General features: G+C 37.9%; 115 protein-coding genes, 1 tRNA gene and 1 other annotated feature (2 of these 117 only partly in view). Of the genes, 85 read left to right on the top strand and 31 right to left on the bottom strand.

From position 1 onward, the window contains the following. The 3 genes in view from IGJ41_RS01835 to IGJ41_RS01845 are tightly spaced (at most 27 nt apart) and all read left to right on the top strand, a layout consistent with a single transcriptional unit that may run on beyond the window. Nucleotides 1-847, top strand: partial view of a PTS mannitol-specific transporter subunit IIBC gene (locus IGJ41_RS01835; RefSeq protein ID WP_010715007.1) — the 3' end only. Its footprint begins 926 nt before the window's first position; the window shows 847 of its 1,773 coding nt (coding positions 927-1,773); its start codon lies off the left edge, out of view; the stop codon is at nucleotides 845-847. Nucleotides 848-861: 14 nt separating this feature from the next. Further along, complete coding sequence (locus IGJ41_RS01840) at nucleotides 862-1,299, top strand: PTS sugar transporter subunit IIA (protein WP_002355279.1); 438 nt, start codon at nucleotides 862-864, stop codon at nucleotides 1,297-1,299. A 27-nt stretch (nucleotides 1,300-1,326) separates the two neighbouring features. Beyond that, nucleotides 1,327-2,481 (top strand): mannitol-1-phosphate 5-dehydrogenase, encoded by a 1,155-nt coding sequence (locus IGJ41_RS01845; RefSeq protein ID WP_438713774.1) that lies wholly within the window; start codon nucleotides 1,327-1,329, stop codon nucleotides 2,479-2,481. Between the two features lie 68 nt (nucleotides 2,482-2,549). Here the strand turns inward: IGJ41_RS01845 and IGJ41_RS01850 are convergent, their stop codons facing one another. Both IGJ41_RS01850 and IGJ41_RS01855 read right to left on the bottom strand, forming a co-directional pair. Further along, nucleotides 2,550-3,665: an NAD(P)/FAD-dependent oxidoreductase gene (locus IGJ41_RS01850; protein ID WP_002361174.1), complete on the bottom strand. Its 1,116-nt coding sequence runs from the start codon at nucleotides 3,663-3,665 to the stop codon at nucleotides 2,550-2,552. Between the two features lie 78 nt (nucleotides 3,666-3,743). Continuing rightward, nucleotides 3,744-4,382 (bottom strand): NAD(P)H-binding protein, encoded by a 639-nt coding sequence (locus IGJ41_RS01855; protein ID WP_002373205.1) that lies wholly within the window; start codon nucleotides 4,380-4,382, stop codon nucleotides 3,744-3,746. A gap of 320 nt (nucleotides 4,383-4,702) precedes the next feature. Here IGJ41_RS01855 and IGJ41_RS01860 point away from each other — a divergent pair, with 320 nt between their 5' ends. The 3 genes from IGJ41_RS01860 to IGJ41_RS01870 are packed head-to-tail and all read left to right on the top strand — an operon-like array spanning nucleotide 4,703 to nucleotide 7,827. After that, complete coding sequence (locus IGJ41_RS01860; protein ID WP_002355284.1) at nucleotides 4,703-5,881, top strand: efflux RND transporter periplasmic adaptor subunit; 1,179 nt, start codon at nucleotides 4,703-4,705, stop codon at nucleotides 5,879-5,881. 9 nt (nucleotides 5,882-5,890) lie between these two features. Further along, on the top strand, nucleotides 5,891-6,601 hold the full coding sequence (locus IGJ41_RS01865; RefSeq protein ID WP_002383683.1) for an ABC transporter ATP-binding protein: 711 nt from the start codon (nucleotides 5,891-5,893) through the stop codon (nucleotides 6,599-6,601). Then, complete coding sequence (locus IGJ41_RS01870; RefSeq protein ID WP_002355288.1) at nucleotides 6,598-7,827, top strand: ABC transporter permease; 1,230 nt, start codon at nucleotides 6,598-6,600, stop codon at nucleotides 7,825-7,827. The genes IGJ41_RS01865 and IGJ41_RS01870 overlap by 4 nt, the downstream gene beginning before the upstream one ends. A 54-nt stretch (nucleotides 7,828-7,881) precedes the next feature. On the opposite strand, the gene IGJ41_RS01875 is transcribed toward IGJ41_RS01870, so the two are convergent. Beyond that, a complete protein-coding gene (locus IGJ41_RS01875) occupies nucleotides 7,882-8,586 on the bottom strand; it encodes a DUF4811 domain-containing protein (RefSeq protein WP_153854054.1) in 705 nt (234 codons plus the stop codon). Further along, complete coding sequence (locus IGJ41_RS01880) at nucleotides 8,586-10,103, bottom strand: MDR family MFS transporter (RefSeq protein WP_002389910.1); 1,518 nt, start codon at nucleotides 10,101-10,103, stop codon at nucleotides 8,586-8,588. Before IGJ41_RS01880 ends, IGJ41_RS01875 begins: the two co-directional genes overlap by 1 nt. 100 nt (nucleotides 10,104-10,203) lie before the next feature. On the opposite strand from IGJ41_RS01880, the gene IGJ41_RS01885 reads away from it, so the two are divergent. The 10 genes from IGJ41_RS01885 (at nucleotide 10,204) to IGJ41_RS01930 (ending at nucleotide 19,221) form a co-directional block, all read left to right on the top strand. After that, a complete protein-coding gene (locus IGJ41_RS01885; protein ID WP_002383688.1) occupies nucleotides 10,204-10,671 on the top strand; it encodes a MerR family transcriptional regulator in 468 nt (155 codons plus the stop codon). Nucleotides 10,672-10,801: 130 nt separating this feature from the next. Beyond that, the gene (locus IGJ41_RS01890; protein ID WP_153854053.1) at nucleotides 10,802-11,554 is read left to right on the top strand and encodes an IclR family transcriptional regulator; all 753 of its coding nucleotides are present in this window, start codon (nucleotides 10,802-10,804) and stop codon (nucleotides 11,552-11,554) included. 160 nt (nucleotides 11,555-11,714) lie between these two features. Beyond that, complete coding sequence (locus IGJ41_RS01895; RefSeq protein ID WP_153854052.1) at nucleotides 11,715-12,362, top strand: bifunctional 4-hydroxy-2-oxoglutarate aldolase/2-dehydro-3-deoxy-phosphogluconate aldolase; 648 nt, start codon at nucleotides 11,715-11,717, stop codon at nucleotides 12,360-12,362. A gap of 4 nt (nucleotides 12,363-12,366) precedes the next feature. Continuing rightward, nucleotides 12,367-13,374: a sugar kinase gene (locus IGJ41_RS01900; RefSeq protein ID WP_153854051.1), complete on the top strand. Its 1,008-nt coding sequence runs from the start codon at nucleotides 12,367-12,369 to the stop codon at nucleotides 13,372-13,374. A 12-nt stretch (nucleotides 13,375-13,386) separates the two neighbouring features. Further along, nucleotides 13,387-14,226 (top strand): 5-dehydro-4-deoxy-D-glucuronate isomerase, encoded by an 840-nt coding sequence (gene kduI / locus IGJ41_RS01905; protein WP_002355301.1) that lies wholly within the window; start codon nucleotides 13,387-13,389, stop codon nucleotides 14,224-14,226. Between the two features lie 21 nt (nucleotides 14,227-14,247). Continuing rightward, the gene (locus tag IGJ41_RS01910) at nucleotides 14,248-15,036 is read left to right on the top strand and encodes a gluconate 5-dehydrogenase (RefSeq protein ID WP_002362994.1); all 789 of its coding nucleotides are present in this window, start codon (nucleotides 14,248-14,250) and stop codon (nucleotides 15,034-15,036) included. A gap of 228 nt (nucleotides 15,037-15,264) precedes the next feature. Then, the gene (bglB, locus tag IGJ41_RS01915; protein WP_002385348.1) at nucleotides 15,265-16,371 is read left to right on the top strand and encodes a beta-galactosidase BglB; all 1,107 of its coding nucleotides are present in this window, start codon (nucleotides 15,265-15,267) and stop codon (nucleotides 16,369-16,371) included. A 20-nt stretch (nucleotides 16,372-16,391) separates the two neighbouring features. Beyond that, a complete protein-coding gene (locus IGJ41_RS01920; protein ID WP_153854048.1) occupies nucleotides 16,392-17,399 on the top strand; it encodes a TRAP transporter substrate-binding protein in 1,008 nt (335 codons plus the stop codon). 14 nt (nucleotides 17,400-17,413) lie between these two features. Further along, on the top strand, nucleotides 17,414-17,890 hold the full coding sequence (locus IGJ41_RS01925) for a TRAP transporter small permease (protein ID WP_153854047.1): 477 nt from the start codon (nucleotides 17,414-17,416) through the stop codon (nucleotides 17,888-17,890). A gap of 35 nt (nucleotides 17,891-17,925) precedes the next feature. Continuing rightward, nucleotides 17,926-19,221 (top strand): TRAP transporter large permease, encoded by a 1,296-nt coding sequence (locus tag IGJ41_RS01930; RefSeq protein ID WP_002375834.1) that lies wholly within the window; start codon nucleotides 17,926-17,928, stop codon nucleotides 19,219-19,221. Between the two features lie 147 nt (nucleotides 19,222-19,368). Here IGJ41_RS01930 and IGJ41_RS01935 read toward each other — a convergent pair whose 3' ends face one another. Next, the gene (locus tag IGJ41_RS01935) at nucleotides 19,369-20,241 is read right to left on the bottom strand and encodes a helix-turn-helix domain-containing protein (protein WP_002355307.1); all 873 of its coding nucleotides are present in this window, start codon (nucleotides 20,239-20,241) and stop codon (nucleotides 19,369-19,371) included. Nucleotides 20,242-20,360: 119 nt separating this feature from the next. On the opposite strand from IGJ41_RS01935, the gene rhaB reads away from it, so the two are divergent. The 6 genes from rhaB (at nucleotide 20,361) to IGJ41_RS01965 (ending at nucleotide 26,307) form a co-directional block, all read left to right on the top strand. Then, complete coding sequence (rhaB, locus tag IGJ41_RS01940) at nucleotides 20,361-21,872, top strand: rhamnulokinase (protein ID WP_002364952.1); 1,512 nt, start codon at nucleotides 20,361-20,363, stop codon at nucleotides 21,870-21,872. Next, complete coding sequence (gene rhaA / locus IGJ41_RS01945) at nucleotides 21,869-23,155, top strand: L-rhamnose isomerase (protein WP_438713781.1); 1,287 nt, start codon at nucleotides 21,869-21,871, stop codon at nucleotides 23,153-23,155. The genes rhaB and rhaA overlap by 4 nt, the downstream gene beginning before the upstream one ends. Nucleotides 23,156-23,182: 27 nt before the next feature. Beyond that, nucleotides 23,183-24,031 carry a rhamnulose-1-phosphate aldolase gene (rhaD, locus tag IGJ41_RS01950; RefSeq protein ID WP_002363003.1) on the top strand — a complete coding sequence of 283 codons (849 nt, stop codon included), beginning with the start codon at nucleotides 23,183-23,185 and terminating at the stop codon, nucleotides 24,029-24,031. Continuing rightward, complete coding sequence (gene rhaM, locus IGJ41_RS01955; RefSeq protein WP_104806444.1) at nucleotides 24,028-24,339, top strand: L-rhamnose mutarotase; 312 nt, start codon at nucleotides 24,028-24,030, stop codon at nucleotides 24,337-24,339. The genes rhaD and rhaM overlap by 4 nt, the downstream gene beginning before the upstream one ends. A 251-nt stretch (nucleotides 24,340-24,590) precedes the next feature. Then, the gene (locus tag IGJ41_RS01960) at nucleotides 24,591-25,469 is read left to right on the top strand and encodes an AraC family transcriptional regulator (RefSeq protein ID WP_002358417.1); all 879 of its coding nucleotides are present in this window, start codon (nucleotides 24,591-24,593) and stop codon (nucleotides 25,467-25,469) included. A 1-nt stretch (nucleotide 25,470) separates the two neighbouring features. Continuing rightward, nucleotides 25,471-26,307, top strand: coding sequence for a sugar phosphate isomerase/epimerase family protein (locus tag IGJ41_RS01965; RefSeq protein WP_002355313.1), 837 nt, complete (start codon nucleotides 25,471-25,473; stop codon nucleotides 26,305-26,307). An 83-nt stretch (nucleotides 26,308-26,390) separates the two neighbouring features. Here the strand turns inward: IGJ41_RS01965 and IGJ41_RS01970 are convergent, their stop codons facing one another. Next, nucleotides 26,391-26,591, bottom strand: a complete 201-nt coding sequence (locus IGJ41_RS01970) for a hypothetical protein (RefSeq protein ID WP_002355314.1) — start codon at nucleotides 26,589-26,591, stop codon at nucleotides 26,391-26,393. Nucleotides 26,592-26,696: 105 nt separating this feature from the next. Then, entirely contained in the window at nucleotides 26,697-28,178 is a 1,482-nt protein-coding gene (locus IGJ41_RS01975; RefSeq protein WP_086281366.1) for a peptide MFS transporter, read from the bottom strand. Between the two features lie 815 nt (nucleotides 28,179-28,993). Between IGJ41_RS01975 and IGJ41_RS01980 the strand changes: the two genes are divergently transcribed. Then, entirely contained in the window at nucleotides 28,994-29,593 is a 600-nt protein-coding gene (locus tag IGJ41_RS01980; RefSeq protein ID WP_002355317.1) for a LysM peptidoglycan-binding domain-containing protein, read from the top strand. A 69-nt stretch (nucleotides 29,594-29,662) separates the two neighbouring features. Here IGJ41_RS01980 and IGJ41_RS01985 read toward each other — a convergent pair whose 3' ends face one another. Continuing rightward, complete coding sequence (locus tag IGJ41_RS01985) at nucleotides 29,663-30,043, bottom strand: PaaI family thioesterase (protein ID WP_002387902.1); 381 nt, start codon at nucleotides 30,041-30,043, stop codon at nucleotides 29,663-29,665. A 110-nt stretch (nucleotides 30,044-30,153) separates the two neighbouring features. Here IGJ41_RS01985 and menB point away from each other — a divergent pair, with 110 nt between their 5' ends. From menB to menC, 6 genes are read left to right on the top strand one after another with little or no spacing between them, the layout of a single operon-like run. After that, the gene (gene menB / locus IGJ41_RS01990) at nucleotides 30,154-31,023 is read left to right on the top strand and encodes a 1,4-dihydroxy-2-naphthoyl-CoA synthase (protein ID WP_002391106.1); all 870 of its coding nucleotides are present in this window, start codon (nucleotides 30,154-30,156) and stop codon (nucleotides 31,021-31,023) included. A gap of 4 nt (nucleotides 31,024-31,027) precedes the next feature. Beyond that, complete coding sequence (locus IGJ41_RS01995) at nucleotides 31,028-32,485, top strand: o-succinylbenzoate--CoA ligase (protein ID WP_014524729.1); 1,458 nt, start codon at nucleotides 31,028-31,030, stop codon at nucleotides 32,483-32,485. Next, a complete protein-coding gene (locus IGJ41_RS02000; protein ID WP_002407297.1) occupies nucleotides 32,482-33,849 on the top strand; it encodes an isochorismate synthase in 1,368 nt (455 codons plus the stop codon). The genes IGJ41_RS01995 and IGJ41_RS02000 overlap by 4 nt, the downstream gene beginning before the upstream one ends. After that, complete coding sequence (menD, locus tag IGJ41_RS02005) at nucleotides 33,849-35,582, top strand: 2-succinyl-5-enolpyruvyl-6-hydroxy-3-cyclohexene-1-carboxylic-acid synthase (protein WP_153854044.1); 1,734 nt, start codon at nucleotides 33,849-33,851, stop codon at nucleotides 35,580-35,582. Before IGJ41_RS02000 ends, menD begins: the two co-directional genes overlap by 1 nt. After that, nucleotides 35,570-36,394: a 2-succinyl-6-hydroxy-2,4-cyclohexadiene-1-carboxylate synthase gene (gene menH, locus IGJ41_RS02010; protein WP_002364943.1), complete on the top strand. Its 825-nt coding sequence runs from the start codon at nucleotides 35,570-35,572 to the stop codon at nucleotides 36,392-36,394. The genes menD and menH overlap by 13 nt, the downstream gene beginning before the upstream one ends. After that, entirely contained in the window at nucleotides 36,395-37,498 is a 1,104-nt protein-coding gene (menC, locus tag IGJ41_RS02015; protein ID WP_153854043.1) for an o-succinylbenzoate synthase, read from the top strand. A gap of 56 nt (nucleotides 37,499-37,554) precedes the next feature. Here menC and IGJ41_RS02020 read toward each other — a convergent pair whose 3' ends face one another. Together IGJ41_RS02020 and IGJ41_RS02025 are read right to left on the bottom strand one after the other, a co-directional pair. Then, a complete protein-coding gene (locus IGJ41_RS02020) occupies nucleotides 37,555-38,253 on the bottom strand; it encodes a glucosamine-6-phosphate deaminase (protein WP_438713786.1) in 699 nt (232 codons plus the stop codon). Nucleotides 38,254-38,504: 251 nt separating this feature from the next. Then, on the bottom strand, nucleotides 38,505-40,031 hold the full coding sequence (locus IGJ41_RS02025; RefSeq protein ID WP_002366111.1) for an AMP-binding protein: 1,527 nt from the start codon (nucleotides 40,029-40,031) through the stop codon (nucleotides 38,505-38,507). 220 nt (nucleotides 40,032-40,251) lie between these two features. Between IGJ41_RS02025 and IGJ41_RS02030 the strand changes: the two genes are divergently transcribed. Then, nucleotides 40,252-40,653 (top strand): organic hydroperoxide resistance protein, encoded by a 402-nt coding sequence (locus tag IGJ41_RS02030; protein ID WP_153854042.1) that lies wholly within the window; start codon nucleotides 40,252-40,254, stop codon nucleotides 40,651-40,653. Nucleotides 40,654-40,696: 43 nt separating this feature from the next. On the opposite strand, the gene IGJ41_RS02035 is transcribed toward IGJ41_RS02030, so the two are convergent. Further along, a complete protein-coding gene (locus IGJ41_RS02035) occupies nucleotides 40,697-41,467 on the bottom strand; it encodes a sulfite exporter TauE/SafE family protein (protein WP_225581367.1) in 771 nt (256 codons plus the stop codon). Between the two features lie 168 nt (nucleotides 41,468-41,635). On the opposite strand from IGJ41_RS02035, the gene IGJ41_RS02040 reads away from it, so the two are divergent. Genes IGJ41_RS02040 through IGJ41_RS02070 form a run of 7 tightly spaced genes read left to right on the top strand, consistent with a single transcriptional unit; the run spans nucleotide 41,636 to nucleotide 46,961 of the window. Further along, nucleotides 41,636-42,439, top strand: a complete 804-nt coding sequence (locus IGJ41_RS02040) for a PTS mannose/fructose/sorbose/N-acetylgalactosamine transporter subunit IIC (RefSeq protein WP_002358431.1) — start codon at nucleotides 41,636-41,638, stop codon at nucleotides 42,437-42,439. Then, the gene (locus tag IGJ41_RS02045) at nucleotides 42,432-43,250 is read left to right on the top strand and encodes a PTS system mannose/fructose/sorbose family transporter subunit IID (RefSeq protein ID WP_002355336.1); all 819 of its coding nucleotides are present in this window, start codon (nucleotides 42,432-42,434) and stop codon (nucleotides 43,248-43,250) included. The genes IGJ41_RS02040 and IGJ41_RS02045 overlap by 8 nt, the downstream gene beginning before the upstream one ends. Nucleotides 43,251-43,280: 30 nt before the next feature. Continuing rightward, the gene (locus IGJ41_RS02050) at nucleotides 43,281-43,757 is read left to right on the top strand and encodes a PTS system mannose/fructose/N-acetylgalactosamine-transporter subunit IIB (RefSeq protein WP_002355337.1); all 477 of its coding nucleotides are present in this window, start codon (nucleotides 43,281-43,283) and stop codon (nucleotides 43,755-43,757) included. A 16-nt stretch (nucleotides 43,758-43,773) separates the two neighbouring features. Beyond that, complete coding sequence (locus tag IGJ41_RS02055) at nucleotides 43,774-44,625, top strand: MurR/RpiR family transcriptional regulator (RefSeq protein ID WP_002355339.1); 852 nt, start codon at nucleotides 43,774-43,776, stop codon at nucleotides 44,623-44,625. Between the two features lie 14 nt (nucleotides 44,626-44,639). Continuing rightward, nucleotides 44,640-45,530, top strand: coding sequence for an N-acetylmuramic acid 6-phosphate etherase (murQ, locus tag IGJ41_RS02060; RefSeq protein ID WP_002355340.1), 891 nt, complete (start codon nucleotides 44,640-44,642; stop codon nucleotides 45,528-45,530). A 12-nt stretch (nucleotides 45,531-45,542) separates the two neighbouring features. Then, on the top strand, nucleotides 45,543-46,532 hold the full coding sequence (locus tag IGJ41_RS02065; protein WP_438713790.1) for a serine hydrolase domain-containing protein: 990 nt from the start codon (nucleotides 45,543-45,545) through the stop codon (nucleotides 46,530-46,532). Nucleotides 46,533-46,541: 9 nt separating this feature from the next. After that, nucleotides 46,542-46,961 carry a PTS sugar transporter subunit IIA gene (locus tag IGJ41_RS02070; RefSeq protein WP_438713792.1) on the top strand — a complete coding sequence of 140 codons (420 nt, stop codon included), beginning with the start codon at nucleotides 46,542-46,544 and terminating at the stop codon, nucleotides 46,959-46,961. 34 nt (nucleotides 46,962-46,995) lie between these two features. On the opposite strand, the gene IGJ41_RS02075 is transcribed toward IGJ41_RS02070, so the two are convergent. Then, nucleotides 46,996-47,805, bottom strand: coding sequence for a DUF1189 domain-containing protein (locus IGJ41_RS02075; RefSeq protein WP_002355344.1), 810 nt, complete (start codon nucleotides 47,803-47,805; stop codon nucleotides 46,996-46,998). A gap of 193 nt (nucleotides 47,806-47,998) precedes the next feature. On the opposite strand from IGJ41_RS02075, the gene IGJ41_RS02080 reads away from it, so the two are divergent. The 6 genes from IGJ41_RS02080 (at nucleotide 47,999) to IGJ41_RS02105 (ending at nucleotide 53,158) form a co-directional block, all read left to right on the top strand. Next, the gene (locus IGJ41_RS02080) at nucleotides 47,999-48,607 is read left to right on the top strand and encodes a superoxide dismutase (RefSeq protein WP_002361201.1); all 609 of its coding nucleotides are present in this window, start codon (nucleotides 47,999-48,001) and stop codon (nucleotides 48,605-48,607) included. A 147-nt stretch (nucleotides 48,608-48,754) separates the two neighbouring features. Beyond that, nucleotides 48,755-49,735 (top strand): diaminopimelate epimerase, encoded by a 981-nt coding sequence (gene dapF / locus IGJ41_RS02085; protein ID WP_173963808.1) that lies wholly within the window; start codon nucleotides 48,755-48,757, stop codon nucleotides 49,733-49,735. 149 nt (nucleotides 49,736-49,884) lie between these two features. Then, the gene (locus IGJ41_RS02090; RefSeq protein WP_173963807.1) at nucleotides 49,885-51,093 is read left to right on the top strand and encodes an LCP family glycopolymer transferase; all 1,209 of its coding nucleotides are present in this window, start codon (nucleotides 49,885-49,887) and stop codon (nucleotides 51,091-51,093) included. 130 nt (nucleotides 51,094-51,223) lie between these two features. Then, nucleotides 51,224-51,925, top strand: coding sequence for a glucosamine-6-phosphate deaminase (gene nagB, locus IGJ41_RS02095; RefSeq protein WP_002355352.1), 702 nt, complete (start codon nucleotides 51,224-51,226; stop codon nucleotides 51,923-51,925). 95 nt (nucleotides 51,926-52,020) lie between these two features. Next, nucleotides 52,021-52,722 (top strand): MgtC/SapB family protein, encoded by a 702-nt coding sequence (locus IGJ41_RS02100; protein ID WP_002355354.1) that lies wholly within the window; start codon nucleotides 52,021-52,023, stop codon nucleotides 52,720-52,722. 79 nt (nucleotides 52,723-52,801) lie between these two features. Further along, complete coding sequence (locus IGJ41_RS02105; RefSeq protein ID WP_002375865.1) at nucleotides 52,802-53,158, top strand: hypothetical protein; 357 nt, start codon at nucleotides 52,802-52,804, stop codon at nucleotides 53,156-53,158. A 252-nt stretch (nucleotides 53,159-53,410) separates the two neighbouring features. Here the strand turns inward: IGJ41_RS02105 and nrdF are convergent, their stop codons facing one another. The 4 genes from nrdF to IGJ41_RS02125 all read right to left on the bottom strand — a co-directional run bounded on the left by nrdF (nucleotide 53,411) and on the right by IGJ41_RS02125 (nucleotide 57,320). After that, a complete protein-coding gene (nrdF, locus tag IGJ41_RS02110; protein ID WP_002355357.1) occupies nucleotides 53,411-54,376 on the bottom strand; it encodes a class 1b ribonucleoside-diphosphate reductase subunit beta in 966 nt (321 codons plus the stop codon). Between the two features lie 200 nt (nucleotides 54,377-54,576). Further along, a complete protein-coding gene (gene nrdE / locus IGJ41_RS02115; RefSeq protein WP_002355358.1) occupies nucleotides 54,577-56,736 on the bottom strand; it encodes a class 1b ribonucleoside-diphosphate reductase subunit alpha in 2,160 nt (719 codons plus the stop codon). After that, nucleotides 56,717-57,094: a class Ib ribonucleoside-diphosphate reductase assembly flavoprotein NrdI gene (gene nrdI, locus IGJ41_RS02120; protein ID WP_010827138.1), complete on the bottom strand. Its 378-nt coding sequence runs from the start codon at nucleotides 57,092-57,094 to the stop codon at nucleotides 56,717-56,719. Before nrdI ends, nrdE begins: the two co-directional genes overlap by 20 nt. Before the next feature lies 1 nt (nucleotide 57,095). Next, nucleotides 57,096-57,320, bottom strand: coding sequence for a redoxin NrdH (locus tag IGJ41_RS02125; protein ID WP_002355360.1), 225 nt, complete (start codon nucleotides 57,318-57,320; stop codon nucleotides 57,096-57,098). Between the two features lie 513 nt (nucleotides 57,321-57,833). Here IGJ41_RS02125 and IGJ41_RS02130 point away from each other — a divergent pair. From IGJ41_RS02130 to tnpA, 13 genes are all read left to right on the top strand, one after another. Next, nucleotides 57,834-58,307 carry a ferrous iron transport protein A gene (locus tag IGJ41_RS02130; RefSeq protein ID WP_010827139.1) on the top strand — a complete coding sequence of 158 codons (474 nt, stop codon included), beginning with the start codon at nucleotides 57,834-57,836 and terminating at the stop codon, nucleotides 58,305-58,307. Next, entirely contained in the window at nucleotides 58,304-60,454 is a 2,151-nt protein-coding gene (gene feoB / locus IGJ41_RS02135) for a ferrous iron transport protein B (RefSeq protein WP_010827140.1), read from the top strand. The genes IGJ41_RS02130 and feoB overlap by 4 nt, the downstream gene beginning before the upstream one ends. A 6-nt stretch (nucleotides 60,455-60,460) precedes the next feature. Then, the gene (locus IGJ41_RS02140) at nucleotides 60,461-60,598 is read left to right on the top strand and encodes a FeoB-associated Cys-rich membrane protein (RefSeq protein ID WP_010827141.1); all 138 of its coding nucleotides are present in this window, start codon (nucleotides 60,461-60,463) and stop codon (nucleotides 60,596-60,598) included. Between the two features lie 81 nt (nucleotides 60,599-60,679). Then, a tRNA-Lys gene (locus IGJ41_RS02145) sits at nucleotides 60,680-60,753 on the top strand. A gap of 277 nt (nucleotides 60,754-61,030) precedes the next feature. Beyond that, nucleotides 61,031-61,906: an aldo/keto reductase gene (locus tag IGJ41_RS02150; protein ID WP_025191079.1), complete on the top strand. Its 876-nt coding sequence runs from the start codon at nucleotides 61,031-61,033 to the stop codon at nucleotides 61,904-61,906. 22 nt (nucleotides 61,907-61,928) lie between these two features. After that, nucleotides 61,929-62,411, top strand: coding sequence for a VOC family protein (locus IGJ41_RS02155; RefSeq protein WP_010827143.1), 483 nt, complete (start codon nucleotides 61,929-61,931; stop codon nucleotides 62,409-62,411). A gap of 166 nt (nucleotides 62,412-62,577) precedes the next feature. Next, nucleotides 62,578-64,023 (top strand): cardiolipin synthase, encoded by a 1,446-nt coding sequence (cls, locus tag IGJ41_RS02160; protein WP_002361214.1) that lies wholly within the window; start codon nucleotides 62,578-62,580, stop codon nucleotides 64,021-64,023. Nucleotides 64,024-64,313: 290 nt separating this feature from the next. Beyond that, nucleotides 64,314-64,528: a binding site (T-box leader), on the top strand. A 191-nt stretch (nucleotides 64,529-64,719) separates the two neighbouring features. Beyond that, nucleotides 64,720-65,976 carry a tyrosine--tRNA ligase gene (gene tyrS, locus IGJ41_RS02165; protein ID WP_002355444.1) on the top strand — a complete coding sequence of 419 codons (1,257 nt, stop codon included), beginning with the start codon at nucleotides 64,720-64,722 and terminating at the stop codon, nucleotides 65,974-65,976. A 298-nt stretch (nucleotides 65,977-66,274) separates the two neighbouring features. Beyond that, nucleotides 66,275-68,137, top strand: a complete 1,863-nt coding sequence (tdc, locus tag IGJ41_RS02170) for a tyrosine decarboxylase (protein ID WP_002355450.1) — start codon at nucleotides 66,275-66,277, stop codon at nucleotides 68,135-68,137. 202 nt (nucleotides 68,138-68,339) lie between these two features. Then, a complete protein-coding gene (gene tyrP / locus IGJ41_RS02175) occupies nucleotides 68,340-69,758 on the top strand; it encodes a tyrosine-tyramine antiporter (protein WP_002355453.1) in 1,419 nt (472 codons plus the stop codon). Nucleotides 69,759-69,882: 124 nt separating this feature from the next. Then, entirely contained in the window at nucleotides 69,883-71,289 is a 1,407-nt protein-coding gene (nhaC, locus tag IGJ41_RS02180; RefSeq protein WP_002363118.1) for a Na+/H+ antiporter NhaC, read from the top strand. Between the two features lie 356 nt (nucleotides 71,290-71,645). After that, nucleotides 71,646-72,563, top strand: a complete 918-nt coding sequence (locus IGJ41_RS02185) for a hypothetical protein (protein ID WP_010827145.1) — start codon at nucleotides 71,646-71,648, stop codon at nucleotides 72,561-72,563. A gap of 207 nt (nucleotides 72,564-72,770) precedes the next feature. Further along, the gene (gene tnpA / locus IGJ41_RS02190) at nucleotides 72,771-73,226 is read left to right on the top strand and encodes an IS200/IS605 family transposase (RefSeq protein WP_002411089.1); all 456 of its coding nucleotides are present in this window, start codon (nucleotides 72,771-72,773) and stop codon (nucleotides 73,224-73,226) included. A gap of 122 nt (nucleotides 73,227-73,348) precedes the next feature. Here tnpA and IGJ41_RS02195 read toward each other — a convergent pair whose 3' ends face one another. The 3 genes from IGJ41_RS02195 to IGJ41_RS02205 form a co-directional block, all read right to left on the bottom strand. Continuing rightward, complete coding sequence (locus tag IGJ41_RS02195; RefSeq protein ID WP_002355456.1) at nucleotides 73,349-73,798, bottom strand: YehR family lipoprotein; 450 nt, start codon at nucleotides 73,796-73,798, stop codon at nucleotides 73,349-73,351. Between the two features lie 150 nt (nucleotides 73,799-73,948). Further along, nucleotides 73,949-74,455, bottom strand: coding sequence for a phosphatidylglycerophosphatase A family protein (locus IGJ41_RS02200; RefSeq protein WP_010710809.1), 507 nt, complete (start codon nucleotides 74,453-74,455; stop codon nucleotides 73,949-73,951). Nucleotides 74,456-74,586: 131 nt separating this feature from the next. Continuing rightward, nucleotides 74,587-75,540, bottom strand: a complete 954-nt coding sequence (locus IGJ41_RS02205; RefSeq protein ID WP_002358635.1) for an L-lactate dehydrogenase — start codon at nucleotides 75,538-75,540, stop codon at nucleotides 74,587-74,589. A 167-nt stretch (nucleotides 75,541-75,707) separates the two neighbouring features. Between IGJ41_RS02205 and IGJ41_RS02210 the strand changes: the two genes are divergently transcribed. Both IGJ41_RS02210 and IGJ41_RS02215 read left to right on the top strand, forming a co-directional pair. After that, nucleotides 75,708-76,070: a DUF4809 family protein gene (locus IGJ41_RS02210; RefSeq protein ID WP_104855931.1), complete on the top strand. Its 363-nt coding sequence runs from the start codon at nucleotides 75,708-75,710 to the stop codon at nucleotides 76,068-76,070. Nucleotides 76,071-76,085: 15 nt separating this feature from the next. Then, on the top strand, nucleotides 76,086-76,496 hold the full coding sequence (locus IGJ41_RS02215) for a DUF4809 family protein (protein WP_002361221.1): 411 nt from the start codon (nucleotides 76,086-76,088) through the stop codon (nucleotides 76,494-76,496). Nucleotides 76,497-76,542: 46 nt separating this feature from the next. Here the strand turns inward: IGJ41_RS02215 and IGJ41_RS02220 are convergent, their stop codons facing one another. Then, nucleotides 76,543-77,370: a LysR family transcriptional regulator gene (locus tag IGJ41_RS02220; RefSeq protein WP_002355461.1), complete on the bottom strand. Its 828-nt coding sequence runs from the start codon at nucleotides 77,368-77,370 to the stop codon at nucleotides 76,543-76,545. A 141-nt stretch (nucleotides 77,371-77,511) separates the two neighbouring features. Between IGJ41_RS02220 and IGJ41_RS02225 the strand changes: the two genes are divergently transcribed. Together IGJ41_RS02225 and IGJ41_RS02230 are read left to right on the top strand one after the other, a co-directional pair. Next, nucleotides 77,512-78,480: a TDT family transporter gene (locus tag IGJ41_RS02225; protein WP_002355462.1), complete on the top strand. Its 969-nt coding sequence runs from the start codon at nucleotides 77,512-77,514 to the stop codon at nucleotides 78,478-78,480. A gap of 21 nt (nucleotides 78,481-78,501) precedes the next feature. Then, nucleotides 78,502-79,461: a GDP-mannose 4,6-dehydratase gene (locus IGJ41_RS02230; RefSeq protein WP_010774437.1), complete on the top strand. Its 960-nt coding sequence runs from the start codon at nucleotides 78,502-78,504 to the stop codon at nucleotides 79,459-79,461. A gap of 13 nt (nucleotides 79,462-79,474) precedes the next feature. Here the strand turns inward: IGJ41_RS02230 and IGJ41_RS02235 are convergent, their stop codons facing one another. After that, on the bottom strand, nucleotides 79,475-79,822 hold the full coding sequence (locus IGJ41_RS02235) for a winged helix-turn-helix transcriptional regulator (protein WP_002355464.1): 348 nt from the start codon (nucleotides 79,820-79,822) through the stop codon (nucleotides 79,475-79,477). A 111-nt stretch (nucleotides 79,823-79,933) separates the two neighbouring features. Between IGJ41_RS02235 and IGJ41_RS02240 the strand changes: the two genes are divergently transcribed. Beyond that, nucleotides 79,934-80,551, top strand: a complete 618-nt coding sequence (locus IGJ41_RS02240) for a nitroreductase family protein (protein WP_010774438.1) — start codon at nucleotides 79,934-79,936, stop codon at nucleotides 80,549-80,551. Between the two features lie 187 nt (nucleotides 80,552-80,738). Next, on the top strand, nucleotides 80,739-81,752 hold the full coding sequence (locus IGJ41_RS02245; protein WP_438713799.1) for a lipoate--protein ligase: 1,014 nt from the start codon (nucleotides 80,739-80,741) through the stop codon (nucleotides 81,750-81,752). A gap of 70 nt (nucleotides 81,753-81,822) precedes the next feature. Here the strand turns inward: IGJ41_RS02245 and IGJ41_RS02250 are convergent, their stop codons facing one another. Both IGJ41_RS02250 and IGJ41_RS02255 read right to left on the bottom strand, forming a co-directional pair. Beyond that, on the bottom strand, nucleotides 81,823-82,677 hold the full coding sequence (locus IGJ41_RS02250; protein ID WP_029645075.1) for a M48 family metallopeptidase: 855 nt from the start codon (nucleotides 82,675-82,677) through the stop codon (nucleotides 81,823-81,825). A 182-nt stretch (nucleotides 82,678-82,859) separates the two neighbouring features. Next, nucleotides 82,860-83,195, bottom strand: a complete 336-nt coding sequence (locus IGJ41_RS02255; RefSeq protein ID WP_162783041.1) for a hypothetical protein — start codon at nucleotides 83,193-83,195, stop codon at nucleotides 82,860-82,862. 115 nt (nucleotides 83,196-83,310) lie between these two features. Between IGJ41_RS02255 and IGJ41_RS02260 the strand changes: the two genes are divergently transcribed. From IGJ41_RS02260 to IGJ41_RS02295, 8 genes are all read left to right on the top strand, one after another. Next, a complete protein-coding gene (locus IGJ41_RS02260) occupies nucleotides 83,311-83,595 on the top strand; it encodes a hypothetical protein (RefSeq protein ID WP_002366136.1) in 285 nt (94 codons plus the stop codon). 4 nt (nucleotides 83,596-83,599) lie between these two features. Continuing rightward, nucleotides 83,600-84,535 carry a LacI family DNA-binding transcriptional regulator gene (locus IGJ41_RS02265; RefSeq protein WP_016625972.1) on the top strand — a complete coding sequence of 312 codons (936 nt, stop codon included), beginning with the start codon at nucleotides 83,600-83,602 and terminating at the stop codon, nucleotides 84,533-84,535. 170 nt (nucleotides 84,536-84,705) lie between these two features. After that, the gene (locus IGJ41_RS02270) at nucleotides 84,706-85,302 is read left to right on the top strand and encodes a nitroreductase family protein (RefSeq protein WP_002355475.1); all 597 of its coding nucleotides are present in this window, start codon (nucleotides 84,706-84,708) and stop codon (nucleotides 85,300-85,302) included. 42 nt (nucleotides 85,303-85,344) lie between these two features. Continuing rightward, a complete protein-coding gene (locus tag IGJ41_RS02275; protein ID WP_438713802.1) occupies nucleotides 85,345-86,190 on the top strand; it encodes a VOC family protein in 846 nt (281 codons plus the stop codon). Nucleotides 86,191-86,318: 128 nt separating this feature from the next. Continuing rightward, on the top strand, nucleotides 86,319-87,080 hold the full coding sequence (locus IGJ41_RS02280) for a DeoR/GlpR family DNA-binding transcription regulator (RefSeq protein WP_104855763.1): 762 nt from the start codon (nucleotides 86,319-86,321) through the stop codon (nucleotides 87,078-87,080). Nucleotides 87,081-87,092: 12 nt separating this feature from the next. Beyond that, nucleotides 87,093-88,493, top strand: coding sequence for a M24 family metallopeptidase (locus IGJ41_RS02285; RefSeq protein WP_104874317.1), 1,401 nt, complete (start codon nucleotides 87,093-87,095; stop codon nucleotides 88,491-88,493). An 86-nt stretch (nucleotides 88,494-88,579) separates the two neighbouring features. Further along, nucleotides 88,580-89,230 (top strand): uracil-DNA glycosylase, encoded by a 651-nt coding sequence (locus IGJ41_RS02290; RefSeq protein ID WP_002361229.1) that lies wholly within the window; start codon nucleotides 88,580-88,582, stop codon nucleotides 89,228-89,230. Between the two features lie 174 nt (nucleotides 89,231-89,404). Next, the gene (locus IGJ41_RS02295) at nucleotides 89,405-90,745 is read left to right on the top strand and encodes an MATE family efflux transporter (protein WP_002367982.1); all 1,341 of its coding nucleotides are present in this window, start codon (nucleotides 89,405-89,407) and stop codon (nucleotides 90,743-90,745) included. 24 nt (nucleotides 90,746-90,769) lie between these two features. Here the strand turns inward: IGJ41_RS02295 and IGJ41_RS02300 are convergent, their stop codons facing one another. Next, on the bottom strand, nucleotides 90,770-92,596 hold the full coding sequence (locus IGJ41_RS02300; protein WP_438713804.1) for a M3 family oligoendopeptidase: 1,827 nt from the start codon (nucleotides 92,594-92,596) through the stop codon (nucleotides 90,770-90,772). A 127-nt stretch (nucleotides 92,597-92,723) separates the two neighbouring features. On the opposite strand from IGJ41_RS02300, the gene IGJ41_RS02305 reads away from it, so the two are divergent. From IGJ41_RS02305 to IGJ41_RS02315, 3 genes are all read left to right on the top strand, one after another. Beyond that, entirely contained in the window at nucleotides 92,724-93,233 is a 510-nt protein-coding gene (locus IGJ41_RS02305; RefSeq protein WP_002355488.1) for a VanZ family protein, read from the top strand. 130 nt (nucleotides 93,234-93,363) lie between these two features. Continuing rightward, a complete protein-coding gene (locus tag IGJ41_RS02310) occupies nucleotides 93,364-94,092 on the top strand; it encodes a YebC/PmpR family DNA-binding transcriptional regulator (protein WP_002361233.1) in 729 nt (242 codons plus the stop codon). Between the two features lie 52 nt (nucleotides 94,093-94,144). Further along, nucleotides 94,145-94,615 (top strand): C-GCAxxG-C-C family protein, encoded by a 471-nt coding sequence (locus IGJ41_RS02315; RefSeq protein WP_002384891.1) that lies wholly within the window; start codon nucleotides 94,145-94,147, stop codon nucleotides 94,613-94,615. 75 nt (nucleotides 94,616-94,690) lie between these two features. On the opposite strand, the gene IGJ41_RS02320 is transcribed toward IGJ41_RS02315, so the two are convergent. Then, on the bottom strand, nucleotides 94,691-94,864 hold the full coding sequence (locus tag IGJ41_RS02320) for a hypothetical protein (protein WP_002355495.1): 174 nt from the start codon (nucleotides 94,862-94,864) through the stop codon (nucleotides 94,691-94,693). A 112-nt stretch (nucleotides 94,865-94,976) separates the two neighbouring features. Then, a complete protein-coding gene (locus tag IGJ41_RS02325) occupies nucleotides 94,977-95,951 on the bottom strand; it encodes a ring-cleaving dioxygenase (RefSeq protein ID WP_002358652.1) in 975 nt (324 codons plus the stop codon). A 30-nt stretch (nucleotides 95,952-95,981) separates the two neighbouring features. Here IGJ41_RS02325 and IGJ41_RS02330 point away from each other — a divergent pair, with 30 nt between their 5' ends. Further along, nucleotides 95,982-96,554: an alpha/beta hydrolase gene (locus tag IGJ41_RS02330; RefSeq protein ID WP_104855621.1), complete on the top strand. Its 573-nt coding sequence runs from the start codon at nucleotides 95,982-95,984 to the stop codon at nucleotides 96,552-96,554. A gap of 66 nt (nucleotides 96,555-96,620) precedes the next feature. Here the strand turns inward: IGJ41_RS02330 and IGJ41_RS02335 are convergent, their stop codons facing one another. Beyond that, nucleotides 96,621-98,147, bottom strand: a complete 1,527-nt coding sequence (locus IGJ41_RS02335) for a UDP-N-acetylmuramoyl-L-alanyl-D-glutamate--L-lysine ligase (RefSeq protein WP_438713807.1) — start codon at nucleotides 98,145-98,147, stop codon at nucleotides 96,621-96,623. Between the two features lie 203 nt (nucleotides 98,148-98,350). Between IGJ41_RS02335 and IGJ41_RS02340 the strand changes: the two genes are divergently transcribed. From IGJ41_RS02340 to IGJ41_RS02355, 4 genes are all read left to right on the top strand, one after another. Continuing rightward, nucleotides 98,351-100,000, top strand: coding sequence for a putative polysaccharide biosynthesis protein (locus IGJ41_RS02340; RefSeq protein ID WP_002364837.1), 1,650 nt, complete (start codon nucleotides 98,351-98,353; stop codon nucleotides 99,998-100,000). A 108-nt stretch (nucleotides 100,001-100,108) separates the two neighbouring features. Then, on the top strand, nucleotides 100,109-100,843 hold the full coding sequence (locus tag IGJ41_RS02345; RefSeq protein WP_002355501.1) for a pseudouridine synthase: 735 nt from the start codon (nucleotides 100,109-100,111) through the stop codon (nucleotides 100,841-100,843). 133 nt (nucleotides 100,844-100,976) lie between these two features. Further along, nucleotides 100,977-102,392 carry a dipeptidase PepV gene (gene pepV / locus IGJ41_RS02350; RefSeq protein WP_010774448.1) on the top strand — a complete coding sequence of 472 codons (1,416 nt, stop codon included), beginning with the start codon at nucleotides 100,977-100,979 and terminating at the stop codon, nucleotides 102,390-102,392. A gap of 144 nt (nucleotides 102,393-102,536) precedes the next feature. Then, entirely contained in the window at nucleotides 102,537-102,770 is a 234-nt protein-coding gene (locus IGJ41_RS02355) for a hypothetical protein (RefSeq protein ID WP_002355504.1), read from the top strand. A gap of 164 nt (nucleotides 102,771-102,934) precedes the next feature. Here IGJ41_RS02355 and IGJ41_RS02360 read toward each other — a convergent pair whose 3' ends face one another. Then, nucleotides 102,935-103,954, bottom strand: coding sequence for an acyltransferase family protein (locus tag IGJ41_RS02360; RefSeq protein ID WP_002355505.1), 1,020 nt, complete (start codon nucleotides 103,952-103,954; stop codon nucleotides 102,935-102,937). Between the two features lie 236 nt (nucleotides 103,955-104,190). Between IGJ41_RS02360 and IGJ41_RS02365 the strand changes: the two genes are divergently transcribed. The 5 genes from IGJ41_RS02365 to IGJ41_RS02385 all read left to right on the top strand — a co-directional run bounded on the left by IGJ41_RS02365 (nucleotide 104,191) and on the right by IGJ41_RS02385 (nucleotide 109,380). Then, nucleotides 104,191-105,144 carry an ABC transporter ATP-binding protein gene (locus IGJ41_RS02365; RefSeq protein WP_002367993.1) on the top strand — a complete coding sequence of 318 codons (954 nt, stop codon included), beginning with the start codon at nucleotides 104,191-104,193 and terminating at the stop codon, nucleotides 105,142-105,144. Then, complete coding sequence (locus tag IGJ41_RS02370) at nucleotides 105,145-106,662, top strand: ABC transporter permease/substrate-binding protein (protein ID WP_002364825.1); 1,518 nt, start codon at nucleotides 105,145-105,147, stop codon at nucleotides 106,660-106,662. It begins immediately after the preceding gene. A 141-nt stretch (nucleotides 106,663-106,803) separates the two neighbouring features. Then, the gene (gene argR, locus IGJ41_RS02375; RefSeq protein WP_002355509.1) at nucleotides 106,804-107,259 is read left to right on the top strand and encodes an arginine repressor; all 456 of its coding nucleotides are present in this window, start codon (nucleotides 106,804-106,806) and stop codon (nucleotides 107,257-107,259) included. Between the two features lie 34 nt (nucleotides 107,260-107,293). Next, nucleotides 107,294-108,802, top strand: coding sequence for a phosphoglucomutase (locus tag IGJ41_RS02380; protein WP_010711998.1), 1,509 nt, complete (start codon nucleotides 107,294-107,296; stop codon nucleotides 108,800-108,802). Between the two features lie 23 nt (nucleotides 108,803-108,825). Beyond that, entirely contained in the window at nucleotides 108,826-109,380 is a 555-nt protein-coding gene (locus IGJ41_RS02385) for a GNAT family N-acetyltransferase (protein ID WP_002398141.1), read from the top strand. Between the two features lie 123 nt (nucleotides 109,381-109,503). Here IGJ41_RS02385 and IGJ41_RS02390 read toward each other — a convergent pair whose 3' ends face one another. After that, entirely contained in the window at nucleotides 109,504-110,367 is an 864-nt protein-coding gene (locus IGJ41_RS02390; RefSeq protein WP_308660018.1) for an RluA family pseudouridine synthase, read from the bottom strand. Between the two features lie 342 nt (nucleotides 110,368-110,709). Here IGJ41_RS02390 and IGJ41_RS02395 point away from each other — a divergent pair, with 342 nt between their 5' ends. Further along, on the top strand, nucleotides 110,710-112,896 hold the full coding sequence (locus IGJ41_RS02395; protein WP_104855962.1) for a PBP1A family penicillin-binding protein: 2,187 nt from the start codon (nucleotides 110,710-110,712) through the stop codon (nucleotides 112,894-112,896). A gap of 62 nt (nucleotides 112,897-112,958) precedes the next feature. After that, a complete protein-coding gene (locus IGJ41_RS02400; RefSeq protein WP_231437669.1) occupies nucleotides 112,959-113,300 on the top strand; it encodes a YlbF family regulator in 342 nt (113 codons plus the stop codon). A 68-nt stretch (nucleotides 113,301-113,368) separates the two neighbouring features. Here IGJ41_RS02400 and IGJ41_RS02405 read toward each other — a convergent pair whose 3' ends face one another. Further along, a complete protein-coding gene (locus IGJ41_RS02405) occupies nucleotides 113,369-113,827 on the bottom strand; it encodes a helix-turn-helix domain-containing protein (RefSeq protein ID WP_002368000.1) in 459 nt (152 codons plus the stop codon). Nucleotides 113,828-113,842: 15 nt separating this feature from the next. Further along, a protein-coding gene (locus IGJ41_RS02410; RefSeq protein ID WP_033624304.1) for an ATP-binding cassette domain-containing protein crosses the window boundary here: on the bottom strand, nucleotides 113,843-115,343 show its 3' portion. 62 nt of this gene lie beyond the right edge of the window; only the last 1,501 of its 1,563 coding nucleotides appear in the window; the start codon falls outside the window, past its right edge; the stop codon is at nucleotides 113,843-113,845.

A 115,343-nucleotide genomic window follows, 5' to 3' on the forward strand; every position in this document is an offset into this window, starting at 1 on the left:
TATTTTAGCGATGACACCAATGGGTTCTTACTTACCAGTTATTTTAGGTGTTTTGGCAGCAACTGCTGTTTCCTTTGCAGTATCCGCAGTCATTTTAAAAGCAGATGCGAAAGAAGAAAGTGATGAATTTGCCCAAAAAGTGAAAGAAACCCAAGCTGCTAAAGCAGCATCAAAAGGATTAACTGTCGCAAATGGTAGTGCTTCATTGTCAGGAATTCAACAAATTATTTTTGCTTGTGATGCTGGGATGGGCTCTAGTGCAATGGGGGCGTCTATCTTACGGAAAAAGGTCCAAGAGGCTGGTTTAGTACAAACTGTGACGAATCGGGCCATTAATAATTTGACCGATGAGGGAAATACATTGATTGTCACACAAGCGGAATTGCAAGAACGGGCCAAACAGAAAGCACCTAATGCAACCTTTGTAGCAGTTGAAAACTTCTTGAACTCACCACGTTATGATGAAATTGTGGCTGAACTATCAGGTACCAAAGAAAAAAACGACGCACAACCAACAGCCTCCAAAGCAACACCTGCTTCTGAAATTGAGGGAGATTTAGCAAATGTCAATGAGATTCTTTTGGTTCACGATGATCGTGTCGGGTCAGCAACGATGGGAATGAAAGTCTTAGAAGAAATTTTAGATAAAGAGAAAATTTCAATGCCGATTCGAAAAATTAATATTAATGAATTAACTCAACAAACACAGGCTTTAATTGTCACCAAAGCTGAACTAACGGAACAAGCCCGTAAAAAAGCACCGAAAGCGACACACTTATCAGTAAAAAGTATGGTTAATCCCCAAAAATATGAAACAGTGGTTTCGCTCTTAAAAGAAAGTGCCTAGAGAGGAAGAAAACAATGGAAAATCTTACGAATATTTCAATTGAATTAAATCAACAGTTTAATACAAAAGAAGAAGCTATTCGCTTTTGCGGCGAAAAACTAGTCGAGGCAGGCTGTGTTGAGCCCGCTTATATCGAAGCAATGATTGAAAGAGACCAATTGCTATCTGTTTATATGGGGAATTTTATTGCCATTCCTCATGGAACAGAAGAAGCCAAAAAATTAGTGAAAAAATCAGGAATCTGTGTAGTGCAAGTCCCAGAGGGCGTTAATTTTGGCACCGAAGAAGATGAAAAAATTGCTACCGTATTATTTGGGATTGCCGGAGTCGGTGAAGAACATTTGCAATTAGTCCAACAAATTGCACTTTATTGTAGTGATATGGATAACGTGGTGCAACTTGCCGATGCATTAAGTAAAGAAGAAATAACAGAAAATTTAGCCATTGCTTAAAGGCATTGCTTAAAGGAGAGAATAAGAATGAACGCAGTACATTTTGGAGCAGGAAATATTGGACGCGGCTTTATCGGCGAAATTTTAGCTAAAAACGGGTTTCATATTACGTTTGTGGATGTTAATGAAACCATCATTCAAGCGTTAAAAGAACGTAAAAGTTATACAATTGAATTGGCCGATGCCTCACATCAACAAATTAACGTTGAAAATGTGACTGGGTTAAATAACATGACAGAACCAGAAAAAGTAGTAGAAGCAATTGCGGAAGCCGATTTAGTCACGACGGCGATTGGTCCTAATATTTTACCAAGAATTGCTGAATTAATTGCCCAAGGAATTGATGCACGTGCCGAAGCAAATTGCCAAAAGCCGCTGGATATTATCGCTTGTGAAAATATGATTGGTGGTTCAACCTTTTTAGCAGAAGAAGTGGCCAAATATTTGAAAAATCCAGCTTATGCTGTACAATGGATTGGTTTTCCTGATGCGGCAGTTGATCGGATTGTTCCATTACAAAAACATGAAGATCCACTTTTTGTTCAAGTTGAGCCTTTTTGTGAATGGGTCATTGATGATACCAACCGAAAAGCCAAAGAGATTCAGTTAGAAGGCGTTCATTACGTTGCTGATTTAGAGCCGTATATTGAACGAAAATTATTTAGTGTAAACACTGGCCATGCTACAGTTGCCTATACAGGGGCGTTGTTAGGCTATCAAACCATTGACGAAGCGATGCAGGACGCCTTAGTGGTAGCACAACTCAAATCAGTTTTGCAGGAAACTGGTAAACTTTTAGTGGCTAAATGGAATTTTGATGAACAAGAACATGCAGCCTATATTGAAAAAATTATTCAACGTTTCCAAAATAAATATATTTCAGATGCTATTACACGTGTAGCACGGACACCAATCAGAAAATTAGGTGCGCAAGAACGGTTTATTCGACCAATCCGTGAATTACAGGAACGCAATCTAGTGTCGCCGCATTTATTAGCAATGATTGGTATTGTCTTTAATTATCATGATCCAGAAGATGAACAAAGCCGTCAATTACAGAAAATGCTTGACCAAGAAAGCGTTGATACAGTGATCGCTGAAGTAACGGGCATTGAAGATCCAGAAACGGTTAAAAATATTAAACAAAACGTAGAACGCTATGCGCGACCACAAGTAGCATAATAACAAAATCCTTCTACCAAGATACTTCACATTTCTTAATTTAAAGGAAAAAAACAACCGCTCGCTGATTAAAGTGAGGGGTTGTTTTTAACATATTGACTAAGTGGTTTTTGATAAAGCTCTCCTTTGAAGGCACCTGTATTGAAGTATTCAGCTAATTGGTAACCAATGAATGGGCCAGTAGTGAGTCCTGATGAACCAAGTCCGCTAGCAACCACAAGGTGGGGCATTTCTGGCAAAGGGCCAAAAAACGGAGCGAAATCAGATGTATAAGCACGTGTACCGACACGGTAATGCATGGGTTGCTTAAAAAGCTGATCTGCTTCTTTTAGAAATGGCGCAGTCCCAGAAGTTAGTTGTTGAAAAGCGCTAACAGTCTCTTCTAAATCCCAGGCTTGTTCATTTTCGTGGGTGGCACCTAATAAAATTTTCCCTTGATTAAAAGGAATTAAATCGGCTTCGCCATCTAACATAGCAACAGGCCATTGCTGACTGTTTGTAAAAGGGGTCTCGAAAACTAATAATTGTCCTTTTTGGGGACGAATGTCCACAGATAAATTTAAAGTAGCGAGTAATTCCTTTAAATGAGGACCAGGTGTTAAAGCGAGAAAATCAACGCTCTTTTTTTCTGAATTTGTGACAATTTCCCACCCTTGATTCAGTTGTCGAAAGTGCGCCCGTTGTGAGCAAAAAGTGACCCCTTTAGCTTCGGCGCGTTTCTGAAGATGGTTTAGATAAGCTGGTCCATCTAGGCGACCGCCGCCAGAAATAAAAAGTGAGGGAGTTTCCTTAAGTAGCGGTAAGAACTTCGCTGTTTGAACCGCTGACAACATCGTGATTTCTCCAATTTCAGGTGCAGTTTGCTTACGCTCTTCTGCCAAATGGGCTAAGTCTGCCAAAGCAGCTGCCGGACGCAAAATGACTGTCCCTGATTGACGATAAATATCCTCCGTCAGCTGAAAATCTTTGACTAGCTTTGGAAATAGGGCAGCGCCCTCTCGCGCTAATTGGTACCATTTCTTATTCCGACGTTTGGATAGCCAAGGGGAAATAATCCCGGCGCTCGCTTTAGTCGCTTGGCCGAGCCCTTCATCATAAACGGTAATGTCAAATTTTTGTGGATCTAAATAATTAGCTAACGTCATTCCGATAATGCCGCCGCCAATAATGGCAATTTTTTTCATGCTTCTTCTCTCCTTCGAACAGTTGTATTGTAACACAAAAAAACCGCCTCTAGACAGAGACGATTGGGAGATAACTTGTTAACGGGTCCTTCTGTGTGTGTAAATAGAATTGCCGCCTTCTAAAACGTGAACAATTTCTTGTGCCATTTCTGCCACAGGCACAGGATCATAGCCAATAAATAAGTTCTTTAAAAAGGGAATTTTCTTAAAAAAATAAATACATTTACTAAAAAGTATGGTGCCGGTACGTTCTTGACCTACAAGTAAACTAGGATAAAAAATCACTGCTTCGGCGACTTCTTGGTGGATTAGTTCCTCCGCTGCCAATTTGGCATCCATATATTTTCTCAAAGGGAAAGGAACAGTATTGGCTGAAATAAATAAAAACTTAGCTGGCTTTTTTTGTTGTGCTAAAAAAGAGCTGATTTTTTTCACTGGCGTCAGAATTAGCCGTTGATAGGTTTTCTTTTTTCGTGGATTTTCAAATAAAATACCTACTGTATCAATGACCCAGTCAGCACGCTGGACTTGTTCTTGCCAATTCGTGTCACGAGTAACATCGGAGCATACCCACTGCACTTGGTGGCTCCAAGATGCGGAGAGCGTGGCAGGCTTTCCATGACGTGAAACACTGATGACTTGATGTTGGCGTTGGACTAAAATTTTCGCGATTTGTTGACCTAAAAAACCGCTACCGCCAAAAATAATGATTTTCATGGCAAGCCCTCACTTTCAATTGTTTCTTCTAGTGTACCTTAAATAAAAAAAGAAGCAAAAAATCTCGATTGCGTATAGTTTAGTTATAAATAACATAAAAATAACCTTTTTAGATTGTTGAAATACAAAGACCCAACAATGGTTGTTTATTGTCGTGAAATAAATAAAAAAATGAACAAAAATGAAATAAATCAGACTAAAGGCCTAGAGAAATGCCCTTGTTTCTTGAATTCAAGCATGGTTAAATAGTTATAAGTGAACGACCGAGCAATTTAGTTTGTTGGGGAAAATAGACAGAATGAGGAGATGAAACGAAGAAAATGAAGAAGAAAACGATAATTATATTGGGGGCAGTTGCGGTAATTGCGGTTGGGGGCATCGTAACTGTGAATGCGTTAAATAAAAATGCACAACAAGTAGCTGTCAAGCAAGCGCCTAAAGATGACTGGGGAATTGACTATTTTGACGTTCCTGACTTGCAACAAATTTATATTAACGGTGTCATCCAACCGGAACAAATGGAAGCCTTTGCGCGCGATCAAAAAATAACAAAGGATCCAGAGATTAAGGTGAAAAACGGCGATGTCGTAGATGCAGGCACAGAATTATTTACTTATGAAGATGAGGCGGTCACAAAAGAAATTGAGGCACAACAAAATAGCTTAGCCAAATTAGAAACGAAGCGGGCGAATATCTATAATAAGTGGAATCGGGCCATTGATAAATTTAATAAAACTAAAGAAGAAGACCGCACGATGTCTGGGGATGATTTAAATGAACAATATCAAACAGAAGTCGATGCGGTAGATGAAGAGATCACCTTCACCAATGAAACCTTAGCGGATTTAGGAGCGAAGCAATATATTTCCACAAAAGCTAATTTCAAAGGTCGCGTATCAATTCCAGAAGTAAAAGACGCCAATTCACCGATTTTACGGTTAACTTCAGAAGATCTCTATTTAGCTGGGAAAGTGAATGAAAAGGATTTGACTAAAATTAGTGTTGGGCAAAAAGCTAAACTAACTTCTGTTTCCAACAATGTGGTTGTGGATGGCTCAATTTCTTACATCGATGATAATCCTCCTGAAGGCAACAGCGATGCCGCGAGTGGCAATCCAGAGGGCGGCACGACGATGTCTAGTTATAGCGTCAAAATTGCGTTGGCCAATTTAGACAAAGTCAAAAATGGTTACCATATGCAAGCAACCATTGATTTAGGCGATTTAGGGGCGATTGAGTTACCGAAAAAAGCGATTCAAAAAGAGGGTGAACAGGCCTACGTTTTAGTGAATGATTTTGGAACCATCATTCGTCGTGATGTCCAAGTCGGGCAAGAAAATGGCGACAAAATGGCGATTGAATCTGGCTTAGAATCAGCCGACCGAGTGGTTATTTCTTCAAAAAAACCAGTAAAAGTCGGTGATATTGTTGAATCAGATGCAGCGATTGCTTCTGATGAATCAGCAACCAACGAATCAATGACAGATGCGTCGAAATAGGAGGGCTTGATGGTGGAAGCAAACAATACAAATCAACCCCTCATTGAATTGCGGGACATTAACAAGTTCTATCCAGTAGGTAAGGAAAAACTACATGTTTTAAAAGAATTGAACTTGACCATCCATCAAGGAGAGTTCATTTTAATCATGGGGAAGTCCGGTAGCGGTAAGACAACGCTGATGAACATTATTGGTTTCTTGGATCGCTTAACAGACGGAAGCTATCATTTCTCAGGAACAGATGTTTCAAAATTGTCTGAAAATAAAAAATCAGCCTTTCGCAATGAATATCTAGGGTTTATTTTTCAACAATTTTTCTTGATTAATTCTTTAAATGTTAGTCAAAATGTTCAATTGCCCTGTGTTTATGAAGGAAAAAAAAGCCGCGCTGAGAAAAAAGCGATTGCTGAAAAATACCTAAAAATTGTCGGTTTGGAAACAAAAGCCAAATCAAAAGTTACTGAACTTTCTGGAGGACAGCAACAAAGAGTAGCCATTGCTCGTTCCTTGGTGAATGATCCATTATTGATTATGGCTGATGAACCGACTGGGGCATTGGATAGTGAAACGGGTACAGAAATTATGGAATTATTGAAAGAATTGAATGAACAGGGCAAAACAATTGTCATGGTGACACATGATGAAGATATGAAAAAATATGCCTCACGAGTGATTCATATGAAAGATGGTCGCTTTTTGGAAGAAGAGGTGATTAGATGATTGCTAATTTATTTGTTAGTACTTTTTTAAGCTTAAAGGCACATAAGTTGCGGGTATTTTTAACGATGGTCGGGATTATTATTGGGATTACATCAGTCGTAACGATTTCTGCGCTAGGTGAAGGGATGAAGCGTCAAGTTGTGAAGGCATCCAGTGCAGTGAACGCGGATGTTTTGAAGATTCATTATACAATGTCGGATGGTAGCAGTGACAATTTTATGTCCTATGAAGAGCCAGATTATACGTTTAGCCGAGTGGACTTGAAAAAATTACAAGACATTCAAGGAATTGAAAGTATTTATCCTCAATATGGTGAATCAATGATGGGGGGCGGAGACAATTTGTTTGTACCAATGGATTATTTTGGGGCGCAAGCGAATTTATCCATTACGTCGACTAAAGGGCAGAATGATATTTTATATGGTCGTGATTTTCAACCGAGCGATGCAAATACAGATGCGATTGTCTTAAATCATGATATCTTTGAAGCGCAAATTCGGCTTGATGATCCTAGCCAACTCATTGGAAAAGCTGTTTCAATTGGTGGTTATATGTACAAGGTGATTGGTATTTTAGCACCAAAAGATTTAGATAGTTTGGGTATGAACGATGATTGGGCAACTGCTATGAGCAGTTTTGTTTCTCGAGAATCATACAATAAATTAGCGAAAACAAAAGCAATTAGTGGCATCAATATTAAGGTTCGTGAGGGAGCGGACCGTGAAGCAATTTTAGGACAGGCAATCACCATTTTAAGTGAAAATCATCCTGAAGTGAAAGGAACGTTTAAAGAAAATGACCAAGACCAACAACTCCAACAACAAATGGAAGAAATGGTCACGGGTATGACAATGTTTCTGATGGCAATTACTGCAATCTCCCTATTAGTCGGGGGAATTGGCGTCATGAACATCATGTACGTGTCTGTCACGGAACGGAAACGAGAAATCGGGATTCGTCGGGCCATTGGTGCTAAACCACGAGTCATTTTATTCCAATTTTTAATGGAAGCAGCGTTTATCACATTGATTGGTGGTTTGATTGGTGTCGGCTGCGGCTACTTATTGGCAACTGTGGTCGGTGGGTATATTTCGATTACGCCAATTATTACGCCGTCCATCTTTGCCATTTCAACATTGGTTTCGGTCTTCACAGGTATCTTTTTCGGGATTATTCCAGCAATTGGTGCCTCGAGGATGGATCCGATTAAAGCGATTTATAATTAAAAAGAAGAGCTTGGTAGTCACATCTTGTTTGATGATCCTATCAAGCTCGCTTTTTTATTTCATGTCACTAAGAATTTTCTGAATCAATTCTTGTTGAAACTCTTTGGTATATTGTTCGGTGAGTTTCGCTTGTTCTTCTTGGGACATTGATGGATTCGCCATCATAGCGGCCATCATTTTTTTGCCAACTGTTTCAGTCCCTTCTTTTTTGATATCAGCTGCATGTTGTTCCATATATTCGCCTAATTTTTTGGCTTGATCAGCACTTAAAACTAGCCAGTCACTAGCAACGTTGAAGGTGTTTTCTTGTTTTGCAAATTGGTTATCGTTGTCAGCAAGGCCAAATAGTGTTTTGGCCCAAGACTCTTGATAGGACCATTTCGTCGTTTTTTGGACTAATGTAGCTTTTTGAGCATCTTTTTGAACTGTGTTTGTGACGTTTTCCGTTCCTGTTTTTTGTAGTTTCTTTTTATCTGGTGTGTTATATAAATAAACTTTTTCGGAACCATCGCCCAACGGCTGGTACAATAACATGTTGGGGCCATCTTTGCTTGACCTACTGCTTTTTAGTTCAAACGTTTTGTCCTGAGTAACTTCGGTCATACCAAAATGATCTTTATCGTTTAAAACGATAAGACTTAACGAAGCTAAGAAGCCTAAACCAAAAATAACCATACAGAATTTATGCCAGACTTTTCGGCCAAATACATTTGTGTAGGCAAAGCCTAACACGCAAAGGATTAAAAGAAAAATAATCATTATTTCATTGCACCTACTTCCTTAACCGGCATCGCTTCTTTTTTATTTAAGAAGAAAGTAATCGCCAAGCCGAGAACGCCAAAGATTGTTGCCACGAAGAAGGCTGCGTGATAGCCGTTTAATGTTGCGTTTGTTGCTTGGTCGCGATAAGCGAGTGGGGCTGTTTTTAATAAGTCTGATGCAGGTAAGCCGTCTTTGGTAACATTTGTTAAAACACTAATCAAAACAGCTGTTCCAATTGAGCTGGCTACTTGTCGGAAGGTGTTGTTTACAGCAGTTCCGTGACTTAATAAATTCATTGGTAAAGCATTCATGCCAGAAGTTGTCACAGGCATCATGACCATCGAAATACCAAACATCCGAATCGCATATAGGACAATGATATAAATAATAGGTGTTGCTTTTGTTAAGAAAGCAAACGGTAACGTTGCAGCTGTTAAAATAAACATCCCGGTAATCGCAAGACGACGGGCACCAATTTTATCAAAAATGCGACCAGTTACTGGCATCATAAGTCCCATGACTAACGCTCCTGGTAAAAGCATTAACCCTGAATGGAAGGCAGATTCACCACGAATATTTTGGATATACAAAGGTAAAACCATTTCGGCGCCAATCATTGCCATGTTGGTTACGCCAGATAAAATGGCTGCAACAGTAAAGACTTTTGATTTAAAAACGCGTAGTTCTAAGAAAGGTTGTTCTAAATGCAATTGTCGATATGTAAAAAGACATAAAACAATCGCACCAACAATTAAGAATCCATAGACTTGCGGGCTACCCCAACCTTTATCACCAACGCTTGAGAAGCCGTAAAGTAAGCTACCAAAGCCGAGAGTAGAAAGAATGACCGATAAGACATCGATACTTGGATTAGATAATTGGATGACATTTTTCATTAAGAATGAAGCCAAAATTAGGACTAAAACAACAATTGGAATGACCATCCCAAAAAGGTCACGCCATGTATAAGAATCAATAATCCAACCAGATAATGTTGGACCTAAAGCGGGTGCTAATCCGATAACAATTCCCGTTGTGCCCATGGCAGCGCCACGTTTTTCAGGCGGGAAAATTGAAAGCATAATTGTTTGTAAAAGAGGCATAGATACACCGACCCCTGCGGCTTGAACAAGACGTCCAGTCAATAACATGCCGAAGTCTTGCGCTACAAAACAGATGATGGTTCCGATTAAGAACGTTGACATCGCTGTTATGTATAATTTTTTTGAACTAAATTTGTTAATCAACCAAGCACTGATGGGAATCATAATGCCGTTCACAAGTAGGAATCCAGTGGTTAGCCACTGTACACTTGAAGCTGAGATATCAAATTCTTTCATTAATGTAGGTAAGGCCGTCGTTAAAAGTGTTTGGTTTAAAATCGTACAAAATGTTCCGATTAGTAAAACGCCGACTAGTAACGACCGGTTATAAGGTTTTCCGTGAATATCCACAGGTTGTTGTGAAGTCACATATATCGCTCCTTTTTCTGTAAGTTTCAAATTAAATTGCATTAACTACTTTACAACTAATTAGAATCTTTGTCAACTTACTTGACAAAGGTGTAAAAAAAACTACAATTAAGGAAAGGATAAGGGAAAGGAAGTTAAACTAATGTGGTCAAAAATGATTCAGCGTTTGTTAAATGAAGAAAATTTGTTGATAGGAATTAGTGAACTAAGTGAAATTGCTGAAGTTTCGCCACGTCAACTTCGTTATTGGGAAGAAAAAGGGTATATTTCTTCCATTGCGAAAGACGCAAACGGTCCACGGAAATATCGGTTACATACAGTCGTCAAAGTGCATTGGATCAAGCGTTTTTTAGATGAAGGATATACGTTACAAAGTGCGGTGGAAAAAGCAGAAGAGCAGCATCGTAATGTGGGGATGACGAAAAAAATCTTTAGTCAAATGTTTCATGGTATCTCAGAAGTTTGTCCCAATTACGTAGCGATTGATTTGGGCGATTTCGATGAAGAACAAAAATTATATGTCGTATTTAATGAAACCACAGAAGTCAGTGAGTATCTTTTAATTCCTAAGGATGCAGATGTTTCTGATGAGTTAAAGAAAAGAAAATAAGAATGAAATAGGACTGGGAGAAAGACCTGAAGTGAAAGTAAAACGTTACTGAATGAATCTTCGAGTTCTTTTTTTCTTGCAATTTCTTTATTTTCCTATATAATTTCTTATATGGAAAAGGAGGGTTTCGATGAAAGAAACAAAACCTTATGGAACAGTCTTGTTAAAAGCGGCTAAAATCATGGACTGTCTAAGTTTACAACCCGATCAAACCTTACAGGAAATTGCAAAGAATACCGAAATGACGGCATCAACGGCAATCAAAATTTTAGAAACCTTAACATTAATTGGCTATGTTCAAAAAGACACGAACAAGACGTACCGCTTAGGAACAAAATTGATTCGCTATGCGAATCAAAGTGTGGAGCAAATCGATTTAGCTGAAATTGCGGTACCTTATTTAGAAAACCTTCAAAATACGGTCGATGAAACCATTCATTTAGGGATTTTAAATAATAATGAAATTCTGTATATCAATAAATTAGAACCGAAAAATCAAACCATTCGCATGTCCTCGAAAGTGGGAATTACTCGACCTTTGTATAATTCGGCCATGGGTAAAGCCGTTTTAGCAGAATTTACGGAAGAACAAGTGCAACAATATTTAGACACGCAGACATTAATTCCCTATACCGAAAATACGATTACCAATCCCTTGCGTTTGAAAAAAGAATTAAAACAAGTGCAACAAACGGGGATTGCTTACGATGATGAAGAAATTGAACAAGATATTTTCTGTAGCGGAGTATCTTTAATGAAAGATGGCGAAATTGCGGGTGCTTTTAGTGTGAGCATGCCGAAATATCGTTTGACAGAGGAAAATAAAACGACGATTAATCAAGCCCTTTTGGCAACAAAAGCAGCGATTGAAGCGAAATTATAGTAGAAAAAGAAAGCCAAACAAAAGTCGATTGGGATTTTTGTTTGGCTTTCTTTTTTTATTTTTGTAAAAACGTTTGCATTTTCTTTTTTTATCTGTATAATGAAGTTGTGAATTTCTTTATAATAAATATATATTTCTAAATAAGAAATGAGGGAGTCTGTTGAAGCGAGTATCAATTTTACAAAAATTAGAAAATGCTGGCGTGATTGCTGTGGTTCGCGGAAAGACAAAAGAGGAAGCGCTAAAAGCTAGTCAAGCCATTGTAGCAGGCGGTATGCGGGGGATTGAGTTAACCTTTACTGTTCCTCAAGCAACAGAAGTGATTCAGGAATTAGTTGCGTTATACCAAGAGAATCCTGACGTAGTCATTGGTGCGGGGACAGTTTTGGATGCTACGACTGCTCGTTTAGCTATTGTAGCAGGGGCTGAATATATTGTGAGTCCAAGCTTCGATGAAGAAACCGCTAAAATTTGCAATTTATATCAAGTTCCCTATTTGCCAGGCTGTATGACCATCACAGAAATGAAAGAAGCACTGAAAAGCGGAGCAGATATTATTAAACTATTTCCGGGAAGTGTTTATGGACCGAGTGTTATTTCGGCATTTAAAGCGCCATTGCCTCAGTTAAATATTATGCCAACGGGTGGTGTCAGTTTGGAAAATATGGCCGAGTGGTTTGACGCAGGTGTGACGGCCGTCGGTGTTGGCGGTAATCTGTTAGCACCAGCAGCAACTGGGAATTTTGAAAAAGTTCGTGAGGTTGCCCAAGCCTATATGGAAAAATTCCAAGCAATCAAAGGGGTGTAGGCACATGGGGAAAGTCGTAACATTGGGAGAAATCATGTTGCGTTTGTCCACGCCTGTCGGAATACGCGTAGCACAAACAGAAAATTTTGCTGTACATTACGGCGGTGGTGAAGCGAATGTAGCAATTTCGTTAGCGAACTATGGCCACCAAGTGACTTTTGCTAGTAAAGTGCCCGATAATTCATTAGGAGAAGCCGCCAAAAAGCATTTAAGTCGTTATGGGGTTTCAACGGAATTTGTACGAACTGGCGGAACACGCCTAGGAACATATTACTTGGAAACTGGTACAGGAGAACGAGCAGCCAGTGTTGTCTATGATCGCGCCTATTCAAGCTTTGCTCAAATCGAAGAAATGGAATGGGACTTACATGAGCTGTTTTCAGGAGTAGAGATCTTTCATATTTCAGGAATTACAGCGGCGTTATCAAAAAATTGGCAAAGTATGACGGTTGCGCTAGTTAAAGCAGCGAAGCAAGCAGGGTGCCAAGTAAGTTTTGACATTAATTATCGAGGGAAACTTTGGTCCCAGAAAGAAGCGAGCGTGGCATTGAAGGCCATTCTTCCATTTGTTGATATTTGTTCAGCTGGGGTATTAGATGCTCGTTATTTACTGGAGATTCCAGAACCAGAGGAAGAACTTGAAGACGCATTAACGTGGTACTACCGAAAAATGCAAGAACGTTATCCCAACATTCAAGTATTTTATTCAACCAAACGTCAAGTTCATTCAGCGACAGATAATGAATTAATCGGAACGCTATGGTACAAAGGTGCGTATTATACGTCCAAATGTCATCGATTACAACCGATTGTTGACCGTGTCGGTGCCGGTGATGCGTTTGTTGGTGGGGTTTTACATGGTTTATTAGCTGCCTATGATCCACAAACCTGTATTGATTTTGCGACAGCGGCTAGTGCGTTAAAACATACTGTCCATGGTGATTGTAATCAATTTAGTCAAAAAGAAGTCCTTGCTTTTTTGGTAACGGGCTCAGGAAAAATAAATAGATAGGAGATTTTAGTTATGCAAAATATGGAAACACGTTATACACATAGTCCGGCGGATATCCGTCACTATTCAACAGAACAATTGAGAGATGAATTTTTAGTAGAGAAAGTTTTTATTCCAGGTGCAATCAGCTTAACCTACACACATAATGATCGGATGATTTTTGGTGGTGTGACACCAACCACAGAAGAATTAGAAATTATTTTGGACAAGGAATTAGGAGTTGATTATTTCTTAGAACGCCGTGAATTAGGAGTTATTAATATTGGGGGACCCGGCTTTATTGAAATTGATGGCGCCAAAGAAACAATGAAAAAACAAGATGGCTATTATATTGGGAAAGAAACAAAACATGTTCGTTTTTCTTCAGAAAACCCTGATAATCCAGCGAAATTTTACATTAGTTGTGTGCCAGCACATCATAAATATCCGAACGTAAAAATTAGTATTGATGAAATTACCCCAATGGAAACGGGTGATCCATTAACATTGAACCAACGTAAAATTTACCAATACATTCATCCGAACGTTTGTGAAAGTTGCCAGTTACAAATGGGCTACACCATTTTAGAACCAGGTAGCGCTTGGAATACAATGCCTTGTCATACACATGAACGTCGTATGGAAGCGTACGTTTATTTTGATATGGAAGAAGATACGCGGATTTTCCACATGATGGGTAAACCAGACGAAACGAAACATTTAGTAATGAGTAATGAACAAGCAGCTATTTCACCAAGCTGGTCAATTCATTCTGGGGTTGGTACAAGTAATTATTCCTTTATTTGGGCCATGTGCGGAGAAAATATTACGTACACAGACATGGATATGGTTGCAATGGATCAATTAAAATAAACCAAAGAAAGAGGAGAAAACATGGAATTTAAAATGAATGATTTTCAATTAGATGGAAAAGTAGCGTTAATTACAGGTGCTGTTTATGGGATTGGCTTTGAGATTGCGAAATCCCTAGCTGAAGCAGGAGCAACAATTGTTTTTAATAACTTATCTCCTGAATCAGTTGAACAAGGTTTGGAAAATTATCGGGCCGCAGGGATTGAAGCACGTGGTTATGTGTGTGATGTCACTGATGAAGAGCAAGTTCAAGCGATGGTTGCTCAGATTAAAGAAGAAGTCGGCTCTATTGATATTTTAGTCAATAATGCGGGAATTATTAAACGAATTCCAATGGTGGATATGTCAGCAGAAGAGTTCCGTCAAGTGATTGATGTTGACTTGAATGCGCCATTTATTATGGCAAAAGCGGTTATTCCAGATATGATTGAAAAGGGTCATGGCAAAATTATCAATATCTGTTCAATGATGAGTGAACTAGGTCGTGAAACAGTTAGTGCGTACGCGGCAGCAAAAGGCGGACTAAAAATGTTAACGAAAAATATTGCTTCTGAATATGGACAATATAATATTCAATGTAATGGGATTGGACCTGGCTACATTGAAACGCCACAGACGGCGCCATTAAGAGAACCAGGGCATCCATTTAACGAATTCATCTTGGGACGAACACCTGCTAATCGTTGGGGCACACCAGCAGACTTAGCTGGCCCAGCAGTTTTCTTAGCATCTAACGCTTCTGACTTTGTTAACGGACATATCTTATATGTCGATGGTGGAATTTTAGCTTATATTGGAAAACAACCATAAATAAGTAACAAAAAGCGGACATCCCTAAAAAGGATGTCCGTTTTTTGTTATTTACTCATTGATTGAATTGGTAAAAACCGTATCTAATTTTTAAAAAAAGTCAATTTTTGACAGTAATTCGTCAAGATTAACTATATAATTTGCTAACATTCCTTGCTAAACTAAAATTACAAAAAATGAAAGCGTTTCATTTGCGCTAGTGGGATGGAAAAGGAGTTTTGATTGCCGATGATTATTAAACAGGAACAATTCATACCAAAAGATACAGTAGAAACAACGATTGACTTATTAATTAGAAATTTAACAACGATTAAAGATAACACAGGTGAATTTTTGTTAGATTTTGATGGTTTAAAAGTTGATGACAAAAGTTGGACGATTTGGAACTGGCCGCAAGGCGTTGGGTTGTATGGTATATATAAGAATTATCGAAATACTAAAAGTGAAAAAGCTTTACAAGTAGTTAACGACTGGTTTGAAGGTCGGATGCAAGAAGGCGCGCCGCCTAAGAATGTGAATACGATGGCTCCGCTTTTAACAATGGCTTATCTATATGAAGACACGAAAGACTCTAAATATATACCTTACTTAGAGCAATGGGCGGAATGGGTGATGGAAGAAATGCCCCGAACGAATGAAGGTGGCTTGCAACATGCGACATATGGACCAGAAAATAAAAATCAATTATGGGATGATACGTTAATGATGACTGTCTTACCTTTGGCAAAAATTGGTAAGTTGTTGAATCGACTCGATTATTTGGAAGAAGCAAAGCATCAATTTTTAATCCATATTAAATATTTACAAGATAAAAAAAGTGGTCTATGGTATCACGGTTGGACTTTTGAAGGAAATCATAATTATGCGGAAGCACTGTGGGCAAGAGGAAACTGCTGGATTACGATTGCTATTCCAGAAATTATTGAAATCTTAGAGTTACCAAAAGGAGATAGTTTACGGGAATTTTTATTAAGTACCCTCAATGCGCAAGTGGCAGCTTTAGCGAAATACCAAGATGAATCTGGTTTATGGCATACATTAATTAATGATTCAAATTCGTATTTAGAATCTTCTGCTACAGCGGGATTCGCTTATGGGATTTTAAAAGCGGTTCATAAAAAATATATTTCTTCTGAATATGAAGAAGTGGCAAACAAAGCAATTGCTGGCTTACTAAATGAGATTGATGAAACGGGAGAAGTACAACATGTGTCAGTTGGTACAGGAATGGGTGATAATTTAGATTTTTATCGCACAATTGGAATGACAGCGATGCCTTATGGTCAATCATTAACAATCCTATGTTTGACTGAATTGCTTGTTTCTTATTGCTAGAAAAGTAAGGAGAAAAGTTCATGAAAAAAAGAAAGGTTTTATTTACAGCAGTTATGGTATTGGCAGGATTACAGTTGCTAAGTGGTTGCGGCAAAACAGAAGCTTCGGCAAGTGATACGGTAGTCTTGCGCTATGCGTATGCTAGTAATAGCCAACCAGTTATCGATTCTATGAAGAAATTCGGTGAATTGGTAGAGGAAAAAACAGATGGTAAAGTTCAAATTGAATACTTTCCAGATGGTCAATTAGGTGGAGAAACAGAACTAATTGAATTAACACAAACTGGTGCAATTGATTTTGCAAAGGTCAGTGGATCAGCATTAGAAAGCTTTTCTAAAGATTATTCTGTATTTGCCATTCCGTATATTTTTGATAATGAAAAACATTTTTTTAAAGTAATGGATAATCAAGCGCTAATGCAACCAGTGTATGATTCTACAAAAAAATTAGGATTTGTTGGTTTAACTTATTATGACTCTGGTCAACGAAGTTTTTATATGAGCAAAGGGCCTGTTACATCTCCAGATGATTTGAAAGGTAAAAAAATTCGGGTCATGCAAAGTGAAACCGCCATCAAAATGGTAGAACTTTTAGGAGGTTCGCCAGTACCTATGGGTAGTTCGGAAGTATATACTTCTCTACAATCTAATCTAATCAACGGTGCAGAGAATAATGAGTTCGTTTTATATACAGCTGGTCATGGTGGTGTGGCTAAGTATTATTCTTATGATGAGCATACTCGAGTGCCAGATATTGTGATTATGAACGAGGGGACAAAAGAACGTTTGACAGCGAAACAAGAACAAGCGATTGAAGAAGCAGCAAAAGAATCGACCGCTTTTGAAAAAACGGTCTTTAAAGAAGCGGTTGAAGAAGAAAAGAAAAAAGCACAAGCAGAATATGGCGTTGTGTTCAATCAAGTAGACAGTGAGCCATTCCAAAAGCTCGTTCAACCGTTGCATGAATCATTCAAAAATAGCTCAGAATATGGCGAACTGTATCAGGCTATTCGCCAGTTGGCGGACTAATTAAGGAGGTAATTATGAAAGGTTTTAGAAAATTTTTAAATCGACTTTTAGAAATACTTGGATCAATCATTCTTGCTGCAATGGTTTTGGTCGTTTTGTACCAAGTGTTTGCCCGGACAGTGTTAAAAAATCCTAGTACCTTAACAGAAGAATTTGTTCGCTTTGCATTGGTCTGGCTGGCGATGTTAGCTTCTGCTTATGTGGTTGGAAAAAAGGGACATTTAGCAGTAACTTTGTTAAGTGAAAAATTACAAGGGAAACAAAAACGCTTTTTAGAATTTATTGTTCAATTGTTGTTCCTACTTTTTGCAGGAGTGATTATGATATTTGGCGGTTGGAATGGTGTAGTAATTACGTTAGGACAAATTTCACCATCTTTGGCAATTCCTATGGGTTATGTCTATTTAGCTGTTCCAGCAGCAGGTGTTTTGATGTTTATTTATAGTTTGATGAATTTGCTAGAGTTATTCACGCAATCAAAAGATTCTTAATGCGTTTATAGAAGAAAAAGAATAGGAGTAAAAATATGGCTTTAGAAGCAGGCATTATCTTATTTGTAGTTTTTGCAGTCTTATTGGTAGTTGGTATGCCAATTGGTATGAGCATTGCGGCATCTTCAATTGCAACATTGTTATTAGTAATTCCTTTTGAAGCAGCTGCATTTACCTCAGCTCAAAAAATGGTCTCTAGTTTAAATAGTTTCTCTCTCGTAGCAATTCCGTTTTTTATTTTTTCTGGCGTGATTATGAATAATGGGGGAATTGCCCAAAAGTTGGTAAATTTTTCTATGTTATTTGTTGGTCGTGTTCCCGGCGCGCTAGCACATACTAATGTGTTAGGGAACGCATTATTTGGTTCGATTTCTAGCTCTGCAATTGCAGCATCGACTGCTATTGGTGGCGTGCTAATTCCGCAACAAGTAAATGAGGGCTATGATCGGAAATTTGCAACGGCTGTAAATATTGCCTCTGCTCCTACAGGGATGGTTATTCCACCAAGTACAGCGTTTATTATGTATTCATTGGTGGCTGGCGGGGCCTCTATTTCTTCTTTATTTTTAGGCGGTTATTTGGTAGGTTCTTTGTGGGCGTTAGGAATTATGGTGGTAGCTTATGTTATTGCAAAACGTCATAATTATCCTACTGTGGCAAAAGCAAAAAAAGGAGAAGTCAGCAAGGTTTTGCGAGAAGCGGTTCCCAGTGTATTGTTAATTGTCATTATTATTGGCGGTATTTTGACGGGGTTATTTACAGCGATTGAAGCATCAGCAATCGCTGTCGCATACTCATTATTGATTTCAATGTTTTACTACAAAACAGTGAAAATAAACGATTTACCTAAAATGTTAAAAGAGGCTGTCTTGATGAGCGGAACCATTATGTTCTTGTTGGCAACTTCTTCAATGATGTCTTTTGCGATGGCTTTTACAGGGATACCAGAAGCAATCAGTACAGCTATTTTAGGAATCACAGACAATAAATACTTAATTCTATTATTAGTAAACGTTGTCCTATTGTTTGTGGGAATGTTTATGGATGTTGGTCCAGCTATTTTGATTTTTACACCAATCTTTTTACCAATTGTTATGAATGTTGGAGTGGATCCAGTTCATTTTGGTTTATTTGCGATTATGAACTTGTGTGTTGGCTCAATTACACCACCTGTTGGAACAGGATTATATGTTGGTGCTAGTGTTGGGGGTGTTAAAGCTGAGCAAATGCTGAAACCGCTAGTTCCATTTTATCTGATAATTCTAGCAATTTTACTTTTAATCACATATGTACCTGAACTTGTCATGTGGTTACCAAATCTAATTTCTTAATTCAATACAAATTGTCTAACAACCCCAATTGAGCGAAATATAAGTTGTTCAATCAACTAGATTTGGTAATTTACTATAAAATATTGAGTTTAGGAGGCATAGAAATAAAAAATCTCTCTATGACGTTATGTGTCATAGAGAGATTTTTTAGAAGCCACTTTTACGGTATTGACTAGGAGTTAATCCAGTTCGCTTTTTAAATAATCGACTAAAGTAGGCATAGTTTTCTAAACCAACATCTACAGCAATTTCTTTCACTGTTTGATTAGAATAGCGTAGTAAATCTTTTGAATAAGAAATTTTTTTACTAATTTGATATTTAATTGGCGGTAATCCAATGTATTTGGAGAACTCTTTGTTCAATTGATATTTATTTAAATGAAAGAGTTGAGCCAAGTCTTCTAAAGAAATTGTTTCTTTGAAATGTTGATCAATGTAAGCTTTCATTTCCAAAACCAATGATGGAATCGTTTCGTAGGTAAAGTCTTGACGATACTTTTGCAACAATAATTCGTTCAGTAATTGATGAATTAAAACGGAAGACTGGTAATCAGTTTGCGCATGTTGTAAATCTTGTAATTGTAATAGCTGCTGAATGATTAAATGAATAGGATTATCTTCTGGAAGCTGATTAGTGGAGAAAACTGGTGAACCATTTTTCATAAATTCTTGGAAAAAAGCACCAGAATTTCCTCCTTCAAAATGAATCCAGTCCATTTCCCAAGGATCTTCGCTGGTTGCTTGATAGTATTGATAATCCCGACAGTCAATAAAGAATAAATCACCTCTCTGTAAGCTGTATGTATGATAACGATAGCGTAATTCCCCAGTACCATTTAGCGTGAATTTAATTAAGTATGATGGTAAATGTGCCCGCTCCGTATAATAAGGGCGCGAGGCTTTAAACTGTCCAATTTCCTGTATGTAATAAAAAAGTGTGCGACTTTTGCTGCTAGGTGTCAAAATATGTCGCTTAGAATCGTCTGACCAAGAGTAGTCGGCTTTTTCCCAATAATCCATAAGAACCTCCTAATTACCAAGATAGTACAATTATATCTCAAAATTGTGAGAGGTGAAAGCGCTATTTTTTGTTTATGATGAATACATAAAGTTAGTCTAACGTACAAAAAATAAAAATAGTGAAAGGATTGACAACTATCAACAAAGTGAAAAAAGAACAAGTTGAGAAACGAACCTATTTAGCGGTTGATATTGGCGCTTCTAGCGGTCGCATAATGAAAAGTCAACGCTTAGCGAATGGTCAGATAACAATAGAAGAAATTCATCGTTTTAAAAATGGTTTTCATCAAAAAGATGGGTATCAGCGTTGGGATATGGCTAGTTTAGTTCATGAGTTACTGCTTGGTCTGCAAAAAGTTAAACAATTAGGTATCAAGGAATGCTTTATTGGAATTGATACTTGGGGTGTTGACTATTGTCTGCTGGATCAATCTGGACAACTTTTGGACGAACCGATTGCTTATCGAGATGGACGGACAGAAGCAGCTGTAACAAATTTTTCAAAAGGCTATTCATTAGAAAAATTGTACCAACAAACGGGGATTCAAGTTCAGCCTTTTAATACCATTTTTCAGTTATTTGTAGAGGAAAAGGAACGTTTGGCTGCAGCCAGTCAATTGTTGTTAATCCCTGATTACTTAGGTTATGTCTTTACTGGAAAAGCAGTCATCGAAGCAACCAACGCTTCCACCACGCAACTGTTGAATGCTGGAACGAAACAATGGGAAAGTGAATTACTGGATTTCCTAGGAATTGATGAAACACTATTTCCAACATTAGTAGAGCCGGGCACGATTTTAGGCGACCTGCAAACAGCGGCTTTTCCAGACTATGATTTACCAAATGCAACGTTGATTACGATAGCTAGTCATGATACAGCTTCAGCAATTTTAGGTACGCCAGGCATTGGCGATGACTGGGCGTACATTAGCAGTGGTACTTGGTCTTTATTAGGCATTGAAACGACTGTTACAACAATTTCTGCTGAAGCTTTCCAAGAAAATTACACGAATGAATGGGGCGCCCAGAACACAATTCGTTTCTTAAAAAATATTATGGGTATGTGGCTAATTCAAGAAGTGGCACGGCACCAAAACTACCAATATAGCTATGCTGAATTGGCCGCCTTAGCTGAAAAAGAACCAGCATTTCAACAATTTATTGATGTAAATGATCCTCGTTTTTTAAATCCGGGAAATATGATTACTGAATTACAAGCCTATTGCCGTGAAACACAACAAACAGTTCCTGAAAGCCCTGGTGAACTCGCTCGTTGTATTTATGATAATTTAGCATTGTGTTACAGCGTAGAACTAGAAAAATTAGCTCAATTAACAGGAATCGAACGGAAAATTACAACTTTACATGTTGTCGGTGGTGGTTCCAATAATCGTTTATTGAACCAGCTAACTGCTGATGTTGCTAATGTTACAGTGAAAGCGGGACCTGGGGAAGCAACTGCTTTAGGTAATCTTTTGATGCAGATGATTGCAACAGGTGAACTTAAAGATATTCCAGCAGCTCGTACTTGTATCCAAACATCTTTTCCCACGGAAATCTATCAAGCAAATCCAATTGATTCAACAATAAAAAATCGCTATCAAGCATTTATGAAAAGGAGCTCATTATGACAACCATTACACAAAAATATGAAGAAGCGAAAGAAAAATATGCCAGTATTGGCGTAGATACCGAAGCTGTATTGGAAAAAATGGCTGATGTCAAAATTTCAATGCATGTGTGGCAAGGAGATGATGTGAGAGGCTTCTTAAGTGAGGATGAACTTTCTGGTGGTATTTCAGTTACAGGGAATTATCCAGGCGTTGCTCGAAGTCCCCAGCAACTACGTCAAGATTTAGAAAAAGCGTTTTCTTTAATTCCAGGAAAACACAAATTGAATTTGCATGCTATTTATTTAGACACAGAGGAAAGGGTGGATTTAAACGAACTGGAACCAAAGCATTTTGAACCATGGGTGACTTGGGCAAAAGAAAATGGCTTAGGATTGGACTTTAATCCAACCTTTTTCTCGCATCCAATGTACCGCGATGGCTTTACTTTAGCTCATCCGAATCCGCAAGTTCGAGACTTTTGGATTGAGCATGGGAAACGTTCACGAAGAATTTCTGAATATTTTGGAAGAGAATTAGGACAAGTAGCTGTCAATAACTTTTGGGTGCCAGATGGCTTTAAAGATAACCCAGTTGATCGTTTAACGCCGAGAAAGCGGCTAATGGCTTCGCTAGATGAAATTTTTTCAGAGGAAATTGATCCAGCTTATACAGTCGATGCAGTGGAAAGCAAGCTCTTTGGGATTGGGTCAGAAGCCTATACAGTTGGGTCTCATGAATTTTATATGGGCTACGGTTTAACGCGGAATAAATTAATTTGTTTAGATGCTGGTCATTTTCATCCAACAGAAGTGATTTCTAATAAGTTATCTTCATTATCCTTATTTGGCGAAGGAATGCTATTACATGTCAGTCGTCCAGTTCGCTGGGATAGTGACCACGTTGTCATTATGGATGATGAATTGCAAGAAATTGCCAAGGAGTTAGTTCGCAATGATTTATTAGGAAAAACACACGTGGGCTTAGATTTCTTTGATGCCACAATCAATCGTGTTGCCGCTTGGGTGATTGGCACCCGCAATACACAAAAAGCGTTAATGAAAGCGATGCTTGAGCCAACAAACGTCTTAAAAGAAGCTGAATTGATAGGAGATTTTACCACACGTTTAGCCTTAACGGAAGAGTTAAAAGACTTTCCATTTGCCGATATCTGGAACTACTACTGTCAAGAAAATCACGTACCTATCGGCTTAGATTGGTTAACGGATGTTCAAGAATACGAAAAAGTGATTTTACCAACTCGTCAATTGCCAACAGGTAAAGATAGTTGTCGTTTTTCATAAAATTAACAAACGAGAGGAACTTCTAAAATGAAAAAAATGAACGTGTTACAAGCACCATTTGTGGAAGAAATGGTCAAAACGACCAAAAATTTATATCGTTTAGGTTGGGATGAACGAAATGGCGGAAATATTTCGTATTTATTAAAAGAGGAGGAGATTTTACCTTTTCTAAATCCAACACAAGTGCTCCGAAAGATTCCAATGAAATTTGATGCAACGAAATTAGCAGGAAAATATTTTATCGTGACAGGCTCAGGAAAATATTTTAAAAATGTCTGTGATGCACCAAGTGAAAACTTAGGGATTTTACGAGTTAGTGAAAATGGCCAGGAATTAGAACTATTGTGGGGCTTAGAAGATGAAGCTGTGCCAACGAGTGAATTACCTAGTCATTTTATGAGCCATATTGCTCGTTTAGCTGTTGATCCAGAAAATCGCATTGTCATGCATAATCATGCGAGTCATTTATTAGCAATGAGTTTTACCCACGAATTAGATGAAAAAGTCTTTACTAGAACATTATGGCAAATGTGTACCGAATGTTTAGTAGTATTTCCAGACGGTGTTGGCATTATTCCATGGTTGGTTCCTGGAACGAATGAAATTGGTGTAGCAACGGCTGAAAAAATGAAAGAATCTCGTTTGGTTTTATGGCCGCAACATGGTATTTATGGTACTGGCCGTGATATGGATGAAGTATTTGGTTTAATTGAAACTGCCGAAAAAGCCGCTGAAGTGTACACTTATGTTTGTGCGCAAGGAGGCGTTCGCCAAACAATTTCAGATGCAGATTTATGGCGCTTAGCAGAAGCGTTTGGTGTGACACCGAAAGTTGGCTATTTGGAAGAGAAAGTATCAAAACGGAGAAAGCTATGATAAAAAAAGCCTTTTGTATGCAAGTATATCCTGATCAACATGCCGAATATCAACGACGTCATGAGGAGTTATGGCCAGAAATGCGTCAAATGCTGAAAGAACATGGGGCAATTAAGTATCAAATTTTTTTAAATTCTGAAACCAGTACACTTTTTGGTTATTTAGAAATAGAAGATGAAGCTCGCTGGGAGCAAATAGCACTGACGCCAATCAATCAAAAATGGTGGAACTATATGGAAGATATTATGGAAACAAATCCTGATTGCTCGCCGGTGACGACTGAATTAAAAAAAGTTTTTGAATTATAATTTAAAATAGAACAGTTTGTTATAGTGAATCGTATGATTGTACACAAAACAACTTACTTGAGTAGAGTTGATTTCAAGGGATTGTTCTGGAACTTACAAAGAAAGCCTTTGTGGTAACGGCTGTTCCAGAAAGTAATAAATTGTACCAACATTAGCTGTAACTGTTTATTCAAAAAATAGTTAACTTCTAAAAAAAGAGGTGAATCTTGTTGAAGAGTGTAAAAGAAATCCGGAAATCACAAGTAAATAGTATGATTTCAGATCAATATGAGATCTTTCATGTAAAAGATATGGTTAGTCCAGAAAAAACCATCTATCATTACCACGATTTTTATGAAGTCCATTGTACGTTAAAAGGGGTAGCAACGTTCTTTTTAGATGGACATCAATTTGATGTTGAAGCAGGAACCGTTTTACTCATTCATTATCATGATTTACATCGAATTATTAAGCAGAGTACTGATGATTTTGAACGGATGTATATTTTTTTAACACCTGATTTTTTACAACAACGATCTAGTAAACGGACAAACTTGTCTGCTTGTTTTCAACATTTTGGTCAGCGTCGTAGTAAAGTTATCAAAGTGGATGTAGCAAAATTAGCAAACTACTTGACCCCGTTAGATCATTCTCCTTTGCCAGAAGAATATGGTGCGGATGTTCGTTATGAACAACAACTGTTAGACTTTTTAATTTACTTAAATCAATTAGTTCTGAAAGAAGAGAATGAGAGCCAACCAAAACAAATGATTGAAAATGAACGAATTGAAGCAATGATTACCTACATTTCTCAAAATTTGGATCAACCATTAACCTTAGAACAGATGGAAAAAAATTTTTTTGTGACTAAGTATTATGTAACGCGGGAATTTAAGAAACATACAGGATTTACTTTCCATCAATTTGTGCTGAAAAAGAAACTACTTTACGCTAAACAGTTATTAAAAGAATATCGCAGTGCTAGTGATGTTTACCTGAAATGTGGATTTAAATCATATCCACACTTTTTGAAATCCTTTAAAAAAGAGTTTAATATGACACCGAAAGAATTTTTGGTGCAACATAAGAATAATCAGATCATTCATTTTGATCATTACGAAGAATCTATCAAGAAAGTGAGGCTTGAATAAAATGTTGACACTTGCAGTACGTGCCCATGATGTTGGCACCAAAATATCTCCTGTGGAATTGGCTAAAAAAATTGCTGAAACGAACATCACTTCAATTCAATTTGCCTTAGGTATTTCTTATCCAGAATATGCAAGTGCTGCTGTTCTATCTCCAGGACTAGGAAGTCAATTGAAGAATATTTTCGAAGATGAAAAGATTACGATTAGTGTCCTAAGTTGTTATATTAATCTGATTCATCCAGATTTAGAAGAGCGAGAAAAACGACTGCATCAATTTGAAACATACATTCGTTACGCTTCAATGTTTGGGGCAAAAATCGTTGCAACTGAAACAGGCAGTATATATGAAACGATTTATTACACTGAAGATAATTATACAGAAGAAGCATACGAAGAAGTTTTATTTTCTGTTAGAAGATTATGTCGAGAAGCTGAAAAGTATGGGATAATTGTTGGGATTGAACCAGGAATCAATCATCCAATTCATACAATTGAAAAAATGCAACGATTGATTGACGAGGTTGCTTCAACTAATTTAGGCATTATTTTGGATCCTACCAACTTAATTCGAGTAGATATAGATAAAACGTATTTGGAAATAGTAGAAGAAGCGTTTGAGTGTTTTGGTGAAAAAATCGTTGCTTTTCATTTGAAAGATTTCATTATAAGAAATCAGCAGATATTTCCGGTAGCCATTGGCGAAGGGCAGGTACCTCTTAAAGAAACCATTCAATTTTTGAATAAACATAAGCCCGGACTGTTCACTATTTTTGAGGAAACACCATTTGAAAAAATAGCAAGTGCCTATCAAAAAGTTTCGCAATATCATTCCATTTAGATAAAAATGTGCAACAAAAAACATCTCGATTTTTTGAGATGTTTTTCGTTGCTTAATAAGACAAAATATAAAATATACTTGCCTTAAAAACTCACATAAAAGAAAGAAGCAATCGCCACAGCAAATGAAATAATAGCAAACACTAAACTACTCCATAGTCCTAACAGAATAAACGGTGAGGTTCTTTTGCCGCCCTCTTTCTTTAAGTAGGAAAATGTCCGTCCAGTAACAATGAATTGCCAGATACTAATCAATAAAAAAATACCGCCAATTAAGTAACGCATGTCCTCGTCCTCCTTCTATTTAGTATACCACTTGATGAAAACGTTATCAAAACGCTGTATAAAAAAGTTGCCTTTCAAAAAAGAGAAAGGCAACTTTTTGACGGTTTAACGGACGTCACCCATTAAGTTTTGGATTGGTTTTTTCACAATGAATAAGAGAATCCCGGCAACGACAGCTACAAGTCCGACAATCCCAAAATATGCTGACTCTGTTCCAGGTGTATAGAAACGAGCAATTTGAGCGTTAATGGCTTGTGAAGCGGCATCTGCTAATAACCAAATAGCAACGGTTTGAGCTTCGAAAGCTTTCGGTGCTAATTTTGTAGTAATCGATAAGCCAACGGGAGATAAACACATTTCTCCGACAATCATAATGAAGAAACTAAAGAATAACCAAAGTGGACTCACCCGTCCTTCGGTACCATAAAGTAGACCTGGCAACATTAATAAGACGAAGGAAAGACCAGCAAAGACTAGCCCTAGTGAAAACTTCACAACGGTTGATGGTTGACGTTTACCTAGTTTTGTCCATAATGTAACAAAAATAGGGGTCAAAATAACTACGAATACAGGATTTAATGATTGGAACCAGCTAGCGGCAATCGGGAAGCCAAACAAACTCGTTTGCGTCCGTTCATTTGCAAATAGAGCAAGAATAGACGAACCTTGTTCTTCCAATGACCAGAAAACAATTGCTGCTAAGAATAATGGCAAGTAAGCCAGAACTTTTGGTTTTTCTTCAGCAGTGACATCTTTAGACGTTAACATTTTGCTGAAATAATAAACAGGTAACAGGATTCCTAACACGCTGATGGTATTAATAAAGAAATCAATTGTTAAATGTCCTGTGACATAGGCGCCACCAAAAATAAGTAAAGCAACGATAATTGCCAGCATAAATGCTTTAGCAAATTTCTTTTGCTCTTCTTTAGACATTGGATTAGTTGGGGCCTGACCAATTCCAGCCAGAGATTTACGTCCTTGGAAATAATATTGTAGTAGCCCGAAGAACATCCCTACTGCGGCAACGGAAAAGCCTAAATGATAATTATATTCTTGTCCTAAAGTTCCGACAACAAGGGGAGCGATTAAGGCTCCGATATTAATCCCCATGTAAAAAATGGAGAAGCCTGCATCTCTACGTAAGTCAGTTTTTGAATAAAGATGGCCAACCATCCCTGAAACGTTTGGTTTTAACATCCCAGTCCCAAATACAATTAACATAATAGAAACGAATAAGGCGGGGACACCAAATGGGGTAGCGAGAACAATATGTCCAGCAATGATTAACAAACCACCAATAAAAACAGTTTTCCTTGAACCTAAGACACGGTCAGAGACCCAACCTCCAATGATACTGGACATGAAAACCATTGATCCATAAATGGACATGATGGCTAAGGCAGTTGCTTTGGGGAGACCTAAACCGCCATTGGCTACGGTATCGTAAATGTAATACATTAGAATAGCACGCATGCCGTAGTAACTGAAACGTTCCCACATTTCTGTGAAGAACAGTGTTGCTAGTCCTTTCGGTTGTCCCAGAAAGGATTTGTCTAATTTCTCAAGTTGTTCTTTGTCACTCATAGATAAAACTCCAATTCTTATAATATTCAGAATATTTGATAATAAAATGACTTAAATGTAGATTCATATATTTTATTACTCATAGATTGGAAAATAGAAAGAGAAAAAACTGATTACGTTTTTAAATAACAAGCGTTCGAGTGATTGTTTGTTTTTTATTCGTGAATTATGATAAAAATGAATATTTATTCTGCTTTATTTTCAATAATTTGTTTTCACATTCGTTTTAGCTGTTCCTTTTTTGAATAAGATTAAAATGAATAAATAACAAGCAAAATATAAGATTTTTTTGTTTAACTCTTTTTGTTTCAATAGGAAGTGCTTAGTGTTTTTTCAGAATCGAAAAATGAATACGATATAAAATTTAACTATATATAGAAGGAAAAATAAAAATAGTGAATGATAAAAAAATTCAAAGAAAACACCTGTTCTTTTTAGGCGTGAATTTTGAAAAAAACATTCTTATGTCTAGTATCTTTAACATTTTGTTACTTTTTGACTGAAACGAATGTAAAAAAACCGACATTTAAGGGCTAATCAAGGGTTGGAAAACGGTTTCTCAAAAATAAAATCCTGTTTTTTTAACTTTTTTTCGCAAAATATAAACAGGATAATATCAAGCTTCCAGCAGCTTTTTATTACAAAATGTAACAAAACCGACATTCTAGTAATAAATTGTCACGAGATATTCACCTACGGCCGGCCATTCGATGATAAAGTATGTGAAGTCGTTTCGATAAAGCGAAGCAGACGTGGTTGTTGCCGAGAGCTAAGAGCAACAATCAAATATTTTTAATTACAAAGGAGAAACATACATGAAATCAATCAAAACGATTTTACTTGGAACAACTTTGGCCGCAGGTTTAGGATTATTCTTAGGAACAGACGCAAACGCAGAAAGCTTATATACAGTTAAAGCAGGAGATACTTTATCAACAATTTCTCATCAATTTGCAGGAGACAATAGCTTAATTCAAAAAATTGCTTCTGATAACAAATTGCCAAACCTTGATTTAATTTTTGAAGGAGAACAATTAGTTATTCGTTCAGAAAAAGAAGTTGCTAATACTCCAGCACCAGCTGTAGAAGTTGCACCAGTTCAACAAGTAGTTGAACAACCTGTTGCACAACCAGTACAACAAGAAGTACAACAACCTGTTGCTCAAGAAGTAGCGCAACCAGCAGCACCTGCCGCAAGCAGTGATGCAAAAGAGTGGATCGCACAACGTGAATCTAGTGGTTCTTACGATGCAACAAACGGTCAGTATATCGGTCGTTACCAATTATCTGCCTCTTATTTAAATGGTGACTATTCACCTGCCAACCAAGAACGCGTGGCAGATCAGTACGTAGCAGGTCGCTATGGTTCATGGGATGCAGCTAAATCATTCTGGTTAGCAAATGGTTGGTACTAAAATTAAATAAACGAAGTAATCTAATTACTTATTAAAAACCATAAACAAAAAAACAGTAACCTGTAAAGATTACTGTTTTTTTTGTCGATTTGTTAAGGTACAACGCCCCACGCTCGTCAATTGGTGGTCTGCGTTATAAATTTTTGCTTCCCAAACTTGAAGGGTCTTTCCCGAGTGATCAGGCGTCGCAATCACGGTAAGGCTACCATCATGGACACTACGAAGATGATTTACTTGTAAGTCTATGCCGACAGCAAAAGTGTTTTCAGGAACGTTTTCGTTCGCACCTAAACTACAGGCAGTTTCAATTAAGATGCCGTTTAAGCCCCCGTGGACAAGGCCATAGGGTTGTTTATGCACGTCTTTTACCGCTAAAGTAAGCTGACATTTCTCAGCAGAAACGTGTTGAATCGTGATGCCTAAATACTCTAAAAGATGAATAGTAATCAGTCCTTTCTAATAAAAGAGAGAATAAAAGGTTTTTTATTTATTATACAGGAATGAAGAAAATTTGAAATAGCCATGTTTTTTCTTAAAATTCAAGCGACTTTTTCTCTAAAGTGCCGATTCTTGTGTATAATAGAAAAGATGAGATTAATGAAGGAGGTTTCCTAATGAGAAACTGGACAACAATTAAAGAATATGATGAAATTTTATTTGAGCAAGCAGGCAAAGTAGCAAAAATTACTATCAACCGCCCGCATGTTCACAACGCATTCACACCAAAAACAGTCATGGAAATGATTGATGCATTCAACATTAGTCGTGATAAAGAAGATGTCGGGGTTATTATTTTAACAGGCGCAGGTGACCAAGCATTCTGTTCTGGTGGCGATCAAAAAGTTCGAGGTAATGGTGGTTACGTTGGCGAAGACAATATTCCACGTTTAAATGTGTTAGATTTACAACGGTTAATCCGTGTCATTCCCAAACCAGTCATCGCAATGGTGAAAGGCTGGTCCATTGGCGGCGGCAATGTTTTACAATTAGTTTGTGATTTAACAATTGCGGCTGAAAATGCTAAGTTTGGGCAAACAGGACCAAATGTCGGTAGCTTTGATGGTGGATACGGCTCAGGTTACTTGGCGCGCGTTATCGGCCATAAAAAAGCGAAAGAAGTTTGGTTTATGTGTAAACAGTATTCTGCTCAAGAAGCTTTAGATATGGGCTGGATTAATACGGTTGTTCCATTGGATCAAGTAGAAGATGTGACAATGGAGTGGGCAGAAGAAATGTTAACCAAAAGCCCGATTGCTTTACGGATGATTAAAGCCTCTTTAAATGCCGATACAGATGGCTTGGCTGGTGTGCAACAATTAGCTGGTGATGCGACACTTCTTTACTATACAATGGCTGAAGCACAAGAAGGCCGAGATGCATTTAAAGAAAAACGGACACCAGATTTCGATCAATTCCCTAAATTCCCATAAACCAATGACTTGGTTAAATAAACAAGTACAAAAACGTCCCGATCATCCTGCTTTTTATTTTCAGGATGAATCTTGGACGTTTTTAGAAGTGCAACAAGAAGTCAGCCATTGGGTAGCCACATATCAACAGGTGCTTGCACCAGAAGAAAAACGTGTGGCTTTATTCAGTAAGAACAGCAAAGAGTTGTATTTTTCAATTCTAGCCTTATGGGAATTGGGGAAAGAGTTATTATTTTTAAATACGCATTTGACACTTGCTGAACTGACTTTTCAGTTAAAAGATGCGCAAGTTAAAACGATTATTGGTGCGCCTGAAACGCAGGCTTTGTTAGAGGAGATTTCTTTTGTTGACGTTCAGCCAATGGTTAAAAAACAACATAGTCTTTCACGTCAGGAGTTTCAACAGCCAAGTGACTTAGAGTCGGTGGCTTCTATTATGTATACATCTGGAACTACAGGACAACCTAAAGGGGTTTTGCAACGGTTTAAAAATCATTTGGCCAGTGCTAGAGGCACCCAAGAAAATATGGGGATTACTGCTGAAGATTGTTGGTTGTGTGCAGTCCCATTATTTCATATTAGCGGATTGTCGATTGTTGTTCGACAACTCGTCTTAGGTTGTAGTATTCGCCTTTACGATAAATTTGATGAACAGCAAGTGACACAAGATTTACAAGAAGGCCGTGGAACCGTCATTTCAGTGGTTGCGACAATGTTACAACAATTATTGTCTGTCTATCCTGAAGCTGGCTACAGCGCCAGCTTTAAAGGAATGCTATTAGGCGGCGGACCGATTGCTCCGGATAAATTAGCGCAGTGTGAGGAAAAAGGGATTCCAGTCATTCAATCTTACGGGATGACGGAAACGTGTTCGCAAGTTGTTGCCTTGAAATTTGAAGATGCGGCGCTGAAAATCGGCTCTGCTGGGCAACCGTTAAAAGATATGCAGATCAAAATTGTTGATGAACTAGGACAAGAACAGCCAGAAAAGCAAGTCGGGGAAATTTTACTTAAGGGACCAAACGTTGTTTCAGGTTACCTTAACCAGCGTCAACCTGAAAAATGGACAGCAGATGGTTGGTTTAAAACAGGCGACATGGGCTATTTAGATGCACAAGGTTACCTGTATTTGGTTAGTCGTTTAAGTGAACTCATTATCTCTGGTGGTGAAAATATTTACCCCACTGAGGTTGAACAGGTGTTACAGGCGATAACAGGAATTAAAGCAGCGGCAGTTGTAGGAGAACCAGATGCGCAATGGGGAGCCGTCCCAGTTGCATATGTGATTAGTGACCAAGAAATCACCTTAGCGCAAATTCAAGACCAGTGTTCACGAAAACTGGCAAAATATAAACGACCGAAACGCATTTATTTTTGTCATTCTTTCCCGCAAACAGCAAGTGGAAAGATTGCCAAACATCGTTTCATGACAGAAGAAAGAGAGGCGTTTTTAATCAGATGAAATTGCCTGATGAATTACGACAAGCCTATCAGAAGAATGCCCGTCAGTTCAGTTGGGTTTTTCCATTAGAAACAGAACAAACAGCCTTGGCAATTTTTGCCGCTGGTGAAAAGGCATACCAAGGAGAACGTTTTTTTTGGCAAACGCCGAAAAAAGATTTTGCTTTGGTTGGCTTCGGATATGAAACTATCTTAAAAGGCGCAGAAACAGAAACGCATCAATTGAACAACTTTTTAAAAAAAGAGGCGGCAACTCGTTTTCAAAATATGTCTATTTCTGGTACGGGGGCCCTTCTGTTTGGCGGTTTGCCTTTTGATACAGAACAAACGCCTACTGAGGCCTGGGGAGAGTTAGGGGAAGGTTGGTTTTATCTACCAAGTATTCTATTTACTTTTTCAGGTTCACGTATTTATGGAACGCTGAACTTTTCAGGTTCTAGTGAACAAGAAGTCGAGGAACGTTGGTCGACTTTGGTGGCTCAGTTTGATCGCTTGTTAGCTACCTGTGAGGAGTTGCCAGCTGTAGCGGAAACAAAGATTGACAAGGAAGAAGTTGCCGTGACTGAATGGCTACAAGCTGTCAACGAAACCGTAGCAGTCTTAAGAGAAGATGGCCCTTTAAAAAAAGTGGTTTTGGCTCGACAACTTGCTGTGAGCAGTCCTGAAAAAATTCGAAGTAACCAAGTGCTCGTTAATTTAATGGCACAACAACAAAATACGTATTTGTTTGCTTTAGAAGCCAAAGACACAAGTTTCATTGGTGCAACACCAGAACGACTTCTGTTGGGTACTAAAGAAACGTTTGCGACCGCTTGTATTGCAGGAACCATTAAAACGGGTCAAACACCAGAAGAAACGAAAGCTTTAGGAGCACAACTTTTACAAGACCGCAAAAATACCGGAGAACACCAAATTGTGGTGGAACGTTTAGCGAAAGAGTTGGCGAAGATGACGACTTCTGAAAACAGTATTCAAGCACCCATTATTTTGGAAAATCGAGATGTACAACATCTTTATGTGCCAATCTCGGGTCAACGTAAGCCGGGAATTTCGTTCTTGGAAAGTGTGATGCAACTACACCCAACGCCAGCTTTAGGCGGTGAGCCCAAAGAGTTGGCAGTCGAATGGATTCGACAATATGAGCCAGGGAGTCGTGGGTTATATGGTGCGCCAATCGGTTGGATTTCAGGGAATGATGATAGTGGCGAGTTTGCTGTGGCCTTGCGTTCAGGTGTCTTTGCTGGTCAGCAAGGCGTTCTTTATGCAGGTTGTGGTATTGTTGCGGATTCCCAAGCAGAGCTAGAAAGAGAAGAAACGAAAATAAAATTTCAACCGATGTTACGAGGAATTGGAGGGCAGGTTTAATGAATCATCAAGAAACAATGACCGATTATTTAACGGCCTTTATTGAAGGCTTAAAAAATAGTGGGGTTGAACAAGCAGTCATTAGTCCAGGGTCCCGTTCCACACCACTGGCTTTATTACTTCATCGGGAAACCGCAATCCAAACTTTTGTCGATGTCGATGAACGTTCCGCTGCTTTTTTTGCTTTAGGATTAAGTAAAGCGAGTCAAAAACCAGTGGTCTTACTTTGTACCTCTGGAACAGCAGCTGCAAACTATTATCCAGCAATTTGCGAAGCCAATATTAGCCATATACCCTTAGTCGTTTTAACAACGGATCGGCCGCATGAGTTACGTCAAGTTGGCGCTCCTCAAGCCATGGACCAATTACAAATGTATCAAAATCACGTGAAATTATTTGTTGAAATGGCTTTGCCAGAAGCAACAGAAGAGATGTTGAATTACGCCTATTGGCAAGGCGCTAAAGGAGCAGCATTCGCTCAACAAACGCCTGCTGCACCTGTTCATTTGAATTTTCCTTTGCGGGAACCATTATTACCTGACTTAGAGAGAAAAACAAAGAGTTCTCAACAAACGGCTTTATTCGCTGGCCAATCAATCCTTTCTACAGAACAAGTGCAACAGTTAGCGGATCAATGGTACCAGAAAAACGGCGTCTTGGTTGTCGGTGGCAGTCATACAGAGGAAGAAGCGGCGTTATTTATTCAATTAGCCGAAGCTTTGCAATGGCCGTTACTAGCGGATCCTTTAGCAAACATTGTGACACATGGGCGAAAGAGTAAAGTTGTTATTGCACACAGTGATCTGTTTCTAAATGTGGCGACCTTGCCACAAGAACCAGAAGTGGTAGTGCGTTTTGGTTCGCTGCCAATTTCTAAAAACATCATGTTATGGTTGAAACGCTTAGCAACGACAGAGACTGCTTTTTATTTTGTGGACGAAAATGGGCAATGGCAAGAGCAATTGAAAAAATCACAAACCGTTATTCAGGCAAAGGAAACCACGTTTGTAGAACAACTGCTAACGGTTGTCAAACCAACAGAAGCGACTTGGTTAGCACAATGGCTCCTGCTGGAAAAAACGGTCTCTGAAGTTCTTCTAGAAACGCTGAACGCGACAGAATTAAATGAAACAACAGCCAGCTTAGCTGTTCACCAAACGATGAAAGAGAACGGTCAGTTATTTGTATCTAATAGTATGGCTATCCGCTACTTAGATCGATTTATGGATAGTCGCCCTTATCGGATGTTTGGAAATCGCGGCATCAATGGGATTGATGGGATTGTTTCAACTGCTTTAGGAATGAGTGCCGTAGCACCGACACAGCAAAACGTTCTACTGATTGGTGATTTAGCACTATATCATGATATGAATGGTTTATTTTTGGCTAAACGCTATCAGTTGCCGTTAACAATTGTTTTATTAAATAACAATGGTGGCGGGATTTTCTCTTTTCTATCTCAACGAACTTTACATGAGGACGATTTCGAGCCTTTATTTGGAACACCGCTTGATTTAGATTTCTCGTTAGTTGCTGAACTTTACGGTGCTTCGTACCAAGAAGTCAAAACAATCGCGGAGCTCAAGCAAATTTTACAAACAGCGGCTGAAGAACCACAATTTCAAGTGATCGAAGTCAAAGGGAATCGTCAAGAGAATGTTCATTTGTACGAATCAATTTTAGCTGAAATTGGTAGACGAGTAGAAAGACAGGGGATTTCATGGAACGGTTAATTCGGGGGATGCAGTACCATTATCAATGGTTAACACCTTTTGATGCAAAGCGAACGACAGTAGTCTGTTTACACGGTTTCACAGGAACGTTAGCCACGTTTGCAGCCGTTTTTCCCAGTCAAACACCTTATAACGTTTTAGGCATTGATTTACCTGGGCATGGCGCGACTGCTAGTTTGGTAGCACCAGAGCGTTATACCATGAAACAGGTTTGCCATGATCTTGCTGAACTAACCGAATCGCTAAATTTGCCTTGCTTTTGTTTACTAGGCTATTCAATGGGCGCTCGAACAGCTTTAGGTTTTGCATTACATTATCCACAAAAGGTACAGCATCTTTTATTGGAAAGTGGATCACCAGGTTTGGCCACCGCCGCAGAACGTCAGGCTCGTATCTGTCAAGATCATCGTTTGGCGGAACGTCTCTTAGAGGAACCGCTGGTGGATTTTATTGATTTCTGGCAAGAATTACCGTTATTTCAAACGCAAAAAGCCTTGTCTGTGGCACAGCAAATGGCCATTCGTCAGGAACGTTTGAGCCAATCGGCCTTTGGATTGGCTAGTAGTTTGTGGTATATGGGTACAGGAGCGCAAGAGAGTTACTGGGAACGTCTAGCAGAATTGCAGCCGATTCCTACCGATTTATTGGTAGGCGGCGAAGATCAAAAATTTATTGGAATTGCGAAAAAAATGCAGGCACGTCAACCGTTGTTGAGGCTGACAATTTTTCCTGAAGCAGGACATTGTATCCATTTGGAACAACCAACGATTTTCTATGAAAAGGTGACAGCGTTATTGGAAGGAGCCATCTGAATGAACATTCAATCAATTGAAACCTATCAGGTTCGTTTGCCTTTAAAAACGCCGTTTGTCACGAGCTATGGTCGCCTGGAAGAAAAAGCGTTTGATTTATTTGTAATAACGGATGAGCAAGGAAATCAAGGGTTTGGCGAATTAGTGGCTTTTGAGCAACCTGATTATGTGCAAGAAACGTTGGTAACCGAACGCTTCATCATCCAACAGCATTTAATTCCGTTACTTTTAACAGAAGCGATTGAACAGCCGCAAGAGGTTTCAACAATTTTTGAAGAAGTTAAAGGGCATTGGATGGGAAAAGCTGCGTTAGAAACTGCCATCTGGGATTTATATGCCAAACGGCAACAGAAGAGTTTAACTGAATTTTTTGGACCAACGCGGAGGAAAATTCCTGTAGGGATTAGTTTAGGGATTCAAGAAGACTTACCTCAATTACTTAAACAAGTTCAGTTAGCTGTAGAAAAAGGGTATCAACGAGTGAAGCTGAAAATTCGTCCCGGTTATGATGTGGAACCCGTTGCTTTGATTCGTCAGCATTTTCCTAACTTGCCTTTAATGGTCGATGCCAATTCAGCGTATACATTGGCTGATTTGCCTCAATTGCAACGTTTAGATCACTATCAATTAGCGATGATTGAACAGCCTTTTGCTGCAGATGATTTTTTAGATCACGCACAATTACAAAGAGAACTGAAGACAAGAATTTGTTTGGATGAAAATATTCGTAGTCTCAAAGACTGCCAAGTGGCGTTAGCATTGGGCAGTTGCCGTAGTATCAATTTGAAGATTCCTCGTGTAGGTGGGATTCACGAGGCGTTGAAAATTACCACATTTTGCCAAGAAAATGATTTATTGGTTTGGTTAGGTGGCATGTTTGAGTCTGGTGTTGGACGCGCATTGAATTTGCAATTTGCGTCACAGCCTACCTTTTCCTTTCCAGGTGATATTTCAGCCACGGAACGCTATTTTTATGAAGATATCATCACTGAACCTTTTGTTTTAGAACAAGGGACAATGACCGTGCCTCAGGGACTTGGTATTGGTGTTACACTTTCCCAGACGAATTTGCTAAAATACAGTCAGTATCAAAAAATCATGTAATGATAACAAAATTGCGCCTATGACTATGCAGAGAAGCATAATCTAGGCGCAATTTTTTATTTTTCTAATTGACTCGCTGCGGCTTCATCCAAGAGAACCGTTAAATTTGGGTGGAGTTGAAGAATAGAAGCAGGATACGTTTCTGTGACAGATCCTTGGAGCACTTGTTTGACCATCTGAGCTTTTTGTTCACCATTTACAATTAGGACAAGGTGTTTAACTTTCATGATGCTGGCTGGCCCCATCGTAACAAAGGTCATGCCTGGCTGCATCATTTCAGGAACAAACCAAGGCTCTGAACCAGTGACGGTCACTTGATAGGTTTCATTTTTAAAATGAGTGGTAGTGGGCATGTTCCCACAAAAATGACCATCTGCTCCTAAGCCAATTAACATCAAATCTAAGCCGCCTGCGTCAGCAATCCGTTGTTCTTGTTGTTGAAAGTTTTCAACAGTTAATGGATGGATGTTTTGCTCGGATATTTCTGCAGGTGTCAAATACAGCGTCCGCAAATCTGTCAAAGTAATGCCTTCCTTTTGATGAGGAACGGGGATTTCATCAAAGTTATAATAATGAACATTATCAAAGTCAGATGAATTTTTCACAATTGAGGCTAATTTTTGGTAAACAAGTGTTGGCGTTTTGCCAGCGGTAATTGATAAATTCACTCGTTTATCTTGGCTCATCGTGCTTAGAAGTAACATTTTTGCCCATTCGCTCATCGCGTCGAAATCTTGTTTAATTAAAATTTTCATACTTGCTCACTCCATTCTTTGAATAAGCTAAGTATAATTTGTGGGAACCATCCCATGTCAAGCTCTTCACAAAAAGGATTTAATTAACGGTATGCAAAAGAAAGAGGAGCAGCCGTCAAAACGACGACTACCCCTCTTTTTAAAGATTAAGATAACCTACAACGAGTTAACTTTTTAGCTTTCTGCTCCACTTGCTCCAGCGCTGGTCTAAACGTTCTTTTGACCAACACTGTTTAACAAAGAATTTTATTTTATTGTTCTTTTAACCATTTTTCTAGTTGTAAACGTTGCACTTTCATAGTAGCTGTGTGAGGGATTTCATCAAAAGCCATAATGATAGGTTCGTTTAAATGTGGTAAATCGGCTACTTGTGTCCACCAAGCGTCCCAATCCATTTCTTCCCCAGGGACAACCGCTAAAATTGGCTGAGGTTCATTTTCTTTGCCACGGACAATAATCACTTCTTCTAAGAAATCTAATGCATCCAATAAATGATCTTCAATAGCTAAATTACTGTCGATGTTTTCAATTAGATCTACTTGGCGATCTTTCAAGAATAAGTGGCCGCGTTCATCTAACATCCCGTAATCGCCGCTGTCCCACCATTCGCCGTAGACATTTTCTGCAAAGCGGGCATCTTCTTTGTAATACGTTAAGGCCCGTCCTTTTGATAAAAATTGGATATGGCCGTCCGTCATCGCAGGTAAAACTTGTCCTTTTTCATCGGTAATTCGAGCTTGTGTTAAATCCTCTAAACCAACACCCATGTCACGAGCATCTGAATCTTTTAAGGAGTCTAAAGTATGCGCTCGTAAGATCATTGGCCCGCATTCACTTTGTCCATAAACTTGTAGGAAAATTGGTTCATTGGCAGCAGATGCTTTTAAGAAAGCCACCATTGTAGCGTTGTTAATTGCATCAAAAGTAGAATGATAATAATGGACACTAGCGAAAGCTTCAGGTTTTTCTTTGGCCAAACGAACCCATTGAACGAAGTTATTGGGGTGTGTTTCTACAGCGATTGGTTGATAGGTGCTGAACATTTCAGCGACTTTTTCGCTCGAAGCATTTGCTAAAGGCATCATAGGGAAGCCCATAGCCATTAAAGAAGACACGCCAATGTTAAAACGAGAATGAACTGGCGAAATATGAAAGCCAACTAATTTCTTTTCAGCAATTTTTGTAAAAATGGTTTTTTGCCATTTTGTACGCCAACCCATAGAGTGATTGGAATGACAGATAAGTTTAGGAATACCTGTTGTTCCAGAGGTGTGGGTCATGTAGGCAATTTCGTCTTTAGTCAGTTCGTCTTGAGGAACTTCCGTGGCATCAGCTTCTAAAAGAGAAGCAACCGAAAGTTTTTTATTGGCAGAGCTGTTACGAACAGCTTGAACTTTTTCAGCAGTCACATCATCAAATAAAATATAAGGATCTTCTAAACGATCAACGAATACTTCAATTGTTTCAAAAGGTAAATGGTATGAAACCATTACAGGAACGGCTGCTAGATATGAGGCTGCAACAGCTAGTAAATACGTGTCGAATTTAGGACTTTTATAAATAATAATTTTGTCGCCTTTTTTTACACCTAAAGCGGCTAATTGATATGCCCGTTTCAAAATTTCTTGATGGCTTTCACCATAAGTTGTTTCTAAGCCAAGTGCAGGAAAAGCAGGCAAGGATTCATCAAAAATAATTGGAACAGTTGGTGTTTTTTCTGCGGCTTCTTGATAGTTTGTGTAGAGGTTTAATGGTTGATAATCAAGTAAGTGTGTCAAGGGAAAGTCTCCTTTGTAAAATAGTTTGTGTACAAATGTACAAGTTCACTTTATCCTATCATAGAATGGGTTCTTTTTCTACGTCAAAAATACAACGTTAAATGTTATTTTTTATTATTCACAAGCACAACGTTTGCTGTATCTGACAAAGTTTCCTACAATAATTATGTAAGTAACAAGTTCTCAGAAGTGTAAAACTTTACAAAGGAGAGGAATTTACATGAAAAAAATCTATGAAACAACTATCATTAATACGGGTGGACGTGCAGGAGAAGTTCACTCACCGGATAAATCATTTTCTTATGCGGTTGCTTCGCCAGGTGTCAAGAAAGAAAATACAACAAATCCAGAACAATTATTCGCAGCGGCTTACAGTGCTTGCTTTAACGGTGCGTTAGAATTAGTGATGGATCAAGAAAAAGTCGAAGGTAAAAGTACAGTAACTGCACGTGTTTCCTTATTCCAAGGAGAAGATGGGTTTAGCGTTGGTGCTGAATTAGAAGTTCATATTGATGGGGTAAATCAAGCTAAAGCAGAAGAACTTGTTAAAAAAGCCCACGAAATTTGCCCATATTCTAAAGCAACGAGAAATAATATAGACGTTAAATTAACAGTGATTTAATTAAAAAAGAAGCGCTTTGTCTATACGACAAAGCGCTTCTTTTTTAGATAACAGTCCACAAATTATACATATTTAACAAAATAACTAAAAAAACAACTAAACTATAAATTTGGGCGACCCGTTGTTGGGATAATTTTTTACTGAAAAGACCGCCGACATAACCACCGAATAAAGCGGCAGGAATAATAGCCCAAAGCATTGTCAAATCAAAAACCGCAAACCCTGTGGTCAAGCCGATATTGCCAAGTTTGGCGAGTTGGGAGAAAAAAATAGTAATGATGGAATAGACAGTTGCTGATTTGATATCCATTCCAAAAAAGAGAATAAGGCAAGCTACATTAATGGGACCGCCACCGATGCCTAAAAAGGTTGATAGAATCCCTAAGCCTAATCCGACAATCAGAAAAATGCTCAATCCGTTGAGGTGTAAGTGCCAGTTGGAAAATTGATTGTAGAGAAGAACCAAAACCAAGGTCAGCAACATGATGATATATTGGATTAGTTGTACTTTTTCTTCATTTGGCGCTAGTGCAATCGCCTGATTAAGAAGTAAATCACCTAACATGCCGCCGACTAAGGAACCAAACGAAATACTCGCGGCTTTTTTCCATTCAATTTGGACACCATTTTGATACTGTTTATAAGTCGAAGAAATGGACATGACAAAAACAGCGACACTTGAATAGAACGCAATACTATTTAACGAATGGAACCCAAGAAAATCCAAAACAGGCTTAATAATGACGCCTCCACCCATCCCAGAGAGCGCCCCAACTGTATTGGATAGAAAAATAGTTATGAAATAAATCAGCAAAACCCGCACATAATCACTCCTAAACCGTTTTCTTTTAGTATAGCACAAAAATTATATAAGAAATGTAATTTCATTTAAAAATATTTTAAAAAGAACTTGAAATGATATTTCTTTAATGGTATTCTACAAATGCAAAAAAGAAAACGCATTCAAGGAGGATGAGAAAGCATGACAGTATCGATTGGTATTATTTTGATTTTATGTCTTTACACAGTTGTTGGTGTACTTGACCAAATTTCTATTCAGATTGGTCCATATACACCATTGTTTGCTGCAACGTTTACTGGCCTAGTCTTAGGAGATGTTCAAACAGGTTTGATGATTGGGGCAACGCTTCAATTGATGACATTAGGCGTAGCGACTTATGGAGGAGCAACAGTCCCAGACTTTCTTTCAGGGGCCATTATGGGAACGGCTTATGCAATCATTTCAGGGAAAGGGGCAGAGTATGGTATCGGAGTTGCGGTTCCAATTGGGTTATTATTAACACAACTAGATATTTTAGGCAGAATGGCTAATACGTTTTTCCAACACAAAGCAGATCGCTATGCGGAAGAAGGCAATTATAAAGGGGTCGAGCGCTGCAATGTTTTAGGAATTTTTCCTTGGACGATTTCTCGTGTCATCCCAGTTTTTATTGGCCTAGCTTTTGGTGAACAAGTTGTAAACGCTATCAATAATTGGATTCCTATTTGGGTGATGAATGGGCTAAAAGCAGCAGGCGCTATTTTACCAGCGATGGGGATTGCTATTTTAATGCGTTACTTACCAATTAAAACATACTGGCCCTATTTTATTATTGGGTTCGTGTTACTTGCTTATGGGGCCCAATTCTTCTCAGTTTTAGGTGTCGCACTGGTTGGCTTGGCTTTAGCAGCGATTTATGTGATGAATCATAACAAAGGCGGCGCAGCTACAACAAGTGGCACGGTTATTTACGAAGATGATGAGGAGGTTGAGATTGATGACTAACAAATTAACAAAAAAGGATATTAATAAAGTTTACGTCCGTAATCTTTTTGGCTATCAGTGGGGCTGGAACTATGAAAAAATGCAAGGACTTGGTTACGCTTGGGTGATGATGCCTGCATTAAAGCGACTATACAGTGAAGATCCAGTAGCTATGAAGAAAGCCTTGAAGACACATCTTGGCTTTATGAATACAACGCCAGCCATGTCGCATTTAATTGTCGGAGCTGATATGGCTTTGGAAGAAGAAGTCGGCATTGAAGATGAAACGGCCATTACTGGCTTGAAAACAGGTCTAATGGGTCCGTTTGCTGGTGTTGGTGATACCATTTTTATCGCGATTTATCGTGCGATTGTTTTTTCGATTGCAGCTTACATGGCGCAAGGGGGCCAGGTTGTTGGGTTACTGATCCCGTTAATTGCCGGAGCAGTGGTCCTATGGGTTCGCTATAAATTCACTTGGATTGGTTACCATCAAGGGAAAAAAATTGCGACAGAATTTGCGGATAAAATGAAATTGTTTACGCAAGGTGCAGCTATTTTAGGGTTAACGGTGGTCGGCGGTTTGATTCCTTCGGTAATTACTTACAAATTAGATTTAACTTATAAAATGGGAGATGTAACATTATCTGTTCAAGAAATGTTGGATAAAATTTTACCCGCATTAATTCCTTTAGGGATTGTTCTTTTATCCTATTGGTTACTAGGGAAAAAGAAAATGAATTCAACACGGCTAATCTTTGTTTTAATTTTAATTGGCATGGTTTTAGGCAATTTACAACCAATGTTGGCTTGGGTTGGCGGTTTATTTTAAAAAAATAGTATATAATAGGAGAGATTTATTATGACAATTGTACATGCAAGAGTAGATGAGCGTTTAATTCACGGACAAGTTGCAACTGTTTGGACAAATACGGTTGGAGCACAAAGAATCATGGTAGTAAATGATGCCGCGGTCAAAGATCAATTACAAATTGGTGCCTTAAAAATGGCTAAGCCTGCAGGAGTTAAATTATCCATTTTATCAAAACGTAAAGCGATTGAAAAAATTTTAGCAGGCAATTATGATGAAGAAAAAGTCTTTTTAATTACGAAAGACATTGCAGACATGGCGGCTTTAATTGATGGCGGTGTTCCGTTACAGAGCTTCAATGTCGGCAATATTTCTCAAAAAGAAGGCAGTCGAGCAATTAAAAAATCTGTTGCATTAACCGATGAAGATATTCAAACCGTTCGTCGTTTAACAGATAATGGGGTGACTATTACCGCACAGATGATCCCTTCTGAACCAAACGAAGCAATTTTAACTTTCATAAAATAGAAATGGAGATGAGAAGATGGAGCCAATCCGTTCAATCAGACAAAAATATAAGGACTTTTCCAAAGTAAATAAGAGAATCGCAGACTATATACTGAAGGATCCGACCCGTCTTCTCTCATTAACAGCAAACGAAATTGCTAGCAATAGCGAAACTTCTCCAGCGTCAGTTACCCGTTTTTCTAAACAATTAGGATTTGACAGCTGGGAAGAGTTAAAACTATCCATTGCAGCGGTACAAGCTGCCAGTAACGGTAAAAAAGATATTGATCCAATTGTAGCGGCAGATGATTCGGTGGATACTATTTGTATGAAAGTGGAATCTTTATTAAATGCTACGATTGAGGATTTGTTTTATACAGTGGATAAACAAGCCTTGGAACGAGCAATCGCGCATGTTAAAAAAGCGGAAAAAATTCATTTGGTTGGAATTGGTGCCTCTTCTTTAACGACTTATAATCTTTATCACAAGTTTAACCGCGCTGGTCGCCAAGCAATTTTTAATTATGATAGTCACATGATGTTGGAGTTTTTAAATTATGCAACGGCACAAGACATTTTGATCACGGTCTCCTATAGTGGTTTGACAAAAGAAGCCTTAATTGCCTGTGAAATTGCCAAAAATAGAGGCGCAACGGTTATTTTTATTACCAGTAACGATGGAGAAAACGTGCGATCATTGAGCGATGAAGTTCTTTTAGTACCAAATAATGAGCACCTTATTCGAGTTGGGGCTATTTCATCGATTGCTTCGTCAATGGCAATTGGCGATGTTCTGTATTTAGGTTCAATTCAAGATGATTTAGACACAGAAATTGAACGCAATATGATTGAAACGAGTCAACTTGTCAGCCGTCTAAAAGAGAAGTAGGGGTGTGCAAGCAAATGAACTTAGAAGGATTAACGACAGAAGCCAGAAATGAAGCGACTAAAAAGATTGACCAAGTGTCAACATTAGAGATGGTGACTTTAATAAATCAAGAAGACCAAAAGGTAGCACAAGCAATTGAAAAGGTGCTTCCGCAGATTGCTGCAGCAATTGATGCAGCGGCAGAACGATTTAAAAAAGGGGGCCGTTTAATCTATTGTGGTGCAGGAACGTCTGGACGTTTAGGTGCTTTGGATGCGATTGAATTAACGCCCACATATAGTGTGTCGCCAGAACGCGCATTTGGTATTTTAGCTGGTGGTGAAAAAGCAATGTATCAAGCAATTGAAGGCGCTGAAGACTCGAAAGAATTAGCTATCGAAGATTTAACGCAACATCAATTGACCGCCCGAGATGTCGTAATTGCGATTGCTGCTAGTGGTCGGACACCATATGCTGTTTCCGCAATTGAATACGGAAAAAAAGTGGGCGCTCTAACCATTTCAGTTACCTGTAATAATCAAAGTCCGATGAATCAATTGGCGGAAATTGGGATTGCGCCAATTGTAGGACCGGAAGTCATTACAGGATCAACTAGAATGAAAGCGGGTTCAGCACAGAAAATGGTGTTAAATATGTTTTCAACAGGGATTATGGTTAAAGTAGGGAATATCTATCAAAATTTGATGGTCAACGTACAACCAACGAACGAAAAATTAATTCAACGTGCCACGAATATCATTAAAGAAGCAGCAGAAATCGAGGAATCGCAAGCCAAAGAATACTTGGAGGCAGCACAGCTAGAAGTGGCACCAGCCATTGTAATGGCGAAAGCCCACGTTGATTTTCAAAAAGCCAAACAACTATTAGCAGAACATGACGGACGGATTTCAGAAGTTTTAGCATAGAAGTGGTGAACAATGAATCAAATCGCAATTCAAAAAACAATTCAGAGACTGATTAATCAGCAAGTCGTTCCGGGTGTCGCTTGGGGGACGATCACAGAAGATAGCTTATCAGAACAGTATACGGGCTTTTTAGGTAATACTGGTCCATTTGCAAGACAAAAGGTTTCATCAGCTAGCCTGTATGATTTAGCGTCCTTAACGAAAGTTATTGGGACAACAAATCGAATGTTACAATTAATCGATACAAATCAGCTTACTTTTTCAACCACTGTGGGGGAAATCCTACCTGATTATCAAGGACTATCTTGTTCGATTGGGGAGCTTCTACTGCATCAGAGCGGACTGCCAGCTGATGTTGTCGATAAGAAAAATGTCACAAAAAAAAGCTTGCAAGAAATCATTTTAACGCATTCGTTATCTGAACGAGGGAAAACCACTTATTCTGATTTAGGGTATTACTTATTGGGAGAAATTATTCAAGTATTGGATCGCTGCTCATTAGAAGAGAGCTTTCAAACATACGTATTTCAACCAATGAACCTACAGCATACAAGTTTTACGGTCAGCGATTTTGCCCAGGCAGTGCCCACAGAGATTACAAAACAACGCGGCGTTATTCAGGGAGTGGTCCACGATTCGAAAGCCTATCAACTAAAAGCGCCAATTGGCAGTGCAGGTTTATTTGCAACTTTACCAGATTTACTCACTTTTGTTCAGTGTTTTATGAACAATCGCTACCCGTCTGGCAAACCATTATTTTCTGAAAAAATGTTCACTGCTCTCTGGTCTATGAACCAAGGGGGACGTACATTTGGTTGGGAAGTGAAAAAGACGCAAGCAGGGGCAGACTATTTGTATCATACTGGCTTTACTGGAACGGCGATTGGTATGAAAAAAGAGACCAAAGAAGCCCTAATTTTGTTGACGAATCGGATTCATCCCACTCGTGAAGAACGTGGCTTTCTGAAAGCGCGAACAAAAATTTATCAGCAGTATTTTTAGGAGGATATGATGAAACCAAAATTAATTTTAATGAGCCATGGACGGATGGCAGAAGAAACCTTAGCTTCTACTCAAATGATTGTCGGGGAATTAGCAGACGCTGCGATTGTGTCAATGACCGCAGAAGATGGCTTGAGCGGCACGCAAGCAAAACTGGCAGCAATCTTAAAAGAAGCTGGCGATGTCCCGACGCTTGTATTAGCTGACTTAAAAGGAGGAACACCTTGTAATGTGGCTATGATGGTCATGGGCACTTATCCGCAATTGCGAGTAGTCGCTGGACTTAATTTAGCAATGGCAATTGAAGCAGCCGTGTCACCTGTGGAAAATGTGGATGAATTAGCTGCATATTTAACGCAAATTGGCCAATCTGCGGTGACCACGATTGACTTACCTGAATTAACAGATGAAGAAGAATTTGAAGAATAGCAAAAAGGTGTTGTCTCAAAGACAACACCTTTTTTTAAGAACCAGGGATATTCCGTGGTTCGTTTTTGGTTGTGACAAAGAAAAAGAACAGACTTAGTAAAATAACTAGGATGCCATCGTTAAACATCGGATTTACGAAGTTTAAAATAGCACTTAAGATGACTGGCACGGTAGCACAATACGTAATAATTTTTAAACAATCAATCAAACGTAAAGAATAAAAACGTAATTTTGAATAGAGAGACGCACCGATAGCGGCAATCAGTAAGTCTAAAACTAAACCGATTAGAACAGGGTAGATAGCCACTAAAAAGACAATGAGTTTTGTCCACCAGGGGATCGCTGCTTCGCTTAGCGCAGTCTTGATACTCTGAGCGTTAACGCCATCTAAGGTTCCTTTACTATAGGGGAAGATAAATTGGTCGGTGCCTAGAATTGATTCAGTTGCGCCTGAATTTGGTAAGGCGACTACAAATTCATCTTGTAAAAAAGCCAAACCAAACGCATTACCAATTAAATCCTTTTGGACATCAGCGGCTGTACGTTTTCCATCTGGATCAAACGTAAAAATAATCGAGTCGGTTTGATAAATAAAACCAGATTCTTTGGCCTTTGTTTGCAACGTGCCATTTTCAATAGAAAAGTCAGGCAACTTTTCTGCAATTTTTTGGCCATCTTGTTGCACCTCTTGTAGCACAGAAAAGACTTGTTTGGTAATAGGTAGTGCTAAAATAGCACTTAAAAAAACAGCATAGAGAATTACTTTCCAAAACGCCATTTTTTTCGCATGCCGTAATTCTGAAACTGAAAAAAAGGCCTGCTTAAATAATTGCAATGTATTCATTTATTTACTCCTCACATCATTCTTCTACAGGTCATTCTAGCGAATTTATGAGGGAAACACAAGGTAATCTCCCTCTTTTGTAAAACTTTTCTTTTGGCAAGCAAACTATTTTGTAGAAAGCGGTTCACTCTGTTATCATAATAGTTGTATGAAAGACGTATGTTACATACTAAAAAATAGGGGGATTTAAAAAATGACTTACACATTACCAGAATTACCATATGCTTATGATGCATTAGAACCTTACATTGACGTGGAAACAATGCACTTACACCATGATAAACACCACAACACTTATGTGACTAACTTAAACGCAGCGATTGAAAAACATCCAGAATTAGGCGAAAAATCTGTAGAAGACTTAATTTCAGATATGAATGCTATTCCTGAAGATATCCGCACAGCCGTTCGTAACAATGGTGGCGGCCACGCAAACCATACATTCTTCTGGGAAATTATGGCACCAAATGCTGGTGGACAACCAACTGGCGCTATTAAAGAAGCAATCGATGAAACATTTGGTAGCTTTGATGAAATGAAAGCTGCTTTCAAAACAGCTGCAACTGGCCGCTTTGGTTCAGGTTGGGCTTGGTTAGTTGTGAATAACGGTAAATTAGAAATCACTTCAACACCAAACCAAGATTCACCATTAATGGATGGCCAAACACCTGTTTTAGGTCTTGACGTTTGGGAACATGCGTATTACTTAAAATATAAAAACGTTCGTCCAGATTACATTGAAGCATTCTGGAACGTTGTTAACTGGGATAAAGTAAACGAACTTTTTGCAGCAGCAAAATAAGTTTGCCAATTGTGAAGGAAAGAGTCAAATGACGGCTGTCATTTGACTCTTTCCTTTTACAAATCCAGGGTCGAAATAGTTGTTCGTTTATGGCATACTAAAGTAAGTAGGGAAAGATAACGGATACATAAAGAAGGAGCTAAAAAAATGAATGTTATGATGCAAAAAGTACACGGGTCAGAAAATGATTTCTTTTTATTGGATGAAACACAGTTTGAGCGTTCTTTAACCGCTGAGGAAATTGAGCAATTGCGCATCCAGTTATGTTCGCGGGAAACAGGATTATTGGCGGGAGCAGATGGGTTACTTTTGGTAGGAGAAGGGACTCACGGCACGTCCAATGCTAGAATGCGAGTGATTAACAGCGATGGTAGTGAAGCAAGCATGTGCGGGAACGGCTTGCGTACGGTTGCCCGTTATTTATCTGAAAAAAACCAAGAAAAATCATTTACAGTTGAAACAATGTTTGCAGATTTGAAAGTACGTCAAGCCCCCAATTTAGCTGAAGAAGTAGCGACTTACCAAGTGGAAATTTCACCAGTAAGTTTTGAAGCAGTCACTATCCCAATGCATTTAGGGGTCCAAACATTAATTGATGAAATCGTACCAGCCTTATCTAACACCATTCGCTTTACAGCGGTAGCAGTGCCTAATCCGCACCTTGTAGCATTTGTAGATCACGAAACCTTAAATGGTCCAGAATTTGAACGAATCGCTACCTATGTAAATAATGAAAATCCATATTTTCCAGAAGGGATAAATGTGAGTTTTGTTGAAATTCTTGGCAAAAATCAACTATTTGTTCGAACGTATGAACGTGGTGTAGGTTTTACAAGTGCTTGTGGGACAGCTATGTGCGCAAGTAGTTTACTTTATACGTTATTGAAAGATGGTGTTTTTTATGAAGAAATAACCGTCAAAAATGCTGGAGGTATGGTGAAAACAGTCGTCCACGAAACGTCAGATGGCAGTTATTGGATGGAATTAATTGGGAATGCCACGATTACGCATTTGATTGAAGGATCATTGACTGATTTACTACATGGTGCATTTGAGAAAATAACTATCACTGAAACGAATGAACAGAAACATTATCAAGAATTTCTGCAAACACTTTCTCAAAAATAACAATTGTTCCTTGATAAAGCGCTCTTTTATTTTACAATTGTGTTAAGTTCTTGTTCCAAAAAATAAAAAATATTGCTTGAATAAGCAAACTATGAGAAAATAAAGGGCATGAATTAAGAATTATTCTTAGATAAACGAGGAAGTGTCTTATGAAACTATGGAAAAAAGTAGTACTGGGCTTCTTGAGCGTCTTGCTAGTGGTAGTAGCTGGGGTATGTGCTTACGGGATTAAGATGTATTCAGATGCCAATTCAACAATCAATGGGATCTATCAATCAGTTAACCGTAAGTCCAATAAAGGAGCCACGGCCAATATTGATGCACAAGAACCATTCTCTGTTCTTTTAATGGGGATTGACACAGGTGATTTAGGCCGAACAGAACAAGGTCGTTCAGATACTACAATGGTTGTAACCATCAACCCGAAAGAAAACAAGTCCACAATGATCAGTTTGGATAGAGATATTCTAACAGATATTGTTGGAAATGACACACAAGACAAATTGAACCATGCCTATGCATTTGGTGGCGCCGAAATGGCGATTAATACAGTCCAAGAATTACTGGATATTCCCATCCATCACTATGTATCCATCAATATGAAAGGGTTAAAAGACCTGATTGATGCGGTAGGCGGTATTGAAGTAGATAATACGATTGGTGAATTTACGTTGGACGGTATTACTGTTCCAGCAGGTAAAATCAAGTTAGATGGCACGACAGGTTTGGCTTATGCGCGGATGCGTCACGAAGATCCTGAAGGAGATGTGGGTCGTCAACGCCGCCAACGAGAAGTTGTTGAGAAAATTGTGCGCAAAGTCATGAGTTTAGATGGTGTTTCAAAATATCGAAAAATTCTTGATGCTGTTGAAGCCAATGTAAAAACAGACTTAACTTGGGATGACATGATGGACATCCAATCAAAATATTTATCTGCCTTTAAAAAAATTGATTCTGAACAATTACAAGGATATAGTGCAACCATTGATGATATTTATTATCAAGTCCTAGATCCAAATAGTTTATACAAAACACAAACAACACTTAGAAAACAACTTGGTTTAAAAGAACATGCTTCTGAACGTGAAAAAGATTTAGCCTTTTATAATCAGTTTAGCTATGCTGTTACAGATACTGCACTGATTGGTGAATCTGGTGATTCAAGTGCCAATAGTTCTACTAGTTCGAGTAGCACAGCGGACACCACAGCCGGACAAACAGAATACAACGGCAATACGCAACAAGCAGCAGAAGGAGCCTACGATCCGAATACGTACGTTGACCCAAATGCGTACACAGATCCAAACGCTTATGCTGATCCAAATACGTATGTGGATCCCAACGCACCACAATATTAAACTGTTAAACAAGCTCGAAAACTTCTATTTCTGATGGGAAATAGAAGTTTTTTTCTTTTATTCTAGAAATTTTTTTCAGAAGATGTTATAATTGGACTATACCAAAATAAACCGTAAGGAGCGAGTCAAAATGCAAATTATCCGTGTAGCAAATGCAGAAGAAGGCGGCAAAAAAGCGTTTGAATTAATTAAAGAAGGTATGAACAATGGTGCGAAAGTTTTAGGCTTAGCAACAGGTAGTACACCAGAAACATTATATAAAGAAATGACAGCAAGTGATGTCGACTTTACAGAAATGACTTCTGTAAACTTAGATGAATATGTTGGTTTAGGTGGCGAAGATGAGCAAAGTTACCGTTATTTCATGAACAAACACTTATTTGACAAAAAACCATTTAAAGAAACATTTGTACCAAATGGTAAAGCAGAAGATTTAGATGCTGCTTCCGCAGAGTATGAAAAAATTATCGATGCACATCCAGTAGATATCCAAATCTTAGGTATTGGTCAAAATGGACACATCGGCTTCAACGAACCAGGTACACCTCTAGATAGCTTAACACATGTCGTTGAGTTGACTGAATCAACAATCAACGCAAACAAACGTTATTTTGACAAAGTAGAAGATGTCCCAACGCGCGCTGTTTCTATGGGGATTGGTTCAATCATGAAAGGCAAAAAAATGATTTTAATGGCTTATGGCGAAGCAAAAGCAGAGGCCATTAAAGGCATGATTGACGGACCAGTAACAACAGACATGCCAGCAAGCGCATTACAAAACCATCAAGATGTTGTTGTAATCATTGATGATGCAGCTGCAAGTAAATTATAATCGTTGATTAAAAAGAACTTGAAACATAAGGAAATCTTTATGTTTCAAGTTCTTTTTTTGTTATACTGGAAGTAATAGAAGAAGAGGTGAAAAGGATGTTACAGCTAACAATTCCAGAAATTATTTTACGGTTAGTCCTAGCCATGGTGATGGGTGGCGCAATTGGTTTTGAAAGACAATATAAGAATCGCCCAGCAGGAATGCGCACTCACATTTTAGTTTGTATGGGCGCGGCTATTATTGCGTTAATTCAGTCGCAAATTGCAATCAATGCATTGAAAGATGCGTTAGCTAATCCGGCTTTGACGGGGGTCATTCGTTCAGATCAAGCAAGGTTGATTGCACAAGTTGTAAGTGGAATCGGCTTTTTAGGTGCTGGAACCATCATTGTAACGAAACAAAGTGTCACTGGATTGACGACAGCAGCGTCACTATGGACCGTTGCTGGTTTAGGGATCGCGGTGGGCATGGGCTACTATACGATTGCCTTAACAAGTTTTATCGGTGTATTATTTGCCTTAACCATTGTCAAACGAATTATTCACGTACCAACAATCAAAAAATTAGAAATTCGCTATCAACATAAACAAGAAACCAAAGAATTTATTAATCAGTATTTTGAAGAAAAACATATTGAAATTTATGATGTGAATTTCAATGTTTCTTGGGTAGATGATACAAAAATCTATACGAATATCTATACTATTGATTTGCCTAAAGGCCTAACGTATGCCGATGTTATCGAAGATCTATCTGTTTCAAATAATGTAACAAAATTACGATTGATTAATGTGTAGAAATTAAAAAATATCTCATGAAATGGATGCTTTTAGCGTTTGGTTTTATAGGGATAATGAAAATAGAGAGGGATGTATGATGAAAAATAATCAAGAAAAAGCTAATGAGAAAATGAATATCTCTAATTCTTCTTTTGATAAAATGAATACAAAAGTAGATCCTTCGCAAAATGGTTCACCCCTTCCATTTCAAGTGGGAGATTTTGCTTCTACCAGATTTGAAAAAGGAGAAGAAAAATCTAGCCGAGAAATACTCCAATTTTATTTGGTGGGCATTATTTTATCTCTTATTGGGTATCTAGGGTTAATAAAAATTCCCGTATTTAAGAATGTTTTGGAAAATACTATCGGTTCTTTTGTTATTTTAGCCTGCATCATAATTTTTAGCTTTATTTTCTCCAAAATTATCCAGGTTGCTTTTAAAAGAAAAAAGTAAGCCATTTTGCATAAGCTAATTGTTATCCTGTTTATCAGGGGCAATGAGAAAAGAAATTACTTATAGGTTAGAGTAGGGTACATAATAAAGTGGTTTCATACTCTAATTTATATATACCTTTTACTTAGGGAGGTGAAAAGTATGTTTGGTTGGATTAGTTCTTGGTTCGGTGGCGGCTCATTCGGCGGTGGCGGTGCCTCAGGAAGTTGGTAAAATAAAAAGCTAGAAACGTTAATCGTTTCTAGCTTTTTGCTATTTATCTAAACCGTAAAGATAGTCATCATCTTTCATGGCTTCAACTGTTCCTAGTAAATAGCCATTTCCTACTTGGGAGAAGAAGTCATGGTTGCTAGTTCCTGTCGAAATACCATTCATTACAATCGGGTTCACATCATTGGCCGTATCCGCAAATAAGGGATCCATACCTAAGTTCATTAAAGCTTTGTTGGCGTTGTAACGTAAAAAGGTTTTTACTTCTTCGGTCCAACCTAAGTCATCATATAATTCTTCTGTATAACGTTCTTCGTTTTCGTACAATTCGTAAAGTAAATTATACATCCAGTCTTTTAGTTTATCTTGCTCATCTTCTGGTAATTCATTAAATCCTAATTGGAATTTATAGCCAATATACGTGCCGTGCACTGATTCATCACGGATAATCAATTTAATAATTTCAGCGACGTTCGCTAGTTTATTGTTTCCTAAATAGTAAAGAGGAGTGTAAAACCCAGAATAGAATAAAAACGTTTCTAAAAATACACTAGCAATTTTTTTCTCTAACGGAGTACCGTTTTTATAAATTTCGTTAATCCGTTCTGCTTTATATTGCAGATGTTTGTTGGTATTTGTCCACTCAAAAATATCATCAATCTCTTTTTTTGTATTTAATGTACTGAAGATAGAAGAATAACTTTTGGCATGGACAGATTCCATGAATTGGATGTTATTTAAGACGGCTTCTTCATGGGGCGTCCGCACATCATTTCTCAGTTGATCCATACCGCTTTCTGATTGAACAGTATCTAATAAAGTTAAACCGCCAAAAACGTAGCCGACAGTAGTTTTTTCTAAATCGGAAAGAGTCCGCCAATCATCTAAGTCATTGGATAACGGAATCCGTGTATCTAACCAAAATTGTTCGGTTAATTTTTCCCAAGTGGATTTATCAATGACGTCTTCAATGGCGTTCCAGTTAATTGCTTCATAATACGTTGCCATGGTTATTCCTCCTGTATGCTGGGACAGCAGTCTGTTTGACTAGTTGTCTCGTTTCTTCGCTTAAAACGTTCTACAGAGTCCAAATAGGAGCGTGCAGCCGTTCTTCTTTGTCCAGTATATCTGAAAATGTCCTGTTTAAAAAGAGAACATTCCTAAAAAATAAGACGCTCAAGCAGAACGCCTTATTTAAGTGCTTTTCATTAAATCACGCAAGACTCACATTGATTGCTGCCAATTTCTTCAGCATCATCTGTAAATGTACGAATATAGTAAATTGATTTAATCCCTTTGTTGAACGCATAATGACGTAAAATGTTCAAGTCACGGGTTGTTTGTTTTGGTGTTTCTTTCCATTCATACAAGCCTTCAGGGATTTCTGAGCGCATAAACAAGGTTAAACTCATTCCTTGATCAACGTGTTGTTGCGCTGTTGCGTAGACATCAATCACTTTGCGCATATCCATGTCGTAAGCAGAAGTATAGTAAGGGATTGTATCATTAGCTAAATAAGGCGCTGGATAGTAAATCTTACCAATTTTCTTCTCTTGACGTTCTTCAATCATGCGAGTAATTGGATGAATGCTGGCACTAGTATCATTAATATATGAAATTGAACCATTTGGCGCTACGGCTAAACGATTTTGATGATAAAGACCATCTTTTTTCACAGCATCGCGTAATGCAGCCCAATCTTCAGCTGTTGGAATCTGAATGTCTTTGAAGATTTCTTTCACTTTATCAAATTTTGGTGTAAAGTTGCCTTCAATATATTTATCGAAGTAAGCACCAGAAGCATAATCTGATTTTTCAAAATTGTGGAAGACTTGGTTACGTTCTTTCGCAATTTGGTTACTTTCCATTAAAGTCCAGTAATTTAATAACATGAAATAAATATCTGTAAAGTCTAGTGATTCTTCAGAGCCGTATTCCATATGATTTTTAGCGAAGAAGGTGTGTAAGCCCATTGCGCCTAGCCCGATTGTATGGCTTAAACGATTTCCATTTTGGATAGTTGGTACGACATCAATTTCAGAAGCGTCTGTTACAAAAGTTAACGCACGCGTCATAGCGCGGACAGATTTTCCAAAGTCAGGACTTTCCATTAAATTAACAATGTTAGTTGAACCTAAGTTACAACTAATATCTGTTCCTAAAACTTCATATTCTTGTTTACCATTAATAACAGAAGGCGTTTGAACTTGAAGAATTTCAGAACATAAGTTACTCATGATAATCTTGCCATCAATCGGATTGTTTTTGTTAGCTGTATCAATATTGATGATATAAGGATAGCCAGATTCTTGTTGTAATTTAGAAATTTCATTTTCTAAGTCACGGGCTTTAATTTTACGTTTACGTATGTTTGGATTGGCCACTAGGTTATCATATTCTTTGGTAATATCTACATAGGAATAAGGTACACCATATTCACGTTCCACACTATAAGGACTAAATAAATACATATCTTCGTTGTTACGTGTTAATTCGTAAAATTTATCTGGAACAATAACACCAAGAGACAACGTTTTTACACGGATTTTTTCATCAGCGTTTTCTTTTTTAGCAGATAAGAACATTTCAATATCTGGATGGAAGACGTTTAGATAAACCACACCAGCACCTTGACGTTGACCTAGTTGGTTAGAGTAGCTAAAGCTATCTTCAAATAATTTCATAACAGGGACAACACCACTTGCTGCGCCATCATAACCTTTGATTGGTGCGCCCGCTTCACGTAAGTTTGAAAGAGTAATTCCTACGCCGCCGCCGATTCGTGATAATTGAAGGGCAGAATTAATTGAACGCCCAATGCTGTTCATATCATCTGTTACTTGAACTAAGAAACAAGAAACCAATTCACCTCGACGTTTACGCCCAGCGTTTAAGAAAGAAGGTGTGGCTGGTTGATACCGTTGATGGATCATTTCATCCGCCAATGTTAAAGCCAACTCTTCATCGCCATCCGCAAAATACAAGGCATTAAAGGCAACCCGATCTTCATATGTTTCTAAATACTCTGTTCCGGCGTTGTTCTTTAAAGCGTATTGAGAATAAAATTTATAAGCCGCCATGAAAGACTTGAATTGGAAATGTTGTTCATCTAAGAAAGCATATAATTTTTCAATAAAGTCCATTGAATATTTTTCGATGAATTCAGTTTCAATAAAATCTTCTTTCATTAAAAAGTTGATTTTTTCTTCAGCAGAGCTGAATTTACGTGTATTCGGTTCTACATTTTCTTTAAAGAAGGCTGCGAGTGCTTCTTTATCTTTATTTAAAGGGATTTGACCATCAACAGGACGGTTAATCTCGTTATTCAGTTTGAAATAGCTGACATCTTTAATTTCTTTTAGACTCAATTTCTTCCACTACTTTCTTAAAGGTCTCCACGTCTTCGTCTGTTCCGCTAAACTCAAAGGAGTATAGAAGCGGAACGTGATAATCGCGGGCAATATCTTTGGCGGTATAGACAAATAATTCAGCAAAATTACGGTTGCCCCCACCAGCTACACCAACTAACAGTTCTTGGTTACTTTTATAATCAATAAAGTCATTCACTACCTCTGTAATTTCTGCATCATAGGTAGGAATGACAAGAATAAAAGGCTCATTTATTTCAAAAAAAGGATTCGCTGGCTCAAGTTCATAAGCAGGCAAATCCAATTTTTTAATAAAGCGCCTTGTTTGACCGGTGACTGAAAAATAAACAAGTTTCATCTTAGCTAGCCAATTGTTTTAATTGGTCTGGACGGAAGCCAACAACGGTTGTTGCTTCAGATGTGATTACCGGTACGCTTTGGAACCCTTGTTCTTTTAACCAGTCGATAGCATCTGGTTGTGCGTCGATATTGATTTCTTCAAAAGCGATGTTATTTTCACTTAGGAAACGTTTCGCCATTTTACATTGGATACAGTTATTTTTTGAAAAGATTTTTACGTTCATTGAAAGTTCCTCCTCTTTTTTTCTACATAGACTAGTATAAATCTATGTAGAAAAAAGTCAACACTTTAACACTATATATTGTGGTGCGTTTTTCTCATAATACTAGTTTTTGTGTTTTTGAAAGAAAAATGAAAACACGTGAATCCTCGTTTTTGGGAGAAAAAACACATTGGTCAGTGTTTGACAAACAAAAAAATTAAAATTTTGAAAGAGAACATTTAGTGAAAAAACACTAAATATTGTGTTGACATTTGAGTTAGGCACAAGAAGAAAAAATAAGCGGATTTGTTATTGAATGAGTGGAATTTTACAGTAGCTAGTAACATAAAAAACAAGTGCTGACTTTTTTTCAAAAATGGTAACCTGAAAAAAGTGTCTCTATATAGAAGGAAAATAGAAGAAAACAGGAGATACATCCAGAAATTCATTGACTTTCCGTGTAAGCAAGCGTATTCTTTTAATTGAGAACGATTCTCATTTTTGTTTGAAACTTTTTCACATGGAGGAAAGTAAATGATTACGTTAGCGCAGGCAGAAGTTGGGAAAGTCTATACAGTCGAAAGCTTCCAAGCAGATGTTCAGACAAAGAAACATCTGAACAATTTAGGTATCGTTGCAGGCCAAGCAGTTGTCCTTGTCAATTATCAGAATCAAAATGGTATTGTTTTATTACATAATAGCCGAATTGCGCTGACAGATACGATTTTACAAGCGATTCATGTGGAGGAGCGCTCGGCGAATGAGAAAGTTTGGGTCTCCTTAGATACCTTGAAAGTTGGAGAACGCGCTACAATAGTAGGGATCCACGGACAAGGAGCGGTGAAACGTCGGTTGATGGACATGGGCTTAACAAAAGGAACAGTAATTTTTATTCGTAAAGTAGCTCCTTTAGCTGATCCAATTGAAATCAATGTACGTGGCTACGAACTAACGTTACGAAAAAGTGAAGCGGAACTAATCTTGGTTGAAAAGGAGGAAAGCGAATGACTCAGCAAATTGCACTAGCCGGCAACCCTAATAGCGGTAAAACGACAACGTTCAATATGTTAACAGGAGCCAACCAATATGTTGGAAACTGGCCAGGGGTGACTGTGGAACGCAAAGAGGGGATGGCAAAGAAAGATAAGACACTCATTATTCAAGATTTGCCAGGGATTTACTCTCTTTCTCCTTATACGCCTGAAGAAATTGTGGCACGAGATTATCTTTTGGAGGACCAACCTTCAGTGATTTTGAATATTCTCGATGTGACCAATTTGGAACGGAATCTTTATTTAACAACACAATTAATTGAAACTGGATTACCGGTTGTTTGTGCGTTAAATATGATGGATTTGTTGGAAAAAAACGGCCAAACATTGAATAGTGAAAAGTTAAGTTATGGCTTAGGCGTGCCTGTCGTTGAGATTAGTGCTTTGAAGAATCGTGGGTTGGATCATGCTTTAAAACAAAGTAAGCAGCGAGCGAATGCCATAGAGACAGAGGTTATTTATCCTTCTTATGATAATCGCTTAGAAGCAGCACTTGCTGAAATTGTTGATATTTTAGGAAATACTGTTCCTGAAACGCAACAGCGTTGGTATAGTTTAAAACTTTTTGAACGAGATGTTCGAACCAAAGAGCAATTATTATTGAGTTCTTTTCAAGAAAAAGAAATTGAAGAAGTCATACAAATTACCGAAAAAATCTTTCAAGATGAAAGTGAAGCCATTATCATTAATGAACGCTATGCCTTTATTGCTCGATTAATTGCTTTGTGTGCGACGAAAAAAACAGAAATGACATTTACTCACAGTGATAAGATTGACCGAGTGGTAACCAATCGGTGGTTGGCGTTGCCAATCTTTGCGTTTGTGATGTGGTTGGTCTATTACTTGTCTATTCAAACGGTTGGTACAATGGGGACAGACTGGTTAAACGATGTCTTTTTCGGGGAATGGGTTCCTCAATTTGTGGGAAATTGGTTGGCGCAATGGCAAGTAGCGCCATGGATGCAAAGTTTAATTTTAGATGGGATCATTGCAGGTGTTGGGGCTGTGTTAGGCTTTTTACCACAACTGGCCGTCCTGTTTTTATGTTTAGGTTTTTTAGAAGATTGTGGCTATATGGCACGGATTGCCTTTGTCATGGATCGCTTGTTTCGGAAATTCGGCCTATCCGGTAAGTCGTTTATTCCAATGTTAATTGCGACAGGTTGTGGGGTCCCAGGCGTGATGGCTAGTCGAACGATTGAAAACGAACGTGATCGGCGAATGACTATTATGGTCACGACTTTTATGCCGTGTTCGGCGAAGTTGCCAATTATCGCTCTGATTGCAGGTGCATTTTTTCCTAACCAAAGTTGGGTCTCGCCCTCTGCTTATTTCTTAGGGGTTGCTGCCATTGTGTTATCAGGAATTGCTTTAAAAAAGACCAAGCATTTTTCGGGAGATCCAGCACCATTCATTATGGAACTTCCCGCCTATCATTTGCCACAGCTTAGAAGTGTGGTTCGACATGCCTATGAACGATGTCGCTCATTTGTAAAAAAAGCAGGCACGATTATTTTTGTTTCCAGTATTCTCATTTGGTTCATGTCCCATTATTCTGTGACGTTTCAACCCGTTCCAGAAAGTCAAAGTATTCTAGCATTTCTAGGTAAAGGGTTGGCGGTGCTATTTATCCCATTAGGTTGGGGGAATTGGCAAGGGGCAGTTGCTACAATTACAGGATTGATAGCGAAAGAAAATATTATTGGTACCTTAGGCATTTTATTTGGCAATGTGAAAGATGTTTCTGAAAACGGGGTAGAAGTCTGGGGCGCACTGCAACACACCTTTACGCCAGTCGCGGCCTATTCGTTCTTAACTTTTAACTTATTATGTGCACCTTGTTTTGCTGCAATTGGCGCAATTCGTCGTGAAATGGGAGACCTCAAATGGACATTAGGAGCCATTGGTTATCAATGCGGTTTGGCTTATATGGTTAGTTTTGTGATTTATCAATTGGGCCATGTGTTAGTCGAAAAAGGCACACTAACTCTGGGGACTTTTTTAGCGATGGGTGTTGTTTTAGCTGGATTTTATTTCCTTATAAGAAAACCAAAGCCAGTCAAAGAAAGTGTCCAAGCAATCACTTCTTTAGAAAGAGGGTAATAACGGATGGCAACAATTATTTTATCCATTTTAATTTTTGGAACAGCAGGAATCATCACCTATCGACGAATCAAAAAAGGGGAAAGTTGTGAAGGTTGTCAAACAGCTTGTCCTGTAAAAAAAGAACAATCTTCACAAGAATAACAACTGAAAAAAATTCCCTCTTGTATAAATAATAGCGGAGTGCTACAATATTGAGGTAGCTGAAAAGCCATTTTATACAACGGGGGCATAGCTCAGTTGGTTAGAGCATCTGACTCTTAATCAGAGGGTCTAGGGTTCGAATCCCTATGCCCCCATTGGGTGCCAAACCCACGAGAACGGTATTCTGTCGGCGTCTTAGGACGTTTCGAAGACGGAGTACGCGTTCTCTTTTTTTACATAAAATGTCGTGTGTCGTGAGAGATACACTAGTTAAATCGTTTAAAGAATGCTACGCTTAGAAGAGCGAGAAAGTACGTTATATAAAAAAGTTAAAATTTTTTCAGGCTAAAAAAGCGAATTTAACAAAAAGCGCACTTTTTGGTTCCTATGAAACGAAAAAGTACGTACTATGCAGCATGTACGGCACGGTATATGATGATATCAGAAAACGTTAAAGGAGCGAATCAAATGATTACATCACTAGCAGATACAGTAATATTAAACAACGGCACTAAAATTCCAGGAATGGGTCTCGGAGTATTCCAAATACCAGATGAAGAGACAGCAAAAGTAGTCGAAGAAGGGATTATCAATGGTTATCGTTTAATCGATACAGCGCAAATCTATGGCAATGAATCTGGCACAGGAGCGGGAATTAAAGCAGGCTTAGCGGCAACTGGTTTGAACCGTGAGGACTTATTTGTTACCTCGAAAGTTTGGAACGCGCATATTTCCTATGATGAAACAATTCAAGCTTTCAATGATAGTTTGGAACGTTTAGGTTTAGATTATTTAGATTTGTATTTAATTCATTGGCCAGGAAATAATTCTTACAAAGAATCATGGCAAGCTTTAGAAACTTTATATGCTGAAGGAAAAGTGAAAGCGATTGGTGTCAGCAACTTCCAAGTTCATCATTTAGAAGATTTACTTTCTTATGCAAAAGTTGTTCCGGTAATTAACCAAGTGGAACTACATCCAAAATTGGATCAAAAAGAAGTACGTGATTTCTGTGAAAAACATGATATCAAAGTCCAAGCTTGGTCACCATTGATGCAAGGTCAATTATTATCGAATGAAACTATTTTGGCGATTGCTGAGAACCATAATAAATCAGCAGCGCAAGTGATTTTACGTTGGGATATTCAACAAGATATCTTATTAGCCGTGAAATCTGTCCACAAAGAACGGATGATTAGCAATGCAGCGGTCTTTGATTTTGAACTAAGTGCAGAAGAAATGGCGCAAATTAACCAATTGAATGAATCGTTACGTGTGGGACCAGATCCAGACACGTTTGATTTCTAAAAATTAACTAGGAGAAGATACAATGAGTGAAGCAGTTAAAGGTTTTTCAGTAGTCAACCACGTGGGGATTACAGTCAGTAATTTGGATGAATCAGTAAAGTTTTATGAAGCATTAACAGGAACAAAAATCGCAAATCGTGATGAAATTGGTGGAAAACGGATGGTCCAAACACAAGGGTTAGATGATACATTAATCAAGTATGCCAATGTGCATCTAGAAAACATCAATATTGATTTATTAGAATATGTTAAACCAAAATCAGAAAAAGCTTCTTATTCCAACGAACAAATTAGTGCAATGCATCTGTGTTTCGAAGTGGAAGATATTGATGCAGCTGTTGCACGTTTAAGAGCGATTGGCGTAGAACCTGATGGAGAACCGATTACATTCCAAGAAGAAGATGGCTTGAAGAGCGGTTTTGGTACAGGTGTCGCTTACTTTACCGATCCAGATGGTACAAATTTAGAATTGATTGCTCCTAAAGGTCCATTTACACGAAATTAAGTTAAAAGACTTTCAAACAAACATCAAAAAGACCCCCTCATTCTAGTACCAGTAACTAGAATGAGGGGTTCTTTTTATTTTTTTAGACAGAAGCAGCTAAAGAAAAGATATTCCAAATCCGTAATTGATGGTATACTAAAACGTAACAAATAAAGGAGGAAGACAATTGATTCTTAGCGTCTTAACAGTTATTTATTTTATTAATGCAATTATTGCGGGAATTACCATTTTGTTAAAACCTCGAGATGTAGCAGCAATTTGGGCATGGCTACTCGTACTGATTGCTCTACCCGTTTTTGGTTTTTTCTTATATTTATTCTTTGGGCGCGGTTTAACCGACAAAAAGAAATTTTATTTGCAACAAAGTGATTTACGGGAATTAGAGAATTTTCAGAACTTCCAAGAAGAAAGTTTTGAACTTTATAGTCAAAAGATGCCGACGGAGGAGCAACAACAGTTTACAGACTTTTTTTCCTCGTTAAATAGGATGCCCCTGACTAAGAAAAATGATGTTGAAATTTTTACGGATGGTACGGAAAAATTCAATGCGTTGATGGCGGACATAAAAAAAGCTCAGCACTCCATTCATATTGAATATTATGCCTTTGTAACGGATCATATCGGTACCAAAATTTTGAACTTATTAGAAGAAAAGGCGGCTGAAGGGGTTGAAGTGCGGTTGCTTTACGATGCCTTTGGCTCAAAGGGCACCAAGGTTCATCATTTGAATGAATTGAAAAAAAACGGCGGTTTTGTCCAAACGTTTATTACTTCTCAAAAAGCACTTTTGAAGTTTCGTTTGAATTATCATGATCACCGGAAAATTGTTGTTATTGATGGGAAAGTAGGCTACATTGGCGGCTTTAATGTTGCCGATCAATATGCTGGAACGACTAAAAAGTTTGGCTATTGGCGGGATACACATTTACGGATTCAAGGGCCAGCAGCCTCATTACTGCAAATGCGTTTTTTAATGGATTGGAACGTCTCTTCCCCTGAGAAAAATCGTGTGGCGTATCAATTGGATTATTTCTTTAAACTTGAAGCGTTGGTGCCAGAGGCAAATACATCCATTCAGATGATTGCCAGTGGTCCTAATAGTGACCGTGAACAAATTAAATTGGCCTTTATTAAATTGATTACTTCTGCCAAGAAAAGAGTCTGGATTCAAACGCCGTATTTAGTTCCTGATGATAGTGTCTTGGCGGCTTTAAAGGTTGCTGCGGCTTCAGGAGTAGATGTTAAAATTATGATTCCAGATAAGCCCGACCATCCGTTTATTTATCGAGCAACACAGTATTACGGGCGCTTGTTGATGAAAGAAAATATTGAAATTTTAATTTATAACGGTGGTTTCTTACATGCGAAAACAATGATTATGGATGATGAAGTCTGCACAGTAGGTTCAGCCAATCAAGATATCCGAAGTTACAAATTAAACTTTGAAGCAAATGCTGTGTTATATGATAAAAAAATCATTGATCAATTAGAAGCAATTTTCTTAGAAGATCGAAAAAAATGTACAACAATGACTCCAGAAGTTGTTCGCGACATGTCAAAATGGTTGATTTTTAAACAACAAATTTCACGATTATTTTCACCAATTCTTTAAAACTGTTTTTCACAAAATGACGAACTTCTGATCCGAAGTTCGTCATTTTTCTTCGGGAATTTTATAAAAGTATAGAAAATCACAAAAAAAGTCAAAAAAATTTTAAAGAATATTTTTAATTTTATTCGTTATTTTTTTATCTGTAGTTGCTGTTAAAACAAATAAATATTATTTTTAATTTGTTATTTTATTTTTGTGAAAAAGGGACATCTTTTATAAAAGTAAAAAAAATTAAGCAAAGAGTGTTGACAAAAAAAACGAAAAGGAATATGCTACATGTACAAGTTAAATACAAAGCAATGACAGAAAAGCAGTAGAGAAATAACCACTGTTACAGAAAGCTAGTGGCGCTGGAAACTAGTACACGTTATTTATCGAATTACATTCTTGAGCTTCTGCCTACAGGGCACGGGTAACAGCGTTATTTGTTAAGAGGTATATAGTATTTTAAATAAACTAAACTATGTATAAATTTGGGTGGTACCACGAGAAATTCGTCCCTAAGTCGTTTCGATGGCTTAGGGATTTTTTGTATTCTTTTTTTGAATACGTGGCAGACCAAAGAAAATTTCGTGAACCCGTGTATACATAGAAATAAACACGGAATATCGTGTAAAAACAAGTGTGTTAATCGTTTATTTCTTTAAATGAACGATTTCCTATAAAGAGATAATTATAAATATGGAGGGTGATAACATGAATATCATTGACGAGCTAGCATGGCGTGATGCAATCAATCAACAAACAAACGAAGAAGGACTAAGAGAACTTACAGAAAATACGAGCATTTCGCTATATTGCGGTGTCGATCCAACTGGAGATAGCATGCATATTGGACATTTAATTCCTTTTATGATGATGAAACGATTCCAATTAGCAGGTCATCACCCATACATTTTAATTGGTGGCGGAACTGGAACAATTGGTGACCCAAGTGGACGAACAACTGAACGTGTTTTACAAACGATGGAAGCTGTGCAACATAATGTGGACAGTCTTTCAAATCAAATGAAAAAATTATTTGGTAAAGATGCTGAGGTAACAATGGTGAACAACTACGATTGGTTATCAGAACTATCTTTATTAGATTTTTTAAGAGATTACGGGAAAAACTTTAATGTCAACACGATGTTGGCAAAAGACATTGTCGCTAGTCGTTTAGAAAGTGGCATTTCCTTTACAGAATTCACATACCAAATTCTTCAATCAATTGACTTTTACACATTGCATAAAAAACATAATATTCAATTGCAAATTGGTGGCGCTGATCAATGGGGCAATATCACTGCAGGATTAGATTTGATTCGTAAAAAAGAAGGACCAGAAGCCAAAGTATTCGGGTTAACCATTCCTTTAATGCTAAAAGCAGATGGTACAAAATTTGGGAAAACAGCGGGTGGCGCTATCTGGTTAGATCCTAAGAAAACCTCACCATTTGAATTCTACCAATTCTGGTTAAACCAAGATGATCGTGATGTCATCAAATACTTGAAATTCTTTACTTTCTTAGATAAAGAAGAAATCGATGCGTTAGCTGAAAAAGTTGAAAAAGAACCAGGTAAACGTGAAGCACAAAGACGCTTAGCTGAAGAAGTGACACGATTTGTTCACGATGATGCAGCATTAGAAGAAGCGCAAAAAATTTCAGAAGCTCTTTTCTCAGGCAATATTAAAGACTTAACGATTGAGGAAATCGAGCAAGGGTTAGAACATGTGCCAACTGTTGAAATTACCAAAGATGCTAAAAACATCGTAGATTGGTTAGTTGACACAGAAATCGAACCATCAAAACGTCAAGCTCGCGAAGATGTGAGCGGAGGAGCTATAAGTATTAACGGTGACCGAGTTACCGATTTAGATTTTGCAGTCGATCCAACACAACATTTCGATGGAAAATTCGTTGTTGTACGGAAAGGGAAGAAAAATTACTTTTTAGCAAAAGTAATGGATTAGAAATTGATAATAATTTCACGAAGAGAAGACGTGTGATTATTTGATCAAAGTTAAAATTCTATTTCTCCTTACAGGTAGTGGTGAAACCGTTAATACACCTAATAAGAGTGGGATTGTACACACAATCCCACTCTTATTTTTTTATATAATGGTTCTGACAAGACACCTTGTGAAAAAATTATAAAATTAAAGAGCTATGATAACCATTGTTATTTTTCTTCTTTACACTTTAGCCGTTTGGGTGTAAGTTGTGAATGCAAAATCTAATTCATTAAAATTTGTAAGGAGGAATTTTCGTATGAAAAACGAAAAATTAGCAAAAGGCGAAATGAACCTTAATGCACTATTCATTGGGGACAAAGCCGAAAACGGACAATTATATAAAGACTTGTTGATCGACTTAGTAGATGAACATTTAGGATGGCGTCAAAACTACATGCCACAAGACATGCCAGTTATCTCTTCTCAAGAACGCACATCTGAAAGCTACGAAAAAACTGTCAACCATATGAAAGATGTATTGAATGAAATCTCTTCTCGCATGCGTACACATTCAGTTCCATGGCATACAGCAGGTAGATATTGGGGACATATGAACTCAGAAACATTAATGCCTTCTCTATTAGCTTACAACTTTGCAATGCTATGGAACGGGAACAACGTTGCCTATGAATCTTCTCCAGCAACTTCTCAAATGGAAGAAGAAGTAGGACATGAATTTGCTCACTTAATGAGCTACAAAAATGGTTGGGGACACATCGTTGCTGATGGTTCTTTAGCTAACTTAGAAGGCTTATGGTATGCCCGTAACATTAAATCATTACCATTTGCTATGAAAGAAGTAAAACCAGAATTAGTTGCTGGCAAATCAGATTGGGAACTATTGAACATGCCAACAAAAGAAATTATGGACTTATTAGAATCAGCTGAAGATGAAATTGATGAAATCAAAGCTCATTCAGCTCGTTCAGGTAAACATTTACAAGCAATCGGTAAATGGTTAGTCCCACAAACTAAACACTATTCTTGGTTAAAAGCTGCTGATATTATCGGTATCGGTTTAGATCAAGTTATCCCAGTACCAGTTGACCATAACTACCGTATGGATATCAACGAATTAGAAAAAATCGTTCGTGGCTTAGCAGAAGAACAAATTCCAGTGCTAGGTGTTGTCGGTGTAGTTGGTTCTACTGAAGAAGGTGCCGTTGACTCAATCGATAAAATTATTGCTTTACGCGATGAATTAATGAAAGACGGTATTTACTATTATGTACACGTTGATGCTGCTTATGGTGGTTATGGACGTGCCATCTTCTTAGACGAAGACAACAACTTCATCCCTTACGAAGATTTACAAGATGTTCACGAAGAATACGGTGTCTTCAAAGAGAAAAAAGAACACATTTCAAGAGAAGTGTATGATGCATATAAAGCAATCGAATTAGCAGAATCAGTAACAATTGACCCTCATAAAATGGGTTATATCCCTTATTCAGCTGGTGGTATCGTTATCCAAGATATCCGTATGCGCGACGTTATTTCTTACTTCGCAACTTACGTATTTGAAAAAGGTGCCGATATTCCTGCGTTACTAGGTGCTTATATCCTTGAAGGTTCAAAAGCTGGTGCAACAGCTGCTTCTGTATGGGCTGCACATCACGTTTTACCTTTAAACGTTGCAGGTTATGGTAAATTAATTGGTGCTTCAATTGAAGGCTCACATCATTTCTATAACTTCTTGAATGATTTAACATTCAAAGTTGGCGACAAAGAAATCGAAGTCCACACATTAACTCATCCAGACTTCAACATGGTTGACTATGTGTTTAAAGAAAAAGGCAACGATGATTTAGTAGCAATGAACAAATTAAACCATGATGTATATGACTATGCATCATACGTTAAAGGAAATATTTACAACAACGAATTCATTACTTCACATACTGACTTTGCTATTCCAGATTATGGCAACAGCCCATTAAAATTTGTAAACAGCTTAGGATTTAGTGACGAAGAATGGAACCGTGCAGGTAAAGTAACTGTGTTACGTGCTGCTGTAATGACTCCATACATGAACGATAAAGAAGAATTTGATGTTTACGCTCCTAAGATTCAAGCTGCTTTACAAGAAAAATTAGAACAAATTTACGACGTAAAATAATTGAATCTTAAACGGAAAAAAGAAATGGTAACCGAATGAGGGGACGTTCGTCTGATTGATTTATTTAAGAGATAAATCAACCAGACGGCTAACCTCTTAACCAATTCTTTGTCTGGGTAAGAGGCAGTCGAATGACTGTTTTACTCAGCGTATGACAGTCATTCATGCTCCTTATCCAAAATCTTATAAGGAGTGTACAAAATTGGATAAACAACAAGTTAAAAAAATTGAATTAGGTACTTTTATCGGTTTAACAATGGCATTGTGTGCAACTGTACGTAGTATCCCAACACTTGCTGCTGTTGGTTGGACATTAATTTCTTACACAATTTTCGCGGTCTTATTCTTTGCTGGTCCAATCGCATTGATATCTGGTGAATTATCTACGATGCTTCCTCAAGAAGGTGGCCCTCAACTTTGGGTTAAAACTGCCTTAGGTAGCAAATGGGGTTTTGTTGTCGCTTGGTTACTATGGGTGCAAATGTTCCCAGGAATGGTAATGGTTGCTTCTACATTAGGCCCTTTGCTAGGTAATACATTTGGTAATGTTCACTTAGGTGAAAATCATTGGTTCGTATTAGGTTGTATCTTAGTGATTTACTGGATTATTACAATCTTGAACTTGAAATTTGACATGGCGAAAGTTGGCGGAAATATTGGTGTTTGGCTAGGTGTTTACATCCCAGTATTAGTTATGTTTGTTTTAGGTCTTCTTTCAATGATTAAAGTAGGCTTAACACCTGGCGGCTATTTAGGTGCCTTCTCTTGGTCAAAAGTTTTACCAAACTTAGAAAATATGGACACATTTAAATATCTAGCAGGGATTGCGTTTATCTTTGTTGGGATTGAAATGTCTTCTGTTTATATTCCTCGTTTGAAAGATGCAACAAAAAATTATACAAAAGGCGTTTTCATTTCATTAATTGGTTTAGTTTTATTAAACGTTATTAATGCAATGTTTGTTGCTAATATTGTTCCAAATGGCAAAATGGAATTGTCTAACATTACACAACCAATTTTGCTTTATTGTGACGTTTTAGGTTTACCAACAATTATTGGTAATATCTTTAGTTTCATGGTCTTCTTAGGTGTGTTATTACAATTATCTGCTTGGGTTACTGGACCATCAAAAACAATTATTCAAGTTGCTCGTGATGGCTTATTGCCGCCAAAATTTGGTTTCCATCGCGAAAATAAATATGGCGTTTCTCGTAACGTTGTGTTAACACAATCTGTAGTTATCTCATTATTCGCTTTACTTTATGGGGTAATGGATGATGTCAACGCTGTATTCTTAACTTTAACAAATGCAACAACAATTATTTATAGTATTGTGTATGTATTGATTGCGATTTCCCTAATTAAATTACGTAAATCTCAACCAGATACACTACGTCCTTACCGAATTGGTAAAAAAGGTAATGGCTTAGCTTATTTAGTGGCAGCAATGTTAATTTTTAGTGTTATCATTGTTATTTTCGCCACATTAGGTACAACAACCGTGACTGATGCAGTCTTAGTTGCATTAATCACTATTGTTATGTTTGTGATTCCGTTAATCATTAATCGCTTTAAAAAAGCAAGTTGGGCAACGGAAGTAAAAGAAGATTTAGGTGAATAAAAAGGCTAGCAATTATTTTGCTGAGTGCCTCTTCACCTGATGACTATAGTAAATTGTCGTTTGGAAACTGAAGCAAGTTCGATTATTGCTTCAGTTTTCGCTTTCCATAAAAGGAGGTTTTCATATGAAATCAACGAAACCCACTGTTTCGTTCGCTGAAAGTTTAGGCATTTTGATTGCCTTGTTAGCGATTCTCGGGTACTTAATTATTGGTCAAAAATTAACCCCTCACATACCGATTCTTTTTGTATTCATGTTGTTGTTGCTTTATGGCAAATGGAAAGGATTTTCTTGGGATGAGATCCACGAGGGCATTGTGGAAGGGATTAAACCAGGGATCATTCCGATTATTATTTTCTTGCTTATAGGTGTCTTAGTTGCTACTTGGATCTTATCTGGGACGATTCCAACAATTATGGTCTATGGTTTTAAAATTATCTCAGTGAAGTTCTTCTTACCAACCGTTTTTGTGGTCTGTGCACTAGTTGGTGTGACGGTAGGGAGCTCCTTTACGACTGTTTCAACTATGGGGATTGCCTTTCTAGGTATTGGACATATTCTTGGATTCGACAATGCGATGACAGCTGGCGCAGTTGTTTCAGGTGCCTTTTTAGGGAACAACATTTCACCGTTATCTGATACAACAAACTTAGCTGCTGGAATTGGTGGCGTGAACCTTTTTGAACATATACTAAACATGATGTACACTGTTATTCCGGCGTTTATTATTTCGATTGTCGGCTATATCTTTTTGGGGCATCAATCTGGTTCAGCGGATTTACAATCGGTTGATGCAATGGTCCAAACGTTACATCAAGGATTCTGGATTTCACCGATTACATTGTTGCCAGTAGCGGTTTTATTCTTATTCGCCTGGAAAAAGGTACCGGCTATTCCAACGTTACTAGTCGGCTCTACAGTGGCGGTCATCTTAGCTTTTATAAATGATCATCACCTAAGTTTAGCGAAAGTTTCTACTATCTTAATGAGTGGTTATGTGGCAGATACAGGGGATCAAAGTATTGATACACTTTTATCTCGTGGTGGGATTGAAAGCATGTTAGGTTCTGCTGCGTTGATTATTTTGGCATTAGGTTTGGGCGGCTTGTTGATTAAGTTTAACATCGTGGCTACTTTAATTGATAAAATTAAAGGCTATGTGAATAATCCAGCCAAATTAATCGCTTTAACTGCTTTAAGTTCTGTGGGAATTAACTTACTAGTTGGCGAACAATATTTGTCAATTATTTTACCAGGGGAAACATTTAAATCCTCATTTACTCGTTTAGGTATTGATAAAAAATATTTAACTCGTACTTTGGCAGATGCTGGGGCGGCAGTCAACTCGTTAATTCCTTGGGGAGTTAGTGGTACCTTCATTATGGGAACGTTAAAAGTTGGTGCACTAGAATACTTACCATATGCCTTTTTCCCATTGCTTTGTCCCATTATCACCGTCATTTTGGGGATATTCTTAAAAAAACAACAAGGGGAAAACAAAAAAGCACCAGGGACTAACGTTGAATTGTGAGTTTTTTCAGATAATTAAACAATTGGTTACGATTGAACCTCAGTGTATCTACTGATTGGTTCAATCGTTTTTTCGTCACAGATTTTTTACAATTCTTCATATAATCTTTGAAGCTCCTTAAAGGCAATTTAATTATTCTAAGTTATGATACAAAGGATCAATCAAATAGGTGGATGAACGTGGTGTTAAACTCATAGAGACTAACAGTAGTTTATTCTTGCTCAATGTTGAGGTGTAGGTTCGAATCCTACCGTCCACTTTCTGTTATTTAAACCAACTTAGAACGAAACACAAACAAGTGACGGATACACATGATTAAGGTACAATAAGGGTAGGGAAAACAAGGAGGAATTCTTATGAAAAAGATAGGGCTTATTTCTAGTGCTTTTCTTTTAACCCTTGCTTTAGCAGCATGTGGCGGCGGAAAAAGTACAGAAAATACGGATAGTCGTTCCAGTGCTGCGGAAAGTACCACAGTCGAGAGTACAAAAGCATCTGCTACAAAAGAATCAAGTAGCAAAGCAGCAACAAAATCTAGTGATGCGAAACCGTCAGGAACAACGACAGCTGATTCGAAAGCAACAGCTTCTTCTACGAAGGAAGCGACAAATAATGGCTCAGCAGAAAAACAATCACCAGCGAAAAATGCGAATCCAGATGACCAAGCCAAGCAAGTGCTTAACCAGCTAGCAAACATGTTTCCTGGTCAAGGCTTACCGCAGGCAATTTTAACGAGTCAAACGAATAACTTTTTAACTGCAGCGACAACATCACAAGCGGATCAAAACAATTTCCGTGTTTTATATTATGCAGAAAAAGAAGCGATTCCAGTGAATGATGCACGTGTCAATCAGTTAACGCCAATTAGTTCTTTTGAGAAAAAAACATATGGCTCTGATGCCGAAGCAAAAAATGCAGTGAACCAAATCATTGACAATGGCGGTCAACCAGTAGATTTAGGTTACAATATTACTGGGTATAAACAAGGGGCGGCAGGTTCTAGTTACTTATCTTGGCAAGAAGGCAATTGGAGTTTAGTCGTACGGGCCTCAAATATCAATGGTGAATCGCCTGATGATTTAGCGAAAAATGTTGTCAACATTTTGGAACAAGAAACGTTGCCAGCACCGAATACCGTTGGTCAAATCACACTGAACGTGGCAGGAACCACTGACTATAATCGAAACTCAGTAGTTTGGCAAGCCGGTACAGTAGTTTACTCTGTCCATCATTTTGACCCAATTCAAGCAGTGAAGATGGCAACATCAATGTAATTAATAAAAAGAAAGCGTGCGACAATGGACATTGTCGCACGCTTTCTTTTTATTATTAATGACTTTAATCAGTCGAAATCTCTAAAGAGATTTCGACAAAAAAACCACGCGTACTGCGCGTGGAGGCCAGAGCTTTAGCGATAAAAACTCCTTTCGATATAATAGATAAAGGCTACCAACCGTTATCAAATCGAAAGGAGTTTTTGAATGTCGAACGACGATAAAAGTTTAGCACATACTCGTTGGAATTGTAAGTATCATCTTGTGTTTACACCAAAATATAGAAGAAAAGTAATCTATGGTCAATTGAGGCGAGATATAGGGAAAATACTAAGGAAATTGTGTGAGATGAAAGAAGTCGAAATCATTGAAGCGCATGCAATGCCCGACCATATCCATATGTTGGTAAGAATTCCGCCGAAGTTGAGTGTATCAGGTTTTATGGGTTTCTTAAAAGGAAGAAGTGCAGTAATCATTCATGAACGTCATGCGAATTTAAAATACAATTATGGAAATCGATCCTTTTGGTCAAAAGGCTATTATGTGAGCACTGTAGGATTGAACCAAAAAACGATAGCTAAGTATATACGAGAACAAGAAGCAGAAGATCGAGTAAGGGATAGTATAAACAAAAGAGAGTATAAAGATCCATTTAGGAAGTAACAACTAGATAAGAATAGAATGGTAGCGGTTGGCAGTCTCTAAAAAAAGCTCCCTTAAAGGGAGCAGCAGGTAGCGAGCCCTTCTAGGGCTATTAAAAAGCCACCCGCTATGCGGGTGGATATTTACTTTTGTTCTGTATAACCTTGTGATTCCACCAATTCTTGGCTTTTCTTCATGCTAATTCCCTTAGAAGAATCTCCATCAATCTGGATACCATCTACTTTTTTGGCTTTATCATAATCAAGTTTTTCATAATTAATCGTCAATTTTTCGATGGCTTGTTTGTCCTCATAGGTCAGTTTGTAATCAAGCCCTTTGATGTCCTCATATTGTTTAGAAACGGGTTCCAACGCTGTTTTTGCCTCTTCTTTTGTAATCCCCAATTTGTCATAAGAAACAATGTTTTTAGCCGTTTGCGTTAAGACTTTATCTCCTTGGTACGTATAGGTTAAGGTGGAATCAATCCCATCTTGTGGCGAACCTACAAAGGTTTTTGTCTCTATTTTTGAACCGCAACTTGCAAGAAAGAATACCCCAATAAAAATTAAAAATACACGTAAAAACTTTTTCATTTCTAGATAACCTCCTTTAGCTGTTTATTCTTGACTGTAACATAACACGCCAAATAATTACTGTTAAGTAGAAAGCTTGTGAGAAGTCCAGCAAATAAAACTAAATAAAAAAACTTGCCTCTTCATTTTTATGAGAAGAGGCAAGTTTTTTTATTTAGTAATATCACTTAAATCTGGTTGTGAGTGAGCCAACCGACTGGCAGCCGCAGCCGCAATTGCGCCCACGATATCATCCAAGAATGTGTGGACATGTTCGCCATCATGCGCATTTAACTCTTTTAAAATGCCTGGTTTTACCTTGTCGATATACCCATAGTTCGTAAAGCCGATAGATCCATAAACATTTACAATGGAGAGCGCCATAATTTCATCAATGCCATAAAGCCCTTCATCTTCCGTTAAAATTTCTTGTAACGGTGAGAGTAGCTTGTTTTCTTCTGCCAGAATATCCAGTTGGACACCTGTAATAATCGCGTTGTGTACTTCACGCTTTGTTAACACGGCATCAATACTTTCTAAACAAGTATCTAATGTTAAATTATCAATATAATCTTTTTGTAAAAATAACACAAGTTCAGCTAAATCATTCATTGTTACGCCACGTTCTTGCAATAAACGACGTGCGCTATTTTCTAACGTATCTCCTTGGATTACCATTTTTTGTCCTCCTAATTTCTGCTTTAGTTGAAGTTCTTCTTTCATGGTACCAAAAAGAACGATAAAGGGGAATTAGAATCTATTTTGGTAGAGAATAATTTAGTTGAAGTGTTATTTTTAGTTAAAAATTACTAAGCGTTCGGTTGTAACGATGCCATCACTTGTTTTAATTGTGTCACTGATTTTTGGAAGAGTTCTTTTTCAGCGGCATTCAGATTCAATTCAATAATGTCAGTCACACCTTGATTGCCAACGACTGCAGGAATCCCTGTAAATACATCTTGTTGCCCATATTGCCCATCTAAGTAAGCTGAGACAGGTAAAATAGCTTGTTCATTATTTAAAATGGCTTTAACAATGCGTGCAGTACTCATACCAATCCCATAATAGGTCGCTTGTTTGCGATCGATAATTTCATAAGCTGTATTTTTCACTTTATCAGAAATGATTGGTAAATCGTCACTAGTTAAGCGTTCTGTCGTATCCACAATTTCTAAAATAGGTTTGGTACCAATCATGGTATGAGACCAGACAGCCACTTCAGAATCCCCGTGTTCGCCAATAATATAGCCGTGAACATTGCGTGGATCAATCGCTAAACGTTGAGACAGTTCTTTGCGGAAACGAGTTGTGTCCAAAGTTGTACCAGTTCCAATTACTCTTGAAACAGGTAAACCAGAAGCTTGCCAAGCCACATAAGTCAGTACATCGACAGGATTTGAGGCAATCACTAAAATTCCATCAAAACCAGATTTCATGATATTGTTAACAATTGTTTTCATAATTTCTGCATTGATTGAAACCAAATCTAGACGACTTTGCCCAGGTTTTTGATTAGCGCCAGCTGTAATCACGACGATATCGGCATCTTGGCAGTCTTGATAGTCGCCAGCCCAGACGTTTACATTTTCTTGACCCCAAGACACACCATCTAATAAGTCAATTGCTTCGCCTTCAGATTTGGCTTTGTCAATATCAACTAAGATTAATTCATTCGCAATCCCTTGGTTGATCATGGAATAGGCAATACTTGTGCCAACAAAACCAGTACCAATAATTGCGACTTTTTTGTTAAATACTTTCATCGTTCATCTCTTCTTTCTGTAATATTTCTTTCTTAGTGAATTATATCACGAACTTTTTAGGTGTGGTTATACCAATCTGTAATAGTCTTTATTAACAATTTAAATAAGGGAAGCGTGCTTTTTTTGTTATGATAAGAGTAGGAAAATAGAGAAGATAAGGAGGCAAAATGACAACGACAACAGTGTATTATGCAAGCAATAATGAAAAACAGCCGAACCGTTTTCAACTAGTTATCGGTAGCTGTAGCTATGAACTTCCAAAAATAGAAATCTACGAAATCCTGGAATGTGTCGCTTTAGCATATGGCTATCAAAAAGAACCATTCATTGAAGAACAAACAGAATGTTTTGTTAAAGGCAACCGTTGTATACATGTTTCCCAACAAGCGACGACGTTGACTTTTGTTGTGAATGATCTGCGTTTAGTAATGGAAAAACAATGCCGGAATCACGAAGAAGTCTTTCAAGAAGTCAATCATATTTTATTGAATATTTTTGAGGAGACCCCTTGTGTTTTTCTCGAAAAGTAGGAAAGAAGGATTAAGATGAAACAGGTGAAAATAACAACTACCTCAGACTTGATTAATGGCGGCTGCAATGCCTGTCCGAATGTGAAGTGTACGAATTATCTTGTTCATGTAGAAGATGAAACAATTGCGTTAGAAACGCTAACCGTTGCAGATTTAGTAACTTTATTAGCACTCAAAGAAGGGTTTCGTCAAAAATTAGTTATGGAAATGTTCGAAGAATATACGATGTTTGAAAGGGAAACTCATCAAGTTGTATTTAAGGAAGAGGAAACGAGAATTCTTTTTCAATCAAAAAAACAGACCATTCAAAGCACTCTTTTGTCTAAAGAGCCACAACAAGTGTTCCAAGAAACCCAGCAAATTTTACACCAACTATTTGAGTTAGAACCTTTTGAATTTGAATTGGTAGAGGAAACTGATAAATAAAAAACAGGAAAACGATTTAGCGAAAGCTAAGTCGTTTTCCTGTTTTTTAGGCTTGTCGTTCACGAATTTTTTCAACGATTCGGTTATAAACTTCAGAGAAGGAAGTGTTGGCATGGTGATCGGTCTGGACAATGAAAATTTTTCGAGAAGCAAAGGACTGATCAATTGGTTGCCAAGGGATCTCATCGGAAATAGATAATCGAGAAACAATTGATTGCCCAATGTTATTTTTTAGTAATTGTAACAGGACTTCGTTGTTGTTTAATTCGATAATTGGTAAGTTGATGCTGTGTTCGTTGAGATAAAGCTCATTGAAAAAACGTAAGCCAGAGTTCTTTTCTCTTAAGAGCCAAAATTTTGAAGCGGCATCACCTGCTAGAACTAGTTGGTCTTCATAAACAATTTCTTTGTGTAGATTTTTGGTTTCAATGGGTTTTTCAATTAGTCCAATGTGGGCATGATTATTTTGAACCATATCCACGACTTCGTTTGAATTCATCAGTTGAATCGAAAAGTTGATGAGTGGAAAAGCGGTAACCAAACTCTCCATAATATCTGGCAATAAATAAATAGCAACTGTATTTGAAGAGGCTATAATGCAGTCTTCTTTAAAATTCTCTTTTTCTGCAGCTTGCGCAAAAGAAGTAGTTAAGCTTTCAATAATCGAGAGCATTTTTGGATATAAAAAATCAGCTTCTTTGGTAGGAATAACCGATTGTTTTCCATTACGATAGAACAGCTTGATCGAAAAGTGTTGCTCTAATTTCTTGATTTGCAAAGAAACAGTTGGCTGAGAAATATACAATTGTTTGGCCGCCGCACTAAAATTTTTGGTTTCATACACAGCAATAAATGTTTTGATCCATTCGAACATAAAATCGCCTCTTTCTATTTACTATCTTAATAGTTGTTATTGCAAATATTTATTTTACAAATATAAATATTTCATTTAGTATAATAACATACTTTTGATTAATATCAATAATAATAAATAAAGACGGAGTGTGACTACATAATGGTAGAAAGTGCGAAAAAATTCTTGCGGAAAGTCCCGATTCCCATTTGCGGACTAATTTTAGGGATGGTTTCTTTGGGGAATTTACTTTATTCCTTGGGATATGCAACAATTGGGACCATTTATTGTGTACTTGGCAGTCTCTTAATGATTTTAGTTATTTTAAAAATTATTTTTACAATGAAACATGCATTAAGCACCTTAGATGATCCAATTATTGCTTCGGTATCACCAACATTTACAATGGCTTTAATGGTTATCTGTGTTTTCTTAGATCGGATATTTACCAATGCTGCTTGGATTAACGTGTTGTGGATTGGCGCAGTGATTTTACATTTTATTTTAATGATTTATTTTGTAGCGGTGCATATTTTTCCAACAAAAATCGAACTGGAACATATTTATCCAAGCTGGTTTATTACGTTTGTCGGCATTGGCGTTATTCCTAATACTTCTCAATTGTTTATCAATGAGTTGGGAAAAATTGTTTTTTGGGTAGCGTTGTTCTTTTATTTACTTTTGTTACCAATTTTAATCAAGAGAATTACGAAGTCGAAGGAAATGCCTGAATCGACCATTCCTTTATTGACGATTATGACAGCGCCAGGTTCGTTATGTTTAGCTGGCTATATTTCAATGGGTGGTCATTTGTATATGCCATTAGTTGTTTTCTTGCTAATTTTGTCTCAATGTATTTATGGGATTGTAGTAGTGAATCTATATAAAATTATGCAAGTGACATTCTATCCAAGTTATGCTGCCTTTACATTCCCATTAGTAATTTCTGCGACAGCATTAGTCAAAGTTAAACCTTTATTTGCAGAAAAGGTAGGCCTAACGAGTCTGTTAAATATTTTGTCTACTTTTGAACTCTTATTAGCTGTGGCTATTGTAAGTTATGTGTTCATTCGATATTGCATTTTTTTATTCCAAAGAGAAAATAACACGAAAAAAGTGGAATTAAATTAAAAAAAGAGAGGAAGCAAAGAGGTGAAGAAACTATTAATTACTGGAGGAGCTGGCTTTATTGGTTCTAATTTGGCTAATTTTTATAGTCAACAGTATCAAGTTTTTGTGATTGATGATTTGTCCATGGGGCGAGTGTCAAATTTGCAACAAACTGAGCAGTTGGTTTTTATTAAAGGAAGTGTGACGGATCAGCAATTATTGGACGAAGTACTTTCAAAGCATTCGTTTGAGTATATCTTTCATCTTGCGGCCGTGGCAAGCGTGGCAAGTTCTGTGGCACAGCCTCTAGAGACACATGAGGTCAATTTTTTAAGTGTATTGAAAATATTGGAATCAATAAAAAAATATCAAAAAGAGCTCAAACGTTTTGTTTTTGCTTCGTCGGCAGCCGTTTACGGTGCAGAGCCAACGTTGCCTAAAAGAGAAACTTCGGTGATTTGCCCTTTGAGTCCCTATGCTATTGATAAGTTTGCTGCTGAACGTTATGTTCTCAATGAATACCATTTACACGGGGTACCCACGAGCGCAGTTCGCTTCTTTAACGTCTATGGTCCCAATCAAAATCCTGCTTCACCCTATTCTGGTGTCCTGTCCATTTTGATGGATCGTTATATCCAGTTAGAACAAGGGCAAGCGAGCCAATTTCAAATATTTGGAGATGGTCAGCAAACACGTGACTTTATCTACATTGAGGATGTCCTAACTGCATTAAATTTAGTAGCAACCAAAAGTGAAGCGTTGGGACATGTTTATAATGTGGGTACCGAAGTTGCCATTTCCCTTAATCAATTAATTGAAGAAATGAACCAATTAGTGGGACTTTCTTTGCCAGTTTCTTATCAAAAGGAACGAGATGGCGATATAAAATATTCTCTTTCAGATAGTTCTGCTTTGAAAGGCTTAGGTTTTTCGCCCGTTTATTCAATTCGAGAAGGACTTCAAAAATATTTTAAGTTTACCCATAATACCCAAAATAGATAAAAAAAGACGAGACTTATTTGTTAAGTCTCGCCTTTTTTTGTGCAAATGTTTCGCCCCAATGGCAAAGTGAAGAGAGGGCATCGTAAAGAGCATATCCCTCCGGAGTGAGCGTATATTCCACACGCGGGGGCAGTTCGTTAAAGGATTCTCGATGGACTAGGCCATCTTTTTCCATTTCTCTCAAGCGATCTGTCAGGACGCGTTGAGTGATTCCGTCGAGCGCACGCATCAATTCACCGTTGCGCTTGGTTCCTTGGAATAATTCATCCATTAATGATAATTTCCATTTGCCGTTAATGGTGGAAAGAGCTAAGTTGATACTGGTTTGTTTATCAGTTGTCATAGTTTCTCCTTGTGACACGTAATGGTTACTTTTTTCTTCCTAGGTGAATAAAAAGTGCGTACTTTTTTTCTCCATCATAGTGAGTAATAATAACTATGTCAAGTAAGGCAAGAGGAAGGAAGAAGAAATATGATGTATCAAGATGTTGTTCGCAGCCGCCGCTCAGTTCGGGATTTTATGCCAGATGTTGAGATTCCTAAAGAGGAATTAATGGCCATAATTGAGGAAGCAATGTTCGCGCCAAATAGTACCAATTTAAATTCATGGCGTTTTTTAATTGTCACAGAAAAAGAACAAAAAGAGATCCTTTACGAAGTTTCGATGCAACAACCAGCAGTTAAAGGGGCAGCGGCGGTGATTATTTTATTAGGTGATTTGACTGCTTATACAGTGGCCAATGCAGATGAAATCAGTGCTAAAGCTGTCGCACAAGGAACGATGACGGAAGAAATTCGTCAAGGAATTAATGAAAATGTTTCTTGGTACTATGATGTTAGTGAAGAACAAAAAAGAGAGTGGCTAATGTTAGACCAAGGCTTAGTTGCAATGCAGCTGATGCTTTCTGCAAAAGATCGAGGCTATGATACTGTGGCGATGTCTGGTTTTGAAACAGAAGCGGTTCGCAAGTTATTTAATATTGAGGATCATTTAGTGAACGGACTGATTATTCCGATTGGCAAAGCTCAAACACCCGGCTTTGAAACAGTCCGACGAGATGTTTCAGAAGTAGTAACTTGGTTAGACTAAAAAGCTAAACAGTTCTGTAATTGCTGTTTATTAGATTTTGAGCGTGGAACAAACATCCAAAGTGATTGTTGTCCCACGTTCGTTTTTTTGTTGATCATCCGCTTTTGAGAATGGCCAGAGAAGACGTTTAGTGAACCAATTTTGAAAGAAAGTGATACACTAGAAGAAAAAGAAGTGGGGCGACCTTATGCGTTATGTCATAATGCAGTCACGAGATATTCGTGAAAATTTAGCAACGGAAGATTATCTATTAAACACTCTCTCTTTTGAAGAGCCCTTAGTGTTGTTCTATATTCAGGAACCCTGTGTTATTTTAGGCCGAAATCAAAATGCTTATGAAGAAATTGACTTAGCTTATGCTAGAGAGAAGGGAATCGTTATTACTCGCCGTTTATCGGGCGGTGGTGCTGTTTATGATGATCTCGGGAATGTCAGCTTTAGTTTTGTTGTTCAGGAAGGACATCAAGCTTTTGGGGATTTTAAAGCGTTCACTAAACCAATTATTGAAGCATTACATAAAATGGGCGCAACGGGGGCCGAGATTAGCGGTCGCAATGATTTATTAATTGAAGGGAAAAAATTTTCTGGCAATGCCATGTATACAAAAAAGGGGAAGATGTATACTCATGGTACCTTGATGTATGATGTTGATTTGGCAGAAGTTCAACGTGTTTTAACTGTTTCTAAGAAAAAAATTGAATCAAAAGGGACAAAATCTGTTCGGGGACGCGTAACCAATTTACGGCCGTACTTAGACGAAAAATATCAACAATTAACCATTGAGAAATTTCGCAATCGTTTACTGATGGAGCTCTTTGATGTCGAATCTCTAACTGAAATTGCGGAGAAAGAATATGTCCTAACCAAAGCAGATCAACAGGAAATTAGAAAATTGGTCGCTGAAGTGTATGGCAATGAAGCTTGGATTTTTGGTGAAGCGCCTAAATTTACGATCAAAAAAGAAGAAAAGTTTAAAGGCGGCATTGTGGATGCACGTTTGACTGTTGAAAAAGGTAAAATAATTGAGTTAACGATTTATGGTGATTATTTTGCCAAAAAAGAAACAACGGAAATCGTTACAGCTTTATTAGGTGTGGACTATCAGTATTCATCAATTTGGCAAGCATTAGCAGCGTTTAACTTTGAAGACTACTTTGTAAATATCACCAAAGAAGAATTTGTTCATTTATTGGTGGATTAATAAACGTGCTGGGACAAAAGTTAAAGAATCTTTTGTCCCAGCACGTTTATTTAATGATGGTTGGCTCTTGCTAGAAAAATTTCCCATGAACGTCCCAATTGCCAGTATCTTTGGCTTTTTTCAATGTTTGCATTCGACGGAAGCCAACAGGATGATCGGATAAGAAGTTACTCAATTTAAGCCAGATGGTATTATCATGTAAATCAATACTGTGAAAGTATTCTTCTAAATCCACACGACTGCCCATGTATTTTCCTGAAAATAAATAAATCATACTTAAAGCACCTTCTTCGGCGTAGTATAAACCTGCGCGATCAGCGGTATATTCTTGCGTTCTTGTAAAACTTTTATCTAACGCAACTGGTTTCAAAATAATGGATAACATTAGCCGCCATAAATTAGTGTGTCCACATTTATGGTGTCCTAGCTCGTGTGCCAAAATAAAGCGAATCAGCGAAAAATCGCCTGTATTGTACGCGATATCCAACAAATCACTGTGAATGACAACATAGCGTCTGTGTAAAGAGCATTTTGCCGCAAAAGCGTTTAAGACACCATTCCCGTTGATTAAATAAAGACGTGGCATCCTTAATTTTTTAGTGCCAAAGCCCATTTCTTTTGCCAAATCAATATACAAAGAATAAATTTCTGGTAACTGATTTTCTGTAATTTCCACTCCGTTAGAAGCAGTATCCATGTACATATAACGAATGGTAAAAAAAGCAATGACTGGCGCAATTGGTGCAATTAAGACAATTAATAACCAGTCAGGAATCGGCAAATCACTCAATATCAATAAAGCAACTAACCCCAATGCTAAAAACAATAAAACAAAACCAATGATAATCATTGGTAATTCAAAACGATAACGTAACTTAGCAACAGAAATTTCTTTCTTTTTTTCCTGCGGTTGACACATAAACATTCCTCCCCAAACATTTCCCAAACACTTTTTCAAATAAAATGACTTATCTGTTACTTCTAATATACCATTGGTTAATCGATAATGACAATGGTGGGAACTTGAATAAAGGTAATTATATCAAGTGATTAATGAAAGGGACTCGTTGTACGCGGGGAATTGGTCTATCTTGATTAAATAAAATTTTAATAATCTAACTGTTTTAGACGTAATAAAGTAGTTTCTGGAGTCAATTTTTTAATAACATACAAACGCAAAATCGCATGTTCAATTTTTTGTTCTTCTGGCGATAGCTCCGAATTTATATAGGATAACTTCTCGATTAAATAGGTTAAAAATGAGCCAGTACCTTGGCTGCCCACTAAAAAGCCCATTTCTTCCGTTTCGGTTAATTGTTGTTTTTTTAAGTGGTAAATTTCTTGTGCAAGTGCCCCCGAGATAATGATTTCATCCGTTTGCTTGTTCAAATTCGTTAGTAAGTCGCTTTTTGTTGCTACCGTAACAGTTTCCATTGCACTCATCCTTTGCTTTTATATGATACATCTAGTATAACATGGTCTCACTTTTTTTTATTTTTCCTCTTGCTCTGGTACGCGTTTCATAAGGTAAGCTAGGTGTATCAAAATATTGGAGGGCATGAAAATGAATGTTATAGTGGAGATAAGCGATAGACTTGGTATGGATTACTATTTTGTCTCGGTGACTACGACGGCCAAAAGTCTGCAGTTAAATAGTCCCAAAAAATACTATAAGATTTGGCATCAAGAAATTCCGTACCATCAGATAACGGAGTGGCACTTGACACAGCAGGAGGATATTCAGGAAATTTCTTTTGCTTGGCAGGAGACCTTTTATCGTTTTGTTGATTACGGGACAGGGATTGTGCCTTATTTAACTCAATTTTGTAAAGTAATGAGGTGAAAGTATGACAACAATTCGAGAAATTGCGCGCCTTTCAGGATCTTCAGTTACGACTGTTTCGCGTGTGATTAATCATCATCCTTATGTTTCTGAAGAAAAACGACTGAAAATCCAAGCAATTATCGATGAGTTGGGCTATAAGCCCAATATATTAGCGAGAAATCTTAGCTTTGGGAAAAGTAACACATTAGGTGTCATGGTTCCTTATACGAATCAACCTTATTTTGATGCTATTTTAAGTGGCATTATCCACCAAGCATTTCAGCAAGGGATGATGGTCAGTTTATTACCAACGGATTATGATAAAGAAGTTGAAAAAAGTTACTTGGAAAAAATGGCTACGGGTGCGTTTGATGGCATGATTGTTTTGTCAAAGGCAAATCCTTTAAGTGTGTTTGCTCCGTATAAAGAGCAAGTTGTTTTTTGTGAAAAAATAGAAGACCCTAGTTATGCTAGTATCTATATCGATCGTTTAACCGTTTATCGGCGGGTTTTCCAAGCGTTGAAACAACAAGGATGTAGAGAAGTGGCAATTACGATTAACCGTGCACCAGAAAAAAGTACAAGCGCACGTTATTTAGTTGACGCATATCAGGAAATTTATGGAGTGATTCCTGAAAATCGGTTATTTAAGGACTGTTTAACCTATGAAGATGGGTGTGAAGTAGGACGACACTGTGGGCAAGATCCAACGCTCCAGGCGGTTGTGACCAACGGTGATGAAATTGCCGCAGGGATTCAAGCCGTTATTGAAAGACCACTCTTTTTAGTGGGACAGGAACAAACTTTATTAAGTGAAATTTTAAATTTTTCAACAATCTGTCATCCATTAATGGAATTAGGGGAAAAAGCCACACATTTATTTCAAGAAAAACGGCCGAAAACGATTCAATTGACTTCTACATTTATTAATCGACAACCAGATTTTTCTTTTTCTTAGAAAAAAGCTGGTTGTTTTTTCTTTGGTAGAATAAGGTTTTTCGCTAAAAAATAAAAAAACTTACAAAAAGTAAGACAAAAAGCTTTACTTACTTTTAGTAAGGTAGTATAGTAAGCATGTAAACAAAATTAAATGAATTTACTGAGGAAATTCGAAAGGATGAACATATTATGTCAAAATTTACTGAAATGATGAAAAACCGTCGTTCAATCTATGCTTTAGGAGAAAACTTACCAATTTCAAAAGAAGAAGTAACTGCTTTAGTAAAAGAAGTTGTTAGAGAAAGTCCAACAGCTTTTAACTCTCAAACACAACGTGTTGTGTTCTTATTCGGCGATGCTCACAAAAAATTATGGGCAATGACTGAAGATGCCTTAAAACCATTAACTCCAGCAGAAGCATTTCCAAACACACAAGCTAAATTACAAGGTTTTGCAGCTGGTGCGGGCACAATTTTATTCTTTGAAGATACAGATATCGTGAAAAACTTACAAGATAGCTTCCCATTATATGCGGATAACTTCCCTGTTTGGTCTGAACAAGCAACTGGTTTAACACAAGCGAACGTTTGGACTGCCTTAGCGCAAGAAAATATTGGCGCAAACTTACAACACTACAACCCAGTCATTGACGAAGCGGTTGCTGCAGAATGGTCAATTCCTGCAAACTGGAATTTACGTGCACAAATGGTTATTGGTTCCATTGAAGCGCCAGCTGGCGAAAAAGAATACATGGAAGATAGTGCTCGTTTTAAAGAATTCAACTAAATCATTGCTTTAGTAAAACAAAGAGGAAAGGAGTGAAAGCAAATGGTTCAAGCATTACCAAGTAATATTGGGATTCAACAAGTCACTTTGAAAGTGGCTGATTTAGATAAAATGGTAAACTTTTATACGAAAACAATTGGCTTAAAACTTTTAAAACAAGGAGAGGGACGTGCTTGGCTAGCGCCACAAGGCACCAACGATGCAATTCTTGTCTTAAAAGAACTAACAGCTGGGGAAGAAAATCAGGGTACCACTGGCTTGTACCATATTGCTTTCCTGCTACCAACCCGCAAAGATTTAGGCAATATGTTGCTGTGGCTTTTGCAGGAAAATGTGCAAATTGGCGCAGCAGATCATGGCTATAGTGAAGCCCTTTACTTAAGTGATCCAGAAAATAATGGCATCGAAATTTATTGGGATAAACCAGAAGAAGTCTGGTATATTCGTCCAAATGGTGAAATTATCGGTGTGACAGAAGAATTAGACGGTGATAGTTTAGCTGCAGAAGCTGACGGTCACTGGCTAGGAATTTCCGAAGGTTCTAAAATTGGGCACATTCATTTGAAAGTGGCCGATTTAGATACCACTGAAACGTTCTATAAAAACTTAGGGTTTGGCTTAAAGTCTAACTTTGGTCAACAAGCGAAGTTTTTTGCAGCGGGTCAGTATCATCATCATATTGGGACAAATACATGGAGCGGCAAACAGCTGCCAACGATTCAAGAAAATCAATTTGGCTTAGAAAATTACACCTTCCGTTTACCAACTGCGGCAGATTTAGAGATCGTCCAAGCCAATGCGGAAGAAGCAAAGTTACATTTTATTGCCAAAGATCATTTACTTGCGTTAGAAGATCCTAGCGGCATGATTATTCAATTTACCTATTAAAACCACTCTCAAACTAGCCCTTCGTTAGAAAATGAAGGACTAGTTTTTTTGTCTTTTTTGCATTATTTTGCATTTGTTTGCAAAATAATGCAAAAGATGCTATCTTTACTTAGAAGAGGTGAGGAAGCATGTTGATTGAAGAACGTTTAGCCAAGATTCAAAAAATAGTGAATGAACAAAAAAGTATTTCCATGGAAGCGTTAGCGGAGCAAGTCTCCGTTTCAAAAGATACTATTCGGCGAGATTTAATTCGTTTAGAAAAGGAAGGACATTTAAAGAGAACGCACGGTGGTGCTATCTCAGTGCAGTCTGAAGCAACTATTTACGATTATGCTCAACGAATAGTGAAGCATCCAGAGAAAAAACAAGCGATTGCCCAAAAAGTTTGGGCAACCATTCCCAAACAAGCGTCCATTTTTTTTGATTCATCAACCACGGTGGAAGAAGCTATTCGAGCGATGGAAAATAGTCCGGTTCACGCGATCACGAACTCTCTCAGTCATGCGCTACTTCTAGCGCAAATGGATCAAACCAAAATTACAGTATTACCTGGGCAACTGCATAAACAACAACTCTTTTTGTTTGGGGCAGAAACAGTCGCTAAGGTTGGGGAATTTGCCCCTGACTATACATTATTAGGTGTGTTTGCGTTATCTGAACAAGGATTATTTATTCACACAGAAGAAGAAGGTCAAGTCAAACGGCGAATGATTCAACAAGGCAAACAAGTCATTGCCTTAGCAGACCAAACGAAATTAAACAAAACGGGTTTATTTAAAATTTGCGAATTAACAGAAATTGATTGTTTAGTGACAGATACACGACCTGATGAAAAATTTTGCGAGCAGTTAGCGAAAGCAGGCGTAACGTTGATTGTTGCAGATGAATAATGGAGGATAATAATGAAGCGAAAAATTAATTATACACATATTGCTGAACCTACTGTTTTTGAGAATGTTTTTCCAACGTATTTGACGAATGAAACGATGATGGCGCGTAAGCAGAAAGTATTACAACGAATGAAAACAGAAAAATTCGATCAATTGGTCTTCTATGCAGACAAAGAGCATGGCAGTAATTTTGAATACTTAACTGGCTTTATTCCGAGGTTTGAAGAAGGACTCCTTGTGTTAAATAAGGATGGTGCGGCGACACTTATTTTAGGCAATGAAAATTTAAAACTGTGCCAACATGCCCGCATCTCAGCCGATTTAATTCATTATCCAGCTTTTTCGCTACCGAATCAACCAATGGCTGGAGAACAAAAGTTGGCGCAGATTTTTGAAACGCTTCTCGATGAAACTGCTCAAAAAATAGGTATCGTTGGGTGGAAAATGTTTACGACACAACAGCAAGAACCTGCTACTATGTTTGATGTGCCACATTTTATTGTCGAAGCACTGAAAAAAGCGCTGCCGAAAGAAGCTCGTTTACTAAATGGGACCCACTTATTGATTGGAGCAAAGGGGGCCCGCACAACAAATAATGCCAACGAATTGGCGCACTATGAATATGGGGCGAATTTGGCTTCTCGCAGTATGTTAAAGGCCTTAAATGCAATTGAAGTAGGACAGCGTGAAACGGACATTGGGGCTTTGTTAAATGATGAAGGTCAAACGCCGACGGTAGTAACCATTGCGGCAACTGGTCAACGTTTTGAATATGCAAACATGTATCCGACTGCCAAAAAAATTCAGTTAGGTGATGCCTTATCATTAACTACAGGCTACAAAGGCGGCTTGTCTAGCCGAACAGGTTTTGTTATTGAAAACGAGCAGCAATTGCCAGAAGCGCAACGTGATTATTTAGAGCGCGTAGCAAAACCCTATTTTCAAGCTGTCGTTCACTGGCTTGAAACCATTCGAATCGGACTGTTAGGGCGAGAAATGTACCAAGCGATTGAAGAACAGTTACCAAAAGAAATCTATCACTGGCATTTGAATCCTGGGCATTTAGTTTCGGATGATGAATGGATGTCGTCGCCTATTTATCCAGATTCAGCCATTCGCTTGGAAAGTGGCATGCTCTTTCAAGTGGATATTATTCCTTCTGTACCTGGTTATACAGGGGTGAGTGCAGAAGAATGTGTGGCTTTGGCTGATGAAACATTGCAAAAAGAGATTCAGCAAACTTATCCAGACATGTGGCAACGGATTGCGACACGCAGAGCCTATTTAAAAGAGACATTGAAGATTGACTTACCAACGGAGGTTTTACCAATGTCTAATTTAGTTGGTTACTTACGGCCTTTTTATTTAGCTAAAGACAAAGCTTTGTGTGTAGAAAAACCAGCTCCTAAATGAGTAGGCTCCTTTTTTGAGTTTCTTTTGGGCCTTATTTATAATCAATATAGCGAAGGAAGAACACCAGAAGAGAGGCGTGATGGTAAATGCATTATCCTGAACATCTGAAACAAGCAGTTTTAGCTAAAGCGAAAGACTTACCATTAGAAGGTTTTGTGGAAGGGCAAGGCCCGCAACAGCCAAAAGTGATGCTGATTGGGGAAGCCCCTGGAAAAGAAGAAATTAAAGAAAACGTACCATTTATAGGGCGTTCAGGTCAATTGTTGATGGAACAATTACAACAAGTTGGCTTAAGTCGTGAAACGGTGTATATCACCAGTGCGGTTAGGAGTCGGCCTTTTTCTGTAAAAACGAAGCAGATTGCAAAAACGGGAGAAAGAGTAACCAAATTTCCTAATCGAACGCCAACCAAAGAAGAAATCAAAATTTTTGCGCCTTTGCTTGATTGGGAAATCGCTGTTTGCCAACCTGAACTAATTTTGACACTGGGGAATATTGGGTTGCAACGACTTTTAGGACCAAAGCCAACAATCACTGCAGTGCACGGAACGGTCATTCAGTCGCCCATTCAAACATTTGATGAGCAATCACAAAACTATCATTGGACGCAGAAAACCTATCAAATCATTCCACTCTTCCATCCAGCGGCTGTCTTTTATAATTATCGTTTAAAAGAAGTCGTGAAAGAAGATTGGCAAGTGGTTCAAAAACAACTGCAACTGCTTAAGAAAGTTTAAAATGAGAAAAATAAAAGGATGGTTGTTTTTTCGAAGAGAGAATGCTAACCTAGAAGTATCAATAAATAGACAGATTATTTAATCGCTGGGTTGAATAATTGAAGGATTCTGATTTTTGCGTAAGCCTTGAAGCAAAAAGAATGAGTCCTTTTTTTGTTAGAAGGAGATTTGGGTATGGAGCAAACACAGCAAAACCATTTTACTGCGTTGTTTTATAAAAATGTTCTGTTAGGAATTTTAAGTATGGCGGCGCAATCAATTTTTATTTTGGCGGACACATTTTTCATTGCAAATGGGATCGGCACCGAGGCGTTGGCGGGGCTTAACATTGTCTTACCACTCGTTAATATTATTAATGGATTAGGTTGGATGTTTGGGGTTGGCGGCGCTACGTTGTTTTCGACCACGGTTGCGCAAAAAGAAATCAAAAAAGCCAATCAGTATTTTAGTTTAACGATTGGGTTAGTTTTCGTTATAGGAAGTCTCTTTACTTTAGCGAGTTTGATTTTTTCCGATCAAATTATTCGGGGACTTCAGGGGACCGGTGTCTTGTTTGGTTTGGCAAAGGAATATTATATGATTTACCTTAGCTGTTCATTATTATTTATTTTAAACAATTGCCTGATTACTTTTTTAAGAAATGACCATAATCCTCGTTTGGCAACGATTGCTTTTGTCAGTGGGGGAATTGTCAATATTATTTTGGATTATGTCTTTATTTATCAATTTGGGTGGGGCATGGCAGGCGCGGCCATTGCAACGGTGATGTCACCTTTAACAAGCTTAATCCTGATTACGTTGCATAAGTGGTCGCCGCAACGAGTTTTACGTTTTGAAAAGTTTAAAGTGAAATTTCAGGATGTTCGAGAAATTATGTCGATTGGTTTTTCCTCCTTTTTAAATGAATTTTCTTCGGCCTTTGTCATGTTTTTATTTAATATTGTTTTGTTAAACTTAGTTGGTCATGTGGCGATTTCAGCTTATGCGATTGTTGCCAATCTCAATATTATTGTGATTGCTATTTTTACAGGGATTGGGCAAGGGGCGCAACCATTACTCAGCCGATACTATGGTTTAGGGGAAACGAAGGTGTTGCGTAAATTTGTTAAACTTAGCTTTATTACGTACTTGGTCGCCGGCTTCCTGTTCTTTTTAATCAGTCAAGTGTTTACGGGACAAATTATTGAGGTCTTTAATAGCGAAGGGAACGACCAGTTGGCGCAAATTGCTAGGACAGCCATCCGCTTATATGCGATTTCCTTCTTGTTTACAGGATTGAATTTTATGGGGATTTATTACTTTTCGGCAGTTCGTAAACCGAAAATGGCACTAATGATTTCCTCTTTGCGTGGGTTCTTTTTAATTGTGCCAGTTTTATTTATTTTGGTGAAATTACTAGGATTAACCGGTGTTTGGTTAGCCATGCCAGTAGTTGAATTTGTTACGTTTGGACTAATGCTTGTGGGCTACCTTGCGTATCGAAACTATTTGAAAAAAAGAGAAGCAGTAACCTGATGTTGGTTACTGCTTCTTTTTTGCTTAGTTTACATAGTTTTCAGTTAAAGTCATGAATTGTTCCACATCTTTTAGGACTTGATCAATGCCGGCTTGCCAGAAATCAGGTTTTGTTAAGTCAACATTTAAATGTTTTTTCGCTAATTCTTCGCTTGTCATCGAAGCAGTGTCTCTTAATAACGCAATGTATTGGTCTTCAAAAGAGCTGCCTTGTTGATTGGCATACGCATAGATACCCATGCTGAATAGATAGCCAAAAGTATATGGGAAATTATAGAAAGGCACATCATCAATAAAGAAGTGCAATTTGCTCGCCCAGAAATGAGGATGATAACTGCCAAGACTATCTTTGTAGCTTTCTTTTTGCGCCGCTAACATTAATTCAGTAATATCTTCTTCCGCTACTAAACCTTTTTGGCGCGCTTGATAAAAATTATTTTCAAAGATAAAACGCGCATGAATGTTCATAAACATAGCAATGGCATTTTGCATTTTTGTGTCTAAAAGGTTAATCTTTTCAACGTCTGATTTGGCCTCTTTTAAGGTGGCGTCAGCAACAATCAATTCTGCAAAGGTACTAGCCGTTTCTGCTACGTTCATGGCATACTCTCGATTCAATGAAGGTAAATCCCACATCACGCTACTATGGAAAGCGTGACCTAATTCATGGGCTAAAGTAGCTACTTCGTTGATTGAATTGCCAAAGGTCATGAAAATACGCGACTCTTGTGTTTCAGGTAATTCTGTACAATAACCCCCAGGACGTTTGCCTGGACGATCTTCAGCTTCAATCCAACTTTTTTCAAAAGCCATTTGGGCAAAATCGGCCATTTTCGGACTGAATTTACGGAAATTTTCTAAAATAAAGGCAGCGGCTTGATCAAAGGAATACGTTTTTTCTTCTAAATCACCTAAAATAATTGGTGCATCTTGGTCTTGCCAATCCATTTTTTCTTTACCGAATAATTGCGCTTTGCGCGTTAGAAAGTCGACGAATGGTTGTTTATTTTTTTGGATGGTTTCCCACATAACCGTTAATGTTTCTTGACTCATTCGATTATAGTTTAAGGGATTTTCTAAATAATCTGTAGTGCCATGCAATTTGTAATCAGATAAACGGAACCCATCCAAGTGATTTAGGGTGTCTGCTAAAATTGAAGCTTTGCCACTCCAAGCTTTCTCCCAGGCTGTAAACAAACGTTGACGAACCTCTTTGTCAGGATCTCCCATCATGCGGTTAAAGGCTTGGCCTGCAGATAGTTCTGTCACAGAGCCATCTTTTTCTTCAAAAGGAATCACAATGGAAGCAACAATCGTATCGTAATGTGTACTCCAAGCATTTAACCCATCTAGAGAAAGCGTATTGATGATATTTTCTTCTTGTTCGGAAAGCAGTTTTTTTCCATCACGTCGTAATTCATTTAAGCGAAAAGCCATTGTTTTAAACGGTTCTTCGGCTAACAGGTCTTGCCAATGTTCTGCTGAAATCTCGGTGATTTTTTTAGTAAAAATGGTTTCAGCTAATTGAATCGCTGGCAACAGATTGTATAAATCGCCTGATAAAATTTTGGCCTTGGTATCATTAGTATTAGCAGAAATTAAAGCAGTTAAAAAACTATTACATTGTGAAAAGCCATTTGAGATTTTCCCTTGTAACGTTAAGATTTCAGCAAATTGTTCTTTGCCTTGGGCACTTTCTGGTGTCCATTCTGTGATTAATTGATGGTACTCTTTTGTCTGTTCGGTTAATTGAGTCATTCGTTGGCTAAGTTCTTTGGACTCGCTCCCATTGAGGAAAATACTGTCTAAATCCCATGTAATAGAATAGGTCATATCCAATCCTTCTTTCATTTTTTTCTTTTCAGTATATCATAAGACCTAAGAGAAGTTGTTTCTTTTTCCCTCGAAACCGACTATAATAAAAAAGAATTTTCCGTGGCAGACACGGGGCAACTTGAAACCAAGAAAAGAGGATTATATGAAAAATTATTTGAAAGATAGTAATTTATATTTAGTCATTGCGTTTGTTATTATGGCCATTTTATTTTTCAGTTCATCACAGACGTATGAACAGCAATCACAAGTTGGTCTTTTAGATAAACTTCTGGGCAGTCATCCTTTTGAAGAACAATTAAAAAACATTTCTTTTCAATATGCTGGCAGTGAAGTGAGCATTCAAGCTAGTGGTTATAGTAAATTTGTTGAATTTTTTATTCGTAAGGGAGCCCATTTTGGTACGTATTTTCTATTAGGTGGTAGTTGGTTTATTGGATTAGTGCCAAGAATCAAAGGTCTGTTTTTAACAGCTGTTGTTTCCTGGCTAGCTGCTACTGGCTATGCAGGTTTAGATGAATTTCATCAAATGATCACAGGCGGAAGGACCCCTCTTTTTCAAGATGTTATGTTGGATGCCATGGGTGCTTTGACAGCCATCGTTATTTGTTTGGTGGTTCATGGTTTGAAGAAAAATAAAAAAAGAAGACGCTAATTTAGAAGAGCTTCGTTTATTCGTCAGAAAGATGGATAAGCGAGGGTCTTTTTTTGGTAGCGCTTGTTCCTAACTGAAAAGAAGAGTAGAATAAAGGAGAATAGTAACGAAAAGTCAGGAGGAATCAAGGATGTCAGGACACAGCAAATGGAGCAACATTCAAGGGCGTAAAAATGCGCAAGATGCCAAACGTGGGAAAATTTTCCAAAAAGTTTCAAGGGAAATCTATATGGCGGCAAAAGCAGGTGGCCCTGACCCCGCAATGAATCCTGCTTTACGTTTAGCAGTCGATAAAGCTAAGTCAGCCAATATGCCCAATGATAATATTGCGCGCGCCATAAAAAAAGCCAGTAGTGCTGGTGAAGGGGAACATTATGACGAGGTAACTTATGAAGGATACGGGCCAGGTGGCGTGGCAGTTTTAGTTCATGCACTAACAGATAACCGCAACCGAACGGCCACCAATGTTCGCGTCGCGTTTACTCGAAATGGTGGCTCTTTAGGTGAAACGGGTTCGGTGAATTATATGTTTGATCGTAAAGGCTATATTGTCATTAAGCGAGAAGATCATGCAATTGAGGAAGACGACATGCTAGAAGTCGTTTTGGAAGCAGGCGGCGAGGATTTAGAAACATCACCAGAAGTATTTGAAATTTACACAGCACCAGAAGATTTTACAGCGGTTCGCGATGCTTTAGAACAAGCAGGTTATTCATTAGCACAAGCTGAATTAACAATGGTTCCGCAAACCTTACTAACCTTGAACGATGAACAAAAAGCGCAATTAGAGCGCTTGGTTGACAAGTTAGAAGACGATGATGATGTGTCAGAAGTATTTACCTCTGCAGAAAATCTATAAAATAAAGGGATGCTTGGCATCCTTTTATTCATAAAATGAAAGCGGATACAGAATGGAGGGCATTTTGAAAAAGAGAATTTGTTTACAAGCAATCAGGGAAGAAGCGGAAGCCTATTATCGTAACGGTGATTTTTATTGCTCGGAAGCGATTGTGGCGACCATTCGGCAACACTTCGATGCGGAGATTCCCATTGAAGCTGTGGCCATGGCTTCTGGGTTTCCTGTAGGTGTTGGAGGAGCGAAGTGTATTTGTGGTGCTCTTTCAGGCGGGGTTATGTGTCTGGGCTACTTTTTTGGTCGGACAGAAGCCAAAGGAGAACAAGTAAATAAAACGATGGCTTTAGCCAACGAATTGCATCAAAGTTTTCGACAAAAGCATCGAGTGGTTTGCTGCAGTATTTTGACAAGTAAAATGACGATGGGTTCACCTGAGCATATGGAACAATGCATTGGCTTTACTGGAGAAATCGCTGAAACAACCGCAAAAATTATTGCACGAGAACTTGCTTACGAATTAGTCTAGTAAAAAATGAGAGAGGAGCAACCAGATTCATTCACCTGAATCTGGTTGCTCCTCTCTCATTTAATACGTAATCAATTAACCAAGTACTTTTTCATAAGCTTCCACTTGAGATAAGACACGTTGGAGCTGTAATTCATTTTCAATATAGTTGATTGAATTACCTAAATCTTCTTGGCGGTTTGTTTCTAAACGATCGACTTCTTTTTTTGCTTCGTTCAATAAGTGTAGAACTTCTTCCTTAGATAACATGTACTCACCTCCTTGCGCAGTTCATCTACTATTAGTGTACTCCTTTTTTTCAAAAAAGGGCAATAATAGGATATTAAAAAACAAAAATAGCGGTTAGAACCGCTATTTTTGTTTACTCATGGCGTTGTTGTGCTAAAATCGCTTCGATTCGTTCTCTTTGATCTGCCAAAAAGTGAGGCAAATAAAGGGGGATTTCATCAAAGTTTGAACTTTGATTTTCGTAGGCTTCGGCATCTAACAGGCCTTTTTGTGTGGCTACTTCAAATAACAAGTGGTTCGGTTCTCTAAAATACAATGATTTGAAAAATTCGCGGTCTTTAATTCCTGAGTTTGTAAAATTCTTTTCCTCTAACAGGCTATCAACTTGCGTTAATTCTTGCGTATCTTCCACCCCAAAGGCGACGTGATGAACGCCACCAATTCCTTCAATGGCAAGCGGATTGGTACGGTCATCAATGATGTGTACCTCTTGATAAAACTGTGGATGATGATTTTCCAGAACGGTTACTTCATGCGCAGTTTCAAAAAAAGGTACTGTTTCTTTTTCATGCCAATGTAAATAATCCACTAAAGGTTGTTTGGTAGCTGCGGCATATTGGACGCGTAATTGAATTGCATCAATGCCTAAAATTGCATGTTCTACTGGAATTTCAGAATGCTCAGCTGGAAAATAATCTTCCGCATTTTCAAATTCACGTAACGGAACAAGCGCCATTTGCGTATTATCGGGCGCTTCAAAACGCAAAATTGGGTGTTGGTTAAATGTTTCCACACCATAGTGGCAGATACCCGCTTGCTCAAGACGTTCTGCCCAAAAATCCAAAGAGGCGCGCGTTGGTACTTTTAAAATAGTTCGTTCAATTGTATTTGTCCCAAAGGATTGATCTTGGCCATCATTCAATTCAAAAAAAGTTAATTCGGTACCTGTTCGTTGCTCATTATCTGAGAAAAATAAGTGATACATGGTGTGGTCATCTTGGTTGATCGTTTTCATTAGTAATTTTAATCCCAGTGTATTATGATAGAAGTCAAATGTAGGCTTTATCAATCGATTTAAAATAGAGATGTGATGAATTTGTGCATACATAGTAAAATTCCTTTCTTGGAGGTTTATTAAATGAAACAATTTTTTCAAAAAGGGTCGAAACCTAATCAATTAGTTGTCGCTTTCCATGGTACTGGTGGCAATGAATATCAATTATTAACGACCATCGCAACCCTTTATCCAGAAGCGAGTGTTCTAAGTTACTTAGGGACAGAAGGTGTAGGCGAACAGCGACGCTTTTTTGCGCCATTAGTTAATGGAGCCTTACCTCGTGCTAACTTTGATGAGCGAGTGACTGCGTTTCTAGAAGAAGTTTGGCAACCGCGAAAGTTATACGATGAAGTTATTTTTATAGGGTACTCTAACGGTGCCAATTTTATTTTAGGCCTGTTAGAAAAGAACCCGACTATTGCTAACACTGTTATTTTACTGCATCCAAGCAATTTAGGCTATCAATATGTATCTGGTGAGTTTGCGACAAAAGTGATTGTCACAACAGGGGCTCAGGATGAGTTGAGTATTCCGGGACAAGTTCTTTCTTTAGCTAATCAATTAAAGAAACATTTCCCAGTCGACTTTTTACTAGTGGATGGCGGTCATGGCTTATCGGAAGAAGAAGTAACGAAAATAAAAGAAGTTCTTTAAAAAACAAGCTGCAACCTTTGTTGATAAGTGGTTGCAGCTTGTTTTTTTCATGTGTGTTTAAATGATTTAGTTCTTTTTATTAATGAAAGCTTCCGCAAGGGCAAAGTCTCCTGCGTAAGGTTCATCTATGCCGTTTACTTTTTGATAAAGGTCGGCGCCTTTACCAGCTAAGACAATCGCATCATCAGCCGTTGTGCTTAAAGACAATGCGTGAGCAATTGCTTCGCCACGATCTAAAACGGTGTAAACAGGCATTTCTTTGGTAATATGGGCTTGAATTTCTTGGCAAATTTTTGCTGGATCTTCACTGGCTGGGTCATCGGTTGTTAGGACTGCAACATCAGCCAATTCAGAAAGAACCCTACCAAAGTCTTTGCGGCGAGAAATCGCTTTGTCTCCCGTGCTACCAACAAGAACAATTAAGCGGCCGTCAGGATGTTCTTCACGGACAAAGGTTAAAAGATTCTTCAAACTGTCATAGTTATGAGCGTAATCAACATAGACGGTTGCACCGTTGGTATTCGTTAAAGATTCCATCCGGCCAGGGACGGTGGTTGCTGCGATCCCTTGTTGACACTCTTCTTTTGAAGCTCCCACAAGGACACTGGCAATCGCCGCACTTAACGCATTACCTTTGTTAAAATCACCACCTAAACGAAGGTGATAAGAGCCGGCCAATCCTAACGCATCTGCAGGACTTTCAACGATAAAACGTAAGGAATCCTCTGAAGAAACAGCGAATGAATAGTCTACTTCTGGAGCCGGCTGACTGCCATAGACAATGGCAGGGACTTTTTGCTGTTGTGCAGTTTCTTTAAGTAATGGAAAATAATCAGCTTCGTGATTCAACACAATGACTTTAGAATGTGTAATCAATTGACGTTTGCAATAAAAGTAATCGTCAAAGGTTGGATGTTCAATTGGACTGATATGGTCGGGGGTAATGTTTAAAAAAATGCCGACATCAAAAAACAGCTTGTAGACACGATTAGTTTTGTAGGCTTGGGAAGAAACTTCCATAATAAAATGAGTTATCCCGTTAGCAACAGCGGTTGCCATCATTCGATACAAGTCCAAAGATTCGGGTGTAGTCAATGCAGATTTAAAGAATGTTTTGCCATCTAATGTCGAATTCATGGTAGAAAGCAAGGCTGTTTTTTGTTGTGTAGCAACATCTAAAATATATTTGGTGAAATAAGCCGCTGTTGTTTTACCTTTGGTTCCAGTAAAGCCAATCAGTTTTAATTTATTTTGTGGATAATCATAAAAAGCCATGCTTAACACAGCCATTGCTTTTTTAATGTCAGTTACGATAATTCCTAGTTGCGCCGGAACCTCATAAGGCACCTCAGAAACATAGATTTCTAGGCCGTCTTTTACAGCATTTTCTAAATAGATTTCTTTAAAGTTTAATCCTTTACAAAAAAAGAGTGTTTCTGCTGTTACGTCTCTCGAATCGTAAGAAAGAGCCGTTACTTCTCGTTGACCTAACGTGTCGGAAAGAGTCAAGTGCCAGCCTTCTGGTGAAATAAATTCTTTTAATAAATCTTCTTTTTCTAAGCAATCGCGAATTGCGAATAATGAAATCGTCACTTTTTTTTCCTCCAAACGTTTCAACGAAATTTCAAAACTGATGTCATTATAGCATTATTTTTCTTTTAAAAAAACCATCTCGTTAGCGTGAGAAAATCCATGAGAAATGTTAAAATAGGATAATTCTTCGAGAAAGTCGTTGCATATCCCAAGATGAACAATTAAAATAAAGAAAGCATACTCAAAGAATATTGGAGGACAAAATGATCAATCAACCAAATTCAGTTGATCAACCAATCCTGACGAACCAAGAAAAAATGGTCAAAGGCTCAGCTTGGATGACAGCTAGTAATATTATCTCCCGCATGTTAGGGGCGATTTACATCATCCCCTGGTACGCTTGGATGGGCGAGCACGGAAACGAAGCGAACAGTTTGTTTTCAATGGGGTATACGATTTATGCCTTATTCCTAATGATCTCTACCGCCGGAATTCCAGGTGCGATTGCCAAGCAGACCTCGCATTATAATTCATTGAACGAATATAAAATTAGTCGACAGCTTTTTTATCGTGCCTTACAACTAATGGGTGGCTTAGGTGTGGTTTTTGCTATTGTGATGTATTTGGCATCTCCGGCATTAGCAGCTTTGTCTGGCGGAGGTCCTGAATTAGTTCCAACAATGCGTTCATTAAGTTTAGCCGTTTTAGTTTTCCCAAGCATGAGTGTCATTCGCGGTTATTTCCAAGGAAATCAAGAAATGATGCCCTTTGCTTTATCACAAATTGTTGAACAAGTAGCACGAGTTTTTTACATGTTATTAACCGCTTTTATTATCATGAAAGTCTTTGAAGGTAATTACGTTACAGCGGTGACTCAAGCCACTTTTGCGGCATTTATTGGGATGCTCGCAAGTTTTGCGGTTTTAGGTTATTACATGTACAAACAAAAACCATTATTTGATTATTTAGAAGAACACAGCGCCAATGAACATGAAATTGCTCCAAAAGAGTTATTGATTGAAACTTTTAAAGAGGCGATTCCTTTTATCGTAGTTGGCTCAGGGGTGACGGTCTTTAAACTTGTCGATCAGTTTACTTTCTCAAACTTTATGCGTTTGTTTACGGATTATTCAGATACCCAATTACGAGAGCTTTTCGGTATTTTTAATGCCAATCCGGACAAATTAACCATGATTGTCGTGGCTTTAGCGACTTCGATTTCGGCTACTGGATTACCGTTAATTACAGAAGCGGTCACCTTAAAAAATCACCGTGAGTTAGCGCGTTTGATTAGTAATAATTTACAACTTTTTGTGTTTGTAATGTTGCCAGCAACGTTCGGTATGATTGTTTTAGCGCAACCACTATACACTGTTTTTTACATGCCAGATGCTTTAGGCACTTCTTTATTAGTGCAAGCTTGTTACGCTAGTTTATTCTTGGGCTTGTATATGTTAGTGTCAAATATGTTGATGGGGATGTATGAAAATCGTGACGCAATGCGTTATTTAGGAATTGGTTTAGCTGTGAAATTAATCGTGCAATTCCCCGCAATCCGTTTATTTGAAGTTTACGGTCCGTTATTAGCAACGATGATTGGCTTTACGGTTTCTTGCGTATTGATTCTAAGAAGAATTCGTCAAGTGACACGTTTTAATTACAAATTAACCTTACGGCGAACATTGTTAATGTTCTGTATTACAGTCATCATGATGATTATCGCTTTGATTTTCCGTCAGTTCTTGTATCTATTTTTAGATCCAACTAGACGTTTCCAAGCTTTCATTATCGTTGTAATTGTGGCTGCTGCAGGAGGCGCTTTTTATGGCTATTCGGTCTTGAAGATTCGCTTAGCTGATCGTTTATTAGGGAAAAATGCCGCAAAATTACGTGCAAAATTCAATATTAAATAATAGCTGATTGAACTCCTTTCAGCAGATTCTCTTAAGAGACAAGGCTTGAGACATCGATCGATTCGATTTATGTCCCAAGCTATTTTTTTAAAGGAAAGAGGAATGACGATGCGTTTAGATAAATTTTTAGCCGATGTTGGTATCGGTAGTCGTAAAGAAATCAAACAATTGTTAAAGAAAAAAGTCGTTACGGTGAATGGTGACGTCGTAAAAGAAGCCAAAACACAAGTAAATGAAGAAACAGATCAAATTGCCTTGATGGGAGAAATTCTTACGTATCAGAAATTCTTTTATTACATGTTGCATAAACCACAAGGTGTCATTTCTGCGACGGAAGATCAGCGAGATGAAACGGTAATTGACTTGTTAACTGATCAGGATTACCGTGCCGACTTGTTCCCAGTTGGTCGCTTGGATAAAGATACCGAAGGCTTGCTTCTGTTAACAAATGATGGCCAGTTAGCGCATCAATTATTATCGCCTAAAAAGCATGTGGATAAAGAATATTTAGCTGAAGTTGAGGGACTTGTGACAGCGGAAGATTGTCAACTGTTTGCGCAAGGATTTGCCTTGAAAGATGGAGAAATGGTTAAACCAAGTCGCTTAGTCATTGAGACGATCAATGAGGAAGAAGGGACTTCCGTAGTCCGTTTAGTGATTCAAGAGGGAAAATTCCATCAAGTCAAACGGATGTTAGCCACTGTAGGCAAACCTGTGACGTATTTAAAACGATTACGAATGGGCGAACTATGGTTAGATGAAACGTTAGAACTAGGGGAATATCGGCCCTTAACAGAAGCCGAATTGCAACAACTACAACCTAAACAATCATACCTCAATTAAAATAAACGAAAACCCAGCACTTTCTGCGGAAAAGATAAAAATTTTCTCGAAAAATAGTGTCGGGTTTCTTTCTTTTTCTGCATAAAATGGTATGATTGACTATGTAGAACTTTATGAATAGGAGTGACAACAAATGACAATTGATTGGACAAAAGAAGTCGAAGCACGTAAAGACGACTTATTAGAAGATTTACAAAACTTATTACGGATCAACAGTGAACGTGATGATGCACGAGCAACACCTGAAGCGCCCTTTGGACCTGGGCCAGTTGCTGGCTTAAAACACATGTTAGCGTATGGTGAACGTGATGGCTTTACGGTGAAAAATGTCGACAATTACGCTGGACACATTGAATATGGTGAAGGCGACGAAACGTTAGGGATTTTTGGTCATATGGACGTTGTTCCTGCTGGTGATGGTTGGGAAACAGATCCTTATGAACCAGTCATTAAAGATGGCAAAATTTATGCACGTGGTGCAAGCGATGATAAAGGCCCAAGTATGGCTGCTTATTACGCAATGAAAATTATCAAAGAATTAGGCTTACCCGTGTCTAAAAAAATTCGTTTCGTAGTAGGAAGTGATGAAGAAAGCGGCTGGGGCGATATGGATTACTATTTCCAACATGAAGAAGCACCAGACTTCGGTTTCTCACCAGATGCTGAGTTCCCAATTATTAATGGGGAAAAAGGAAATGTGACTATTCGTTTAACTTTCCGAGGCGGTAACGGCGCTGATTATAAATTAGAAAGCTTCAAATCTGGCTTACGTGAAAACATGGTTCCGGGAACAGCAGATGCTGTTGTAACGGCTGCTTCAGCAGACGAAGCGGCTTCACTAGCTGCTAGCTTTGAAACATTCATCAAACAAGAAGCAAAAATTTCAGGTAACGCAGAACTTTCAGATAAAACAGTGACTTTCCATGTAGTTGGTAAAGGTGCTCACGGTGCTAGCCCACAATCTGGAATTAACGCAGCGACTTTCTTGGCAACTTTCTTAAATGATTACAGCTTTGCAGAAGGCGCATACAGCTTTATTAATACCATTGCTGAATTTATCCATGAAGATTTTTATGGTGAAAAATTAGGCGTGGCTTTTGAAGACGAAAAAATGGGTAAATTGACAATGAACGCTGGGATTGTTAACTTTGATCCAGAAAATCCTGAAAATAGCTTAGTAACATTAAACTTCCGCTATCCAAAAGGAACTTCAGCAGAAGAATTACAAGCAAAAGTTCAAGCAACAGTCGGTGAAACGGTCACTGCAACACAAGGAGATCGCAACCAAGAACCGCATTATGTACCAGTTGATGATCCATTGGTGGCAACGTTACTACAAGTTTACGAAGACCATACAGGCGAAAAAGGCCAAGAACAAATCATTGGTGGCGGTACTTATGGCCGCTTATTAAAACGTGGTGTTGCCTATGGCGCAATGTTCCCTGGCTACACAGACACAATGCACCAAGCCAACGAATTTATGGAATTAGATGACTTATTCCGAGCAGCTGCTATTTATGCAGATGCGATTTATCGTTTAGCGAAGTAAAGTAAAAAAGCTGTTTTCGATTTTCGAAAACAGCTTTTTTTTGCAATTTTTGCCTTTTAAAAACCCAAAATCAGAACCGTCAATTTACTGAAAATTTCTTGCAAATCAAAGGATCCCACGATACGATAAATAGGAGAAAACGCAATGAGTGAAACACTTATTGTTAACTATTTAATCAAAGGACGTGTGAAGATGAACGTAGAAGAATTAGTTCAAAAAGCAAAAGATTTAATTGGAGAAGGCAACGTGGAACATGCGCAACAATTCATTGAAGAACATAAAGATGAATTAGGCGAACACTATCATAAAATTACAGCGATGTTAGCTGATACAACGACCGATGGTTTGTTTGATAAAATTAAAGGATTGTTTCAATAGTCGAAAAAAATCTGAGATAAAAGTGTTTAGCTCCAAGAACCAAGTAGGTACGATGATTTCATCTGTTCATACTTCACAGTGAAACATTGCAACTCTCGCCGTTTAACAGTTTTTGAGCGTGGAGCAAAAATCCAAAGTGATTTTTGTCCCACGCTCTTCTTTTTTTATTTAACTTTTAACCATTGTTTTGGCAACACATACGCAATTGGATTAAAAAGATAATCCGCTCCCCGTTTCACCACAGGCATATTCGTAATAGCTAAAATGAAGAGGGCTAAGAAGAAAAGTGCCAGGATTCGGAAAGTAAACCATTCTTTAAAGAGTGTGTCTAATTGTAAACCACTTTCCAACAGAATAATTAAGGGCATATGCAAAAGATAAGGGTAGAGGGTATCTTTTCCGAGGGCGCTTAAAGGTAACTTTCGTTTCGGCAATAATGCAAACCAAGAAAGAGACACCAATGCTGCAGCAACGTAAAAGAACAGCTGAATGAAACTACTGTATTCAAAGGCCGGACTAATTTCAGCGTAGGAAGCCCAACCAGTTAAGAAACCCCAAAATTTCGTTGCCAATGACCATTGACTATTTACAAATAAAAAGGAGCTTAAAATTACGCCTATCGCTGCCCATTTGACTTTGCGATGATCTAAAAAGGTTTGCAGCTTTTGAATATCCATTAAGTAGCCACAATAAAAGAAAGGGAAGAAGCCCAGAGTCCGTCCTAAAGACAAGAAACCTTCCACAGGCAAATAGCCTGAGGCGCAGCCGATAACAATGATGATTGGCAACATGATTTTCGGCTGAACGCGCTGAAGAAAGATGGTAATTAAGTAGAAACTTGCTAAGGAAAGTAAGTACCAAGGAACGCCCGTTTCGTTCAGTAAATCAAAATTCATTTTATTTGCAAAGGCGAAATTAGCAAGCGTAATCAACAACTTCGCTAAGAGATAAAGCCAAACAAAGGAAAGTAAGCGTAGATATTTTCGTTGTTTAATGGCATGTTTACTAAAGAGTCCAGAGACAAAAATAAAGGCTGGCATATGGAATGAATAGATCCAAAAGTTGATCGTTTCCATGAGTCGTGAAGGAGAAGCTTCACGATCTAAAATATGCCCAAAAATCACTAAGAAAATTAAAAAAAGTTTCACGTTGTCCCATTTATAAATTCGCTTGTCGTTTTCCATAACGATCACTCCTTTTAGTAGAAAACAGTTCACTTTTGTTTAAGGCAGAAGAGGACAATTTTTCCATTCATTGAGTAGATAATTGTAGATACGAACCGGCAGCCGTTAAATGAGCCCCCACATACTTGCGCTTAAAACAAAAAATTAGGCAGGATGTTAGTCTTAAATTATACTGAAAGAGTGACGATCCTCCAAAGATTTTGTTTATTAAGAAGTGAAAGATGCGGTGAAAATAAATGATAAAATTTCAAAATGTTTCAAAAGTATATCAAGAAAATGCCGTTTTGTCCGATGTGAATTTAACAATCCAACAAGGCGAATTTTTTGTATTAGTAGGGCCGAGTGGTAGTGGAAAAACGACGACTTTGAAAATGATTAATCGACTCATTGAGCCAACGACAGGTGAAGTGGCTCTCAATGAACAAGCGGTAACCAACTACCCTTTACGTGAATTACGACTAAAAATTGGCTATGTTCTTCAGCAAATTGCCTTATTTCCTAACTTAACCGTGGCGGAAAATATTGAGTTGATTCCTGAAATGAAAAAATGGCCCAAAGAGCAACGCAGAGAGCGAACCATTGAACTATTGAAAAAAGTTCAGCTGAATCCTGAGGAATATCTGCATCGTAAGCCAGCAGCGCTTTCAGGAGGCGAACAACAACGTATCGGGATTTTACGCGCCATTGCAGCCGAACCAGAAGTGATTTTAATGGATGAACCTTTTAGCGCGCTAGATCCGATTTCAAGACATCATCTTCAACGTTTGGTGAAAGAACTTCATCAGGAATTAGCGAGTACCATTGTTTTTGTGACCCATGATATGAATGAAGCTTTATTGTTAGGGGAGCGCATCTGTATTATGGACGCTGGCAAAATTATTCAAGTCGATACGCCAGAAGCCATTCAAAAACATCCGAAAAATAATTTTGTCGGTCAATTTTTCAAACAATCTTCGCCAGAACTAGCGAACTATTGTGGCGCTGACTTGACTGCATTTTTAGAAGCCGCAGATGAGACGATTGAGCCAGTGCCGACTGTTTTCATGGAAACCAATTTAAAAGAGATTGTCCAACTCATTAATGCACAAGAGAAAGCAAATTTAGTAGAAAAACAACAAGTTTTAGGGTGTATCACCTCAAAAACGATTACTCGTTTTATGGAACAGCTGTTGGAAAGCGAGGGACAGTAGATGCAAGCACTGATTGAAACTTTTTTCGCTCGAAAAGAAGAATATCTGCAAGCGTTAATCGAGCATATGCAATTGTCCTTTATCTCGTTATTATTCGCTGCGTTGATTGCAATTCCTTTAGCCATTTATTTAACGAGTCATCGTAAGTTAGCGGAAAGTCTGTTACAAGTGACTGGGATTTTCCAAACCATCCCTTCTTTAGCCTTGCTAGGCTTACTGATTCCGTTAATTGGTATTGGTCGACCACCGGCAATTGTTGCGCTAGTGATTTATGCCTTATTCCCAATTTTACAAAACACCTATACTGGTTTGACGGAAATTGATCCTTCGTTAGAAGAAGCCGCAGAAGCATTTGGGATGAGTAAAAAAGAAAAACTGTTTAAGTTTGAGTTGCAAATGGCATTACCATTTATTATTTCAGGTATTCGAACGGCTACCGTTTTAATTATTGGTACGGCCACGTTGGCGGCGTTAATTGGAGCAGGTGGTTTAGGGACCTTCATTTTATTAGGAATTGATCGAAATAATTTATCGTTGATTTTTATTGGAGCCCTTTCATCGGCTGCACTAGCAGTCTTATTTAATTATGGAATTCATTGGTTGGAAAAAGCGAATGGGCGGCGACTAATCATTGGCGGTACTATTTTAGGCCTTTTGTTAGGTGGTTCATTTTTCTGGAATCAACAAACTTCTTCAAAGGAAAAACAGCTGACAATTGCTGGCAAATTAGGAGCGGAACCAGATATTATTATTAATATGTATAAAGCCTTAATTGAAGAAAATAGCGACATTCAGGTGACGTTAAAGCCAAACTTTGGCAAGACTACTTTTTTATATAATGCCTTGAAATCAGATGAAATCGATCTTTATCCGGAATTTACAGGAACAGTGATCGAAACCTTTTTAAAAAATCCTCCTCAGCTAGACAATCAACCTCAAGTAGTCTATGAAGCGGCACGCGCTGGCTTGAAAAAACAAGAAAACCTTACTTTGTTGAAACCGATGCGCTATGAAAATACGTATGCCGTCGCAGTTAAGCGCTCATTTGCAAAAGCGCATCAATTAAAAACGATTAGTGATTTACAGAAAATTAGCAATCAGTTGAAAGCAGGTTTTACGTTAGAATTTATTGATCGGCAAGATGGTTATAAGGGATTACAAGAAAAATATCATTTAAATCTGAATGTCCAATCGATGGAACCGGCATTACGCTATCAAGCGATTAATAATGGTGAGGTAAATGTGATTGATGCCTATTCAACGGATAGTGAATTGAAACAATACGATTTAGTAACGTTAGAAGATGATCAAGCACTATTTCCGCCTTATCAAGGAGCACCACTTATTAAAACAGCAACGTTGGAAAAATATCCAGAATTAGCAGAAATATTGAATAAATTGGCAGGAAAAATTAGCGAAGAAGAAATGAGTGAAATGAATTATCAAGTCAATGTGGAGGGGCAGGACCCTAGCATAGTGGCGAAAGACTATTTAAAAGAAAAGAATCTTCTTAAATAAGTATTTTTTACTGAAAAAGACTGGTATATAAACATTTATCCAGTCTTTTTCAGATAAATAAAGAGTTTAATGTGAAAAGTACCTGTATTTTTACTCATTTTTGGATATAATAAAAGAAATGAATGGAGAGGAGTGGTCTATATGAAAAAAGCAGAACGTCAACGTTTGATTAAACAATTAATTATGCAACAAGAAATTGAAACACAAGATGAATTAATCACTCGTTTGGAAGAACTTGGCGTCCGAGCCACTCAAGCGACTGTTTCAAGAGATATCCGTGAAATGAGTATTGTTAAAACACATGGTGCAGATGGTCGTGTCAAATATGCAATTTTTTCTCAAGCACAAGGCACAAGCAGTGAAGAGAAATTACGAGAATCAGTAAAAGATTCAGTTGTTCGAATGGAGCGAGTACAATTTATTGTCATCTTGCATACAGAGATGGGAAATGCCGATGTGGTGAGTAACTTTTTAGATGAAGTAGCTTATCCAGAAGTGGCGGGTACAGTGGCTGGTGCGGATACGATTATTGTGATTACACGTTCAGAAGAGGATGCGGAACACTTTATCGAACGCATCGAAAATATGATTTTTTAAAATTGAAAGCATCAATAGAAGGGAGTTTTTTTTCTTGGTAGAATTGAAAGCGCTACAAAATGGTTCGGATATTCGGGGAATTGCTTTGGATACGGAAGAACAAACTGCAACATTAACCGCAACAGCAGTAGCCGAGATTGCGGTGGGCGTGGTTCGTTGGTTACAGGACAAAAAACAGCTGCCACGAAAGGCACAACAGCGCCTGACAATTGCAATCGGACATGATAGTCGTCTAACGGCGGAGCCGATTAAGCAAGCATTAGTAGATACGTTTCTTTCATTAGGTATTCAGGTGATTGACGTTGGTTTAGCTACGACGCCTGCTATGTTTATGGCTACTCAATTTCCAACGCTTCAATGTGATGCAGCGATTATGATTACAGCTAGCCATTTGCCTTATTACTTTAATGGCTTGAAGTTCTTCACAGCAGAAGGTGGAGCAGAGAAAGAAGATATTCGGTATATTTTATCTCATACTGATCCGCTGACAGCCAATGAAAATGGCACACTGATGAAGCAAGAGTTACTGCCAATTTATGCGGAACATTTGGTGGCAAAAATCCGCCAAGGAATTCATTCGCCCGAAGAGAAACCTTTACAGGGCTTTCGAATTATCGTTGATGCGGGTAATGGGGCTGGGGGCTTCTTTGCGGAGCAGGTTCTTCAAGTTTTGGGCGCTGATACGACGGGATCACAGTTTTTAGAACCAGATGGGCATTTTCCTAATCATGTACCTAATCCAGATAATTCTGAAGCAATGAAAAGTATTCAAACAGCTGTTTTAGCTAATCAGGCAGATTTGGGCATTATTTTTGATACAGATGTAGATCGTTCGGCCGTGGTGGACCAATCAGGTGAGGTACTAAACCGAAATAATTTAATTGCTGTTTTAGCGGCAATCGTTTTAAAAGAAGCGCCTGGTAGTTATATTGTGACAAATTCGCCAACCTCAAGTCATTTAAAAACATTTATTGAAGAAAAAGGCGGCCAACAGATTCGTTATATTTCTGGTTACCGAAATGTCATTAATAAAATGATTGAATTGAATCATGGGGGCTTTCAGACACCGTTAGCCATTGAAACCAGTGGTCATGCAGCGTTTCAAGAAAACTACAATCTGGATGATGGTGCATATGTCGTGGCGAAAATTTTAATGTTGTTACCAGAATTGAAACAAAACAATCAAACGTTAGGTGATCTGATTGCTACGTTGAAGCAACCGGCAGAAACCAACGAATTTCGCTTCAAAATTACTGCGGAGGATGTTACTTGTTATGGGCAACAAGTCTTGCGAGACTTTGAATTGTTTGTAGAAAATCAAGCAGACTTTGCTGTGGACCGTGAAAACCAAGAAGGTGTTCGGGGAAACGTGTCTGGTCAATATGGCAGTGGGTGGTTTTTACTACGCTTAAGTCTGCATGAACCGTTGCTTGTTCTTCAGGTAGAGAATGACCAAAGCGATAAAAATGCGTGTGTCATCGAAAAAATTGCCACTTTTTTACAAAAATACGAGGAAATAGATAGTCAGCAAATAGAAAAATAATCTAGGAAATTAAAGGTGTTCTTATGGAAAATGTTTTAAAAGGAAAACACGTTGGCTTTTCTCATTTTAGAGAAGAATATATCGAACATATTGCAAAACAGCAATGGGATAATGAATTGCTTCGGCATTTGAGCTGGGATGCTTTACATCCGTGGGGGCTTGAAGAATGGAAAGATTTCACAATTAATAAAGGAGAAGATGATCGATTTCTATTTGCTATTTTAGAAAATACGACAGAGGAATTTATTGGTTGGGTTTCGTTGTCTGATGTACAGTTGAAAAATAGAGGGGCCAATTTAGGGATTGCTATTTTACAAAAAGAGCAACGTGGTCAAGGATATGGCTTTGAGGCGGTGTCTTTAATTTGTAAATTTGCTTTTTATGAATTGGGCTTGCACAAAATCAGATTAGCTGTCAATAGTAACAATCAAAAAGCGATTCATGTTTATGAAAAAGTAGGCTTCAAAAAAGAAGGAATTGATAGAGAAGCGTTATTTCAAGATGGCCAATGGTTGGATATCTACAATTACGGAATTTTACAAAAAGAGTGGCTACAAATGATTAAGGCTGAGAGTTAGCTCAGGAACTGTTTAACACCAAGACACTAAGCAAACGCAGATATGCCGTTCTCAGCAGTGAATGTGCGGTAAAATAAAAAAGCAGAAGAAATCGGCGGTTACCGTTCGATTTCTTCTGTTTTTTTACCATAGGCCAGGCGCTGCAGTCACAACGATTTGTTTTTTTGTAAACGGATGGAGTAAATGAAGTTTTGAAGCATGGAGCATTAAACGAGCTGCCTGCGATTTTGGGTTGTATAACGGATCACCAATAATTGGATGCCCTTCGCTAGCTAAATGGACCCGAATTTGGTGCGTCCGACCTGTTTCTAAAACACAGGTAACTGCGGTTTGATTATTAGAAAGAGCTTTGACCACTTGGACATGTGTAATCGCTGAATCCCCTTTTTGAGGATCAATCCGTCGTTTCCGGCGATCATGCCGATCACGACCAATCGGCTGATTGATTGTCTGTTCTTTTTGGTTAAAGTGACCAGCCGCAATCGCTTGATATTGACGGTAAATTTGTTTTGTTTCTAATAAACGCCCTAAAATAGGTAAGACAAAAGGATTTTTAGCAAAGACAATCGCACCACTGGTTTCTTTATCTAATCGATGAACGACATAAGGGACCTGATTTTTCTCGGCTAAATAGGCAGCAACATGATTTAACAAGGTGTCTGTTTCCTGTGGCTGATTTGGATGGGTTTTAATGCCATAAGGTTTATTTACAATCATTAAATGTTCGTCTTCATATAAAACCTTCACACGCGTTGCTTCCCCCAAATGAATAGTGGGACGCACATAATCGGTTTCTTCAAACGTTAAGGTGACACAATCGCCAGCTTGGACTGGAAAATGAAAAGCAGCTGTTTCTCCGTTGATTTTGACATTTTTTCGCGTGCGTAAAAAATGGCGCACTTTTCGAGGGACTAGCCACTCATTTTCTAATAGTTCTTTTACAGTCATTGTTGAAAAATTTTCAGGTAATCTCATTGAATATTCCACCAAATCCCACCTTTCACTGATTCGCTATTTAGTGTAACAAAGCTACTCAAAAGGTCAAGTCAGAACGGAAAAAAAGCTGAAATTTGTTAGAAAGGCAGTTCCTTGAGAGATTCTTAAACAAATTTACATAAAAAACGAAGAAAAGCATGATAGAATAGAGGCTAAATAAAGACTCGTTTCTAAGCGTAAGCAATTATTTACCTCTAGTGAAGGCCATATTTCCTTTGCTACAGCGAAAAGACCATTGAAATTGTTTTTCAAGAATTTTTCATGCTTTAGACCTAGGTCGTACCCACAAGAATATGGTAGACTTAGCCAAGAAACGTAAATAGAGGGAGTACTATGGACAATCTTAAACAATTTTTTAGTAAAGTCGGTGTCGGATTACGTCATTTTTGGACGTGGATAAAGCCTTATTTAATACAATTCCATCAAGCCAGAAAGCGGATTTGGAAAAAGTATCAAATCAATAAAATTTTCTTGTTAATTGGTTTGGTAGTCGCTTTAGGTGCCAGTATTTATTTATTTTACTTAGCCAAGTCCGCAAACGTTGAGACCCTAAAATCGGGGCTAAGTGAATCAACACGCGTTTATGACGAATCAGGAGAGGAAGTCGGAAAATTATTCGGGCAAAAAGGGACTTTTGTGGAACTGGATAATATTTCTCCTTATATTCAAGATGCGGTTATTTCAACTGAAGATCGCGCGTTTTATCAACATAAAGGGTATTCCATCAAAGGGATTGCCCGTGCGGTTGTTGGAAAATTGACCTTCGGGAAAATCGGTGGCGGTGGTGGCGGAAGTACAATTACGCAGCAATTAGCCAAAAATGCTTACTTAACGCAAGAGCAAACGTTAGATAGGAAAGCCAGAGAATTATTCTTAGCGATTGAAATCGAAAAGAAATATTCGAAAAAAGATATCTTAGCAATGTATTTAAATAATTCTTATTTTGGTAATGGTGTCTGGGGCGTGCAAGATGCAGCTCGTAAATATTTTGGCGTGGATGCATCCCAAGTGACAGTGGGGGAAGCCGCAACGCTAGCAGGTATGTTAAAAGGGCCAGGAATCTATAATCCAATTGATTACATTGACAATGCCACAGCGCGACGGAATACCGTTTTACAACTAATGGTTGACAATAAAAAACTATCTCAAGAAGAAGCCAATCAAGAAGCGAGTGTTAACTTAGCGAGTCTATTAAATGACACCTATGTTGGCGACGAAAATAGTTACAAATATCCATATTATTTTGATGCGGTAATTGATGAAGCGGTCAATCGTTATAAATTTAAAGAAGAAGATATTTTAAATAAAGGCTACAAGATTTACACTTCTTTAAATCAGGGGTATCAAGATGCGATGGATGCAACTTATAAAAATGATGCACTATTTCCACCCAATGCAGAAGATGGTGCCATGGTTCAGAGTGGTTCTGTAGCCATTGATCCGAAAACCGGCGGCGTGCAAGCACTGGTGGGCGGTCGAGGGGAACACGTTTATCGAGGCTTTAACTTTGCAACGCAAACAAAACGTTCACCAGGCTCGTCCTTAAAACCAATTTCTGTCTATACACCAGCTTTAGAGGCTGGCTATAAACCAGACTCTGTTTTAGAAGATAAACCACAAGATTACTATCCAGCGCAAAACTATAGCCGCACGTACAGTGGAGAAGTTCCTATGTACCAAGCCTTAGGAGAAAGCTTAAATTTACCAGCGGTATGGTTATTACATCAAATTGGTTTAGATAAAGGCTATGAAAAAACAGAGAAATTTGGCATTCCATTATCAGAAAAAGATCGATATTATGGTTTAGCACTTGGGGGATTACAAACGGGTGTTTCGCCACTAACTATGGCGGGAGCTTATAGTGCCTTTGCCAATGAAGGCTATAAAACTGAAACGCATTTAATTACAAAAATCGTCGACTCAACTGGCGCAATTGTAGTTGATAATACTAAAGTCAAGAAAGAACAAGTCATTACCAAAGATGTTGCAGACGGGATTACAAGTATGTTACTAGGGGTCTTTAGTTCTGGGAGCGGGGTCAACGCACAACCAGCAGGCTACGTAATGGCTGGTAAAACAGGTACGACAGAAACCAACTTCGATAGTAGTAAAACGAACGATCAGTGGGTGATTGGTTATACACCAGAAGTTGTCATTGCTACTTGGTTAGGCTTCCAAGAAACCAGTAAAACCCATTATCTGGAAGGCAGTAGCGCTACGTATGCCTCTCAGGTGTTCAACAGTCAAGCCAGTGGCATCTTGCCACAAGTCAAACAAGCACAATTTCCTGTCGCGGATGCTTATGCCACAGGTGGGAAAGTTGTTGATAGCAACGATAGTTTAACCGGTGGTGCCAATTCTAATTGGCGAGATAACTTAAAAGACTTTGGAAACTCTGTTCAAGATGGCGCTAGCAATTTCGGAGATACATTGAATGAAGTTGGAGGACAAATTAAAGACGGCGCAAAAAAAGTCAAAGACAAGATTGAAGGAATTTTCGGAGGCTTATTAGGAAATTAGTTGGGAAAACTTAAGAGAAATGGTACAATAAAGATGAAACTATTGAGAAAAGAGGGATTCCATTGAGTAACATTTATGATACAGCCAATCAGATTGAACGTGAACTACGTGAGTTAGACGAATTTAAAGCATTACAAGCAGCGTATGAAGAAGTAAAAGCAGACGAAGCAGCTTACACATTGTTTAAAGAATTCCAAGGATTCCAACAAGGACTACAAGAAAAACAAATGCGCGGCGAAGAATTCACGGATGAAGATGCTGAAAAAGCACAAAGCATTGCAATGAAAGTGCAAGAAACAGCAGTTATCAACGAATTAATGCAAAAAGAACAAGCGTTTAGCTTAGTTGTCAATGATTTAAACCGAATTATCATGACTCCTGTGCGTGATATGTATAACGATTAATAAGAAAACCCCAGAGAAGCACTTGCTTCTCTGGGGTTTTCTTATTATTTAATTTTATGAATAGCTAGCTACTCTTGGTAATTTTGAATCGATAATTCTATAAAGTTTGTTAGCCAGTTTCCAAAATTTAAAATGTAAGCATGAGGGCCAATTAAGGTAATTCTAACAAGGTTTCTAGGCAAAAGCTGATATTCAAAACTTTTGTTTTGCTGATTGCTACCGTAAACAGAGTTGAAATGTTTTAGTATTTTATTTTTAACGAATTCAATATCACTTTCTGTGTTAAGTGAGAAAGTCAATGTTACAAGACCTTCATTGTTTTGTGGAACATCTTTCACATAAGATTCGATAGCGGTGTTCTTTACAATGATATCATCTGATTTTCCTAAAAAATCATAAATATCTCGTTCTGAGAAACGCCATTGTCCACCAATTTTTGTTCCTTTTATTTTCCCTTCTTTCAAATAATTCCGAATGGTTCTTGTGGTCACATTTAATTCTTGGGCCAATTGTTCTACAGACAACATATTTAGAAGTCTCCTTTAAATATTTATAATTTTATTAGCGTATTGACTATTTTTTTTATCATGAGAGGTAAAGATGAATATTTTATCTTTGACACATTCTAATAATGTTTCAAAGATTGCTTGACTGGATTCTTCGTCAATATTACTGGTACTCTCGTCTAAAATATAAACATCGGCATCCGCTAAAATAAGTCTTGCGACTGCAATTCTTTGTTTTTCTCCACCAGATAAATTACTGCCGTTTTCAGTTAAAACAGTTTCCCAGTCCTTAGTTTTCAAAATAGGATTAAGAATGCCTGTATTTAAAATAAGTTGTTTTTGTTCATAGGATAGAGGCGTTCCCATACCAATATTTTTTTCTAAAGTTTCTGTGAGTATTGTTGGTTCTTGCGCCAAATAGGCAATTTTGTTTCTCAAGCTTTTATTATTTATTGCATTGATTGGTAAATCGTTAATCATAATTCCTGATGATTCTCGAAACTTTAGTAATAGTTTTAATAAAGATGATTTACCACTTCCAGATTTTCCCGTTAAATAAACTCGATCCCCATTTTGTAGGTTTTCTTGGATCCTGTATTGAAATTGGTTGCCGTCTATCTCGAATGTTGGAAAAAATAACTGGATGCTTGCAATAGCATCTATATCTATGTCACCATCTCTTTCTATATTTTTGTCTAAACTATCTTTTATAAATGTATTTGCTGTTGTTAAAGTATTTAAATCGATAGTAACTTTAGATAATTCACTCAAAGAGGAAAAAAACAAAGGCAAAAGGATACTTAATATAATTAGACTGGAAATGGGCAAGTTATCTGCCGCAATTAACATACTTGTTCGAATATAAACAAAAGTTTGGAAACTTTGATTAATAAAAGAAACAATACTACTAGTGCTTTGAGCGAATTTATTAGTACTAGCTACGGATTGATACATTAAATTGATTTTTTCGTAGAGTAAATTTTCTAATATTTCAGCTGAAATACCGGCTTTAACAGCATCTTGATTTGATAACGTAGAAATTAAATTTTTGTTTGCAACAGCTGCATTTTTTTGCATGTTTTCCATTCGAACTTTTAATTTTTTATTTATATACTTAAATCCAAAATAGTTTAAAGGAATCAATAAAATCATGAATAAAACAATTTCAATAGAAAGATAACTGACCATAAGTAAAGATAAAAGGATAGTGAAAATTGATTTAATTGTCACACTGAAGCTAGATATCAAAAATAAATAAAGTGCATCCACAGCACTAAAAATACGATTAATCAAATAGGTTGGTTCAAGAGTAATGTAAGAGTCATACTTAAGGTGTATCATTTTATTAATTAGAGTAAATAAGTAATTGGAATTGAATCTTGCAGCAAAATTTTCTTTATAAACCATGATAACTAATTGTATTACTAAAGACAATAACATGGCTAAGAAAATATAGATCATTGCCTGTGAATTAAGGTTTTTTTTATTTGTTAGATATTGAATGATAATTGGTGCAATTAAAGAGGTTAATGTGGTG

The sequence above is a fragment of the Enterococcus sp. DIV1537a genome, assembly GCF_051712085.1.
Taxonomy (GTDB): domain Bacteria; phylum Bacillota; class Bacilli; order Lactobacillales; family Enterococcaceae; genus Enterococcus; species Enterococcus faecalis.

Coding starts and splice junctions, on each gene's coding strand:
- IGJ41_RS02370 (WP_002364825.1), top strand. CDS start 105,145: ATGCAAGCACTGATTGAAACTTTTTTCGCTCGAAAAGAAGAATATCTG.
- IGJ41_RS01970 (WP_002355314.1), bottom strand. CDS start 26,591: ATGCGTTACTTAATTGGCGGTATTTTTTTATTGATTAGTATCTGGCAA.
- IGJ41_RS02265 (WP_016625972.1), top strand. CDS start 83,600: ATGACAACAATTCGAGAAATTGCGCGCCTTTCAGGATCTTCAGTTACG.
- IGJ41_RS02050 (WP_002355337.1), top strand. CDS start 43,281: ATGACAATTGTACATGCAAGAGTAGATGAGCGTTTAATTCACGGACAA.
- IGJ41_RS02215 (WP_002361221.1), top strand. CDS start 76,086: ATGAAACAGGTGAAAATAACAACTACCTCAGACTTGATTAATGGCGGC.
- IGJ41_RS02280 (WP_104855763.1), top strand. CDS start 86,319: ATGTTGATTGAAGAACGTTTAGCCAAGATTCAAAAAATAGTGAATGAA.
- IGJ41_RS02205 (WP_002358635.1), bottom strand. CDS start 75,540: ATGAAAGTATTTAACAAAAAAGTCGCAATTATTGGTACTGGTTTTGTT.
- menH (WP_002364943.1), top strand. CDS start 35,570: ATGGAACGGTTAATTCGGGGGATGCAGTACCATTATCAATGGTTAACA.
- IGJ41_RS02395 (WP_104855962.1), top strand. CDS start 110,710: ATGGACAATCTTAAACAATTTTTTAGTAAAGTCGGTGTCGGATTACGT.
- IGJ41_RS01840 (WP_002355279.1), top strand. CDS start 862: ATGGAAAATCTTACGAATATTTCAATTGAATTAAATCAACAGTTTAAT.
- IGJ41_RS01900 (WP_153854051.1), top strand. CDS start 12,367: ATGGGGAAAGTCGTAACATTGGGAGAAATCATGTTGCGTTTGTCCACG.
- IGJ41_RS01890 (WP_153854053.1), top strand. CDS start 10,802: ATGAAAGAAACAAAACCTTATGGAACAGTCTTGTTAAAAGCGGCTAAA.
- IGJ41_RS02080 (WP_002361201.1), top strand. CDS start 47,999: ATGACTTACACATTACCAGAATTACCATATGCTTATGATGCATTAGAA.
- IGJ41_RS02045 (WP_002355336.1), top strand. CDS start 42,432: ATGACTAACAAATTAACAAAAAAGGATATTAATAAAGTTTACGTCCGT.
- IGJ41_RS02345 (WP_002355501.1), top strand. CDS start 100,109: ATGCGTTTAGATAAATTTTTAGCCGATGTTGGTATCGGTAGTCGTAAA.
- IGJ41_RS02325 (WP_002358652.1), bottom strand. CDS start 95,951: ATGTATGCACAAATTCATCACATCTCTATTTTAAATCGATTGATAAAG.
- pepV (WP_010774448.1), top strand. CDS start 100,977: ATGACAATTGATTGGACAAAAGAAGTCGAAGCACGTAAAGACGACTTA.
- IGJ41_RS02055 (WP_002355339.1), top strand. CDS start 43,774: ATGGAGCCAATCCGTTCAATCAGACAAAAATATAAGGACTTTTCCAAA.
- IGJ41_RS02130 (WP_010827139.1), top strand. CDS start 57,834: ATGATTACGTTAGCGCAGGCAGAAGTTGGGAAAGTCTATACAGTCGAA.
- IGJ41_RS01935 (WP_002355307.1), bottom strand. CDS start 20,241: ATGGATTATTGGGAAAAAGCCGACTACTCTTGGTCAGACGATTCTAAG.
- argR (WP_002355509.1), top strand. CDS start 106,804: ATGAAAAAAGCAGAACGTCAACGTTTGATTAAACAATTAATTATGCAA.
- IGJ41_RS02195 (WP_002355456.1), bottom strand. CDS start 73,798: ATGAAAAAGTTTTTACGTGTATTTTTAATTTTTATTGGGGTATTCTTT.
- menD (WP_153854044.1), top strand. CDS start 33,849: ATGAATCATCAAGAAACAATGACCGATTATTTAACGGCCTTTATTGAA.
- IGJ41_RS01960 (WP_002358417.1), top strand. CDS start 24,591: ATGATTTCAGATCAATATGAGATCTTTCATGTAAAAGATATGGTTAGT.
- IGJ41_RS01870 (WP_002355288.1), top strand. CDS start 6,598: ATGATTGCTAATTTATTTGTTAGTACTTTTTTAAGCTTAAAGGCACAT.
- tyrS (WP_002355444.1), top strand. CDS start 64,720: ATGAATATCATTGACGAGCTAGCATGGCGTGATGCAATCAATCAACAA.
- IGJ41_RS01925 (WP_153854047.1), top strand. CDS start 17,414: ATGAAAGGTTTTAGAAAATTTTTAAATCGACTTTTAGAAATACTTGGA.
- IGJ41_RS02210 (WP_104855931.1), top strand. CDS start 75,708: ATGACAACGACAACAGTGTATTATGCAAGCAATAATGAAAAACAGCCG.
- tnpA (WP_002411089.1), top strand. CDS start 72,771: ATGTCGAACGACGATAAAAGTTTAGCACATACTCGTTGGAATTGTAAG.
- IGJ41_RS02030 (WP_153854042.1), top strand. CDS start 40,252: ATGAAAAAAATCTATGAAACAACTATCATTAATACGGGTGGACGTGCA.
- IGJ41_RS01850 (WP_002361174.1), bottom strand. CDS start 3,665: ATGAAAAAAATTGCCATTATTGGCGGCGGCATTATCGGAATGACGTTA.
- IGJ41_RS02315 (WP_002384891.1), top strand. CDS start 94,145: ATGGAGGGCATTTTGAAAAAGAGAATTTGTTTACAAGCAATCAGGGAA.
- IGJ41_RS02330 (WP_104855621.1), top strand. CDS start 95,982: ATGAAACAATTTTTTCAAAAAGGGTCGAAACCTAATCAATTAGTTGTC.
- IGJ41_RS02125 (WP_002355360.1), bottom strand. CDS start 57,320: ATGAACGTAAAAATCTTTTCAAAAAATAACTGTATCCAATGTAAAATG.
- IGJ41_RS02295 (WP_002367982.1), top strand. CDS start 89,405: ATGGAGCAAACACAGCAAAACCATTTTACTGCGTTGTTTTATAAAAAT.
- IGJ41_RS02290 (WP_002361229.1), top strand. CDS start 88,580: ATGCATTATCCTGAACATCTGAAACAAGCAGTTTTAGCTAAAGCGAAA.
- IGJ41_RS02355 (WP_002355504.1), top strand. CDS start 102,537: ATGAGTGAAACACTTATTGTTAACTATTTAATCAAAGGACGTGTGAAG.
- IGJ41_RS02100 (WP_002355354.1), top strand. CDS start 52,021: ATGTTACAGCTAACAATTCCAGAAATTATTTTACGGTTAGTCCTAGCC.
- IGJ41_RS02320 (WP_002355495.1), bottom strand. CDS start 94,864: ATGTTATCTAAGGAAGAAGTTCTACACTTATTGAACGAAGCAAAAAAA.
- IGJ41_RS02305 (WP_002355488.1), top strand. CDS start 92,724: ATGAAAAATTATTTGAAAGATAGTAATTTATATTTAGTCATTGCGTTT.
- IGJ41_RS02365 (WP_002367993.1), top strand. CDS start 104,191: ATGATAAAATTTCAAAATGTTTCAAAAGTATATCAAGAAAATGCCGTT.
- IGJ41_RS02270 (WP_002355475.1), top strand. CDS start 84,706: ATGTCAAAATTTACTGAAATGATGAAAAACCGTCGTTCAATCTATGCT.
- IGJ41_RS02285 (WP_104874317.1), top strand. CDS start 87,093: ATGAAGCGAAAAATTAATTATACACATATTGCTGAACCTACTGTTTTT.
- IGJ41_RS01910 (WP_002362994.1), top strand. CDS start 14,248: ATGGAATTTAAAATGAATGATTTTCAATTAGATGGAAAAGTAGCGTTA.
- menC (WP_153854043.1), top strand. CDS start 36,395: ATGAACATTCAATCAATTGAAACCTATCAGGTTCGTTTGCCTTTAAAA.
- dapF (WP_173963808.1), top strand. CDS start 48,755: ATGAATGTTATGATGCAAAAAGTACACGGGTCAGAAAATGATTTCTTT.
- IGJ41_RS02105 (WP_002375865.1), top strand. CDS start 52,802: ATGAAAAATAATCAAGAAAAAGCTAATGAGAAAATGAATATCTCTAAT.
- IGJ41_RS02070 (WP_438713792.1), top strand. CDS start 46,542: ATGAAACCAAAATTAATTTTAATGAGCCATGGACGGATGGCAGAAGAA.
- IGJ41_RS02300 (WP_438713804.1), bottom strand. CDS start 92,596: ATGAAAGAAGGATTGGATATGACCTATTCTATTACATGGGATTTAGAC.
- IGJ41_RS01975 (WP_086281366.1), bottom strand. CDS start 28,178: ATGAGTGACAAAGAACAACTTGAGAAATTAGACAAATCCTTTCTGGGA.
- IGJ41_RS01995 (WP_014524729.1), top strand. CDS start 31,028: ATGACTTGGTTAAATAAACAAGTACAAAAACGTCCCGATCATCCTGCT.
- IGJ41_RS01930 (WP_002375834.1), top strand. CDS start 17,926: ATGGCTTTAGAAGCAGGCATTATCTTATTTGTAGTTTTTGCAGTCTTA.
- IGJ41_RS01865 (WP_002383683.1), top strand. CDS start 5,891: ATGGTGGAAGCAAACAATACAAATCAACCCCTCATTGAATTGCGGGAC.
- IGJ41_RS02075 (WP_002355344.1), bottom strand. CDS start 47,805: ATGAATACATTGCAATTATTTAAGCAGGCCTTTTTTTCAGTTTCAGAA.
- IGJ41_RS01920 (WP_153854048.1), top strand. CDS start 16,392: ATGAAAAAAAGAAAGGTTTTATTTACAGCAGTTATGGTATTGGCAGGA.
- IGJ41_RS02020 (WP_438713786.1), bottom strand. CDS start 38,253: ATGAAAATTTTAATTAAACAAGATTTCGACGCGATGAGCGAATGGGCA.
- IGJ41_RS02200 (WP_010710809.1), bottom strand. CDS start 74,455: ATGGTAATCCAAGGAGATACGTTAGAAAATAGCGCACGTCGTTTATTG.
- nhaC (WP_002363118.1), top strand. CDS start 69,883: ATGAAATCAACGAAACCCACTGTTTCGTTCGCTGAAAGTTTAGGCATT.
- nagB (WP_002355352.1), top strand. CDS start 51,224: ATGCAAATTATCCGTGTAGCAAATGCAGAAGAAGGCGGCAAAAAAGCG.
- IGJ41_RS02090 (WP_173963807.1), top strand. CDS start 49,885: ATGAAACTATGGAAAAAAGTAGTACTGGGCTTCTTGAGCGTCTTGCTA.
- nrdF (WP_002355357.1), bottom strand. CDS start 54,376: ATGGCAACGTATTATGAAGCAATTAACTGGAACGCCATTGAAGACGTC.
- IGJ41_RS01885 (WP_002383688.1), top strand. CDS start 10,204: ATGTGGTCAAAAATGATTCAGCGTTTGTTAAATGAAGAAAATTTGTTG.
- IGJ41_RS02155 (WP_010827143.1), top strand. CDS start 61,929: ATGAGTGAAGCAGTTAAAGGTTTTTCAGTAGTCAACCACGTGGGGATT.
- IGJ41_RS02260 (WP_002366136.1), top strand. CDS start 83,311: ATGAAAATGAATGTTATAGTGGAGATAAGCGATAGACTTGGTATGGAT.
- IGJ41_RS02385 (WP_002398141.1), top strand. CDS start 108,826: ATGGAAAATGTTTTAAAAGGAAAACACGTTGGCTTTTCTCATTTTAGA.
- IGJ41_RS02040 (WP_002358431.1), top strand. CDS start 41,636: ATGACAGTATCGATTGGTATTATTTTGATTTTATGTCTTTACACAGTT.
- IGJ41_RS02310 (WP_002361233.1), top strand. CDS start 93,364: ATGTCAGGACACAGCAAATGGAGCAACATTCAAGGGCGTAAAAATGCG.
- IGJ41_RS02185 (WP_010827145.1), top strand. CDS start 71,646: ATGAAAAAGATAGGGCTTATTTCTAGTGCTTTTCTTTTAACCCTTGCT.
- IGJ41_RS01880 (WP_002389910.1), bottom strand. CDS start 10,103: ATGCAATTTAATTTGAAACTTACAGAAAAAGGAGCGATATATGTGACT.
- IGJ41_RS02275 (WP_438713802.1), top strand. CDS start 85,345: ATGGTTCAAGCATTACCAAGTAATATTGGGATTCAACAAGTCACTTTG.
- IGJ41_RS02360 (WP_002355505.1), bottom strand. CDS start 103,954: ATGGAAAACGACAAGCGAATTTATAAATGGGACAACGTGAAACTTTTT.
- IGJ41_RS02245 (WP_438713799.1), top strand. CDS start 80,739: ATGCGTTATGTCATAATGCAGTCACGAGATATTCGTGAAAATTTAGCA.
- kduI (WP_002355301.1), top strand. CDS start 13,387: ATGCAAAATATGGAAACACGTTATACACATAGTCCGGCGGATATCCGT.
- rhaD (WP_002363003.1), top strand. CDS start 23,183: ATGAAAAAAATGAACGTGTTACAAGCACCATTTGTGGAAGAAATGGTC.
- IGJ41_RS02255 (WP_162783041.1), bottom strand. CDS start 83,195: ATGAGTGCAATGGAAACTGTTACGGTAGCAACAAAAAGCGACTTACTA.
- IGJ41_RS02340 (WP_002364837.1), top strand. CDS start 98,351: ATGATCAATCAACCAAATTCAGTTGATCAACCAATCCTGACGAACCAA.
- bglB (WP_002385348.1), top strand. CDS start 15,265: ATGATTATTAAACAGGAACAATTCATACCAAAAGATACAGTAGAAACA.
- IGJ41_RS02140 (WP_010827141.1), top strand. CDS start 60,461: ATGGCAACAATTATTTTATCCATTTTAATTTTTGGAACAGCAGGAATC.
- feoB (WP_010827140.1), top strand. CDS start 58,304: ATGACTCAGCAAATTGCACTAGCCGGCAACCCTAATAGCGGTAAAACG.
- IGJ41_RS02065 (WP_438713790.1), top strand. CDS start 45,543: ATGAATCAAATCGCAATTCAAAAAACAATTCAGAGACTGATTAATCAG.
- IGJ41_RS01965 (WP_002355313.1), top strand. CDS start 25,471: ATGTTGACACTTGCAGTACGTGCCCATGATGTTGGCACCAAAATATCT.
- IGJ41_RS02240 (WP_010774438.1), top strand. CDS start 79,934: ATGATGTATCAAGATGTTGTTCGCAGCCGCCGCTCAGTTCGGGATTTT.
- tdc (WP_002355450.1), top strand. CDS start 66,275: ATGAAAAACGAAAAATTAGCAAAAGGCGAAATGAACCTTAATGCACTA.
- IGJ41_RS02000 (WP_002407297.1), top strand. CDS start 32,482: ATGAAATTGCCTGATGAATTACGACAAGCCTATCAGAAGAATGCCCGT.
- nrdI (WP_010827138.1), bottom strand. CDS start 57,094: ATGAAACTTGTTTATTTTTCAGTCACCGGTCAAACAAGGCGCTTTATT.
- IGJ41_RS02250 (WP_029645075.1), bottom strand. CDS start 82,677: ATGTTTATGTGTCAACCGCAGGAAAAAAAGAAAGAAATTTCTGTTGCT.
- IGJ41_RS02405 (WP_002368000.1), bottom strand. CDS start 113,827: ATGTTGTCTGTAGAACAATTGGCCCAAGAATTAAATGTGACCACAAGA.
- IGJ41_RS01875 (WP_153854054.1), bottom strand. CDS start 8,586: ATGATTATTTTTCTTTTAATCCTTTGCGTGTTAGGCTTTGCCTACACA.
- IGJ41_RS01860 (WP_002355284.1), top strand. CDS start 4,703: ATGAAGAAGAAAACGATAATTATATTGGGGGCAGTTGCGGTAATTGCG.
- IGJ41_RS02225 (WP_002355462.1), top strand. CDS start 77,512: ATGGTAGAAAGTGCGAAAAAATTCTTGCGGAAAGTCCCGATTCCCATT.
- rhaA (WP_438713781.1), top strand. CDS start 21,869: ATGACAACCATTACACAAAAATATGAAGAAGCGAAAGAAAAATATGCC.
- murQ (WP_002355340.1), top strand. CDS start 44,640: ATGAACTTAGAAGGATTAACGACAGAAGCCAGAAATGAAGCGACTAAA.
- IGJ41_RS01855 (WP_002373205.1), bottom strand. CDS start 4,382: ATGAAAATCATTATTTTTGGCGGTAGCGGTTTTTTAGGTCAACAAATC.
- IGJ41_RS01980 (WP_002355317.1), top strand. CDS start 28,994: ATGAAATCAATCAAAACGATTTTACTTGGAACAACTTTGGCCGCAGGT.
- IGJ41_RS01845 (WP_438713774.1), top strand. CDS start 1,327: ATGAACGCAGTACATTTTGGAGCAGGAAATATTGGACGCGGCTTTATC.
- IGJ41_RS02220 (WP_002355461.1), bottom strand. CDS start 77,370: ATGTTCGAATGGATCAAAACATTTATTGCTGTGTATGAAACCAAAAAT.
- IGJ41_RS02150 (WP_025191079.1), top strand. CDS start 61,031: ATGATGATATCAGAAAACGTTAAAGGAGCGAATCAAATGATTACATCA.
- rhaM (WP_104806444.1), top strand. CDS start 24,028: ATGATAAAAAAAGCCTTTTGTATGCAAGTATATCCTGATCAACATGCC.